General features: G+C 67.6%; 68 protein-coding genes, 2 tRNA genes, 1 pseudogene and 1 riboswitch (1 of these 72 cut by a window edge). Of the genes and pseudogenes, 31 read left to right on the top strand and 40 right to left on the bottom strand.

Going from position 1 to position 83,353, the window contains the following annotated elements; genetic code table 11:
* Positions 1 to 64: the final stretch of a hypothetical protein gene (locus P1U75_RS20170; RefSeq protein WP_300246595.1), read on the top strand. 377 nt of this gene lie to the left of the window's left edge; 64 of the gene's 441 nt are visible here — the last part of the coding sequence; its start codon lies off the left edge, out of view; it ends in the stop codon at positions 62 to 64.
* Positions 65 to 126: 62 nt separating this feature from the next.
* On the opposite strand, the gene P1U75_RS20175 is transcribed toward P1U75_RS20170, so the two are convergent.
* The 13 genes from P1U75_RS20175 to P1U75_RS20235 form a co-directional block, all read right to left on the bottom strand.
* Entirely contained in the window at positions 127 to 846 is a 720-nt protein-coding gene (locus P1U75_RS20175; protein ID WP_300246597.1) for a hypothetical protein, read from the bottom strand.
* Positions 847 to 1,037: 191 nt separating this feature from the next.
* Positions 1,038 to 1,112: transfer RNA gene (locus P1U75_RS20180), tRNA-Phe, on the bottom strand.
* A gap of 83 nt (positions 1,113 to 1,195) precedes the next feature.
* Positions 1,196 to 1,378, bottom strand: a complete 183-nt coding sequence (gene yacG, locus P1U75_RS20185; protein WP_300246600.1) for a DNA gyrase inhibitor YacG — start codon at positions 1,376 to 1,378, stop codon at positions 1,196 to 1,198.
* Positions 1,375 to 2,400 (bottom strand): ribonuclease E/G, encoded by a 1,026-nt coding sequence (locus P1U75_RS20190; RefSeq protein ID WP_300246602.1) that lies wholly within the window; start codon positions 2,398 to 2,400, stop codon positions 1,375 to 1,377. The genes yacG and P1U75_RS20190 overlap by 4 nt, the downstream gene beginning before the upstream one ends.
* Complete coding sequence (locus P1U75_RS20195; protein WP_300246603.1) at positions 2,397 to 2,975, bottom strand: Maf family protein; 579 nt, start codon at positions 2,973 to 2,975, stop codon at positions 2,397 to 2,399. Before P1U75_RS20195 ends, P1U75_RS20190 begins: the two co-directional genes overlap by 4 nt.
* A 44-nt stretch (positions 2,976 to 3,019) precedes the next feature.
* Positions 3,020 to 3,238: a translation initiation factor IF-1 gene (gene infA, locus P1U75_RS20200; RefSeq protein WP_005978431.1), complete on the bottom strand. Its 219-nt coding sequence runs from the start codon at positions 3,236 to 3,238 to the stop codon at positions 3,020 to 3,022.
* A 287-nt stretch (positions 3,239 to 3,525) separates the two neighbouring features.
* Positions 3,526 to 3,981, bottom strand: coding sequence for a low molecular weight phosphatase family protein (locus P1U75_RS20205; protein ID WP_300246607.1), 456 nt, complete (start codon positions 3,979 to 3,981; stop codon positions 3,526 to 3,528).
* A gap of 2 nt (positions 3,982 to 3,983) precedes the next feature.
* Positions 3,984 to 4,463, bottom strand: a complete 480-nt coding sequence (locus tag P1U75_RS20210; RefSeq protein WP_300246610.1) for a UPF0262 family protein — start codon at positions 4,461 to 4,463, stop codon at positions 3,984 to 3,986.
* 6 nt (positions 4,464 to 4,469) lie between these two features.
* Positions 4,470 to 5,771, bottom strand: a complete 1,302-nt coding sequence (hisD, locus tag P1U75_RS20215) for a histidinol dehydrogenase (RefSeq protein WP_300246613.1) — start codon at positions 5,769 to 5,771, stop codon at positions 4,470 to 4,472.
* Positions 5,772 to 5,818: 47 nt separating this feature from the next.
* A complete protein-coding gene (locus tag P1U75_RS20220) occupies positions 5,819 to 6,292 on the bottom strand; it encodes a GNAT family N-acetyltransferase (protein WP_300246616.1) in 474 nt (157 codons plus the stop codon).
* A complete protein-coding gene (locus tag P1U75_RS20225; protein ID WP_300246619.1) occupies positions 6,289 to 6,759 on the bottom strand; it encodes a DUF2948 family protein in 471 nt (156 codons plus the stop codon). The genes P1U75_RS20220 and P1U75_RS20225 overlap by 4 nt, the downstream gene beginning before the upstream one ends.
* A complete protein-coding gene (murA, locus tag P1U75_RS20230) occupies positions 6,756 to 8,024 on the bottom strand; it encodes a UDP-N-acetylglucosamine 1-carboxyvinyltransferase (RefSeq protein ID WP_300246620.1) in 1,269 nt (422 codons plus the stop codon). The genes P1U75_RS20225 and murA overlap by 4 nt, the downstream gene beginning before the upstream one ends.
* Before the next feature lie 5 nt (positions 8,025 to 8,029).
* Entirely contained in the window at positions 8,030 to 8,194 is a 165-nt protein-coding gene (locus P1U75_RS20235; protein WP_300246622.1) for a hypothetical protein, read from the bottom strand.
* A 194-nt stretch (positions 8,195 to 8,388) separates the two neighbouring features.
* Here P1U75_RS20235 and P1U75_RS20240 point away from each other — a divergent pair, with 194 nt between their 5' ends.
* Both P1U75_RS20240 and P1U75_RS20245 read left to right on the top strand, forming a co-directional pair.
* A complete protein-coding gene (locus P1U75_RS20240; RefSeq protein WP_300246623.1) occupies positions 8,389 to 10,302 on the top strand; it encodes a laminin B domain-containing protein in 1,914 nt (637 codons plus the stop codon).
* 150 nt (positions 10,303 to 10,452) lie between these two features.
* A tRNA-Thr gene (locus tag P1U75_RS20245) sits at positions 10,453 to 10,527 on the top strand.
* A gap of 54 nt (positions 10,528 to 10,581) precedes the next feature.
* Here P1U75_RS20245 and P1U75_RS20250 read toward each other — a convergent pair.
* Genes P1U75_RS20250 through P1U75_RS20265 form a run of 4 tightly spaced genes read right to left on the bottom strand, consistent with a single transcriptional unit; the run spans position 10,582 to position 16,393 of the window.
* Positions 10,582 to 11,823, bottom strand: coding sequence for an HlyD family efflux transporter periplasmic adaptor subunit (locus P1U75_RS20250; protein WP_300246625.1), 1,242 nt, complete (start codon positions 11,821 to 11,823; stop codon positions 10,582 to 10,584).
* A gap of 4 nt (positions 11,824 to 11,827) precedes the next feature.
* Positions 11,828 to 14,203 (bottom strand): ABC transporter permease, encoded by a 2,376-nt coding sequence (locus tag P1U75_RS20255; protein ID WP_300246628.1) that lies wholly within the window; start codon positions 14,201 to 14,203, stop codon positions 11,828 to 11,830.
* Between the two features lie 4 nt (positions 14,204 to 14,207).
* Positions 14,208 to 14,915 (bottom strand): ABC transporter ATP-binding protein, encoded by a 708-nt coding sequence (locus P1U75_RS20260; RefSeq protein WP_300246705.1) that lies wholly within the window; start codon positions 14,913 to 14,915, stop codon positions 14,208 to 14,210.
* 20 nt (positions 14,916 to 14,935) lie between these two features.
* Positions 14,936 to 16,393 (bottom strand): amidase family protein, encoded by a 1,458-nt coding sequence (locus tag P1U75_RS20265; protein ID WP_300246631.1) that lies wholly within the window; start codon positions 16,391 to 16,393, stop codon positions 14,936 to 14,938.
* 151 nt (positions 16,394 to 16,544) lie between these two features.
* Between P1U75_RS20265 and P1U75_RS20270 the strand changes: the two genes are divergently transcribed.
* On the top strand, positions 16,545 to 17,063 hold the full coding sequence (locus tag P1U75_RS20270) for a thioesterase family protein (RefSeq protein WP_300246633.1): 519 nt from the start codon (positions 16,545 to 16,547) through the stop codon (positions 17,061 to 17,063).
* Between the two features lie 40 nt (positions 17,064 to 17,103).
* Here the strand turns inward: P1U75_RS20270 and P1U75_RS20275 are convergent, their stop codons facing one another.
* Positions 17,104 to 17,877 (bottom strand): hypothetical protein, encoded by a 774-nt coding sequence (locus P1U75_RS20275; RefSeq protein WP_300246636.1) that lies wholly within the window; start codon positions 17,875 to 17,877, stop codon positions 17,104 to 17,106.
* Positions 17,878 to 18,283: 406 nt separating this feature from the next.
* On the opposite strand from P1U75_RS20275, the gene P1U75_RS20280 reads away from it, so the two are divergent.
* Both P1U75_RS20280 and P1U75_RS20285 read left to right on the top strand, forming a co-directional pair.
* On the top strand, positions 18,284 to 19,321 hold the full coding sequence (locus tag P1U75_RS20280; RefSeq protein WP_300246638.1) for a hypothetical protein: 1,038 nt from the start codon (positions 18,284 to 18,286) through the stop codon (positions 19,319 to 19,321).
* 3 nt (positions 19,322 to 19,324) lie between these two features.
* Positions 19,325 to 20,557 carry a GNAT family N-acetyltransferase gene (locus P1U75_RS20285; protein WP_300246640.1) on the top strand — a complete coding sequence of 411 codons (1,233 nt, stop codon included), beginning with the start codon at positions 19,325 to 19,327 and terminating at the stop codon, positions 20,555 to 20,557.
* 49 nt (positions 20,558 to 20,606) lie between these two features.
* On the opposite strand, the gene P1U75_RS20290 is transcribed toward P1U75_RS20285, so the two are convergent.
* Positions 20,607 to 21,476 (bottom strand): 2-dehydro-3-deoxygalactonokinase, encoded by an 870-nt coding sequence (locus tag P1U75_RS20290; protein ID WP_300246641.1) that lies wholly within the window; start codon positions 21,474 to 21,476, stop codon positions 20,607 to 20,609.
* 9 nt (positions 21,477 to 21,485) lie between these two features.
* The gene (locus P1U75_RS20295; RefSeq protein WP_300246643.1) at positions 21,486 to 21,794 is read right to left on the bottom strand and encodes an EthD family reductase; all 309 of its coding nucleotides are present in this window, start codon (positions 21,792 to 21,794) and stop codon (positions 21,486 to 21,488) included.
* 701 nt (positions 21,795 to 22,495) lie between these two features.
* On the opposite strand from P1U75_RS20295, the gene P1U75_RS20300 reads away from it, so the two are divergent.
* From P1U75_RS20300 to P1U75_RS20310, 3 genes are all read left to right on the top strand, one after another.
* On the top strand, positions 22,496 to 23,095 hold the full coding sequence (locus tag P1U75_RS20300) for a sugar transferase (protein ID WP_366915075.1): 600 nt from the start codon (positions 22,496 to 22,498) through the stop codon (positions 23,093 to 23,095).
* A 40-nt stretch (positions 23,096 to 23,135) separates the two neighbouring features.
* Entirely contained in the window at positions 23,136 to 24,017 is an 882-nt protein-coding gene (locus P1U75_RS20305) for a CpsD/CapB family tyrosine-protein kinase (protein WP_300246645.1), read from the top strand.
* Positions 24,018 to 24,128: 111 nt separating this feature from the next.
* Positions 24,129 to 25,406, top strand: a complete 1,278-nt coding sequence (locus P1U75_RS20310) for a Wzz/FepE/Etk N-terminal domain-containing protein (protein WP_300246647.1) — start codon at positions 24,129 to 24,131, stop codon at positions 25,404 to 25,406.
* Positions 25,407 to 25,431: 25 nt separating this feature from the next.
* Here the strand turns inward: P1U75_RS20310 and P1U75_RS20315 are convergent, their stop codons facing one another.
* Positions 25,432 to 26,796: an oligosaccharide flippase family protein gene (locus P1U75_RS20315; RefSeq protein WP_300246649.1), complete on the bottom strand. Its 1,365-nt coding sequence runs from the start codon at positions 26,794 to 26,796 to the stop codon at positions 25,432 to 25,434.
* Between the two features lie 144 nt (positions 26,797 to 26,940).
* On the opposite strand from P1U75_RS20315, the gene P1U75_RS20320 reads away from it, so the two are divergent.
* Positions 26,941 to 28,152, top strand: a complete 1,212-nt coding sequence (locus P1U75_RS20320) for a glycosyltransferase (RefSeq protein WP_300246651.1) — start codon at positions 26,941 to 26,943, stop codon at positions 28,150 to 28,152.
* 10 nt (positions 28,153 to 28,162) lie between these two features.
* On the opposite strand, the gene P1U75_RS20325 is transcribed toward P1U75_RS20320, so the two are convergent.
* The 7 genes from P1U75_RS20325 to P1U75_RS20355 all read right to left on the bottom strand — a co-directional run bounded on the left by P1U75_RS20325 (position 28,163) and on the right by P1U75_RS20355 (position 45,400).
* Complete coding sequence (locus tag P1U75_RS20325; RefSeq protein ID WP_300246653.1) at positions 28,163 to 29,881, bottom strand: hypothetical protein; 1,719 nt, start codon at positions 29,879 to 29,881, stop codon at positions 28,163 to 28,165.
* Positions 29,878 to 30,831, bottom strand: coding sequence for a hypothetical protein (locus P1U75_RS20330; protein WP_300246654.1), 954 nt, complete (start codon positions 30,829 to 30,831; stop codon positions 29,878 to 29,880). The genes P1U75_RS20325 and P1U75_RS20330 overlap by 4 nt, the downstream gene beginning before the upstream one ends.
* Positions 30,832 to 30,865: 34 nt before the next feature.
* Positions 30,866 to 31,591 (bottom strand): 4'-phosphopantetheinyl transferase superfamily protein, encoded by a 726-nt coding sequence (locus P1U75_RS20335; RefSeq protein WP_300246656.1) that lies wholly within the window; start codon positions 31,589 to 31,591, stop codon positions 30,866 to 30,868.
* Positions 31,588 to 36,219 (bottom strand): MupA/Atu3671 family FMN-dependent luciferase-like monooxygenase, encoded by a 4,632-nt coding sequence (locus P1U75_RS20340; RefSeq protein WP_300246657.1) that lies wholly within the window; start codon positions 36,217 to 36,219, stop codon positions 31,588 to 31,590. The genes P1U75_RS20335 and P1U75_RS20340 overlap by 4 nt, the downstream gene beginning before the upstream one ends.
* Positions 36,216 to 37,229 (bottom strand): glycosyltransferase family 2 protein, encoded by a 1,014-nt coding sequence (locus P1U75_RS20345; protein WP_300246658.1) that lies wholly within the window; start codon positions 37,227 to 37,229, stop codon positions 36,216 to 36,218. The genes P1U75_RS20340 and P1U75_RS20345 overlap by 4 nt, the downstream gene beginning before the upstream one ends.
* A 4-nt stretch (positions 37,230 to 37,233) precedes the next feature.
* Complete coding sequence (locus tag P1U75_RS20350; RefSeq protein ID WP_300246659.1) at positions 37,234 to 43,734, bottom strand: type I polyketide synthase; 6,501 nt, start codon at positions 43,732 to 43,734, stop codon at positions 37,234 to 37,236.
* A 217-nt stretch (positions 43,735 to 43,951) separates the two neighbouring features.
* Positions 43,952 to 45,400: a hypothetical protein gene (locus tag P1U75_RS20355; RefSeq protein WP_300246660.1), complete on the bottom strand. Its 1,449-nt coding sequence runs from the start codon at positions 45,398 to 45,400 to the stop codon at positions 43,952 to 43,954.
* A gap of 241 nt (positions 45,401 to 45,641) precedes the next feature.
* On the opposite strand from P1U75_RS20355, the gene P1U75_RS20360 reads away from it, so the two are divergent.
* A complete protein-coding gene (locus P1U75_RS20360) occupies positions 45,642 to 46,361 on the top strand; it encodes a WecB/TagA/CpsF family glycosyltransferase (protein ID WP_300246709.1) in 720 nt (239 codons plus the stop codon).
* Positions 46,362 to 46,371: 10 nt separating this feature from the next.
* Here P1U75_RS20360 and P1U75_RS20365 read toward each other — a convergent pair whose 3' ends face one another.
* Positions 46,372 to 47,352, bottom strand: coding sequence for a glycosyltransferase (locus tag P1U75_RS20365; protein WP_300246661.1), 981 nt, complete (start codon positions 47,350 to 47,352; stop codon positions 46,372 to 46,374).
* A 128-nt stretch (positions 47,353 to 47,480) separates the two neighbouring features.
* On the opposite strand from P1U75_RS20365, the gene P1U75_RS20370 reads away from it, so the two are divergent.
* Positions 47,481 to 48,404, top strand: coding sequence for a glucokinase (locus P1U75_RS20370; protein WP_300246662.1), 924 nt, complete (start codon positions 47,481 to 47,483; stop codon positions 48,402 to 48,404).
* Here P1U75_RS20370 and P1U75_RS20375 read toward each other — a convergent pair.
* From P1U75_RS20375 to P1U75_RS20390, 4 genes are all read right to left on the bottom strand, one after another.
* Positions 48,398 to 51,805, bottom strand: a complete 3,408-nt coding sequence (locus P1U75_RS20375) for a translocation/assembly module TamB domain-containing protein (protein ID WP_300246663.1) — start codon at positions 51,803 to 51,805, stop codon at positions 48,398 to 48,400. The two genes, P1U75_RS20370 and P1U75_RS20375, sit on opposite strands and share 7 nt — an antisense overlap.
* Before the next feature lie 23 nt (positions 51,806 to 51,828).
* Positions 51,829 to 53,652, bottom strand: coding sequence for a BamA/TamA family outer membrane protein (locus P1U75_RS20380; protein WP_300246664.1), 1,824 nt, complete (start codon positions 53,650 to 53,652; stop codon positions 51,829 to 51,831).
* Between the two features lie 156 nt (positions 53,653 to 53,808).
* Positions 53,809 to 54,798 (bottom strand): glyceraldehyde 3-phosphate dehydrogenase NAD-binding domain-containing protein, encoded by a 990-nt coding sequence (locus tag P1U75_RS20385; RefSeq protein ID WP_300246665.1) that lies wholly within the window; start codon positions 54,796 to 54,798, stop codon positions 53,809 to 53,811.
* Between the two features lie 61 nt (positions 54,799 to 54,859).
* The gene (locus P1U75_RS20390; RefSeq protein ID WP_300246666.1) at positions 54,860 to 55,186 is read right to left on the bottom strand and encodes a hypothetical protein; all 327 of its coding nucleotides are present in this window, start codon (positions 55,184 to 55,186) and stop codon (positions 54,860 to 54,862) included.
* A 171-nt stretch (positions 55,187 to 55,357) separates the two neighbouring features.
* Between P1U75_RS20390 and P1U75_RS20395 the strand changes: the two genes are divergently transcribed.
* Positions 55,358 to 56,335: a hypothetical protein gene (locus P1U75_RS20395; RefSeq protein ID WP_300246667.1), complete on the top strand. Its 978-nt coding sequence runs from the start codon at positions 55,358 to 55,360 to the stop codon at positions 56,333 to 56,335.
* 24 nt (positions 56,336 to 56,359) lie between these two features.
* On the opposite strand, the gene P1U75_RS20400 is transcribed toward P1U75_RS20395, so the two are convergent.
* A complete protein-coding gene (locus P1U75_RS20400) occupies positions 56,360 to 57,127 on the bottom strand; it encodes a helix-turn-helix domain-containing protein (RefSeq protein ID WP_300246668.1) in 768 nt (255 codons plus the stop codon).
* Positions 57,128 to 57,244: 117 nt separating this feature from the next.
* Here P1U75_RS20400 and P1U75_RS20405 point away from each other — a divergent pair, with 117 nt between their 5' ends.
* From P1U75_RS20405 to ugpC, 10 genes and pseudogenes are all read left to right on the top strand, one after another.
* Positions 57,245 to 58,564: an aromatic ring-hydroxylating dioxygenase subunit alpha gene (locus P1U75_RS20405; protein ID WP_300246670.1), complete on the top strand. Its 1,320-nt coding sequence runs from the start codon at positions 57,245 to 57,247 to the stop codon at positions 58,562 to 58,564.
* 15 nt (positions 58,565 to 58,579) lie between these two features.
* Positions 58,580 to 60,040 (top strand): glutamine synthetase family protein, encoded by a 1,461-nt coding sequence (locus tag P1U75_RS20410; protein WP_300246671.1) that lies wholly within the window; start codon positions 58,580 to 58,582, stop codon positions 60,038 to 60,040.
* A gap of 51 nt (positions 60,041 to 60,091) precedes the next feature.
* Positions 60,092 to 60,180, top strand: a riboswitch (glycine riboswitch).
* Positions 60,181 to 60,334: 154 nt separating this feature from the next.
* Positions 60,335 to 61,459 carry a glycine cleavage system aminomethyltransferase GcvT gene (gene gcvT / locus P1U75_RS20415; RefSeq protein WP_300246672.1) on the top strand — a complete coding sequence of 375 codons (1,125 nt, stop codon included), beginning with the start codon at positions 60,335 to 60,337 and terminating at the stop codon, positions 61,457 to 61,459.
* A 23-nt stretch (positions 61,460 to 61,482) separates the two neighbouring features.
* The gene (gene gcvH / locus P1U75_RS20420; RefSeq protein WP_300246673.1) at positions 61,483 to 61,842 is read left to right on the top strand and encodes a glycine cleavage system protein GcvH; all 360 of its coding nucleotides are present in this window, start codon (positions 61,483 to 61,485) and stop codon (positions 61,840 to 61,842) included.
* 176 nt (positions 61,843 to 62,018) lie between these two features.
* Complete coding sequence (gene gcvP, locus P1U75_RS20425) at positions 62,019 to 64,868, top strand: aminomethyl-transferring glycine dehydrogenase (protein ID WP_300246674.1); 2,850 nt, start codon at positions 62,019 to 62,021, stop codon at positions 64,866 to 64,868.
* 304 nt (positions 64,869 to 65,172) lie between these two features.
* Positions 65,173 to 66,408 carry an acyl-CoA dehydrogenase family protein gene (locus tag P1U75_RS20430; RefSeq protein ID WP_300246675.1) on the top strand — a complete coding sequence of 412 codons (1,236 nt, stop codon included), beginning with the start codon at positions 65,173 to 65,175 and terminating at the stop codon, positions 66,406 to 66,408.
* A 231-nt stretch (positions 66,409 to 66,639) separates the two neighbouring features.
* Positions 66,640 to 67,953, top strand: coding sequence for a sn-glycerol-3-phosphate ABC transporter substrate-binding protein UgpB (ugpB, locus tag P1U75_RS20435; protein WP_300246676.1), 1,314 nt, complete (start codon positions 66,640 to 66,642; stop codon positions 67,951 to 67,953).
* A gap of 59 nt (positions 67,954 to 68,012) precedes the next feature.
* On the top strand, positions 68,013 to 68,894 hold the full coding sequence (ugpA, locus tag P1U75_RS20440) for a sn-glycerol-3-phosphate ABC transporter permease UgpA (protein WP_300246679.1): 882 nt from the start codon (positions 68,013 to 68,015) through the stop codon (positions 68,892 to 68,894).
* Positions 68,894 to 69,742: a sn-glycerol-3-phosphate ABC transporter permease UgpE gene (gene ugpE, locus P1U75_RS20445; RefSeq protein ID WP_300246680.1), complete on the top strand. Its 849-nt coding sequence runs from the start codon at positions 68,894 to 68,896 to the stop codon at positions 69,740 to 69,742. Before ugpA ends, ugpE begins: the two co-directional genes overlap by 1 nt.
* Positions 69,743 to 69,746: 4 nt before the next feature.
* Positions 69,747 to 70,842: pseudogene (gene ugpC, locus P1U75_RS20450) on the top strand (sn-glycerol-3-phosphate ABC transporter ATP-binding protein UgpC).
* 388 nt (positions 70,843 to 71,230) lie between these two features.
* Here ugpC and P1U75_RS20455 read toward each other — a convergent pair.
* On the bottom strand, positions 71,231 to 71,770 hold the full coding sequence (locus tag P1U75_RS20455; protein WP_300246681.1) for an adenine phosphoribosyltransferase: 540 nt from the start codon (positions 71,768 to 71,770) through the stop codon (positions 71,231 to 71,233).
* A 339-nt stretch (positions 71,771 to 72,109) separates the two neighbouring features.
* On the opposite strand from P1U75_RS20455, the gene P1U75_RS20460 reads away from it, so the two are divergent.
* Complete coding sequence (locus tag P1U75_RS20460) at positions 72,110 to 72,283, top strand: hypothetical protein (RefSeq protein WP_300246683.1); 174 nt, start codon at positions 72,110 to 72,112, stop codon at positions 72,281 to 72,283.
* Positions 72,284 to 72,310: 27 nt separating this feature from the next.
* On the opposite strand, the gene P1U75_RS20465 is transcribed toward P1U75_RS20460, so the two are convergent.
* Together P1U75_RS20465 and P1U75_RS20470 are read right to left on the bottom strand one after the other, a co-directional pair.
* Positions 72,311 to 72,940 carry a LysE family translocator gene (locus P1U75_RS20465; protein ID WP_300246685.1) on the bottom strand — a complete coding sequence of 210 codons (630 nt, stop codon included), beginning with the start codon at positions 72,938 to 72,940 and terminating at the stop codon, positions 72,311 to 72,313.
* A 68-nt stretch (positions 72,941 to 73,008) separates the two neighbouring features.
* Positions 73,009 to 73,887, bottom strand: a complete 879-nt coding sequence (locus P1U75_RS20470) for an S-methyl-5'-thioadenosine phosphorylase (protein WP_300246687.1) — start codon at positions 73,885 to 73,887, stop codon at positions 73,009 to 73,011.
* 168 nt (positions 73,888 to 74,055) lie between these two features.
* Between P1U75_RS20470 and P1U75_RS20475 the strand changes: the two genes are divergently transcribed.
* Positions 74,056 to 74,967, top strand: a complete 912-nt coding sequence (locus P1U75_RS20475) for an AEC family transporter (RefSeq protein ID WP_300246689.1) — start codon at positions 74,056 to 74,058, stop codon at positions 74,965 to 74,967.
* A gap of 272 nt (positions 74,968 to 75,239) precedes the next feature.
* Here the strand turns inward: P1U75_RS20475 and P1U75_RS20480 are convergent, their stop codons facing one another.
* Positions 75,240 to 75,845 carry a flavin reductase family protein gene (locus P1U75_RS20480; protein WP_300246691.1) on the bottom strand — a complete coding sequence of 202 codons (606 nt, stop codon included), beginning with the start codon at positions 75,843 to 75,845 and terminating at the stop codon, positions 75,240 to 75,242.
* Between the two features lie 79 nt (positions 75,846 to 75,924).
* Here P1U75_RS20480 and P1U75_RS20485 point away from each other — a divergent pair, with 79 nt between their 5' ends.
* From P1U75_RS20485 to P1U75_RS20500, 4 genes are all read left to right on the top strand, one after another.
* Complete coding sequence (locus P1U75_RS20485; RefSeq protein WP_300246692.1) at positions 75,925 to 76,431, top strand: N-acetyltransferase; 507 nt, start codon at positions 75,925 to 75,927, stop codon at positions 76,429 to 76,431.
* Positions 76,432 to 76,485: 54 nt separating this feature from the next.
* Positions 76,486 to 77,247: an EcsC family protein gene (locus P1U75_RS20490; RefSeq protein WP_300246693.1), complete on the top strand. Its 762-nt coding sequence runs from the start codon at positions 76,486 to 76,488 to the stop codon at positions 77,245 to 77,247.
* Positions 77,248 to 77,398: 151 nt separating this feature from the next.
* Positions 77,399 to 77,845, top strand: a complete 447-nt coding sequence (locus P1U75_RS20495; RefSeq protein WP_300246695.1) for a DUF1178 family protein — start codon at positions 77,399 to 77,401, stop codon at positions 77,843 to 77,845.
* 4 nt (positions 77,846 to 77,849) lie between these two features.
* Positions 77,850 to 78,494 (top strand): SDR family NAD(P)-dependent oxidoreductase, encoded by a 645-nt coding sequence (locus P1U75_RS20500; RefSeq protein WP_300246696.1) that lies wholly within the window; start codon positions 77,850 to 77,852, stop codon positions 78,492 to 78,494.
* A 38-nt stretch (positions 78,495 to 78,532) separates the two neighbouring features.
* Here the strand turns inward: P1U75_RS20500 and P1U75_RS20505 are convergent, their stop codons facing one another.
* On the bottom strand, positions 78,533 to 79,192 hold the full coding sequence (locus P1U75_RS20505; protein WP_300246697.1) for a hypothetical protein: 660 nt from the start codon (positions 79,190 to 79,192) through the stop codon (positions 78,533 to 78,535).
* 445 nt (positions 79,193 to 79,637) lie between these two features.
* On the opposite strand from P1U75_RS20505, the gene P1U75_RS20510 reads away from it, so the two are divergent.
* On the top strand, positions 79,638 to 80,876 hold the full coding sequence (locus P1U75_RS20510; RefSeq protein ID WP_300246698.1) for an aspartate kinase: 1,239 nt from the start codon (positions 79,638 to 79,640) through the stop codon (positions 80,874 to 80,876).
* Between the two features lie 46 nt (positions 80,877 to 80,922).
* On the top strand, positions 80,923 to 83,166 hold the full coding sequence (gene ptsP, locus P1U75_RS20515; RefSeq protein WP_300246699.1) for a phosphoenolpyruvate--protein phosphotransferase: 2,244 nt from the start codon (positions 80,923 to 80,925) through the stop codon (positions 83,164 to 83,166).
* A gap of 7 nt (positions 83,167 to 83,173) precedes the next feature.
* On the opposite strand, the gene P1U75_RS20520 is transcribed toward ptsP, so the two are convergent.
* Positions 83,174 to 83,353: UTRA domain-containing protein (locus P1U75_RS20520; protein ID WP_300246700.1), on the bottom strand; the 180-nt coding region annotated here is incomplete at its 5' end.

The following is an 83,353-nucleotide window of genomic DNA, read 5'->3' on the forward strand; positions in this document are numbered from 1 at the left end:
GGAAGCTCAGGAAGCAATGAACGCCATTGAAGGAAGCGGGCCAATACCGGGGGGCAAGCATTAAAACCTACCCGATTAAGCGCTGGGACATTGCAGGAGCCGTCAGATGGCGGCGGTGAGGTGGGGTTACAACAATCCTAGGGATTTGGCTTTCTCATTGCCTATGTGAGAAGCTAAGGCTTTCATGTCTGCAAACGAGCCAAACACCTGTTCACACGCCACACATATTACAGGGCCGTCATCGTCATCTGGTAAATCAAGCATCCAACCACCGCAGTCGCAACAATGGAATTCGAAACCATACGCAAACTTCCCGTCCCCACGGTCTTCTATGTCACGGACAGAAATTTCAAGTCGAGGTATTTTGCCTTGTAGTGAATCGCGCATTTTATCACCCGAGGGTTCGCGATTTATTGGAGGCTTCCAAAAATTGGCAAAATGTTTGTCATAGGCTGTGACAAAGCGATTTCGAAGCTCCATATCTTTCGCGCGCTTCAAAATGACCTTAATCCGACCTTCGGGAACATGAGGCGGGCTGTCGGCTCCGACCGTAAACCAGTTGTCCAGCTCGTCATTAAGCGATTGAACATGAAACCCGAGCGCATAGTGTGTGTCCCCGTAGACAGGATGGCTCTTGTTTCTAGGATGAAAGGTGTTCTTGATCGGCCACTTCTTACGGTTTCTTGCGACCTCTTCCCGATATTCATCTGTGTCTTCGTTTGGCCTCATTCGCCGAAATTTTCGGCGCTTCGCCATATGAAAAAGCTGGACCTTTGTAAGCGGTACCGTTTCCTCCATTCGAAGGATGACCGCTTTTAAGGCCATAAGCTCGCTTTCTGGAATCACCGTGCGGCCTCTCCGTTGTCCTTCACTCTACATTCTATGATGTGCCGACCGGGACGCAAGCTGGCGCAGAAACTTGCGCAGCATGGCACAGAGTCTGTGAGTACCAAGGTGCAAAAGGGGATATTTAGGGGGGTAAAAAAATAGCTTCCCCCAATAATTTCACGCAAAATCAATTACTTACGTGGTAAAAATGGTGCCCGGGGGCGGAATCGAACCACCGACACGAGGATTTTCAATCCACTGCTCTACCCCTGAGCTACCCGGGCACGGGAAAGGCGCTGGCCTTTGGGTGGGGGCGTTCTAGGCATTCCGCGAACGGCTGTCCAGAGGCATTTTGGCCTTTGGAACGCTAATGTGGACGCCCGCGCTGCGCCTCGGCTTGTTCGGCAGCGTTTTCAATGTCTTCGGGGTCGTCGGAGGGCATGGCGTAGGCCCCCTTGAGCCAGTTGCCCAGATCGATGTCGGCGCAGCGTTTCGAGCAGAACGGGCGGCAGGCGGGATCGCTTTTCGCCTTGCAGATCGGGCAACTCATGGCCGCACCTCGTGCAGGGGAACGCGGCCGCGCTTGCGTTGCAGCTCGTAATGCCCGAGCGGGGTCCAGCCGACGAGGGAGGTCTCCTCGGTGTCGGTGCGCAAGGCCGCGCGCAGGGCGCTTTCAAAGGTCTGCCGGTCCCTCTTTGGCATCGGCGCGAGGTCGAGGACGATCTGCCCGCCAAGGCCCCGCAGGCGCAGCTGTCGCGGCAACTCACGGGCGGCGGCGATATTGGCCTTAAGCCCGGCGGCAAGCGAGGTGTCGGCGCCGGTGTTCACATCGACCGCCACCAGCGCGCGGGTCGGTTCGACGAACATGTAGGTTCCGCCCGGCAGCGGAACGCGGGGCGATTTCAGCGCCTCCAGCGCATCGAGCACCCCGTGGCGGTCGAACCCGCCGGGCGCGGTCTCGATCTGCGCCGGCTCGGCCCAGTCGCGCCAGGCCAGCAGGTGCGGCCCGTCGCCTTCGGTCAGCTTCTCTGCATCGCCTTCGGCATCGCCGAGCACTGCGGAGGCCAGCGCCAGCATGGCGTCCACGTCCTCGGCGATCTCGTCGGCATCGGCGCCCTCGCAGGCCGAGCGCAGGATGATGCCGTGGGCGCTGTCGTCGGCGGCTTCGGTTCCTGAGGCTGCGAGGATGCGGATGCGCTCCTCCTCGTCGCGGATGCGGCGCGACAGGTTCACGCCCGGCGCCTCGGGGGTGACGATGGCATAGCGGCTCTTGAACAGGAGTTTCGTGGTCACCGGGATCGCCTTGCCCGGCTCCGCATAGCCGGTGACCTGGAGCAGCAGCGCCTGGCCCGGTGCGATGCCCTTGACCTGCCGCAGGTAGGCGGCGCCGTCCGGCGTGTCCAGGAACAGTCCGCCCTGGCCCTTCATCGGGCGCCCTGCGATGGCGCGATAGATCGCGCCGGGGCGGGGGGCGTCGCTGTCGATCAGCAGGTCGTCCAGCCGCCCGTCGATCATCAGCGCGGCGGCCTCTTGCCCGCCGATGTGGTCCAGAACGATCTGACGGCCCTTCATGAGCTCTCTCCGTAGACAGGGTATCCCGCCGCCTGCAGCAATGCGGCGGTCTCGGCCAGCGGCAGCCCGACGATGCCGGTGAAGGACCCACTGATCCAAGGGATCAGCGCCCCCGCCGGCCCCTGGATGCCATAGCCGCCGGCCTTGCCGCGCCAGTCCCCGCTGGCGAGGTAAGTGGCGATTTCCAGCTCCGACAGGCGTTTCATGCGGACCGCGCTGACCACCTCGCGCTCCCAGAACTGCACACCGCGCCGCACCGCCACGGCGGTGATCACCCGGTGCCGCCGCCCCGAAAGCAGGCGCAGGAAGGTTTCCGCCTCTGCCGGGTCGGCTGGTTTGCCCAGGATACGGCGCCCGAGCGCAACGGTGGTATCGGCGCAGAGCACGATCTCGTCCTCCGTGGCCTCGATCGCCTGCGCCTTTTCGCGCGCCACGCGGGCGGCGTAGGGACGGGGGAGTTCGTCTTTGCGGGGGTCTTCGTCGATATCGGCCGCGCGGATCTCGTCCGGCACGACATCGATCTGCGCCAGCAACTCGCGCCGGCGCGGGCTGGCCGAGCCGAGGATCAGTTTCATCTCACGGGCCCTCGCGCATGTGCTGCCACGCCGGGGCGCGGGAGTTACTTGAAGCGATAGTTGATCCGACCCTTGGTCAGATCATAGGGGGTCATCTCGACCTGCACTTTGTCGCCGGCAAGGACACGGATGCGGTTCTTGCGCATCTTGCCTGCCGTATGTGCGATGATCTCATGGCCGTTTTCCAGCTCGACCCTGAATGTCGCGTTCGGCAGGAGTTCCTTCACGACACCGGGAAATTCGAGCGTATCTTCCTTGGCCATGTTCTCTCCATAGTGGTTTCACCCGCGCATCTGCGGGCCGTGCGCTTAAATGATCCCTTTCCCCCGGGTTTTCAAGGCTGCTTGCGCCGGAACCGTACAATTCATGGTGGTTTTTCCCCGATCCGGGAGGTCGAACACACGCTTTGCGAGCGGCTACCCTGTTGGCTGGGGGGCAGGGCGGCCACGGCCCCAGAATCGGGGCGAGCGAACCGAGGTCGGTCGGTTTGAGATGCCGGGCGCGTTTCAGGGCGTGCAAGGCGTCCGGGCAACCTCCCGGCCCGATCCTCTCAGGTGGTCCCCGGCGGACCCCATTTCCCGACCATTCTCGCGATGATCTGTTCGCGGGTCTGTCGGTAGGCCGCCAGCTTCTCGGTGCGGGTGTCGCCTAGGCCGGTGGGGTCGAGGATCGGCCAGTACTCCACGTCGAGGTGAAAGTACCGGGTCAGCTCCAGCGCCCGGCGCTGGCTGGCGGGCGAGAGCGCCACCACCAGATCGAAAGAGCTGAGATCGTCGCCCCATTGCTCCATGTCCTCGAACGACCGGCTACGGTGCCGTGACAGTTCCACGTCGATCTCCTGGCAGACCGCGATGGCGAACCCGTCGATCTCCAGGTCGCTCCTGACGCCGGCCGACTGGACATAGGTGTTCATGCCATAGAATTTCTTCATGATCCCCTCGGCCATCGGCGACCGGCAGGAATTGTGATCGCAGCAGAACAGGAGGGACTGCGGCAAGGCTTCCACGGCTAGGCCCCGAAATGCAGGACGCAGATCAGGGTGAACAGGCGCCGCGCGGTGTCCTCGTCGACCTCGGCCTTGCCGTCCAGCCGTTCCTTCAGGACACGGCTGCCCTCGTTGTGGATGCCGCGGCGGGCCATGTCGATGGTTTCGATCTGGCTGGGCGGCAGGGTCTTGACCGCGGTGTAATAGGATTCGCAGATCTGGAAGTAGTCCTTGACCACCTGGCGGAACGGCCCCAGCGACAGGTGGAACTCGGCCGCCCTCTGCCCGTCCTCGGTTGCGATGTCGAAGACCAGCCGCTTGTCGCGGATCGAGAGCGTCACGCGGTATGGCCCTTCGGGCACCACGCGGTCATCCCGGTTGGGCAGCGTGAAGCTGTTCTGTTCCAGCAGATCAAACACCGCGACCTTGCGTTCCTGTTCGATCTCCGGCGTCGGCGGGGGCAACCCCGCGTCGTCCAGCGCGATATCCACGATATGCGACATGGCCACCTACCTGTTCAGTTGATCCAGACGCGCGCGGACCGACAGCCCGTGCGCCTCGAGGCTTTCCGATTGCGCCAGCCGTTCGGCGCTGGGTCCGATGGCGCTCAGCGCCTCGGGCGTCATCCGGGCCAGCGTGGTGCGTTTGAGAAAATCCATCACGCTCAAACCCGACGAAAACCGCGCCGAGCGCGCCGTGGGCAGCACATGGTTGGGCCCGCCGACATAATCGCCGATGGCCTCCGGCGTGTATTGCCCGAGAAAGATGGCGCCGGCGTGGATGCACTTCCCTGCCATCCCCTCGGGGTCGGCGACGCAGAGCTCCAGATGTTCCGGCGCGATGCGGTTCGAGAGCTGTGCCGCCTCGTCCAGATCGCGCACGGTGATGACAGCGCCAAAGTCGCGCCAGCTCGCCCCGGCGATGGCGCGCCGTTCCAGCGTTTCGAGGCGCTTGTCGACGGCGGCGGCCACCCGATGGCCGAACGCCGCATCGTCGGTGATCAGGATCGACTGGGCGCTTTCATCGTGCTCCGCCTGGCTCATCAGGTCGAGCGCGATCCAGTCGGGGTCGTTGTCCGCATCGGCGATCACCAGGATCTCCGAGGGGCCCGCGATCATGTCGATGCCGACCTTGCCGAACACCCGCCGCTTGGCCGCGGCGACAAAGGCGTTGCCCGGCCCGGTGATCTTGTCGACCGGCGTAATCGTCTCGGTGCCATAGGCCAGCGCCGCGATCGCCTGCGCGCCGCCGATGCGATAGATCTCGTTCACTCCGGCCAGTTGCGCGGCCAGCAGCACCAGCGGGTTGACCTGCCCGTCCGGCGTGGGCACCGCGATGGCCAGCCGCTCGACGCCCGCCACCTTGGCCGGCACCGCGTTCATCAGCACCGAGGAGGGGTAGGATGCCAGCCCGCCCGGCACGTAGAGCCCGGCGGCGGAGACCGGCGACCAGCGCCAGCCCAGCGTCGCGCCCTGCGGATCGGTCCATTGGGCATCCTCGGGCATCTGCCGAACGTGATAGGCGCGGATACGCTCGGCGGCCAGCTCCAGCGCATCGCGATCCGCGGGCGAGACGGTTTCGACGGCGGCGGCGATTTCCTCGGGCGAAAACGCCAGGGTCTCCGGGGTCAGTTCCAGCCGGTCCAACTTCGCGGTCAGTTCGATCACCGCCGCATCGCCGCGGGCGCGGACATCGGCGATGATCGCGGCCACCGTTTCATCGACATCGGGGCTGTCTTCGCGCTTGGCGGAGAGCAGCGCGGCGAAGGCGGTTTCGAAGTCTGCGTCTTTGGTGTCGAGGAATTGGGGCATCTGGGTCTCCGGCGGATGCCACCACATAGCGTTGCGCGCGCGGGGCCTCAAGGGGCGAGGGGTTTGTGCATCGGATAGCCGACGATCCAGCGCCCGGCGCGGCCCGGCCCGACCGGGCTCCAGCCGTGCCGGAGATAGAACTCCCGCGCCGTCGCGGTGGCGGTCAGCCGCGCGGTCCGAATGCCGGAGCGCGCCAGCTCCGCCTCCATCGCCGCCAGCAGCGCAGAAGACAGGCCGCGCCGCCGGCAGGGCGGATCGACATAGTTCAGGGTGATCTTGCCTTCTTCCTTGTCGACCTCGCCCACCGCGGCGATGCGACCGTCGAGTTCGGCCACCCGAACACCACCCGCCGCGATCATCCGCGCCACGCCCTCGGGGGTCTTGTTCGCCACCCATCGGGCGATCACCGCCGGGTCGCCACGGTGGTCGGCGTCGCACAGGGCAGTGATCGAGGCGGTCAGCACCCGCGCGCAGGCATCGGCGTCCTCTGGCCGGGCCGGGCGGATGCGCGGCGCGCTCATTCGCGGTGGGCGGGGGCCTTGCCCGAGGGCGCGCGATAGGGACGGGTCACATCCTTGAGCGTGACGCCCAGGGCCTCGACCTCCAGCCGGATCGCGCCGTCGCCAGCCAGCGTCAGCAGCAGATTCCCGGTGCAATCCGTGCCCGGTTCGAATGCGACCGAGAGCAGCGACAGGATGGTGTCGGCATCCCGGTGCGGCACCCGCTGGCTGGCGACGCCAAGGACATCATCCGCAACCCGGAGCGACCGCACCCGTTCCGGCCCGTGCCGTTCGCTGCCCCGATCCTCCCATCGGAACCGGTTGAGCAGGATGGCAAACCGCCGCTGCGCCGGGGTCCAGCTCATGTCGGCGGCGGAAAACACCGCATCTTGCGTCAGCGCCGAGATCACCTTGAGATCCTCGGTGTCCAGCGCCCCCAGGTTCAGCGGCGCTTCGCCGCCCTCTTCGAACTTTGCGTCTTCGGTCATCGGTCGGAGATCCGTTCGATTTTCGCGCCAACCGCCTGCAGCTTGCGCTCCACGTTCTCATAGCCCCGGTCCAGGTGATAGACGCGGCTGACCACGGTTTCCCCCTCGGCGGCCAGCGCGGCGAGGATCAGCGAGACACTGGCGCGCAGATCGGTGGCCATCACCGGCGCGCCCTTCAGCCGTTCGACCCCGGTGACGGTCGCGGTGCCGCCATGCACGTCGATCCTGGCGCCCATCCGCACCAATTCCGGCGCATGCATGAAACGGTTCTCGAAGATGGTTTCTTCCAGCACGCTGACGCCGTCGGCGGTGCACAGCAGCGCCATCATCTGGGCCTGCAGATCGGTGGGAAAACCGGGAAAGGGCCTGGTCGTGACATCCACCGCCGCGATCCGCCCGTTCCTGCGGCTGACCTTAAGGCCCTTGTCGGTCTCTTCGATCGCGACGCCCGCCGCATCCAGCTTTTCGCAGAAGGCGCCGACAAGGTCGATCCGCCCGCCGAGCAGCTCCACCTCGCCGCCGGCGATGGCGGGGGCCAGCATGTAGGTGCCCAGTTCGATCCGGTCGGTGACCACCGGGTGTGTCGCCCCATGCAGGCGGTCGACCCCCTGAATGATGATCTCCGGGGTGCCGTCGCCCTCGATCCCCGCCCCCATCTGGCGCAGGCAGGTGGCCAGATCGACGATCTCGGGCTCGCGCGCGGCGTTCTTCAGCACCGTGGTGCCTTTGGCCAGCGTCGCGGCCATCATCACGTTCTCGGTCGCCCCCACCGAGGCAAAGGAAAATTCGATCACCGCGCCCTTGAGCCCCCCCGGCGCCTTGGCGTGCAGATAGCCGTCCTTGAGCTCGATCTCGGCGCCCAGCGCCTCCAACCCGAAAATATGCAGGTCCATCGGCCGCGCCCCGATGGCGCAGCCGCCGGGCAGCGACACCACCGCATGACCCAGCCGCGCCAGCATCGGCCCCAGAACCAGGTTCGAGGCGCGCATCTTGCGCACGATGTCATAGTCGGCGACGTGGTTGTCCAGATCGTGGCTCGACATCGCCAGAACCTGCCCGTTCTGCAGGCTCGTCACCTCGGCGCCCAGCGATTGCAACAGCGCGGTCATGGTGCGAATGTCGGAAAGCCGCGGCGCGTTGGTCAGCGTCAGCGGCTCCTCGCTCAGCAGCGTCGCCGGCATCAGCGCCAGACAGGCGTTCTTGGCGCCCGCAATCGGGATCTGGCCGCCGAGCGGCCCGTTTCCCGTCACCAGTATCGAATCCATCTGCCCTAGCCCTCGCTCTTGCCTGCCGTATCCGCCCCGGCTCCGCTGTCAGCCCGGGCGCGCGCCTGCGCCTTGCGTTTGGCCATATTGGCCTTGAGCGCGGCCTTGAGCCGGTCTTCCCGGTCTGCTGCCGGTTTCGTCTTGTCGGTTTTTTTCGGTCCGGATGCCATGGGTCATCTCTACAGCAGCCCCCGCGTCTGGTCCAGATTGCGCGGCGCTCTGGGCCGGGCCGGCAGAATTGATGCACGTCAACGATGAAATTCCGAAAACCGAATATAATTACTGGATGAGGCGGGGAAGCCGAATGTCCGTCATGATCGCGGGCGGCGGTGCCTTTCCCCGATGCCATTATTAGGAGAAATATATGACAACCAGTACCTTTACAGCGGATCTGGAAGGGTGGACCACCACCAACGGCACGCAGATCTTCGATGCGGTCGAAGGCGATCCCGTGGGCAGTCTGCGCGGCATCGAGAAGGGCAACGATACCTGGTATTTCCTGGCCCCCGATGCCTATCTGGGGGACCAGTCCGATTTTTACGGTGGTTCGATCAGTTTCGACATGAAGCAGGACACCACCGCCAACCAGTACAGTGATATCGACATCATTCTCAGCGGCGGCGGGATGGATCTGGTTCTGGACATAGGCGACAATCCGGGCACCGACTGGACCTCCTACTCGGTCAATCTGGCGCTGGGCGGCGGCTGGCGGATCGACAGCCTGTCCGGTTCCGTGGCGAGCGAGGCGCAGATCCAGTCGGTTCTGGCCGATCTCGAATCGCTCTCTGTCCGGGGCGAATTCGTCACCGGCAACACCGACGACGCCAGCAACCTCGATAATTTCTCGATGATCAAGGAGCCGGCGACGCCGCCCGAGTACATTGGCGCAAAGGTGGATTCGACCTTCGATGCCGGACTGGACGGCTGGTCCTTCGTTGCCGACGTCAAGGCCTTCGACTGGGTCGATACCGGCGGCAATCCCGGCGGTTATGTCGAAGCGGTCGATTATGCCACCGGCGCCGTGTGGTATTTCGTGGCGCCCGAGAAATACCTCGGCGACAAATCGGCCTATGCCGGTGGCGAGCTGGAGTTCGATCTGAAGCAATCCTCACTCGGCAGCCAGTTCGACGACGAGGATGTCGTGATCACCGGCGGTGGCAAGACCATCGCGCTCAGCACCGAGGACAACCCCGGGCTCGACTGGACCCATTATACGGTCTCGCTGGACACGGACAGCGACTGGCGGCTGGGATCGGTTTCGGGCGAAGCGGCGAGTCAGGCCGATATCGACGCGGTTCTCGCCGATGTGACCAGCCTGTGGATTCGCGGCGAATACGTGAGTGGTGCGGACACCGGCGGTCTGGACAATGTCCGGCTGAGCCCGGACCCCTCGGCGGTCCGGGTCCTGTCCGACACCACGCTGGGGGAGTTGCTGTCGAACCACGACACGCTGTCGGATGCGCTGGCGGCGACCGAGGATGGCAACGTGGTGCAGATCAACAAGGCCACCGCGGTGACCGAGGACAGCTATACGGTCACCGACAACGGGCTGACCGTGACCTCGAACCGGGCCATCGACGCCAAACTCAAGCTTGACGGGGTGACCAGCCTGACGTTGTCAGGTGACAATGACCTCGACGCAACCGGCAACGTGCTGGCCAATACGCTGATCGGGTCGGATGGCGACAACACTCTAAAGGGGTGGGGTGGACGCGACGTGCTGACCGGCGGCGACGGTAGCGACCACCTCCTGGGGGGCAAAAAGGCCGACAAGCTGTTCGGCAACAAGGGCGCCGACAGCCTGTTCGGCGAGAACGGCAACGACACGCTGAAGGGCGGCAATGGCAGGGATCTGCTCGACGGCGGCCTCCACAACGACCTGCTGCTGGGCGGAAACCTTCGCGACAAGCTGCTCGGGAACAAGGGGGCCGACGATCTTTTCGGCCAGAACGGAAACGACAAGCTCAAGGGCGGCAACGGCAAGGATCTCCTGGATGGCGGGGCCGGAAACGACAAGCTCTACGGCGGCAATGGCGATGATACCTTCCGGTTCTCGGACGGGTCCGGCCAGGACAGCATCTTCGATTTCGAGGCTTTGAACGACAACGAAAAGATCGACCTTTCCGAAATGACCGCGATCACCGATTTCGCCGATCTGGTGAAAGACCACATGACCGAGGTCGGGGCCGACGTTGTGATCGACGCCACCGGCGGCGATGTCATCACCCTGGCGGGAGTTCAACTGGCGGACCTGGACGCGGCCGACTTCCTGTTCTGAGCCGCTGCAAAACCAGTATCGGGCGGCCCCTTGCGGGGGGCCGCCCGGATGCCATCGGCCCACCACCGAAAGGTCGGGACGCGACGCCGAAAAATTTCCAAAGAAGCGCTTGCGCCCTTCAGTTTTTGCGTCTAACTAGCCGCCCACGGCGCTGCTGTAGCTCAGAGGTAGAGCACTCCCTTGGTAAGGGAGAGGTCGAGAGTTCAATTCTCTCCAGCAGCACCAGTTTCCCGAAGTTGAAACGCGAACGGCCCGGCTCGGCCTTCCGCTGGCGTCGCGTTATTCCACCCTCCGCTGCGCCACGCGCTGACCGTCGGTCAGGCTGGCTGAGGGAAACAGCACCACGCTGCCGCCCGGGCTGACGCCGTCGAGCACCTGCGCCACGGTGCCGTTGTCGGACCCGATCCGGACGGTCTGCAGATGCGCGACCCCGTCGGCGACGCGGAACACCGCCCAGTCGTCGCGGTGGCGGAACAGGGCGCTGGAGGGCACCAGCGTGATGTCCTCTCCCTCCCAGACCACGATGCGCACCTCGACGCGATAGCCGTGGCCAAGGCCGTCGCGGCGGGCGCTGTCGCCGGTGAACCCGATGGTCGCCTTGACCCGCTGCTCCTCGACCCCGAGCGCGGAATACTTGGTATAGCCATAGGGATCGATCCGCTCGACCCGGCCCTCCAGGTCGCCCGCGCCGCCCCAGTTGGTGATGATCACCGGATCGCCCGGCCTCACCTGCACCGCGTCCGACGACAGAAGTTCGGCCTCGATCTCCAGGTCGCGTTCCACGTCGCCGATCTCGAGGATCGGCTCACCGGCGGGCAGGGTGGTCTCGCTCTTGTGGATCAGCTTCAGGATGGTGCCGTCGATCGGGGCGAGTATCGGGATGCCCGGGCTTTCCGCCCCGGCGCCCTCGATCGCCTCGGCCAGCCCCTTGTCGTCGAAACTGATGAGCTGGGCCCGCGCGCTGTTCAGTTCCGCCACGCGCATGGCGATGGCGGCGCGGGCGGTGTTGACGGCGGCATGGGCGACGCGGGCCTCCTGTTCGGCGCGCTCCTGCGCGACCTTGCTGGTGATGCCGCGCTCCACCAGCCGGCTGACCCGCTGCAACTCGCTGTCGGCGAACTCCTGGTTGGCCACTGCCGCGTTGAGGTCGGCATGGGCCACCTGTATTGCGGCCTCGGCGGCGGTCACCGCTGCCTCAGCCTGTTCGCGGGTCCGTGCATCCAGCGCCGAGGGGTTGGCCGGACGCATCCGCGCCACCACGGTTTCATTGCGCGTCACCTTCTGCCCCGGCAACACGGTGACGCGCTGCAATTCGCCTGCAACGGGGGAGGAGACCACATAGGGCTCATGCACCTGGGTGCGCCCCTCTTCGTCGATGCTCACCCGCATCGTGCCGATGCGCACCACGTCCATGTCCACCAGCACCGGGCGCGGCCAGAACGCCGCCGTCAGCGCCGCGCCGATCAGCGCCAGCGCGATCAGGCTGAGGACAAGGCGGGAGTGTTTTCGTTTGGTGGCCAACGGCTCAATCCCTCGTCTTTAGCGCAGATACCATGTCTGCCCTGTCGATGTCGCGTTTGACAAGCCAGCCCGAAACCAGCGCGGCGGCCAGCACCACGAGGATCGCCATGCCATAGCTCTCGGGGCTGAAGATTGCCTGGATCTGGTAGATGTCGGTGCTGAACCCCGCCGCGATGGCAAAGGTCAGCCCGTATCCCATCGCCCCGCCCAGCGGCAGCGCCAGCAGCGTGACCGCCGCCAACTCGCCCAGCAGGACAAAGGCGACCTCGGCGCGGCTGAACCCCAGCACCCGCAGGCTGGCCAGGTCGCGGGCGCGCTCGGCCTGGGCGACGCGGGCGGCGTTGTAGATCACGCCAAAGGTAATCACCGCCGCGATCGTCGCCATCACATAGCGCATCGCCCCGGCGCCCTGGTCCATCACCCGTTTCAGCGCCGCCAGGCTTTCCGATTTGACGCTGACGCCCGCGACCATCGGCATGTCCTTGAGGGTTTCATAGATCCGCGCCGCCTCGGCCTCGTCCACCCGCAGATAGGCGCCGGAGATGCGCAGCGGCTCCTTCAGCGCCCGGTTCAGCGCCCCCAGCTCCATGTAGGCGGGCGCGCCCAGCAGGCTTTCGGCCACCGCGATCACCGGCAGCTCCAGCCGCGGCTGGCGCCCCTCGCGCACATCGACGACAAGGGTGTCGCCGGCCCGGATGTCCAGCGCACGCGCCAGTACCGTGGAGAGGATCACGCCGCCCTCGCGCATCGGGATCGGTGCCTTCTCGGCATCGACCGCGCGGTTCAGGCGCGGCTGGTCGACCAGCCCGAACAGCGCGCCGTTGTAGCTGTGCCGCCCGTTGCGCAGGATCGCGGGCACCGTGCGCGTGGGCTCCGCCTCGATCACGCCGCGCAGGCCTTGCAACTCGTGAAGGCTGCGCGCCTCCAGCGGCTGGATGAAGCTCACGCTCAGGTCGCTGCGGTCGATCACGTCGAAGGTCAGTTCCTGCATGGCGTCGAAACTGTTCAGGATCGTCGCCATCGAAACCGAGACCGAAAGCCCCGCCGCGATCCCCAGCACCGCGCCGCCCATGCGCAGGGGCTGGCGGGTCAGGCGGCGCAGCACCATGCGCGTCGGCTGGTCGAGAAACCCGGTGAGGGCCGCGCCAATGCGGCCGCTGCGGCTGTAATCGGGTGGCGCCGGCGGGCGCATCGCCTCGGCCGGGGTCAGCGCGAAGACCCGCCGCAGGACCAGCAGCCCGCCCGCCGAGGCCGCCAGGATGCTGACGCTGAAGCCGCTGAGAAAGGCCGCCGGGTCGAGCCGAAAGACAAGGAAGGGGAACTTGTAGAAAATCAGGTATAGATCGACCATCCAGCGGCCCATGGCGATGCCCATCAGCCCGCCGGCAACCGCGCCGCCCACGGCGATGGAAAGGACCATGCGAAAGTAATGGCCGCCCACCTCGATATCGGTATAGCCAAAGGCCTTCATCAGGCCGATCTCCTCGCGCTCGGCCTGCACCATGCGCGAGATCACGATGTAAAGAAGAAAGGCGGCCACCGCGAGAAAAACCGGCGGCACGCTGCCCGCGCTGCGGCGCAGCCCGCCGATCTCCTCGCTGATGAAGCGGTCGGATTCCAGGTCGGACAGCGCATAGGCGCCGGTCGCCCCGTAGCGGTCGAGCAGCCGGTCGGCGGCGTCGGTCACCGCGTCGGGCAGGGCGTCGCGGGTGAGCGAAAGCAGAACCTCGTTGAAGGCGCCCTTCATGTCAAAGGCTGCCGACAGCGCGGTGCGGCTCATCCACAGCACGGCAAAGCGGGCGTCGTCCGGCACCAGCTCGCCCGGCGCGGTGGAATAGAGGAACTCCGGCGACTGGGCGAACCCCACAACCGTCAACTCGCGCCGGAACCCGTTCATGGTGGCGGCGATCCTGTCGCCGGGGCGCAGCGCGTGCGCGCGGGCGAAACTGCTCAGAACCACGACCTCGCCGGCGCGGTCGCCGTCGAACATGCGTCCATCGGTCAGGTAGACGGTGTTCAGCGCCGGCGCGCGGTAATCGGGCAGCGACAGCGCGCGGGCCTGGATCGGAACCGCAGTGCCGTCCAGATCGATCAGCGCGCTGCCCGCCACCCGGGTCTGGGCCGCCGCCACCCCCGGCAGGCGGCGCAACGCATCGGCGGCGGCCTCGGGCGCGCGCGCCACCGGGGCAAAGACATCGGCCAGCCGGTGCCGCTCATAATAGGCGCGGCGGGTCTCGTCCAGCGAGGCGACCAGGCCGGTCATCATCACTTGCATCATCACCCCCACCGCGATCACCGCGCCGATCGCCAGGGCCTGGCCCTTGATGCGCCATAGATCGCGCATCAGCTTGCGGGTCAGCGGGCTGGGGTGGAGCGTCATCGCCTCACCACTCGATCTCTTCGGGGGTCAGTTTCGCGGCGTTGACCTCGACCTTGCGCACGTCGCCATCGGCGAAATGGATCACCCGGTCGGCCATGCCGGCCTGGGCGGCGGCATGGGTCACGATCAACACCGTGGTGCCGGTCTCTTCGTTGATCTTTTTCAGCACGTGCAGCACCGCGCGCCCGGTGGTGCTGTCAAGCGCGCCAGTCGGCTCGTCGCAGAACAACACGTCCGGTCGCTTGGCCAGCGCCCGCGCAATGGCGACCCGCTGCTGCTCGCCGCCCGAAAGCTGGGCGGGGAAATGGTCGGCCCGCTTGTTGAGCCCGACCAGCGCCAGCGCTTCGTCAGGGTCCATCGGATCGCGGGCGATCTCGGTCACCAGTTCGACGTTCTCGCGCGCGGTCAGGCTGGGCATCAGGTTGTAGAACTGGAACACGAAGCCGACGTGATCGCGGCGATAGCGGGTCAGATCCTTGTCGCTCATCGCGGCAAGGTCGCGGTCGCGAAAGTACACCTCGCCATCGGTGCCGCGATCGAGCCCGCCGAGGATGTTGAGCAGGGTCGATTTGCCACTGCCGGACGGGCCCAGCAGCACCACGACCTCACCCTGAGGGATTTCCAGCGTGACCCCGCGCAGGGCATGCACCGCCGCCGGCCCTTCGCCGTAGATCTTGCGCAGCTTGCGCGTGGTATAGGTGGCGTCGGGCAGCGGGGCCTCCTCGGTCGGGATCAGGGCTGGCGGATGCCCTCCAGGATCAGGCTGAGCTGCTTGTCGGCCCAGGGCGCGGCGCGCTCGATCTGACCCGAGAGCGACATCAACCTTTCGTCCTCGCCAATGGCCATCGCCAGATGCACGCCGACCGGCAGATCGTTGGCGCTCCAGTGCAGCGGCAGGGTCACCGCGGGCTGGCCGCTGGCGTTAAAGATGGCGGTGAAGGGCGAATAGTCAAACACGCTGCCCGGACCGTTGCGATAGGCGACGAAATCCTCGAAATCCGGCTTGTACTTGCCCACCGGCGCCGGAGGGGTGGCAAGGGTTGGCGTCAGCAAGACGTCACAGTCCAGGAACACATGCGCCATGCGCCGACCAAAAGCATGCACAGCCCCCACCGCAGAAAGGTAATCGGCCCCCGATATCCCGCGCGCATGTTCGGCGGCGGCATAGGTCACCCCGTCGACCATTTCGGGGGTCAGCGGGCGGCCCTTCAACACCTCTTTCACGCTCAGCGCGGTGCCGCAGGCGACGATACTGGTCCAGGCCAGCATCATCGCCTCCACGTCCAGATCAGGGGCCGGGCGGAATTCCTCGACCTCATGGCCCAGATCCGCCAGCAAGCGGGCGGTCTTTTCCACCGCCGCGACACACTCGGGATGCAACGCGCCGCCGCTCAGGGTCGTCGTGCTGTAGCGGACCCGCAGCCGCCCCGGATCGCGACGCATCGCCTCGCAATAGCTGCCCTGCATCGGCGGCGCCCAATAGGGCGCGCCCAGGTCCGGCCCGGCGCAGGCATCCAGCATCGTTGCGGTATCCCGCAATGACCGCGTCAGCACCCCGTCGATCGCCATCCCGGCCCAGCCCTCGCCCGAGGCCGGCCCGTCGGGCAGCCGCGCGCGGCTGGGCTTGAACCCGACCAGCCCGCAGGACGAGGCCGGGATGCGCACCGAGCCGCCGCCGTCCGAGCCATGCGCCATCGGCACGATGCCCGCCGCCACCGCCGCCCCCGACCCGCCCGACGAGCCGCCCGAGGTATGCAGGGTGTTCCACGGGTTGCGGGTGGGCGCCCCGTAGACGCCCGCCTCGGTCACCGGACCGATACCCAGTTCGGGCGAGGTGGTGCGCGCATAGGTCACCACGCCGGTGGCCTGCATCCGCAGGAAAATCTCGGAGTCATAGGTCCACTCCATGCCCTGCATCAGCCTGGAGCCGTTGTTGGTGGGAAAGGCGCGCGCCTCGGCCCCCAGATCCTTGAGCAGGAAGGGCACGCCGGAAAACGGCCCCTTGGGCAGCCCGTCGCGGATCGCCTGCCGCGCCACCTCGTCGCGTCGCATCACCACCGCGTTGAGCGCCGGGTTGAGCGCCTCGGTCAGCTCCAGCGCGGTGTCCAGCAGTTCCTCCGCCGTCACCTCGCCGCTGGCCACCATCCCGGCCAGCCCGGTTCCGTCCTGCCGCAGATAGCTGTCTTTCATCGCCTCGTTCTCCCCGCGCGCCTGTCGCGTTCGTCGGCATCCTCTGCGGCTTGGCGGAAAAAGGCAACTGCCGGGGCTTGGCGGCGCGGCCGGGACGGGGCAATGTGCCGCCGGTCGCAGGCAGAGATTGGGCAGAGAAAGAGGGACGGGAATGACGCAATCGCCAATCGGTGGCCACGACGGCCCCTATCCCGCGCCGGTCGTGGTGGCCGGGCGCGTGGTCGCGCCGGAGTGGATCGACTTCAACGGCCACATGAACGTCGGCTACTACGGCATCGCCTTCGACCAGGCCGCCGACATCCTGTTCGAGGACCACCTCGGCCTGGGCGAGGCGCATGTGGCGCAGGCCGGGCAGGGGTCATTCGTTCTGCAGGAACAAACCCATTTCCTGAACGAGTTGCGCGAGGGCGAGGGGTTCTCGGTCCGCTTCCGCGTGGTCGATCACGACAGCAAGCGACTGCATGTCTTTGCCGAGATGATCCGCGACGGCGATGATGCGATCTGCGCCACGCAGGAGGTGATCTCGATGAACGTCGATCACACCACCCGCCGCTCCGCCGTCTATCCCGACTGGGCACTGCGGCGGCTGGCGCGGATGAAATCGGATCACGCCGGGCTGGACCGCCCGCCGCAACTGGGCGCGCCTTTGGGATTGCGCCAGCCGCGCTAACGTGGCGGCGGGGCGTGTTCCGCCCCGCCATCGGGTCGCGTCAGCACATCGGGTCGGGATCGTCCGTGCCCCAGGTGCTGCAGAACCCGCTGCTGCCGCCGGATGCAAGCGCCGGGTCATCGTCGCAGGGCTCGATCGTCATCAACGACAGGACGTCGTCGAGGCTGGGTCCGTCCTCATGTTCCGACGTGTGGTAGCTTGCGGTGTAGATGACCTTTGCATCGCCGCAGTCGTCATCGTCCGGGTCGTCGCCATCGAAGGCGGGCAACAGCCCCTTGATCGAGATCCGCGGATCGTCGCTGCCGCTCCCCCACGTGCCGCCGGAACCGCTGCCTTTGGTGCCGCCGGAGCCGCTGCCCTTGGTGCCACCCGAGCCGCTGCCCGTGGTGCCGCCCGAGCCGGAGCCCCTGGTCCCGCCGGAACCGGAGCCCCTGGTGCCGCCCGAGCCGGAGCCCCTGGTGCCGCCGGAACCGCTGCCTTTGGTGCCGCCCGAGCCGGAGCCCCTGGTGCCATCGGAGCCGCTACCCTTGGTGCCACCGGAGCCGGAGCCCCTGGTGCCGCCCGAGCCGCTGCCTTTGGTCCCACCGGAGCCGGAGCCATAGCCCCTGGCGTCTCCCCAATCACCGTCGAACGAGGATTTCAGATGGGTGTCGTACCAATGCGCAAAGGCATCCCCCTCGACGCCACCATTGTGATAGGCGGCCGAGGCGCTTGCCTGGGCGCCGGCGCTGCCGCAGGCGCCGCCCGATCCCGTGGTGCCGCCCGAGCCGCTGCCCTTGCTGCCACCGAAAAACGGATGGTTGAAATCCTTCATCACTCATCTCCTCGCCCGTAATGCGACTATGGGTCAAAGCGGTTCCGATCCGCGATCGGTCGTCCTGCGCCCGGACCTTTTCAAAAAACACGTCGTCGTTTCGCATGGGTATCGGACCATTCTATGGCGCGGATCGGAACGAATTAAGGTTTTGTGACACGCCCGCCAGCTTCGACAACAATTCGGCTGTGAACGGGAAACAGTCCCGCGCAAGCTGTGCTGATTGATTTCGCCGCAGCGCCAAATGCGGCGTGGGCTGCGCGCGCCGACCTGATTCGAGAAAGACCGCAGACCACATCTTGAAGTTTCCCAATTCTCGCCAGAATCCGCTGATAGCCCTGCCTCGACAAGGACGGCCCGCGCCCCCGCGCGCGCCCGGCCGGGCCCAGGTAACGAGGATAAGAGCATGGCGAGTGGAAAGACCAACAACACCCGGCTGAAACAGATCGTGGACACCGCCGAGGCCTATTTCGGCCTCAAGGTCCTCAAGGTTACCGCACCCGGCGGCAAGGGGCGGTCGAGCTTTCGCCTGCACTTCCGTGATGGCGACATGATCGCCACGCTGCGCCCCAATTTCCGCCGCACCCACCTGGAGGCGCATGTGCTGCACAGCCTGTCGCGGTATTGCGACGACCTGCCCAGATGCCTTGGCGTGGTGGACGAGGTCATGTTCCAGTCCGACGTGGGCGCGCGGCGTCTGAATATGGAAATCGTGCGCCACGGAGCGAAGGGCAAGGCCGATCTCGCCGCCGAGGCGGTGGCAGCGATCTTCCGCATCCAGGCGGCGGCACGGCGCACCGACCTGGGCGAAATGATGCCGCATCTTGGCGTCAACCGCGACTGGATCGAGAACTTCGTCGATGCCGTCGACGCGCTGCAACCCCACTCGGGCGGCCTCTCGAACCGGTTCGACCGGGCCGCCGCCTGCGCCGCCATCGACCGCCCCGCGCGGCAATTCGTGAAATGGGATTGCCGCTCGGGCAACGCCGCGCTGGACAGTGCGGACAAACTGCGCTGGTTCGATTTCGAATATGCCGGCATGCGCCACGGGGCCGAGGATTTCGCCTGGCTGATCGGCGACGAGGCCTGGCCGCTGCCGCCTGAAACCATGCTCGCGGTCGTGACCGACGCCTTTGATCCCGGCTGCGGCGAGGATCTTGACGACTACCTCGATTACCTGTCGATCTACACCACCTTCCATTGCATCCAGCGTTTCAAGCTGATCGTGAAAGAGGCCAACAAGCGCGGCTGGCTGTCCAAGACCAAGGTGCGCAAGTTCGACGATGCCGGCGTTCACCCCGATTTTGCCGCGCAAATCTGCCGCGTCGGCGCCTATTTCGCCGCACGGACCTCGCTGACGGCGCCCTTGGCGCGCAACTTCGAGGCCGCGCAGCGGGGCTTCGAGTCGCTCCTGCGCGACCAGCAGACCCGGAAAAGGGCCTGAGCCATGAAGGATGACATTCACACCTTGACGCAGACCCGTATCGAACTGGACGTCATTCGTGACTGGGCCGAATTCGAGGTTCTGGAGGCCCCTTGGAAGGCGCTGGAACGGCGCGACCCCATGGGCTCGGTTTTCCTGTCGTGGGAGTGGCTGGCGCAGGCGTTTCGCGCCCATCCCGGGCGCTGGCTGGTGGTCGTGGCCTATCGCGGCGACCGTCTCCTGGGCCTGCTGCCGCTGAAGACCCGCGTGCACTGGAGCAGCTCGCAAAACGCTTTCGAGACCGAGATCGAGGCCGGCGGTCGGCTGATCTGGAGCGAATACACCGGCATCCTCTGCGATCCGGCGGCGGAGGACGAGGTGATCGCCGCATTGGCGCGGCGGGTACAGGCGCTGCCCTGGGCGCGGTTGTCGCTGCGCTATGTCGATCCGCCCGCGCGCGCCGATGCCTTCCTGACTGCGTTTCCCGATCGCCGGTTCTCGGTGCGTCGGCGCGACTATCGCATCAATGGCGGCAAGACCGACAACCTGGTTTGCCCCAGGGCGGCGCTGCCCGACAGCTATGACGCCTGGCTGGAGGGTTTGCCCAGCAAGAACACCCGCCAGAAAATCCGTCGCTTCACCCGTCGTTATCTCGACAGCGGCGAGATGCGGATCGAGACCGCCGGCACCGGAGATGACACCGCCCGCGATCTGGACCACCTGCTGCGCCTCTGGCTGGAGAAATGGGCCGGACCGAAAGGGCAGGGAGCCGCCGAGCGGGTGGCGGCGAACTATCGCGAGGTTCTGGTCGCGGCGCAGCAACTCGGGCTGCTTCATCTGCCGGTCCTCTGGCAGGGCAACCGCCCGCTGGGGGCGTTGGGCCATGTGGTGGACCCGAGGGCAGGGCGAATGAATTTCATCGTCGCCGGGCGGGACCTGGCCGCGGATGCGCCGCACATCGGGCTGCTCCTGCACGCCGGGAGCATCCGCTGGGCCATCGAGAACGGCTATCGCACCTATGATTTCTGCCACGGCGACGAAGCCTACAAGTTCAGCTACGGCGCCGAGCCGCATCGGGTCGGATACATCGCGCTGCGCCGGCGCAGCGCCGACCGGAGCACGCCGCGTTTCGACCGGCTCAACACCGCCGAGGCGCTTCACCGCACGCAGGCGATGATCGAGGCGGGGCAGGGCGACCGTGCGGCGGCGGCCTGCCGTCAACTGGCGTCGGTGGTTGCGCGCGCCACAACGGGCTGACCGGTTCCGTACGTTTTCGCGGCCGGATCGTACGATCCGGCCCGCCGGGTCAGCCCGCCGCGATCCGCCGCCGCGCGGCGGTGAACCCGGCCAGTGTCATCCGCTCCTCGTCGGTTCGGGCCACCGGCACGCCCTGCCGCACCAGCGCGGCGGCGTAACGGTTCGCGGTATCGTCCGGCGCGATCAGCGCGACCTGCTGCCCCAGCCAATAGGGTCGCGCCGCGGCCAGTTCCGCCCCGATCAAAAGCCCGTGCAGCCGCGCGCGGGCTTCGCTGCCTGGCAAACCCTCCAGGGTGGCCATGGCGCGGATCTCGGCCAGCCCCGACGCCAGCCTTTCGGGCCGTGACATCGCGGTGTCGAGCGCGTCGGCGAAGGCGTCGTCGTCCCATTCGGTGCCGGTCAGACGCGCATGCAGAACGGGGGTGACGGCCAGCGCATCCGCTGCGACGCCGGTCAGGAAACTCTGGAAACTCACCACCTCCTCGGCGCTGACCTGGGCCCAGTGGGTGAGCGGGCCGGACAGGCAGATCACCCCGTCCCAGCCCGGGTTGAGGGCAAGAAATCCGGCGATGCGGACCTCGTCCCCCTGCATCAGGGCCGGCGGGCTGTTCTGCCGCAGGCCGGGCAGGGCATGGGCGTTGGTCCCGGCCTGCCGCTGCGGCTGGATCTGGCCGGGTTTCACGGGCACCGCCACCGGCGCCGGAGGGCCGGACAGCCCGCAGATCACTGCCGGGGCGCCGTCTGCCGGCGTGCCGAGACGCTTTATCAACGCGTCGGCGTGCTGCCGGTCCGGCACCTCTGGCGGTGGCGTGAGTGTGGCGCGGGCCGAGACGGCCCCGCCCCGAAGCAGCCAGGCCCGCGCCCGTCCCGGCGCGAGATCGACGGCGCACCAGGGGCGCGCATCGGAAACATCCGTCATAGAAGGGCCTTACGCGATCACTTCGCCCACGAGGATCTGCGGCTGCACATTGGTGAAATTGGCCACATCCGCCATCACCGGCCCCGAGGCCCGCATTGCCGCATCCATTGCCGCCGCATCGGCGAAGACCATCGTGGCCACGGCAAAATGGCCCGGCGGCATGTCCGGCCCGCCCGCGAGCCCCCTTGTCACCAGCGTGCGGTCGATATGCGGCCCCATGTGCTCGGCCACCAGGGGCATGTGGGTGCCGAGGTAGTAGTCGAAGTCGAATTCGGTCCCTTTCGTGATCGGGTAGATGACCTGGAGCGATACAGACATGCCGTTTCCTTTCGGGTTGCCGCGGCGCCGCACCGCGCGCGGGCAGGATGTCACAGCGGACAGGGGCGGGGCAAGGAAGCAGCGCCGGATGGTATCCGGCGGCTGGCGTCATCTCTGCCCCGGCCCGGTTACGGTCGGGGCGCTGAAGACAGGCATGGCGTTAACCGATTCTTGGACGGTTTTGGTTTCCTGAACATCAACAATTTTAGACTTTTCGCGGGATTGGTGCGGCAAGCATTTGAAAAATGTCTGTTTTTTGGGGGATCAAAAAAAATAGACAGACTGTTTCCGATGAAAATATTAAAACTATATGGAAGAGTGGTAAATTGAAACGTGGCGAAACCGGGACGAGATCACACCCGTTTTCGTCCGCGACGCGGCCGGGGCATCTGTGGGGGAAGGTCCGGCAACACGCTTCGCAACGCGCGCCCGGTCAAGCTGCTTTGACGGGCAAACGGACGTTTGGACGTGGGGTGGTGCGCAGAAAGGTCTGCGCGCGGGTCTGCGGTTATGTGCTGTGCTCAGGAGAGCCGACAATGAGTTTGTATGACGACATGCGCAGCGAAGCCCTGCGTTTCCCCCCGAAGCCAACGGCGGTCGCAACACGGTTCATCGTGCCGAGGCCGGCCAATCTGGACAGACCTTTTCGCGTCCTCCCGGCGACGGCGCCGCAGGCGGTGACCGGGGATGCAGGATGGTATGTGCACTTTGGCAAACGCGCGTTGGACCTCGTGCTGGTCATCCTCACGCTTCCCGTATCGCTGCCGATCATCGCCCTGTGTGTACTGGCACTTTGGCTCGAAAGCGGCCTGCCGTTCTACTGGCAGGACCGGATCGGGAAGGGCGGGCGCCGGTTCCGGATCGTCAAGCTGCGCACCATGGTGCGCGACGCCGATGCACAACTGGCCCGATACCTTGCCACCGATCCGGCGATCCGAGACGAGTGGAACCGGACGCAGAAGCTGCGCAACGATCCGCGCATCACCCCGGTCGGGAATATCCTGCGGGCGACATCGCTCGACGAGTTGCCGCAACTGTGGAATGTCATCAAGGGCGAGATGAGCCTGGTCGGACCGCGCCCGATGCTGCCCGAACAGGTCCGGCTGTACGGGGATGACAGCTGTTATGCCTCGGTGCGGCCGGGAATCACCGGCCTGTGGCAGGTCTCGGCCCGCAACGACAAGGAATTCAGCCATCGCGCCAGGGTCGATGTCGCCTATTGCCGGTCGCTGTCGCTGTGGCGGGATATCGTCCTGATGGTCCGGACAATCGGCGTCGTGCTGCGCCGGACCGGCATCTGATGGGCTGTTTCCAGTTGGCTGATTGTTTGGAGGACGGGCTGTGAGGGACTATCTTGATGAGGATGCAGCCGCCGGCGGGTCCATGTTGTTTTCGCTGGCAAGGACGGGTGAAACGGAACGGATGACCGGCCAGGACCGAAGGATCTTCCGACGCAGGGCGGCGCGCGATACCTCTGACGGCAACTTGCCGTCGGTGCCGCGGATCAGCAACCTTCCGGCGACCCTGCCGGAGGCCTGGGACCGGCTGCGACGCGTCAGGATTGGCGGGCGCGATGCCCGCAGCGATCCCGCGCCGCTGGTCAGCCTGTACCGCGACGACCCGGCGGCAAGGTCGTTCGACCTGTTGCGCACCCGGATGAAACAGGCGCTGCGCACCCACGGCTGGCGCCGCGTCGCCATCGCCGCCCCGACGCCCGGATGCGGCACCACCTTTACCGCGGTGAACCTCGCGCTCAGCCTCGCGCGGGTCCCGGGAACGCGCACCGTGCTGATGGACATGAACCGGCGCGATCCCGGCGTCGCCCGGATGATGGACATGCGCGGACTCGGCGACATGGAGGGGTTTCTTCGCGGCGACATTTCGGCCGAGGAGCACATGGTGCGCTGTTGCGACGGCCTCGCGCTGGGCCTTGCCGACGCGCCGGACCGCAACGCGGCGGAAACCCTGCATGATCCGCTTTGCGCCCGTGCCCTGGACGACATGATCCTGACGCTCGATCCCGACGTGGTGCTTTACGACCTGCCGGCGATCCTGTCGTGCGACGATGCCGCGGCCTTTCTGCCGCAGATCGACGCGCTGCTGCTGGTGGCCGACGGCACCCAGACCACCGCCGAGCAGATCCGCGCCTGCGAGGATATCCTGGGCGATCATGTCGAGCTTCTCGGGGTGATCCTGAACCGGGCCCGCGGCGGCGGCCGCTAACAGGCGGAGTCGCCTTAGTTTCGCCCGCTTGCTATGATCTTTTCCAGGAAAGGCCCGGTCAGCGGGCGGTGCGGGGCCAGGGCACTGGCCGCGCGGAACTGAGGTGGGGCGATGGGGCCGGTACACTCTTTGGCGGATGTTCTCGACATGGTGCGCCGGCGCGCCTGGGTGATCCTGTTGGTGGCGATCCTGGGGTGTGCGATCTCGGTCCTTTTCGCACTCGCCCAGCGGCATCTGTACCGGGCAACCGAGGTGATTCAGGTGGTCCAGCCCAAGGTCGCCGGCGAATTGGCGCGCAGCACGATCGAAGGGTCAGCGGCGCGGCGGCTGGAGTCGATCGAGCAGCGGGTGATGGCACGGGACAGCGTGCTTGAGGTGATCGCGCTGTTTGATCTCTATTCCGATGTTCCGGCAATGACGCCCAGCGAAAGGGTGGATGCGCTGCGCGAGGCCGCCACGATCCGGCTGACCGCCGCCGCCGGCAACGGCCACGACGGGTCGGTGTCGATCCTGACCGTCACCGCCGAGATGCCGACCCCGGAGCAGGCCCGGCAGATTGCCCATGAGTTCGCCCGGCGCACGATCCGCCTGAGCCGCGAGAGCCGGCTGGAGAAGGCGCGCGAGACGCTTGCCTTCTTTGCCGCGCGCGAGGACACGCTGCGCCAGCAGGTCGAGCGGATCGAGGACGAGATGACCGCCTATCGCAGGGCCAACGACCTGGCGATGCCGGGGACGCTGGACTTTCGCCGCGATGAGGTCGCCGGGATCAACCAGGAATTGCTGACCATCGCGCGCGAGCGCATCCGGATCGAGCGGGCGGCGGAACAGGCCCGCCAGACCGAACGCCAGGCCACCGCCGATCGCATGCAGGCCGACTTCAATGCCCAACTCGCCACGCTGGATGCGCAGGTGCGGCTGCTGGAGGGGCGCAAGGCCGAACTGGAAAGCTCGATCGAGACCTCACCGCAGACCGAGCGGCAGATCGGCGCCTTCGAAAGCCAGCTGACCGGGCTCCGCGCCGAACTGGAGGTGGCCTCGGCGCGCCGCACCGAAGCCGAGGTGGGATACCGGCTGGAAACCCAGGGACAGGGCGAGCAACTGACGGTGATCGAGCCGGCGATTGCGCCCACCTATCCCTATACCCCCAGCCGCAAGAAAATGGTCATGGCCGGGGCCTTCGCCAGCCTGCTCGCGGCGCTGGCAGTGGCGCTTGGGCTCGAGGTTCTGAACCCGGTGATGCGGACCGCGTCACACATGGAGCGTGACCTGGGGATCAAGCCGGTGGTCTCGGTGCCGCGCCTTAACCCGCGTCGCTACCGGCGCGGGCTCTGGGCGCGGCTCTGGCGCCGGTCGCCGCGACGGGACGCCCCGGACCGCGCCGCGTTCTGACCCGCGCCTGCGGGGGCCGCGACGATCACGACAGCACGCCGATCAGCGCGGCGACCTTGGGCCAGTGCAGGTGCAGGGCCAGCGCGCAAAGGGCACCGGCCGGAACCGCAAAGCAAAGATCGGCAACCGGATCCCAGACCCGGTGCCGCCGCGCCAGCCAGACCAGCGCCGGGTAGGTGGCGATGTGGGTCAGGCCGATGGCGGCGATCGCGCCAAACAACCCGTACCAGGAGATGCCGGTCAGGATCAGCCCGGTCTGCGTGGCCGCGCGCACCAAGGCGTAGATGAAATAGGACCGGCTGTCGCCCGCCGCGAGCGCCGCCTGGTCATAGGTCATGCTCAGCGTTGCCGGCACCATGGCGCAGGCCATCAGGGTCACGATCTCGCCCGAGGTCAGGTAGCGGTCGTCGTAGAGGAACTGCACCAGCGCCGGACCGATCAGGGCCATCACGATGGACAGCGCGGCGACGCCGCCGGTCAGGGCCAGGCGCAACAGGCGCTGCTTGCGAAAATTCTCGCGCGAGGCGTGGGCCGGGCGGTCGCGGTAGATCGGGATCATCAGCCCATGCGCCACCGACTGCCCCATCAGGGTGGGAAAACTGGCAAGGAAATAGCCGATATTGTACAGCCCCAGCAGTTCCAGCGACAAAAACCGGCCCAGGATCAGCCGGTCGCCCTGGATGGTGATGAACCACAACCCGGTGCTGAGAAAGATCCACTTGCCGAAGCGGATCAGCTCGGCGGCGAGCTCTCGGTTCCAGCGAAACCGGTTGCGGTGCCCGGGCAGGGCCAGGTTCATCAGAAAAAGCCGGGCGGTTTCCTGCAGGATGCCGCCGATCACCAGCGCCACCACCGACCGCGTGTAGACCGCCAGCAGCACCATTCCGGCGATACCCACCGCCTGCGCGATCAGCTCCAGCACGGTGAGCCGGCCCAGCAGCAGGTGGCGATGCGCGCTTTGCACCTTGGTCGGCACCAGCCCGTTGATGGCGATCGCGAACCCGGCGATGGGCAGGTAGAGCGCGAGATCCGGCTCGCCGTAGAACTGCGCCACCGGCAGCGCCAGCAGGCAGGTGGCCAGCCAGAGACCTATGCCGCGGACCACCTGCATCGCCCAGGCGGTGTCGAGGAAATCGGGATCGTCGCCGCGCGGGTTCTGCGAGATGGCCGGGCCAAGCCCGATGTCGGAAAACAGCGACAGCCCGGTGGTGACCATGGCAACCAGGGCCATCAAGCCGAAGGCCTCGGGAAACAGGATGCGGGTGAGGATCAGGTTCGAGGCCAGCCGCAACCCCTGGGTGCCGCCATAGCGCAGGCCCAGCCAGGCGATGCTGCGCAGCGCGCGCGCCATCAGGCCGTCGCCTCGGAATGCGGAAATCAGTCGGGTCACCGGCGCCGTTCTTGTCTGGGCCCGCATGGGGCGTCGGGCGCAGGCTAGGGCGCGGGCGCCGGGCGGTCAATCGGCGCTGGCGGCTTCCCTCGCGCGCCGCCAGCAGCTAGGAAGGCGGGGCCGCAGACCCGCAGGATCGCCGCCGTGAAGATCGCCTATGTGCTGAACACCTATCCCTTGCCATCGCACAGCTTCATCCGCCGTGAGCTTCGCGCGCTGGAAAAGGGCGGGGTGGAGGTGATGCGGCTGGCGATGCGGCGCAGCACCCTGCCGCTGGTCGATCCCCGGGACCGCGAGGAAGAGGCACGCACGCAATATGTGCTGGAGCGTGGCGCGCTTGGTTTGCTGGGGGCGCTGGCGGGCCGCGCGCTGCGCCATCCGCGCCGGTTCCGGTCCGCTCTGCGTCTGGCGTTGCGGGCCGGGCGGGCCTCGCATGTGGGAATGCTGCGGCACATGATCTATCTGGCCGAGGCGGCCGAGGTCGCACGCCGCTGCGAGGCCGGGGGGATCGCGCACATGCATGCCCATTTCGGCACCAATTCGGCCATGGTGGCGATGCTGGCGAACGCGCTGGGCGGGCCGGGCTACAGCTTTACCGTTCATGGACCGGAGGAGTTCGACGCCCCCGCCGCGCTGTCGCTGGGTCTGAAGACCGACCGCGCCGGTTTTGCCGTGGCGATCAGCCAGTTCGGTCGCAGCCAGCTTTGCCGCTGGGCTGCGTTCGACAGCTGGGACCGGATCAAGGTGGTCCATTGCGGGATCGAGCCCGGCGCCTTTGCCGAGCCCGCACCGCTGCCGGACGGGCCGGTACGGATCGTGAGTATCGGCCGCTTTTCCGAGCAGAAGGGCCAGATGCTGCTGATCGAGGCGATGGCGCGGCTGCACCGGGTCGATCCGTCGCTGCACCTGACGCTGGTAGGCGACGGCGAGCTGCGCGGCGCGCTGGAGCGGGCGATTGCCGCGCGCGGGCTGGGCGCGGCGGTCACGCTCACCGGCTGGCTGGACGAGGCCGGCGTGCGGCGCGAACTGGCGGCGTCGCACGCGCTGGTCCTGCCCAGCTTTGCCGAGGGGCTGCCGATGGTGGTGATGGAGGCGATGGCGGCGGCCCGCCCGGTGATCGCCACCACGATCGCCGGCCTCCCGGAATTGGTGCGCCCCGGCGAAACCGGCTGGCTGGTGCCGGCCGGAGATGCACAGGCGCTGGCCGGGGCGGTCTCCGAGCTGGCGGCGATGCCGCGCGGCACGCTGGCCCGTATCGGCGCCGCCGGGCGCGCCCGGGTTCTGGCCCGGCACGATGCCGCGGCCGAGGCGGCCGGGCTGGCGGCGCATTTCGCCGCCGCGATCGAACAGGGCTGACGACCCGCTCCTATCGGAACGCGGCGACCGCGTCCCAGCGCGGGTTGTCGTCGGACAGGTGGCGCAGGGTGCCCCAGCTGCCCCATTTGCTCGGTGGGTTCACATCCGCGAACAGGGCGAACAACCGCCCGCCCGCCGCGTGCCATCCCGCGATCAGATCGGTATAGAGCGCGCCCATTTCGGCGCTGTAGTTGACGTGGATGAAGAACTCGGTCAGCGCCTCGTCATCCACCACCGGCCCTTGACCGACCAGATGCGTGCCGCCCTCGTACATGACGAGGTCGAGCCCATGCGCCCGGGCGACCCTGGCGTGATGGGGGAAAAGCGTGGTCAGCAGGTGGTTCAGGGTGCCGCTCTCGGAGCCGCTGCTCAGACCGTCGCGCAGTTCGGCCTCGGCCAGGGCGGTGGCCACGTCGTATTGATGCGCCTCGACATAGGCGGCGAGGGCCTGGCCGGTCAGCCCCTCGGCCTCGGCCGCCTGCTCGGCCAGGGTACGGCTGTCGGCGATCCAGTCGCGGACCATCGGCGCGCGGTCCTCCTTGCCCAGCGCATGGCCGAAATAGCCAGTGATCGCATAGGCGTCGAAATAGCTGGAAACCTGCGGCCTGGAGGGCAGCTCCTGCTTCAGGAGCGGCGGGTCGAGAATGTCCCTCTCCAGGTCCAGCCAACCGGTCTGGGTGGAAATCACATTGATCAGCCGCGCCTCGGCATCGGCGCCATAGACCTCGGACCAGATCGCCGCCGCCTGGCTGGCGCGCAGGGCGTAATACTGCACCCAGGCGTTGTCGCGCCCCCATCGCTCCTGCGCCATGCGGCCGGCCCAGCGGGCCTGCTCGAACTGCCAGTTCCAGACCTCGTTGGAAAACTCCACATAGGCGGTCAGGTCGCGCCAGAGCCCGTCATGCACCAGGGTGGCAAAGCGCCGGATGTAATCGTCATCGGCCAGATGCGGCATGTTGAACCAGGCGTCCATGCCCAGAAGGTTGGCCAGGTCGAGCATCACCTCGGTGGGCACACCGCGCAGCGAATAGGTGTAATCGGACCGGCGCGGGCGGTCGGACCAGCTGCTTTGTTCGGAGTCGTTGGTTTCCATCCAGTCCATGAAGCGCAGCGCCTCGAACCCCTCCAGCCGGTGCAGGAAATCGGGATTGAACACCGCGCCGGCCTCGAAGATCGCAAGGTTGTCCTCCTTGACCAGGGTGATGTTGCGGACATGGTCGCCGGTCTTCTTGCGGTCGGTGCGCTGGATGCGGATATCGACGAGGCCGGGCCCCGGCTGGTAATCGAATCGCACCTCGCCCCTGCCATAGCGGACGTTCTTTGCCCGGCCGCCGACCTCGACGATGCCGTCGCCTTCGAAGCGCAGGACATAACGCCCGGCCAGGTCCTGCGCTGCCTCGGGCATGCTGGTCAGCACCACTGTGCCGATCGACCCCAGTTCGGGCGGGATTTCCACCGGCCAGCCGTTTTCATCCAGATAGCCCGCTGCGGCCAGGTCGTCGTGACCGGCCCCGCCCCACCGGCCCGGCTTGTGGCCGATCCAGGTGCGGGCGGTCTTCATCACGTCGATGAAGGGTTGCTGCGTCTTCCAGTCGGTGACGCTGGACAGGTGCACCATGATCGGCACCGGGTTCGCCGGCAGCGGCGGGGCATCCTCGGCCCCGGCGGGCATGGCGAACGCGCCGCAAAGCGCGACGAGCATCAGGGCGAGGCGGATCAACCCCGTCATTGGCGAACTCCTGTCATCGGGTTGGCGGCGACCGTCTGCCAGACGATCCGCTGCATCAGCCGGGCCGCCTCGGGTCCGGGTGCGGTGGCGGCGCTGCCGTCGGCACGGGTCAACTGGCGCGGCAGCCCCTCGGGGCTGCGCCCGTAGAGCACCGCGTAGTGGGTCAGCGCCACAAGGTAGGTGCCGAGGTCGCCAAGGTGGATCTTGTCGACCCCTCCCGCTTCGTCCCGGGCAAAGAGGTCGTCGCGCCCGGTGATGTTGTCCACCCCGCCGGCCGCCTCCACCGCGCGCACCACCGCCGCAATCACCTGGCCCGCCGGGATCACGCGGATCGGACGCGTCGCGCCGCCCGCCGCCAGGTCGGGAAGCAGGAGCTTGTTTTTCCAAAGGGTTTCAGGATCGCTGTCGAGGCGGCTCAACCAGCCCTCGGGATCGTCCAGCCGGTGCCAGGTCTCATAGAGATACACCCGCGTTTCGTCCGACCCGCCGCGCGCCAGATCGGCCCATTTCGACAGGTAGCGCGCGCTGTCGTGGTATTTGATCGCATCGCGCAGCTCGACCATCTCGGTCAGCACCACGGCGTCATAGTCGCCGGACCCGATCGCCTCCCGCGCGGGGCGGAAGTGTGGCGTGTCGTTCTCTGCCTCGAAGCCGTTGATCTCCAGCCCCGGTTCCCAATGCTCTTTCAGCGAGGTGCCCCAGCCCAGTTGCAGCGCGTAGCTGTGCCCGGCGCCGCCAAGCTGCGCCAGCATCGCCGGCATGTCGCGCCCCACCAGGCTGTGACCCAGGTGATAGACCGAAAGCGGCCCCTCGCGCGGCGGCAGCGGCGTGGCATAGGCGGCGGCGACGGCGCCCGCGTCGGGCTGGCGCGGCTTGAACCACAACCACCAGGCCAGCCCGGCAAGGGCCAGCGCGGCAAGGATAAGGATCGGCAATGTTCGCGGGCTCATGGTTTGGCGGGCCTTGTTCGGGTTGGGCGTCTCGTCATTCCCGATCTAGCGCAAATGGTGGGCCGGAACACGCGGGAAGCACAACCGCCGCCACGATCAGCCCGCCGCCGGTGGCAAGGCGTCCGTTCAGGCAGGCTCCGGTGGCGAAAGGCGCGACGGGGCGCAGGAAATGCGCTGTGAAGTGGCCGGGGGGGCCATCGAACCCGATCCGGAGCGTCTGGAAGTCGAACAGGGTCCGGCTCAGCGAGTATTGCGCCTTGTAGGTGGCCTCCTTGGCGCAAAAGATCCGCTTGGCCACGGCGCGGCGCTCCGCCCGGGACAGGGCGGCGAGGCCCGCGCGCTCATCCGGGGTGCAGACGGTTTCGATCAGTTCGGCGGGAAGCGGGGTATCCTCCTCCAGGTCCAGCCCCAGGGCGCGGATGTCGCGCCGGTGCGCCACTGCGGCAAGGCAGGCGGTGGCGCAATGGGCAATGGTGCCGGTCATCCCCCTGGGCCAGACCGGCGCGCGGTCGGCCCCGTGCAGGACCGGGGCAGGGGGCAGGCCAAGCTGGACCATCGCCGCCCGTGCCGCCGCGCGCCCGGCGTCGAATTCGCGCAGCCGCGCGGGGCGTGCGCGGGACAGTGGCGCGCGTTCTTCGGGCCATGCGACAGGCTGCGGCGCGCCCGGATCGGAGGACGCAAGCGCCACCGTTCCGGGCAGCAGCACCCGTGCCTGCGCCCAGGCGTCCGGCTGTTGCAGGGAAGGGGCCGCCGCACTCATCCGGCGCGCATCCGTCGCCGGTCGCGCATCGCGCGCCGTTTCGAGATTGTCTCGCTGCGGTCCTGCGGGGCGGTTTCGGGCGGCGGGGGTGGCGGATCACCTGCCCCCAGATGCGCCGCCAACCCGCCCAGAGTGGGAAAGCGGAAGATGTCGGTGATCGACAGGTCCGGCCGGTCCAGCGCGCTGCGGATGTCCCGGTGCGCCTGCACCGCAAGCAGGGAATGTCCGCCGAGGGCAAAGAAATTGTCCTCCGCCGCGATCCCGGCGGGATCGAGACCAAGGATGCGGCCCCAGACTACCGCGATCTGCGCCTGCGGTCCGACCTCGCCGCCGGGGGCTGCGACCTCGCCCACGGAGGGGCGCGGCGCGGTCGTGGCCGGTGCCGGATCGGGCAGCGCCTTGCGGTCGATCTTCTTGTTCGGGGTCAGCGGAAAGGCATCCAGCCGCGTGATCCGTGCCGGAACCATCACCTCGGGCAGGTGGCGGGCCAGTTCGGCGCGCAGGGCGGCTTCATCCGGTGCCGCCTCGGAGGTGACATAGGCCAGCAGGCGCTGATCTCCCGCCGCGCTGCTCCGCGCCACGACCACCGCCTCGGTGATGCCGGGCTGCGCGGTCAGCGCCGTTTCAATCTCGCCCAACTCGATCCGCTGGCCGCGGATCTTGACCTGGTGATCGGTGCGACCAAGGAAATCGAGCCGCCCGTCCGCCCGCCAGCGCACCAGATCGCCGGTACGGTACATGCGCAGCGGCGCGGGGCCGGACAGGCCGATCTCGGCGGCAAAGGGATCGGGCGGGAACCGCTCCTCCGTCATTTCCTCGCGCTGCCAATAGCCGCGCGTCACCCCGGCGCCGCCGATGCAGAGCTCTCCCGGCACGCCGATGGGGGCGGGGCGCCCGGCGGCATCCAGCACGTAAACGCCGGTATTGGCGATGGGGGTGCCGATGTTGATGACGCCCTGCGCCTGCGCGCCCACCGCCTCGCAGGTCGACCAGATCGTCGTTTCGGTCGGCCCGTACATGTTGAGGATGCGCGCGCCGGTGCATTCTCGCAGGTCCGCGACCAGATCGCCGGGCAGCGCCTCGCCCCCCAGCAGCAGGGTTTCGACCCTGCCCAGCGCCAGCCGCGCCTCGTCGTTCATGGCGATGATCCGCGCCATGCTGGGTGTGCATTGCAGATGGGTCACCCCGTGGCGCAGGATCTGCGCGGCGAACGAGAAATCATCGGCCTCGGGCGCGCTGGGCGCATTGGCCCGCGCCAGCACTTGCGCCAGCGGCTTCAACCCCTTCAGCACCAGGTCGGGGGCGATGCCATAATCGATCAGGCAGGCGACCTCGTCGACCCCGATCCGCTTGAGCTGTTCGACCCGCGCCAGCCCGTCCGCGACGGTGCCAAACAGGCCGGAATCCTCGAAATACCGCTCGAAGGCGAAATCGAGGATCGCCTCCAGCTCGTCCTCGCCCAACACGCCGAGGTCCATCTCGAAGGCATTGGTCACGCCCTTGGGTTTCTTGAAGGCGGGGAAGGCCCAGGCGTATTGCTTGATCAGGCCCGCGGCCGCGCGCAGGTAGTCCTTCATCGGCCCGCGCGCGACGCGCGCCGCCTCTTCCCGGCTGTCGGCGAGATAGCTGTGCAGCATCAGCGTGACGGTGAAGTCTTTGGGGTCATGCCCGTTTTCGCGCAGCGCCGCGTGATAGAGGCGGATCTTTTCGCCCACCTCGTCCACCGACTGGCCCAGCAGGTGGGTCAGCACGTTGGCGCCGATTGCCCCGGCCTCCTTCCAGGTCTCGGGATTGCCGGCGGTGGTGACCCAGATCGGCAGTTCCTTCGACACCGGGCGGGGCTGGGTGACGACCGAATGCATCGTGCCGTCCGCCTTGGGGAACTCCACCGCCTCGCCACGCCAGAGCTTGCGCAGGGTTTCGATGGCCTCGTACATCGCCGGCTTGTTGTTGGGCGGCGTGTTCTCGGGGCGCAGAATGAAATCGTCCGGTTGCCAGCCCGAGGCGATGCCGAGCGCGGCGCGCCCGTTTGTCAGGTTGTCGATCACCGCCCATTCCTCGGCGATCCGTGCCGGGTGGTGTAGCGGCGCGACGCAGCTTCCCGCGCGCACCGAAAGATTCCGCGTCACCGCTGCCACCGCGGCGCCGGTGACGGCGGGGTTGGGATAGGGGCCGCCAAAGGCGTGGAAATGCCGTTCCGGCGTCCAGACCGCGTTGAAGCCATGGGCATCTGCGAATTTCGCGCCCTCCAGCAACAGCTCGTATTTCTTCGGGCCGACCCCGTCGTCATTGCCCCAGTACATCAGGTTGAAGTCGATGTGCCGGTCGCTCACCGCCAGCGGCGATTGGGAGACCACGGCGCGGTTGTCGTCGCCTGCGAGCACCAGCTTGAACCCGCGCGCCAGGGTCCAGAACAGCTCCAGCACCGAGATGTCGAACCCGAGGCTGGTCACCGCCAGCCAGGTGCCGGTCTCGGGCACGCCGATGCGGTCGTCCATCGCGGCGAAAAAATTGGCCACATTGCGGTGCTCGACCATCACCCCTTTGGGCAGGCCGGTGGAGCCGGAGGTATAGATCAGATAGGCCAGATCACCCCCGGTGGCGCCGCCGTCGACTGCTTCGGCCTGTTCGTCTGTGCCGTCATATTCGACGATCTCCGCATCCGTGCCGGGCAGTTGTCCGCGCAGTTCGGTATCGGTGACGATCAGTGCGGCGCGGCTGTCGGTGATGTAATGGGCGATCCGGTCGGCGGGATAGGCCGGGTCGAGCGGCACATAGGCGCCGCCCGCCTTCATGATCGCAAGCGCTGCAATCACCATCTCGGGGCTTCGGCGCAGGCAGAGGCCCACATGCGAGCCCGGCGTCACCCCCTTGCCGCGCAGCACTGCGGCCAGCGCATTGGCCCGCGCGTCAAGCTGGGCATAGGTCAGCGCGCGATCCTCGAACACCAGCGCGGTGGCATCGGGGGTTCTTGTCACCTGGGCGGCGATGGCACCGTGGATGGTCTGCTCCGGGTCATGATCGCGCGCGGTCTGGTTCCAGGCCTGGACCGTCTTGCGCCGCTCCGAGGTGGGCAGGATGTCGAGCGTGCCAAGTTCGGCGGTCTCCTCGGCCCCGGCCAAGGCACGCATTGCCGCCTCAAGCCGCCGCGCCAGCAGTTCTGCGGCCTCCTCGTCCAGCCGGGACCGGTCCACATGCAGGCTCACCCGCTCGCTGCGCAGCGCCACGGTCGCGGCGCATCCCGTCACCGGCCCGGCACCATCCAGCGCCAGCGCGATCTGCGGCGCGCCGCTCCAGCCGATCTGCGGATCGCGGGCGATGAGGTCGCGGGCGAATCCGCCCTTTTCGGCACGGGCGCGGATCGTTTCCAGCCCCTCGACGGCCTCCGCCAATGTCGTTTCGCGATGCACCTGCACCGGCACCCAGCCCGCGACATAGCCCGGCGCCGCAGCCTCTGCCGCCGCCAGCGCGGCATCGGTGAGTGCAATGTCGGCAACCTCCGCGCTGCTGCTCAACAACGCCCAGGCCAGCGCCGCCAGCGCGGCGCGCTCCGGCTCCAACCCGTCGGGCAAGGCGATGCGCAGCGCCTCCCAGTCGGGTGCGGCGTTTTCGGCCGAGGCCAGCGGCAGTTGAACCGGGTGCATCGCGGTGAGCGCGCGGCGCCAGAACGGCTCGGGTTTGACGGTGGCGGCCAGCGCCTTTGTCAGGTCTCCGGCGCGAGAGGTGTCGGCGCTGGGCAGCATGTCGCCGGGTCTGGCCAGATCGCCGGGCAGGACCGCCGCGCCTTCGGGCGTGGTCAGCCCGGACAGCCGCAGCGCGCCCTCGCCTGTGGCCACGGTCAGGCTGTCGCGATCGATCTCCATCACCGTGCCGGGCAGTCCCTGCGCCGCGCCTGCCGGTTCGGCCCGGCCAACCAGCAGCACCCGGCCCGCGATCTCGACCTTCGGGCAGCCCATCGGGTTGCGGTAGCCGCCGAAATCCAGCGCCCGAACCAGTGCCGCCAACTCCGCCGCCGGGCGGTGGAACTCCAGCCGCGCCGCCGCATCGGGCCGGGCGTCGCGGGCGACATAGCTGCGCTGGCTCAGATCCTGTTTCTGCCGCTCCGGCGCGCCGCGCTCCAACTGGTCGAGCACGGCGGGAAAGCTGTCCATCGCCGCGCCGTAGCACTTGGAGTTGAGCGAAAAGGCGGTCTCGTTCGGGGCGATGGCGAAATGCGACTGGGCCAGGATATCGCCCTCGTCGATGCCGCCCTCGATCATGTGCCAGGTGACGCCGTAGTCGGCCTCGCCCGCGATCAGCGCCCAGACCGGGGCGTTGATCCCGGCATATCGTGGCAGCGGCCCGTCATGGAAATTCACCGCGCCGCCGGTGGGCAGCGCCAGCACCGCATCGGGGATCAGGTCGAGGTTGGCGATGGACAGCAGCCAGTCGAAGCCGCCGGGGCCGAACCGCCCCGCCAGTGCGGCGATCCTCTCCTCGACCGCGAGGCCGTTCTGCGCCGCCCAGGCGCGGATCTCGGCATCGCGGGACACCACGGCGCAGATCTCGTGCCCGCGCGCACGCAGCGCCTCGCCGCAGCCGATGAGCAGGGATTCATTGCCGATAAGAACACAGGAAAACGGGGTCATTTCTTATCCTCGGCCGCGTTTCGGGCAATCGTTAAGGCGGGGGTTGGTGCCGGGCTCTGGCGCGGCGCGCGCAGGCCGTCGGCGATCAGGTCGCGCAGGAAGCGGTCGGGATCGGATTGTGACTTGCCCGAGAGCGTGCGGCGCAGCTCCCAGATTGCCTGCCCGGCGCCGCGTGCCAGCGTCGCGGCAGCTGCATAGGCGTGCCCGTGGTTCTTGGTGAAGTAATGGCGGCGCGAGGCGAACCAATAGGCCGGGGTGCGCGTCCAGCCCTTCATTCCGGTCGAGGCCGAGCCCAGGTGCACCACCTCGCTTTGCGGAATGAACCAGGTCTCCCACCCGGCCCGGCCCGCACGCCGGCAAAGGTCGGTTTCCTCGTAGTAGAGAAAGAAGGTCTCGTCGAAGAGACCGATCTCCTCCAGCATCTCCGCCCGCATCATCAGGCTGGCGCCGGCGGTCCAGTCGACCCGGGTTTCGGTCTGCGGGATCGGCATCGCCACGATCGCGCTTTTCAGCAGGCGCGAGATCGGGCCGGTGCGCGCGGCCATCTCGAACTCGCCCGCGATCGAGGGAAAGCGAAAGGCGGTGTGATGCGGCATCCCGTCCTCGCCCCGCACGAAACTACCGGCGATGCCGGCGCGCGGATTTGCCACCAGGAAATCACGCAACCGCTTCAGCGCGCCCGGTTCCGGCCAGGCGTCGGAGTTCAGCAGATAATAGAAATCCGCGGTCGTGCCATTCGAGAGCCCGGTGCGGATGCCGAAATTCATCCCCGCGCCGAAGCCGCCGTTATGGCCGGATTCGACCACCCGCAGTCGCCCGCCCGTAGTCCAGCCGCGCGCCTGGGCTTCCTCGACGATATGGGCAAAGGAGCCGTCGGCCGAGTCGTTGTCCACCACCAGAACCTCACCGCGCAGACCCTCCATCGCGCGCAGGGCGGCCGCGGCTGATTTCAGCGTCAGCTCCGGCGTTCGGAAATTCAGGATCACAGCCAGGATTGTGGGAACGTTCATCGCCTTACTCCGCTGCCTCGACCCAGCCGTCCGGGTCGGCGCCGTTCGGGCTGTCGTCGGCCTCGGCCCTGTCGATCAGCCGTTTCATCCGCTCGGCCAGAACACTGACATTGGGCACCAGCACCATGCTGTCGTGATCGCCCGGCACTTCGATGACCTGCACCCTTGGCGCGAACCGGGTCCAGTCGTTGTCGGGGAAGACATACTCGCGCTCCGCGCTCACCCAGCGGTCGCCCGATACCTTCCAATGCCGGTCCAGCGGCGGGCGGAACAGCACCAGCGGCCCCTCCCAGGGCTTCAGTTCGTAATGCGCGACAGCGTCGAGGAAGGCCGCTTCGATCTTGGCATTGTCGAAGTCCGTCGCCGCATGGATCGCAACCGGCGCGCGGCGCTTCTCCACCTCCCAGCGGATGCGGTTGCCGGCCCATTCGCTCAGATAGCCCGGCCCCTTGCGGCGCAATTCCTGCAGTTTGATCAGCGCCTTGTCGCGGCGCGAGAGTGCCGGGCGCCTGGGCAGCGGGGTGTCGAGCAGCACCAGCAGGGCCACTTCCTCGCCGGCCTCCTCCAGTTGGCGGGCCATCTCGTACGCGGTGATCCCCCCGCCCGAGAACCCGCCAAGCAGGTAGGGGCCATGCGGCTGCACCTGGCGCAGCTCGGCGATATAGTCGGCGGCGGCTGCCTCCATCCGCCGGTGCGGCTCGTCCTCGCCGATCAGCCCGCGCGCCTGCAACCCCCAGACCGGCCGGTCCTGCCCCAGCATCAGTGCCAGATGCCGCAGGTTCAGAACGTTGCCGAACATGCCCGCAACGAGGAAGAAGGGCGTGCGCCCGCCGGTCTCGCCGCCGCCCTTGTGCAGCGGCACCAGATGGGTAAAGGCGGGGGCGGGTGCGGTGACCTCGCCTTCGGCCTGCGGGGCCTCGCCAGTCCGCCCGGTGCGGGCGGCGATCAGATCGGCCAGCGCGGCAACGCTGGGGGCCTCGAACAGGGTGGCGAGCGGAAATTCCACGTCGTAGAGACGGCTGATGCGCGAGAACAGCCGCACCGCCACCAGCGAATGCCCGCCAAGGTCAAAGAAACTGTCTTGCGCGCCCACCCGCGACACGCCGAGCAGGGATTCGAACAGCCCGGCCAGCGTTTTTTCGATCCCGGTCTCGGGCGCGACAAAGGCGGTGTCCAGGTCCGGCCGGTCAAAGCTCTGGCCGTCCTCTGCCGGTTTCGGGGTGGCCACCCGGTCGGCCTGCGCGATCAACGCGGGCAGGTCGAGCGAACTGACCACCACCTGCGGCAGGCCCAGGCCCAGCGCGCGGGTCAGCGCCCCGGGCCCCTCCTCGGGGCGGATACCCCGGGCGATGTTGCGCTGCAGCCGCCGTTCCTCGGGCGACAGCGGCACCCTGCCGCCCCGCGCCGACAGCCCGAGCGCGACGGCATCCGCATCGGCGCGGTCGGGCCGGGACAGGTCCAGCGTCGCGCCGGTGCGCTTCATCTCGAACCCTTCGATCTCGACGCAGACGCGCCCCTGCCGGTCGCAGAGCGTCACGTCGAAGCTGACGAACCCCTCAGCGGGCGTCGCGCCCTTGCTCAGCCGCGCCCAGCTGCGGATTTCGCCCGGCAGCGGCGCAAGCACCCGCACCGCGCGGTACGAGACCGGAACCCAGAGCGACCGGCCCTCATACCCCGGCGCCAGCCGGATCGCCCAGCCCGTGGCGATGTCCATCAGCGCCGGATGCAGCCTGTAACCCCGGGCCAGGTCGCTGTGGCATTCCTGCGGCAGGCTCAGCGTGGCGAGGCCCTCTCCCGCGCCGAAGGCCATGCGACGCAGCACATGCCAGCGCGGGCCAAAGTGCAGATGTGCCTCCTGCGGGCTGGTCAGACGTCCGCCCGGCGCCGCGCTTTCCACCCGCTCGCAGCGCGCGGCGAGCGCCGCAAGGTCCAGCGGCGCTACCGTCAGACCGGGGCGCGGCAGCAGCCTGGCCTGGGCATTGAGCGCGAAACCGTCCGCCTTGTCGAAACCCAGACCGGAATGGACCGTGAAGTTGAGCCCATCGCCCCGAGGTTCCAGCCGGATTACGCCGAGGCGTGGCCTGGCCTCTTCCACTTGCAAGGGGCGCAGGAAATAGAGGTCGCGGATCTCGAAAGGATAGTCCACCCCATGCGCGGCCAGCGCCTCGGCCGCCAGTTCCAGGTATCCGGTGCCCGGCATCAGCGCCGCACCCGAGGCCAGCCGGTGCTGGTCGAACACCCAGCGGTCGGCGGCGTTGTAGTGGGCCACAAACAGCCGGTTGCCTCCGGCGTCAAAGCCGGTCTCGTCCAGCAGCGGCGCCTCGATCGCCGCGCGTTCGGTGGGATTGCCCGCCATTTCCCGCACCGCCATCGCCTCGGCGGCCATGCCGACCCCGGCCCAGACCCCCCAATCGACCGCCAGCACGCGGGTCGCTCCGCCCTGCCGACCGGCGGCAAAGGCATTGAGGTATTCGTTGGCGGCAATGTAATCGACCTGCCCCGCCGGTCGCGTCGCGGTCGAGGAGGAGGAAAACAGGACCATCACCTCCAGCATCCCGTCGGGAAACAGCTGGTCCAGCACCTTCAGCCCGGTGACCTTGGGCGCAAGGACCTGGGCCACGGCCATTTCGGTCTTGGCCAGCATCGCGCCATCGTCGATATGGCCGGCGGCATGGATCACCCCGGTGATCGCGCCGAACCGTTCCTCTGCCTCGGTCACGGCGGCGCGCATCTGGGCGATGTTACAGACATCCGCCGTGACCGCCATCACCGCGCCCTTGCCCTCGCCCTCCAATGTCCGCAGCGCGCGGATGCGCCGGGCGGTCCGGTCGGCGGGGCCGTGGCTGGCAAGGTAGCCGTCCCAGCTGTCGCTTGCGGGCAGGGCATCGCGGGTGAGCAGGATCACCCTTGCCCCGTGATCGCGCATCAAGGCGCCCGCCAGCGTCACACCGATGCCGCCGAACCCGCCGGTGATCAGATAGGTGCCGCCCGCCTTCCAGACCGGCGCCCCGGGTTCGGAAAGCGCAACCGGCCGCCATTTGCGGACAAGGCGCCTGCCGCCGCGCAGCGCGGCGACCTCGTTGCCGGGTTCGGCGAACAGTTCTTCCAGCACCTGCGGCACCAGCGGGGCGAGCGGATCGGCCGCCGCGCCGCCGGTCAATCGCGTCAACAGCCCGCCGGGGCGGTGCTCCGGCAGGGCCAGATCGACCGTGGCGCAGGTGATCTCCGGCATCTCGTGCGGCATCACCCCCGCCGGTCCGGCGATCAGCGCCTTTTCGGGATAGGGCAGGCCCTCGTCCGTGACCTGCGCCGCGCCACTGGTAAAGACGGTCAGATGGACTGCGTGCTCCAGCTCTGCCGCCCCCAGTGCCTGGCCCAGGTGCATCAGGCTGAAGAACCCCTGTTCCAGGTTGCGGTCGTAGAACGAACTGCCGGGGCGGAAATCCTCCTGCCCGGTGACCAGCCAGAAATGTCCGATGCGTTCGGGCAGGCGCCCGGCCTCGGCCAGGTCGGCGATCAGGCTGTCATAGCCGAACCGCCCCTGTTCCGGCGGCAGCAGATAGTGATCCTCGGCCAGTTTCGCAAAGGTGTCGCCGGGGCTGACCCGCGTCACCGAATGACCGGCCTCTTGCAGCGCCAGCGCCACCCGCGCCGCCAGCCCGGTGTCATCCTCGAACAACAGCCAGTTTCGCGGCTCCGCTACCGACAGCTCGCGCTCGACGTCGATCTCGCAGGCTGCGGCGCAGGCGCGCCACGCCGGGCGATAGCCCCAGCGCGCGATGTCCTCGACCCGCTCCGGCGCGGTGTCGGGCGATTGCGCCGCCTGCGGCGTGCCGGGTTCGATGAAATAGCGGCTGGTCTGGAACTGGTAGGTCGGCAGCGGCAGACGATGGCGTTTCGCCTCGCCCCAGATCTGCGGCCAGTCGGCCTCGATCCCACAGGCCCAGAGGCGCCCGATCACGCCGAGGAAATAGGCGTCGTCGCCGATCTCCTGCTCCGGGTGGCGCAACGACGACAGCACCTGTCCGGGGGCGACCGTGTCCGACATCTGCGCCAGCGAGCTCAGCGCCTTGCCCGGACCGACCTCGAGGAACACCCGTTTCGGACCCGCCGACAGGGCGGTGATGCAATCGGCAAAGCGGACCGTATTGCGCAGCTGGCCGACCCAGTATTCCGGATCGGTCGCCTGTTCGTCGGTGAGCCTCTCTCCAGTGCGGTTGGAGATCACCGGCAGGGTCGGGGCCGAGAGTGGAATCCTGTACAGAAAGTCCCGGAAATCCCCCAGGATCGGGTCGAGCATGCGTGAATGCGCGGCGATGTCGATGGGAACGCGCTGATACTCGACTTCGCGCGCCTCCAGCACCCCGGCCAGCGCGTCCAGCGCCGCCTGCGGCCCGGACACCGCGCAGAGCCGGGGGGCGTTGACGCTGGCCATGTCCAGATCGTCGCCCAGTAGATCGCGCAGCTCCGCCTCGGGCAGCGACACGCTCAGCATGCCGCCCGCCGGGACGGTGTCGAACAGCCGCCCCCGCAGCAGCACCAGGTCGATGCAATCCTCAAAGCGCATCACCCCGGCCAGGCAGGCGGCGGTGTTCTCGCCCATCGAATGCCCCACCAGCGCGGCGGGGCGCAGGCCCCAGCTGATCCACAGCTGCGCCAGCGCGTATTCGACGATCATGATCAGCGGCAGTTGCACCGAGGGTTTGGTGAGTTTTCCGTCGGCCTCTGCCCGCGCCGCCGCGTCCTCCGGCAGCCAGAGCGCGCGCAGGTCGAAATCGAGCTGCGGCTCCAGGTGTTCGAGGCCCCGATCCATCCAGTCGGCAAAGACCGGCTCGGTCTCGTAAAGATCGCGTGCCATGCCGGCGTATTGTGCGCCGCCGCCGGGGAACATGAACACCACCTCCGGCGCCTCGCCCAGCCGGTCATGGGTGAAGACCCGGCGCGGATCGCCCTTGTCCAGCAACTCGGCGGCCTGCTGCGCAGTCTCGGCCACCAGCACTCGGCGCTTGTCGAAACCGCGGCGACCTTCCTTCAGGGTAAAGGCGACATCGGCCAGCGGCAGGTCCGGGTTGGCCCGCAGGTGATCGGCCAGCGCGCCGGCGTTGGCGTCGAGCGCCGCCCGCGTCCGTCCCGACAGGCACAGGACGTGAAAGGGAAACTCGCTCTCGTCCGAGGGCGCGCGCTCCGGCGCCGCCTCAAGGATCACATGGGCATTGGTGCCGCCGACCCCCAGCGCGTTGACCGCGGCGCGGCGGGGGCGTTGCCGCGCGCCCCAACCGCTCAGCTTGTCGTTCACGACAAAGGGGGAATGCTCGAAATCAATCGCCGGGTTCGGCGCCTCATAGCCCAGCGAGGGCGGGATTTCCCCGTGGTTCAGCGCCAGCGCGGTCTTGACCAGCCCGGCGACCCCCGCCGCGGTGTCGAGATGGCCGATGTTGGTCTTGACCGACCCCAACCGGCAAAACCCGGTCTCGGCGGTCTCTTCGCGGTAGGCCTGGGTCAGCGCCGCCACCTCGATCGGGTCGCCCAGATAGGTGCCGGTGCCGTGGCATTCGACGTAATCGATGGTCTCCGCCGCAACCCCTGCCGCCTTGAGCGCCAGCGAGACCGCCTGCGCCTGTCCGTCCACCGAGGGCGCAAGGTAGCCGGCCTTGGCGGCGCCGTCGTTGTTGACCGCGCTGCCCTTGATCACCGCCCAGATGTGATCGCCGTCGGCCAGCGCATCGCCGAGCCGCCGCAGCGCCACCACCCCCGCGCCGGACCCGAAAACAGTGCCCTGCGCCCGGTGGTCGAAGGCATGGCAGTGGCCGTCGGGCGAGAGGATCTCGTTTTCCTTGTAAAGATATCCGCGCCCCTGCGGCAGTTCGATGGTCACCCCGCCGGCCAGCGTCATGTCGCATTCCCCCGCGCGCAGCGCCGCACAGGCATAATGCACCGCCACCAGCGAAGTGGAGCAGGCGGTCTGCAGGTTGATCGAGGGGCCGTGCAGGTCGAAGATATGGCTGACCCGGGTCGACAGGAAATCCTTGTCGTTGCCGGTATGGCGCAGCAGGAAGGTGCCGACGTCATCGACCAGACCCGGGTTGGAACAGAGGTTGAAAAAGAAGTAACTGCCCATACCGCAGCCGGCATAGACACCGATGCGTCCGCCCAGGCTTTCGGGCGGGTGGCCGGCATCCTCCATCGCCTCCCAGGTGACCTCGAGGAACTTGCGGTGCTGCGGATCGAGAATCGCCGCTTCCTTGGGGGAAAACCCGAAGAATTCCGGGTCGAACCGGGCAAAACCCTCCAGCGGCGCGGCGACGGGCACATAGTTTGGGTCTGCGATCAGGTCGGGGCGTTCGCCGGCGGCCAGCAACTCGGCCTCGCTCAGACGGCGGATCGATTCCCGGCCGGCGCGCAGGTTCTCCCAGAATGCCCGGACCGACGCCGCGCCGGGCAAGCGGGCGGCCATTCCGACGATGGCGATGTCCTCGTCGCGGCTCAAATCTTCACCCGATGTCATAATCTGACCAAATCGTCCCGAACCCACTGCATATAGGCCCCCAAACCCTTTTGCCAAAGGCAAGGGCGCCGACGTCCTCGATCTCTGATCGCCCTGCGCGGCAAAACGCCGACGCCTGGAGCGCACGCACCAAAACGCCTGAGACCAATTATCGCACAGCTCTCGATCTGGGGCCTTGATCTGCCCACAATCGGGCTTGGTTAAGGACAGATTGTGGCTATTTTTTCCCGATCCGCCGGGTTTTGCGGCCACCGATCACCGGACCGGTCCCGAACAGCGGGGCCGGATCGCCGCGATTCGATGCGCGCGGGCGCAACCGTTCGGCATGGCCCAACAGCGCCCCGGCGCACATCCAGATCACCGGAACCAGCGTTGCGTTCAGCAGCATGTCGATCATCGTCACCGCCAGCACCAGCGCGAGCCCCGCCGCAGCCGGCGAAAACCCTTCCGGCAGGCCGCGGCGGCTGCGCCACCACAGCAGCATCAGCGGCAGCGCAAGCAGCCCCATCTCGGCGATGTAGCCCAGCCAGCCGAAGGTGCCGAACACGATGATCCAGCGTCCGTCGGGGACGGTCTCGACCGCGCCGCTCTTGGGATCGAGCAGCAGGTTGCGTCCCCATCCGCCCCAGCCGAACCAGGGTTTTTCCCGCGCCCGTTCGAGCAGGATCTCTTCGTTGTTGAAGCGGTAGTTCAGCGAACTGGCCCGGTCGGGGTCGATCACCGCGGCCCGCTCCAGAATGGCGTCGAGCGGGATCAGGTCCAGCTGCCGCAGGACCGGGTAGCTCACCGCGATCAGCGCCAGGATCGCGGTGGTGCGCAGGGTCATCCGGGGTCCGGCGAACAGCGCCATCGGCAGGAAGGCCAGCGCATAGGCCTGGGTTGCAAGGCTCTTGCACAGGTAGAGAACGCCGACCAGGTAGAACGTTGCGATGAAGTACCGGATTTGCCGGGGCCCGGTGGCCTGGCGCGTCAGTGCTGCCGTGGCCAGCAGCGCGCTCAAAATGAACAGCGCCAGCCAGAGCGCGTGCGGCAGGAACACGATGGGCCGGAACCCGCCCTGGCGCATCATCTGTTCGAAATCGTGCTGGAAGAACCCGTAGACCCAGGTATTGAGTTGCGGGCTGAGCCGAACCTCGATCAGGGCCGGCAGGGAATAGGCCAGCCCGCCGACCGCAAAGGCCAGAAGCATCTCGCGCAACCCCCTGTCCGACCCCAGCAGTTGCCGTCCCACCAGAAAGGGGATCAGGACGATGGCCTTGTCCACGACCGCGCTCAGCGCATCGTGCAGCCTGAGACCGGGCAGCCGGTGAAAGACATTCATCTCCGTCGGGTGGGAATAGATTACCGGGTCGCCGTTGGTGATCACGGTGAGAACCGCGCCGAAGACATAGAGCACGACAAGACCTGCCGCCATACGGCTCCGGGGCCAGAGCGAGGACCGAAGCCCGAGAACAAGGGTCGCGATCAGCAGGATGGCGAGATTTGGAATCGATGACTTGTCCAGACCGGGAACCAGCGGCAGGTCGAACTCGGCCTTTGGCGGCAGCAGCAGGTAGGCGCCCAGAATGCACCAGATCAGGGCGCGTTCCAGCGGCATTCGCCGCAGCAGGAGCAGGCAAACCAGCGGCCATGTCACCAGCATGAACGAAGCGAAGGCATTGGGCATGGGCGGGTCTGCTCGGAATTGGATGTTGGGGCGCGGGGCGTCCGGTGACAGCTTAGCAAGTCGCGGCGGGCTTGTCCCGCCCCCGGCGCGCAAACCGGTTTGCCCGCACTGTCGGCGCGGATGCAACGGCCGGGCGGGATTTTCAGGGTGCATCTGGCGCGGCGCTGGGATCGGGCCTATGCCGGTGCCACGGAGGCCAACGGTGCAGTTCAGCTTCTTCGACCAGACCATACGTATCACCATGCCCGACCGTGCCGCGCTGCTGGGCGAGGTGCGCCGGCGGTTCCGCGCCGGCGAGGGCTTTGCGCTGGCCACGATCAACCTCGACCACCTGGCCAAGATGACCGTCTCGCCCGACTTCGCCCGCGTCTATGCGCGCCAGGATCTCGTGGTCGCCGATGGCTGGCCGGTGGTGGCGCTGTCGCGGCTGGCCCGGCGGCCGGTTGCGCGGCTTCCTGGGTCGGATCTGGTTGTGCCGCTGTGCCGGATCGCGGCGGAAGAGGGGGCGGAGGTGGCCTTTGTGGGCAGCAGCGAACAGGCGCTTGCCGATGCCGCGGCGGCGCTTGAGGCCCGCGTTCCGGGTCTGCGCGTCGGGCTCAGGATCGCGCCGTCGCGCGATTTCGATCCGACGGGGCGGGAGGCCGGGGAGATCCTGCGACGGCTTGCCGAGGACGGGGTGCGGCTCTGTTTCCTGGCGCTGGGCGCACCCAAGCAGGAGGCGCTGGCCGCGCGCGGGCGCACCGTCGCCCCCGCCGTCGGATTCGCCTCGGTCGGGGCCGGGCTGGATTTTCTCGGCGGCCACCAGATCCGCGCGCCGCGCTGGATGCGGGCGGCGGGGCTGGAATGGCTGTGGCGGATGCTGGGCAACCCGATGCGCATGGGGCCGCGTTACGCGCGCAGCGCGATGGTGCTGCCGGGGCAGGCGGTCCGGGCACTGAAACTGCGGTGGTTCGGGGGGTGATCCGCCCCCCCTATTTGTACTCCAGGATGCCCCGCCGCCGGCCGATCCACCGCCGCAGGTGGAAGTCCACTACGCCCTGCGCCTCGGCGAATTTGCCCAGAACGGTGAACAGCGCCGCCTCCCAACGGCCCGGCCTGCTGTCGCGCGCCGCCAGCCGCAGCACCTGCGCCGGGTAGATCAGCAGCGCCAGCCCGGCCCAGGGGGTGAGCAGCGCGGCGACGAGGATCGCCAGTGGCAGCGCGACCCCCCAGGCCAGCGCGCGGCGGGTTTCCTTCACCCAGTGCCGCTCGGGTCCCGCGCCGTGCAGATGCGCGCCCTCGGCAAAGGCATGACCGGCGCGGCGGCTGCGCTGCCACCACTGGCCAAGGCGCAGGATGCGGGCGTCGTGCCGGGTCATCTCCGCGTCCAGCCGCCACACGGTCCAGCCGGCGCGGCGCAGCCGCAGGCAAAGCTCGGGTTCCTCGCCCGCGATCAACCCGTCGCGGAACCCGCCCACCGATACCAGCGCCGCGCGGCGCACCAGCGCATCGCCGCCGCAGGCGGCGGCCTCACCAACGGGCGTGTCCCACTCCCGGTCGCACAGCCGGTTGTAGACCGAGGCTTCGGGATGGTCCTCGCGCCGCCGGCCGCAGGCGACGGCGGCCTCGGGATGGGCGGCGAGGAAGGCGGCGGCGGTGTCGAGCCAGCCGGGGGCGACCGTACAATCCCCGTCCACCAACTGTACGAAATCGGCGCCGTCGCCCAGCTGCTCCAGCCCGGCGTTGCGCGCCCGCGCGGCGGTGAAAGGGCGTGCCATGTCCAGCGCCACGACCTCGGCCCCGGCGGCCCCCGCCGCCGCGACGCTGCCGTCGGAAGAGCCGGAATCGACATAGACGATCCGCCGCGCGCGCCCCTTGAGCGAGCCGAGGCAGGCGATCAGCCGCGCGCCCTCGTTGCGGCCGATGACCACCGCGTCGATCTCCGGCCGCCCCGGTGTTGGCCCCGTTTTCACCGCCCCGATCCGCCCCTGTTGTTGCCCGCAACAGACTAGCCACTGGTCCGTCGCCTGCAAGCGACACCTTGGCGGACGGGCCGGTTTAGGGCACCATGTGGTCGGCGAGGCAAGGGGGAGGGCCGCGCATGACGATCCTGTTGGCGGATATGGGCGGCACCGCAACCCGCCTGGCGTTGCTGCGCGGCGACGGCGGGCTGCAATGCGCGGCACGCCGGAGCAACGACGCGCAGGCTGGGCCGGGGGATCTGCTGGCACGCTACCTGCGCGATTGCGGCGATCCCGCCCTGGGCGGAGCCTGCATCGCCGTGGCCGGGCCGGTCGGGCCGGGCGAGGTGCGGCTGACCAATCGCGACTGGGGATTCGATCGCGCCGCGCTGGCCGAGCGTCTGAGGCTGCCGGGGCATGGCGCTCTGCGCGTTGTCAACGACCTGACCGCGCTGGCGCTGGCGCTGCCGGGGCTGGATGCCTCCCAGGTCGAGGACCTGCGTCCGACCGGGGGCGAAGTGGGCAACGGGCAGGCACTGGCGGTGAATTTTGGCACTGGCTTCAACGTCGGGCCGGTGCGGGTAACTCCCGCCGGGCCGGTGGCGCTGGAGGCCGAACTGGGTCATGCCACCCTGCCTGCGGTGATCGCCGGTGCGTTGGGCGCGCAGGCAGACCAGTTTCCCAGCGCCGAGGCGCTGTTTTCCGGTGAAGGGCTGGCGCGGCTGCACGTGGTGCGGACGGGGGACATGGAGATTTCGGCGCGGGCGCTGGTCGAGGCGGCGGTCGATGACGCGTCGGCGCGCGAGACGATCACCGTGATGGCGGGCCTGATGGGGCTGATGGCGCGCGAGATGGTGGCGGCCTACCTGCCGCGCGACGGGCTGTTTCTTGCCGGCAGCGTGGCGCGCGGGGTGTTGCAATCGCCCGCGCGTGCCGAGTTCGTCACCGCCTTCGCGCGCCCGGGGCCGCTGCAACCCGTCGCAGCGGCGGTGCCGTTGCGGCTGATCACCGATGATGCGGCGGCGCTGGGCGGGTTGGCGGCGCTTTCCCGCACCGCTCAGTAGTCGCGTTCGTAGAACAGCCCGATCCCGGTATCGCCGGAGTTGCTCACGCTGCCCTTCACTGTGAGCGATTTGCTCAGGTCGAGATTGAGGTTCAACTCGGTTTCGCCCAGCGTGTTGACGTTGAAATCGGTATAGACGTTGTCCGAAAGATAGGTGCCGGCGCCGACCTGTCCGGCGCCGCTGGCGTCGGTGCCGATGTCGACGGTATCGACCCCGATCGCCTTGCGTACGCGATCCTTGGCGCCGCCGGAGCGGCCCAGCGTGGCCAGCGAGGCCGCCATCTTGGCGATCACGAAGGGCGAAAGATCGGCGACCCGGCTGCCGAAAACCAGCATCGCCAGCGCCTCCTCGGCGGGGCGCTCGGGTTCGGCGAAGACGCTGACCTTGGGGCCGTCGATGGGGCCGGCGATCTCGATCGTGGCGCGGCCGTCCTCGGTGGTGGTGGAGGATTCAAACTCCACATAAGGCGTCAGGTCGCCCTGCATGGTGACGATACCCTTGGTCAGTTTCAGCCGCCGCCCGATGATGTCGAGGGTGCCGCGGATCAGGGCGATCTGGCCCACCGGCTGCACCGCCGCAGCGGTGCCGCCCAGGTGCAGCGCGCCGCCCAGTTCCGCCTGCAGCCCGAAGCCGCGGGCGAAGACCCGGTTGAGCGCCACCAGATCCACGTCGAGCCCGATGGCCGGGCCCGATCCGCCGTTGCCGGTGTCGATCAGCCCGGCCCGCGCACGGGTGGCGCGCACGGCGGCGGGTTCGTTGCGGTGGCTGATCGGCGGGATCGGCGCGGCGGCGGCGCTGCCCGAGACCGCGCTGAGGTTGATTTCGGTCTCCCCGAACTCGATCCGCCCGGACAAGAGCGGCCCGGCGGTGAGCGCACCGGAAAGCGTCAGCCGCCCGTTGGCCGAGGAGGTGATGGATTTGTTGTCGGTGAGCACGAGGTTTTGCAACTCGATCCCGATGCGACCGTCATAGGGCGGGGTCAGCGCCACCGGACCGGAGAGCCGCAGGCCACCGCCGGCCCCCAGCGCGGCGTCAAGCGCGATATCGGCGCGAGAGTCATCCAGTGTGATGCCGCCCGAAATGTTCTCGATGGTTTGCGCCGCCGAGGGGATCGCCATCCGGGTGCCGGAGGTAGTGATCCGGCCGCTGAGCGACGAGAGCGCGGGCGGCCCCTTGAGCGCGAGGTCGAATTCGGCCCGGCCGGTGATCGAGTTGGGCTTCATGAACGGGTTCGCCGCCTCCAGCCGCAGGTCGCCGCGCGCGGTCAGGTCGGCGCTGCCGGTCGTCTCGTCGAACCCGCCGGCGATCCGGGCAGAGACGCCCGCCGGGCCGGTGGCATCGGCCTCGATGCTCCATTGCCCGGCGTCATCGCGGCGGGCGCTCCCCTTGGCGGTGGCCTGGCCGGGCAGTTCGGGAACAAAGCGCTGGATGCGGTCGAGCAGCGCGTCGAAGGTCAGATCGGCCCGCCCGTCGGGCGAGAATCTGCCGGCGAGGTCGGCATGGGAGCTGTCGGGCCCTTTCAGCGTGATCTTGCCCTGCCAGTTGTCCCCGGCTTGGTCCAGATCGCCGCTCAGCGTCAGCGGACCGGAGACACTGGGCGTGATCCGCGCCAGATCGTCCAGCGCGGCGCGAAAGCCGAGCGCGCTGTCGGTGCTGGCCAGCGTGCCCTGCGCCTCGGCAGTGAGCGCGCTGCCGTCGAGCGTGAAGCGCCGGATCGTCAGCCCCCCGGTGTCGCGCGCGACGTCGAGCGAGACCACGGTGGCCCCGGCGATCAACGGGTCGATCTGCGCGATCCCCGCCGAAAGATCCATCGCCCGCATGTCGAGTTTCAGATCGAAGCTGCCCGAGAGCGGCGCGCCGCTGCCGGACAGATCGGCGGTGACCGCGCCGCCCAGATCGCGCCCGGCCAGCCCGGAGAACCGTCCGAGATCCGCCGCTCCGAGGCGCAGCCGCCCGGCCATGTCAAAGCCGCTGTCCAGCCCGTCCAGCGTGCCGTCGAGACTGGCAGTGTAATCGCTGCCCTCCAGGTCGAACCCCTGCAGGGTCAGCGTGCCCCCGGTGAGGGCGAAATCGCCGTCCAGCGTCACCTCGGAACCCACCGCGCGGGCCAGCGCGGGATCGGTGAAATCCAGCCCGCTCAGCCCGGCGCGCAGGGTGCCCTCCAGCGTCAGCCCGGCGCTCTGGTCCAGGGTGCCTTGGCCAGTCAGGTTTGCCCGGCGCAGGGTCAGGTCGGGCCGCTCCACCCGGTCGGCCGAGAGGGTCAGATCCCAGTCGCTGGCGTCGGTGCCCTCCATCCGCAGGGTCAGCCGCGCCGCGCCGATCCGGGTTTGCGGCCCGCTGAGCGGCAACAGCACGCTGTCGCCCGAGGGCGGTGCGATGCGCCCGTGCAGCAGCGCGCTCTCCAGCGTGCCGCCCGAGGCCACCGAAAGCCTGCCGTTCAGCGTCAGCGCGTCAGAGGACAGGTCAAGCTGGCCGACCTCCAGCCGCCCGTCCGGCAGGCTGACCCCGTCCAGCGCAAGGCGGGTGTCGGGGCCGAAGAAGGCGCGGTAGTCAGGCGGCAGCATCGGGGTGATGTCGCCGGAAAGATCGGCGGAAAACCGGGTGCCCAGCGGCGTGTCCGGTGCGGTGCCCTCTTGCGGTTCCACTCCGCGCAGGCGCACCGCGCCGCCGATCCGCTGGGCGTCCTCGGTGACAAGGGCGATATCGGCGGTGAAATCATCGACCGGCCCGTCGCCCTTGGCGGTGAACAGCAGCGGCGGGCGGTCGGGCATGTTGAGCGCGGTGGAAATCAGCCCGCCGGCATCCTCGATCACCTTCAGGTCCAGCACGATCCGGCGGGTGTCGTTGGCGTATTGCGCGACCAGATCCACCGCGTCGCCGGGCCGGTCCAGCCGGGTGACCGCCAGCGCGGTGTCGAGCGCGCCCTCGGCCAGGGTCAGGGTGCCGCGCATCCGCAGCGCGGCGGCGAGGCCCATCACCTCTTCGCCCAATTCGAACCGCTCGACGCCGATCTCGCCCAGCTCCAGCGCGACCGGCAGCTCGGGCAAAGCAAAGGGGGTCGCCTCCGGGCTGGGCAGGTCCACCGCGTTTCCCGGAAGCGGTTTGCGGGCGACGATGATCTCATCCGCGGTCAGCGCGTTGACCGAGAACTTGCCGCGCAGCAGATCGGTGCGGTTCCAGTCCAGCACCGCGCCGGAGATCGTGAGCCAGACGCCCTGCGCATCCGAGACCGTCAGTTTCTCAATGGTCGCGCGGGCGCTGAAGGCGCCCTCCAGCCCGGTCACCTCGATCCGGCGGTTGTCGTCCGACAGCGTGTCCTCGAGGAACCGCACCAGCAGCCCGCCGGCATCGTCACCTTGGGCCTGCGCGCGCAACGGCGCGCCGACAAGCGCGACGATCATAAGGAATATGCCCAGAACCCGTGTCAAAACGCCTGCCCGATCCCGATGTAGAATTGCATCCCGTCGCCGGTGTTGCCGGCCACCGGAAACGCGATGTCGAGCCGGATCGGCCCGAATCCGCCGATGTCATAACGCACGCCCACCCCGGCGCCGGAGTGGCTGACGCTGTTGCCGTCGATCACCGCGCTCGCGTCGATCGCGCCGTAGTCATAGAACCCCACCGCCGAGATCCGCTCGGTGACCTGACCGCGCACTTCCAGCGAGGCGCCGAGAAACCCGCGCCCACCGGCCAGCAGGGTGCTGCCGGCCACGGCGGTGCCCAGCGAATCGTAGGGCTGGCCGCGCACGGTGCCCGCCCCGCCGGAAAAGAACAGCAGGTCGGGCGAGACCTCGCTTTGCGCCGCGCCGACCACCGAGCCCAGTTGCACCCGGCCCGCCAGGGTGATCCGCCCGCCCCCCCCGAAGGAGCGATAGGCGCGCCCGTCGAGCCGAAGCCGCCCGCCCGAGGCGCTGCCCGCAAGGCCGAGGAACGGCATTGCCTCGGCTTCGAGGTAGAAGCCGCCCCGCGCATCCACCGGGCTGTCGCGCCGGTCCCATTCCAGCCGCAGCGGCAGGCTGGCATAGCGGAACCTCCGGTTGCTGCCGAAGGCGTCGTCGGCATCGGCATAATGCGCGTTCAGGGACAGTTCGCCGAACAGCTTGTCGGAGAACACCCGCCGCGTCCCGATGCCCAGCCCGCCGCGCGTCACCTGGTAATGGGTGCGGTCCTGCCGTTCGAGATCGAACAGGTAAAAGATGCTGTCGTCCGGTCCCAGCCGGTCGGGCCGGTCGAGGCGGACGCCGATGCGCCCGTCCAGATCCTCGGTGCCGCCGATGTTGCTCAGCACCGCTTCGATCCGCAGCCGTTCGGCGCCGCCGAACAGGTTGCGGTGCATCCATGCCGCGCTCAGATCCAGCCCCGCGAGCGAGGACAGTTCGGCCCCGAAGGAGATGCGGCGCCTTGGCATGTCTTCGACCGAGGCGGTCACGTCCAGCGTGCCGTCCGGGTTGGCCGTCTCGGCCTCGTCCAGCGCGACCGAGGAAAATGCCCCGGTTCGCCGCAGTCTAGCGTTGACGCGACGCAGCGCCTCCGGGTCGTAGATCTCGCCCTCGGGAAAGCCCGCAATGCGGCGGATCGAGATGTCGCGCACATCGGTCGGCCCGACGACACTCATCCGTCCGAACCGCAGTTGCGGGCCCGGACGCAGGGTCACCGCCGCGTCCAGCCGGGCCTGCGCGTGATTCGCGGTGATGCGCTGGCCCGCCACCGCGGCCTTGGCGTGACCCGCCGCGCGCCAGCCGGCGACCCCGGCGATGGCGGCGTCGCGGATCGCGCCGGTACTCGCCGGCTGTCCGGGCGCGAACCCCTTGGGAAGCTCGGTACCCGGCGCCAGCGGTTTCACCTCGGCGCGTCCAAAGCGGAACGGGCGGCCCGGAGTGACGGAGACCTCGATCCGGTTGATGCTCCGCGGCAGGTAGAGCGGCCGGATCTGCGCGGCTTCGCGCCCGTCGAGGCGGATATGCACCACCGGGCTGAAATACCCCTGGTCGTAAAGCACCTGCACCAGCGTCGCGTAATCGGCCTGGGCGGCGGCCAGCAGTTCCTGCGCGGTGCTCAGCCCGCGCGCCCTGGCCCCCATCACCGCCGAGGCGGTCTGCAACCGCTCGCTCAGATCCTCGGGCGCGCCGGGGGCGGTAAAGGCGGTTTCCAGCGCAACAGCGGCACCCGGCGCCAGCGCCAGACACAGCGCCGCGCCAATCCTGGCGGCGCCGCGCAAGGCTGTTTTGGCGCGGGCGATGGTGGTCATGACGGCCTCTGGTTCACGCGTTACGCTGGGCGGCGCGGGGTCGGTGCCGGCGACAACGTCCAAGCTGATTATCATGTGATCTGTTTCGGTTGAAATCGGTTTCTAGTCGGACCTGCCCGATCCGGCGCGGGCTGGCCGGTTTCCGCTGGCGTGTGGCTATGCCGCGCCCGCCATGCGCGCGGCGATGTCCAGCATCCGGGCCGAAAATCCCCATTCGTTGTCGTACCAGCCAAAGACGCGCGCCTGGCGCGGGCCGATCATGTGCAGTTCGGGCTGGGCGATGATCAGCGATTCGGGCCGTGCCCGCAGGTCGGAGGAGACCAGCGGGCGATCGGTCCAGCCCAGCACCGGGCTGGCCTCGGCCGCGGTTTTCAGATCGGCGGTAAAGCGCGCCACGTCGCTGTCGCGGCCAAGCTGCACCACCAGGTCCACCGCCGAGACGCTGGCGGCGGGCACCCGCACTGCGGCGCCGCTGATACGCCCCGCCAGATGCGGCAGCACCTCGTCGATCAGATGGGTGGCGCTGGAGGTGGTGGGCACCATCGACAGCGCTGCCGCCCGGCTGCGCGCCAGGTCGCCGCGCGGCGCATCGACCAGCGGTTGGCTGTTGGTGTAGCAATGGATCGTCGTCATATGCGCCCGGTCGATCCCGGCGATCCGGTCGATCGCCTTGACCAGCGGCGCCAGCGCGTTGGTGGTGCAGGAGGCGTTGGAGACCAACCGTTGTCCCCCCAGAACATCCTCGTTCGCCCCCAGAACCACGGTGACTTCCGCCGCTGGCGACGGACCCGAGATCAGAACCCTGGCCGCGCCCGCGTCGAGTCCGCGCCGCGCCACTTCGGAGGTGCGGGCGATGCCGGTGCAATCGAGCAGAACGTCGGTGCCGGTGAGGTCCACTTGGCGCAGATCGGCCTGTTGACTCAGGCGGATGCGGCGACCGCCGGCCTCGAGACATCCGCCCTGCGCCGTCACCTCTCCGGGAAAGGAGCCAAAGGTGCTGTCGTACTGGAACAGATAGGCGCAGGTCTCGGCCGGTGCGATATCGTTGATCAGCACCAGGTCGATGTCCGCTTCCCGCGGTCCTGTCAGGATCTGGCGCAGGATGCTGCGGCCGATCCGTCCGAATCCGTTGATCGCCAGTTTCATGCGCGCAGATATGGCAGGCGGGCTGACCGACCTCAATCCCGCGGAGTGTATCCTGCGCCGATCAGTCGCCCTTCGGGCAGTCCAGCTGGGTGAAGAAGGCGCCCGAGATCGTCTGGTACATCGTCGAATAGATCGCCTTGCAGCCGGTCGCGGCGTGAAAGGCGCGGATCGCCTGATGGGTGCGCAACCGGGCCGGCGGGCCGTAGGGATTGAGGTTGTTGTCGTCGCGCACCGCCTTGAAAAGGCCCTCAACCGGCTGCGTGACGGTCCAGACCCGGCCCCAGACTGTCGCCTGACGGACCGTGTCGGCGCGGCTGACTGTCCAATCCGCAGGCAATTCCGTACAGGCCGACAGCATCAGCACGAGGCCGAGAATGGCTTTCTTCATCGGAGCGGTCCTTAAATTGGTGGGCGTCGCGAGGATGTCAGCAGATTATTACGCCTCTGTGAAGCCCCCCCGCGCCAGAGCCCCCGGTCGTGGAAGCCGTTGACGGCGCGCGTCGTCCCCATAAGCTGGACCCGGCGGCGCGGTGCAGCGCCGGGGCGCGGGGATGAGCGGATGGCGATGAGACGGGGTGGTGCGAGGGTCTGGCTGGCGATGCTGTCGGCGCTGTTGCCCTCGGTCGTGGCGGCGCAGGACTGGAGCATGTCGCAGTTCGACGACGGATCGTTTTTCAGCGCCACGCTCTCGCCGGTGGACGGGCCCGGCCCGGCGCTGGTCTGCGGCGAACGCTCGCCGCAGGGGCTCTCGGCGGCGGTGACCGGCAATACCGAGCCCGACATCACCCCGCCGGGGGCGTTTCGTGTCTATGTCAGCGACCGGGTGATCGGTCCCCCGGGGGCGCACCGGCAAACCCGTGACGACGTGCTGCTGGTGGTCGGCGACACCGGGTTCCGGCTGCGCGGGCTGCGCTGGAACGAGATGTTCAGCACCTGGGAGGTCGACCTGCCGGCGGGCGACCCCGCCTTTGCCGGGATCGCCGCGCAGGAGCGGTTTGAACTGCGCTCCGACCGGGGCAGCCAAATGATCTCGGCAGCAGGCTTCGACGCCGGGCTGCGGCAACTGGCCGGCTATTGCGGCGCCATGTTCACCGCCGTGGGCCTGCCGTGGCCGCAGCAGGGCGGGGCGCCGGGGCAGGCCGGGGCGATGCGCCGCGCCGCCGAGGCCGATATCCGGCGCGGCTGCAGCGGGCCGGCGACATGGACGGAACAGGCGATGCTGTCGGCCAATATCGACGGCGACGGGGCCGAGGATATCGTACTCGACTGGAGCCAGGTCACCTGCACGGGCGGCCTGCCGCGCCCGTTTTGCGGCGCGTCGATGTGTTCGGCGGAGGTCTATATCAGCGCGCTTTATCCCCGAACCGGCAGGCCGGAGGGCTGGTTGGCGCTGGGGGTGCGGCTGCAGCCGCTCAGCAACGGTAATGACGGGGTGGCGATGGGATCTTCGCTGGCCAGTTGCCGCCAGATCGGAAAGCCCGGCGGATGCGAGGGGATTCTCTATTGGGATGGCACGGGAATGACGACCCTGCGGTAGCGGCGGTGGACCGGGGGCGACAGGTCACAGCCCGGAGAGCGCGCCGGCCTGCCGCAGCTCGGAGGCACAGGTCTGCAACCCCCGCAGCAGGGCATCGACCCCCTCGGCCCCGTCGCGTCCGCGCGGCAGCGAACTGCCCAGCACGACGTTGGGCGCGACGGCGACGGCAATGCCGGTAATGCCCGGCTCGAACTCGCTGTCGGTGATGCAGAACCCCGCCTGACGTGCCCTGCCGATCCGGACGGCGATCTCCGCAGTATCGGTCAGGCTCTGCTCGGTATGGGGGGCGATGGGGGCTGCGGCGATGCGCGCCTCCAACCCCTCCGGGTCCTCGCCCGCCAGCAGCATCCGGCCCAGGCTTGTGTGCAACAGGGGCAGCCGGCTGCCCGGGGTGAACCCGTAGGAGACCGGACCGCCATGCGCGGTCGATTGCGCCAGCAGCAGCACGCGATCGCCGTCGCCGGTGGCCAGGGTGATTTCCGCCCCCAGCGCACCGGCGTGGTGGTTCAGTACCGGTTGCACCTGCCGTCCGATCCGATGCGCCCGCAGGAACCCGCCCGCCAGCGTCAGCACCCGGGGGGTGAGCGAGAACTGCCGCCCGTCCTGCCGCAGGTAGCCCAGGTGCATCAGCGTCAGCGCCCCGCGTCGTGCGGTGGCGCGGTCCTGCCCGGTGAGCCGCGCGATATCGGCCAGCGTCAGCGCCGGGGCCTGCCCGTCGAAGGCCTCCAGCACCGCCATCCCCTTGGCGAAGGTGGCGGCGATGTTGCGGTCCTGCGGGTCGGCGGGGGGCATGGAGGGACCTCTTGACAGCGGTGGCTTCGATGGCTCAGACATGATCGTATAGTTAACATGTTGTGCGTTATGCGCACAAGCGTCAAGCAGACCGCGCCGTCGCCAGGGAGAGCCGCAATGATCAGCCAGGAATTGAACGACAGCCTGACCCGCGTGGGCAAGGGGACCGACGCGGGCGAGGTTCTGCGCCGCTACTGGCAGCCTGCCGCCCTGAGCGACGAGTTGATGAGCGGTCGCCCGGTGGTTCCGGTGCGCCTGCTGGGCGAGGATCTGGTGCTGTTCCGCGACAGCGCGGGCAAGCTGGGCCTGATCGGCCGCCGGTGCCCGCATCGCGGTGCCGACATGTGCTATGGTCGGTTGGAGGACAACGGGCTGCGCTGCCCGTTCCACGGCTGGCACTTCGACCGCACCGGCCAATGCGTCGAACAGCCGGGCGAGCCCGAGGGCAGCCGCATGCACGAGCAGATCACCACCGCCTCTTACCCGGTGGTGGAGAGAAACGGCATTGTCTGGGCCTACATGGGGCCGGGAGAGCCGCCGGCGTTTGCGAATTTCGACTGTTTCCGCGCCCCGGACACCCATGTCTTTGCCTTCAAGGGGCTGTGGGAATGCAACTGGCTGCAGGCGCTGGAGGTGGGGATCGACCCGGCGCATGCCTCGTTCCTGCACCGGTTCCTGCAGGACGAGGACCCGGCCGAGAGCTATGGCAAGCAGTTCCGCGGCACCGCCGCGAATACCGAGATCCCGATGACCAAGCTCTTGCGCGATTATCCCCGGCCCGAGATCGGCGCGGAGGAGACCGACTACGGCCTGAGGATCACCGCGCTGCGGCATCTCGATGACGGGCGTACCCATGTGCGGGTAACCAACCAGATTTTCCCCGAGGCGATCTGCATCCCGATGAGCCGCGAGATGACCATCACCCAGTGGCACGTGCCGATCGACGATCACAATTGCTACTGGTACTCGATGTTCACCAGCTATGGCGCCCCGGTGGACAAGGCGGTGATGCGCGACCAGCGGCTGAAAGAGCACCGTCTGCCGGACTATGCGCCGCTCAAGAATGCGCGTAACAATTACGGCTATGATCCGAAGGAACAGGAAAGCGAGACCTATACCGGCATGGGCCTCGACATCAACGTGCACGACCAGTGGGCGGTGGAAAGCATGGGGTCGATCCAGGACCGCACGCAGGAGCATCTGGGCAAGACCGATGTGGGTCTCATCCGCTATCGCCGCATGCTGCGCGGCGCCATTGCCGCGCTCAAGGAGGGGCGGGAGGACGCGCTGCCGATGCGTAACGGCACCGATCCGGCCGGTATCTTCGGGCCGGTGTCGAACGATTCCATCGCCGAGGCCGGCACCGCCCCCGGGGCGGCCACGGCCAACAGCGATGCGGAACGTCGGGGCGCCTGCACCTGGAACGCGGCGGTCTGAGCGGAGCGGTCTGACATGAGCGAGGTGAAAGAGGGCGCGCTGGCGCGCATGGGGGCGCTGTCGTCCGCCGCCTGCGCCGCCGCCGAAGAGGTGATCGCGCGCGCGGCCGAGGACGGGCTCGAGACGGTCCGCATCCTGTTCGCGGATCAACACGGCATCCTGCGCGGCAAGACACTGGTGGCGGGTGCCCTGCGCTCGGCCTTTACCGGCGGTGTGGCGATCGCCTCGACCCTGCTGCTCAAGGATACGTCGAACCGCACGGTCTTCGATGTCTGGGACGGCGCGGGCGAGGCGGCGCCGGGCCCGATGCAGGGCGCCAGCGACGTGCTGCTGGTGCCGGACCCGGCAACCTTCCGGCGGCTGCCCTGGGCGCCGCATTCGGCCTGGATCCTCTGCGATGTCGTCTTTCGCGACGGCCGCCCGGTGCCGTTCTCGTCGCGCGCGGTTCTGCGGCAGGCGGTGGATGCGCTGGCCGCGCGCGAGATGCGGTCGGTGATCGGGCTGGAGGTGGAATTCCACGTCTTTCGCCGATTGCGCGACGGGGTGGAACACGGCGAGACCGGAACCGCCGGCGCCCCCGGTGCGCCGGTCGAGACCGCGCCGCTGAACCGCGGGTTCGAGTTTCTGGGCGAGGCGCCCTATGCCGCCGCCGAGGAGATCCTCGACGACCTGCGCCGCAACGCGCAGGCGCTGGGCCTGCCGGTGCGCTCGGTCGAGATCGAGATCGGGCCGAGCCAGTTCGAGTTCACCTTCGATCCCGCCGGACCGATGGAGCAGGCCGACAACCTGATGATGTTCCGCGCCATGGCAAAGACGGTCTGCGACCGCCGCGGCCTGCATGCCAGCTTCATGGCCAAGCCACGGCTGCCCAATATCGCGGCGAACGGCTGGCATATCCACCAGTCGCTGCTGGAGACCGGCTCCGGGCGCAACCTGTTCACGCCGGGCACAGGCGACGGGCCGTTGTCGCCACAGGCGGCGGGCTGGGTCGCCGGGTTGCTGGACCATGCGGCAGCCTGTTCGCTGATGACGGTGCCCACGGTGAACGGCTACAAGCGCTATCAGCCCTACCAGATGGCGCCGAACCGCATCCAATGGGGGATGGACAACCGTGGCGCCATGGTGCGTGCGCTGACCGCCCCGGGCGATCCGGCCAGCCGGGTCGAGAACCGCGCCCCCGACAGCGCCGCCAACCCCTATTACGCACTGGCCGCGCAGCTGATCGCGGGGCTGGACGGGATCGCGCGGGGCGCAGTGCCGCCGCCGGCCACCGCCTCGCCCTATGACGGGCCGGCCGAGAAGCTGCCCGATTCGCTGGCCGAGGCGATCACCGCCTTCGACGCATCGACGCTGTTCCGCGATGCGCTGGGGGCGGATTTCACCGACTACCTGCTGCAGATCAAGCGCGCCGAATGGGCGCGCTATCTCGCGACCGTGTCGGAGTGGGAGCAGACGGAGTATTTCAACCTGTTCTGAAACCGACGCTTTTCCACTCTTGTGCGGCTTTCGCATCGTCGCTAGTGTGCCCCCGAACACGCGGGAGAACCGGCCGATGGCCGGTGCCGAAGGAGCAACCGCCCCGGAAACTCTCAGGCCCAAGGGACCGTGTGTTCGGACTGACTCTGGAGAGTGGCGCCCGCGCGCCCGCCGAAGGGATAACGATCTCAGGCGAAAGGACAGAGGGGGCATCGCATGGCGGACGCAGCTCCGCCTGGAATGGGATGCCGGAGGAGTTCGTCGAGACGGCCCCGGTTGCAGACAGGACGGGCCATGACGGAACTGCTCAGAACGCCGCTCTACGATCTTCATGTGGAACTTGGCGCCAGGATGGTGCCCTTTGCCGGCTACGAGATGCCGGTTCAGTACCCCGCCGGCATCATGGCCGAGCATACCCACACCCGCGACAAGGCCGGGCTGTTCGACGTCAGCCACATGGGCCAGGCGGTGCTGCGCGGCGCCAGCTATGCCGCAAGCGCCCGCGCCTTTGAGGCGCTGGTGCCGATGAACGTGCTGGACCTGGGCGAGGGGCGGCAACGCTATGGCCTGTTCCTGAACGACACGGGCGGCATCCTGGATGACCTGATGTTCGCCAACCGGGGCGATCACCTGTTCGTGGTGGTCAACGCCGCCTGCAAGACCGAGGATATCGCCCGCATGACGGCGGCGCTGGAACCCGATGTTGCGGTGACCGCGCTGGAGGACCGCGCGCTCCTGGCGTTGCAGGGGCCGCGCGCCGAGGCGGTTCTGACCGAACTGGCGCCCGAGGCCGCCGCGATGCGCTTCATGGATGTGCGCACGATGGAGCTTGACGGGGTGGAGGCCTGGGTCTCGCGCTCGGGCTATACCGGCGAGGACGGCTATGAGATTTCGGTGCCCGCCGACCGGGCCGAGCGGCTGGCGCGGGCGCTTTTGGCGCATGACGACGTAGCCCCGATCGGGCTGGGCGCGCGCGATTCGCTGCGGTTGGAGGCCGGGCTCTGCCTTTATGGCCATGATATCGATACCGAAACCCTGCCGGGAGAGGCCGGCCTTGCCTGGGCGATCCAGAAGGTCCGCCGCACTGGCGGCGACCGCGCCGGCGGCTTTCCCGGCGCGGCGCAGGTCCTGGACCAGCTCGACAGCGGCGCGGCGCGCAAGCGCGTCGGCCTGCGCCCGGAGGGGCGCGCACCGATGCGCGAGGGGGTCGATCTTTTCGCCGCGCAAGAGGGCGGCGCGCCGGTGGGCCGGATCACCTCGGGCGGCTTCGGCCCCACCGTCGGCGCCCCCGTCGCCATGGGCTATCTGCCTGCCGACATCAGCGCCCCGGGTACGACCGTCTATGGCGAGGTTCGCGGCAAGCGGCTGCCCGCGACCGTGACCGCGCTGCCCTTCGTTCCTGCCAATTTCAAACGCTAAGTCACGTCCAAGAGGGAAACCCAATGAAATACACCGAAGAACACGAATGGCTGCTGCCCGAGGGCGAGCTGATCACCGTGGGCATCACCGAACACGCCGCCGAGCAACTGGGCGATGTGGTCTTTATCGAACTGCCCGAGCCCGGCACCGAGGTCACCAAGGACGACGAGATCGTCGTGATCGAGAGCGTCAAGGCCGCCTCCGACATCCTCGCCCCGCTTGACGGCGAGATCGTCGAGGTGAACGAGGCGCTGGTCGACAACCCCGGGCTGGTCAACGAGGATGCGCTGGGCGAGGCCTGGTTCTTCAAGATGAAGGTATCCGACATGTCGCCGATGGACGACTACATGGACGAGGCCGCCTACAAGGAATTCATCGGGTGAGGCGCGCCCGGAAAACGGTCCAGCGGACCTTTTCCAACGCCGAACGGGCAGAGCCCCGGATAACCCGGTGATCGCCGAGTGTCGGGGGCGGGACGCCCCCGGCAGAAGTATTTTTTGCAGACAAGAAGATCAGGGGCGGTGCCTTAGCGGTGCTGCCGTTGCCAGGGAAAGCTGCCATGACCTACACGCCCACCGATTACCTGCCCTATGACTTCGCCAACCGGCGCCATATCGGCCCCTCGCCCAAGGAGATGGACGAGATGCTCGCCGTGGTCGGCGCCGACAGCCTCGCGGATCTGGTCGACCAGACCGTGCCCAAGGCGATCCGCCAGGCATCCAAGCTGGATTTTGGCAAGCCCAAGTCCGAGCGCGAGCTGCTCTGGTACCTGCGCCGGGTGGCGGAGAAGAACAAGGTCCTGACCTCGCTGATCGGGCAGGGTTATCACGGCACGGTGACGCCGCCGGCGATCCAGCGCAACATCCTGGAAAACCCGGCCTGGTACACCGCCTATACCCCCTATCAGCCGGAAATCAGCCAGGGCCGGCTGGAGGCGCTGCTGAACTTCCAGACCATGATCAGCGACCTGACCGGGCTCGAGGTCGCCAATGCCTCGCTGCTGGACGAGGCAACCGCCTGCGCCGAGGCGATGACCATGGCGCAGCGGGTGGCGAAATCGAAGGCCAAGGCGTTTTTCGTCGATGAAAACTGCCACCCGCAGAACATCGCGGTGATGCGGACCCGTGCCGCGCCGTTGGGGATCGAGGTGATCGTGGACGCGCCGGAGGATCTGGAGGCCGACAAGGTCTTCGCCGCGATCTTCCAATACCCGGGCACCTACGGCCACCTGGGCGATTTTTCCGCCCCGATCGCCGCGCTGCATGAGGCAAAGGCGGTGGCGATCATGGCGGCCGACCCGATGGCGCTGACCCTGCTGAAGGAACCCGGCGCAATGGGTGCCGACATTGCCGTCGGCAGCGTCCAGCGGTTCGGCGTTCCGATGGGCTTTGGCGGCCCGCACGCCGCCTACATGGCCTGCCGCGACGCGTTCAAACGCAACATGCCGGGCCGGATCGTCGGCGTCAGCGTCGACAGCCACGGCAACCGCGCCTATCGGCTGTCGCTGCAGACCCGCGAACAGCATATCCGCCGCGAAAAGGCGACCTCCAACGTCTGCACGGCGCAGGCGCTGCTGGCGGTGATGGCCTCGTTCTACGCGGTGTTCCACGGCCCCGAGGGGCTGCGCGCCATCGCCCAGCGCATCCACCGCAAGACCGCGCGGCTGGCCGCCGGGCTGGAGGCGGCCGGCTTCAAGGTGGAACCGGAAACCTTTTTCGACACCATCACCGTCGATGTCGGCCTGTTGCAGCGCGGCGTGCTGCAGGCCGCCGTGCGCGAGGGGGTGAACCTGCGCCGGGTGGGCAGTTCCAAGGTCGGCATCACGCTGGACGAACAGACCCGCCCGGACACCATCGAGGCGGTCTGGCGCGCCTTTGGCATCATCATGGAGGCCGACCCGAGCGAGGTCGAGTATCGCCTGCCGGATGCTCTGTTGCGTGAAAGCCCCTATCTGGAGCACCCGATCTTCCACATGAACCGGGCCGAGACCGAGATGATGCGCTACATGCGCCGGCTGGCCGACCGCGACCTGGCGCTGGACCGGGCGATGATCCCGTTGGGGTCGTGCACGATGAAGCTGAACGCGGCGGCCGAGATGATGCCGATCTCCTGGCCCGAGTTTTCCGACCTGCACCCCTTCGTGCCCGCCGACCAGGCCCGCGGCTATGCCGAGATGATCGCCGATCTCTCCGCCAAGCTGTGCCAGATCACCGGATACTCCGCCTTTTCGATGCAGCCCAATTCCGGCGCACAGGGGGAATACGCCGGTCTTCTGACCATCTCGGCCTGGCACCGGGCGAACGGGCAGGGGCATCGCAAGGTCTGCCTGATCCCGGTCAGCGCCCATGGCACCAACCCGGCCAGCGCCCATATGGTGGGCTGGGATGTGGTGGTGGTGAAATCGGCCGAAAACGGCGATATCGACCTCGACGATTTCCGCGCCAAGGCCGAGAAACACGCCGACAATCTCGCCGCCTGCATGATCACCTACCCCTCGACCCACGGGGTGTTCGAGGAAACCGTGCGCGAGGTCTGCCAGATCACCCATGATCACGGCGGCCAGGTCTATATCGACGGCGCCAACCTGAACGCGATGGTGGGGCTTGCCCGGCCCGGCGACGTCGGCGGCGACGTCAGCCACCTGAACCTGCACAAGACCTTTGCGATCCCGCATGGCGGCGGCGGTCCCGGCATGGGACCGATCGGCGTGCAGGAGCATCTGGTGCCGCATCTGCCCGGCCATCCCCATACCGGCGGCACAGAGGGGCCGGTCTCGGGCGCGCCGTTCGGCTCGGCCTCGATCCTGGCGATCAGCTGGGCCTATTGCCTGATGATGGGCGGCGAGGGGCTGACCCAGGCCACCCGCGTGGCGATCCTCAATGGCAACTACATCGCCAAGCGGCTCGAGGGCGCCTATGACGTGCTCTACAAGGGCGGCCAGGGCCGGGTGGCGCATGAGTGCATCATTGACACCCGCCCCTTTGCCGACAGCGCCGGCGTCACCGTCGATGACATCGCCAAGCGGCTGATGGATTGCGGCTTTCACGCGCCGACGATGAGCTGGCCGGTCGCCGGCACCCTGATGATCGAGCCCACCGAGAGCGAGACCAAGGCCGAGCTTGACCGGTTCTGCGACGCCATGCTGGCGATCCGCGAGGAGATCCGCGCCATCGAGGAAGGCCGGATGGACGCCGAGAACAACCCGCTGAGGAACGCGCCGCACACCATGGAGGACCTGGTCAGGGAGTGGGAGCGCCCCTATTCCCGCGAACAGGGCTGCTTCCCGCCGGGCGCGTTCCGGGTCGACAAGTACTGGCCGCCGGTCAACCGGGTCGACAATGCCTGGGGCGACCGGCACCTGGTCTGCACCTGCCCGCCGGTCGCGGATTACGCCGAGGCGGCAGAGTAACGCGCGACGGGGCGGATCATGTGATCCGCCCTTTCGTTGCCCGGCGGGGCATTCGGGCGCCCGAATCAATGTCGCCCCGGGTCGAACCTTGGCGGGAATTGCCACCAGTTTTGCGTGTCGAAATTCCCGTTCGCAAATGCAGGTGCCGTCACGTTTCTCCTGCGGTGGAAGAAAACGCTTTGAATTTCAGGGGATGCACCCTGTGACGTTCCGTTATCGCGCTGGACATTCATCGCGCCGCCGCGCAGTCTTTGCCCAGGGCGCAGCGTCGGCTTTCAGTCGGCCAGACGGGAGGAGAGCCAAGATGAACATGTCATTCACCATACGGGAAGAGAACGCGGAACTGCTGGAGCGGGTCCGCAACATGATCCGCGACGAGGTCATGCCGCTGGAGGAGGAGTACGCGCAGGAGATCGCCAAGGGCAGCCGCTGGGAATACACCGAGCGCCAGTCGGAGATCCTCGAAGGGTTGAAGGCCAAGGCGCGGGCGCAGGGGCTGTGGAACTTCTGGCTGACTGACAGCGACAAGGGCTTTGGCCTGAGCACCGTCGAATACGCCTATTTCGCCGAGGAAATGGGCAAGACCCCGCTGGGCGCCGAGGTGTTCAACTGCTCCGCCCCCGACACCGGCAACATGGAGGTGCTGGAGCGTTACGGCACCGCGGCGATGAAAGAAGAGTGGCTCAAACCCCTGCTGGCGGGCGAGATCCGCTCGGCCTACCTGATGACCGAGCCCGATGTGGCCAGTTCGGACGCGACCAACGTGGCGATGTCATGCGTGCGTGATGGCGATCACTACGTGCTGAACGGCGAAAAATGGTGGTCCTCGGGCGCCGGCGATCCGCGCTGCAAGGTCTATATTACCATGGTCAAGACCGGCGGCGACGATGCGCCCAAGCACCAGCGCCATTCGATGATCGTGGTGTCCGCCGACACGCCGGGCATCGAGATCCTGCGCGCGATGGAGGTCTATGGCCACGACGACGCGCCGCACGGGCACATGCATATCCGCTTTACCGATGTCCGCGTGCCGGCCGAGAACCTGCTGGTGGGCGAGGGGCGCGGATTCGAGATCGCCCAGGGCCGCCTCGGGCCGGGCCGCATCCACCACTGCATGCGCGCCATCGGCCAGGCCGAGATCGCGCTGGAACGGATGTGCAAACGCTCGCTCGACCGCGAGGCTTTCGGCAAGAAGCTGGCCCAGCTTGGCGCCAACTACGACATTATCGCCGAATGCCGCATGGAGATCGAGATGGCTCGCCTGCTCTGCCTCAAGGCGGCCTGGTACATGGATCAGGGCGACGCCCGCGCTGCCGCCCCCTGGATCAGCCAGATCAAGGTTGTGGCCCCGCGCACCGCGCTCAAGGTCATCGACGAGGCGGTGCAGATGTTCGGCGGGGCCGGCGTGTCGCAGGATACCCCGCTTGCCACCGCCTGGACCCATGTGCGCACCCTGCGCCTGGCCGATGGCCCCGATGCGGTGCACCGCCGCCAGGTGGCGCGCGCCGAGCTGAAGAAGCACACACAGGAAAAGGTCTGAGCGGCACAGCCGCCGGAGGCATGATCAGGCGGCCCCCCGGGGCCGCCTTTTTTGTTGCCCGGGTTCCGTCGCGGCACCCCCGCCAAGGTTCATCTCCCCGTCACATAGTTTCACCCAACTGTCATCTGTCCTTCCTATGCACCGCGCAGCGGGCACCGATCCTGCCTTGCCAGTTTCAATGACGGGCCTGGGGTGGGGGCGCCCCCATCAGCCATGCCCAAGGAGAACGAGATGACCCTCAAGACCATTCTGACGGCCACCACGGCCCTCGCCATCGCCGCCCCGGCCTTTGCCGCCGACAAGGCACAGGTGCAGTTCTGGCACGCCATGGGTGGCGAACTGGGCAAGATCGTCGACAAGTTCGCGTCCGAGTATAACGCAGGCTCTGAGACCTGCCGGATCAACGCCATCTACAAGGGCAACTATACCGAGAACATGACCGCCGCGATCGCCGCCTTCCGCGCCGGCGAGCAGCCTCACGTCGTACAGGTGTTCGAGGTGGGCACCGCCACCATGATGGCCGCCGAGGACAAGGGCGCAGTCTATCCGGTCTACAAGCTGATGAAAGATGCCGGCGTCAATTTCGACCAGTCCGCCTATCTGCCGGCCGTCATCTCCTATTACACCGACACCGACAACAACCTGCTGTCGCTGCCCTTCAACAGCTCGACCCCGGTGATGTGGTACAACAAGACCGCGCTGGACGCCGCCGGCGTTGCCGTGCCCACCACCTGGAACGAGGTCGAAACCGCCGCCCGCGCCCTGAAAGCCAACGGGGTCGAAAAGCCGTTCTCGATGGGCTGGCAGTCCTGGACCCAGATCGAAAACTACTCGGCCTGGCACAACCTGCCGATGGCGAGTGAGGAAAATGGCTTTGCCTCGCTCAAGACCGGGTTCACCTTCAACAACGATGCCGTGGTCAATCACATCCAGCGCATCGCCGACATGGGCAAAGAGGGCCTGTTCGGCTACGGCGGCCGCCGGGGCGACTCGCGCGGGATGTTCGTGAACGGCGAAACCGCGCTGTGGATCAACTCCTCGGCCTATTACGGCGGCTTCAAGACCGACATCACTGACTTCGAGTTCGGCCAGACCATGCTGCCGCTGGACACCGCGGTTGCGGATGCGCCGCAGAACTCGATCATCGGTGGCGCCACCCTGTGGGTACTGAACGGCCACAAAAGCGACGAGTACAAATGCGTCGCCGAGTTCTTCAAATATGTCTCCGAGCCCGAGCAGCAGGCATTCTGGCACCAGAACACCGGCTATGTTCCGATCACCACCGCCGCCTATGACCTGTCCAAGGAGCAAGGTTTTTACGAGACCGATCCCGGCACCGACACCGCGATCAAGCAGCTGTCGCTGAACGCGCCGACCCCGAACTCCAAGGGAATCCGCTTCGGCAATTTCGTGCAGGCGCGCGACATTATCAACGAAGAGCTGGAGGCCGTCTGGGTCGGCGACAAGACCGCGCGCGAGGCGCTGGATGCGGCGGTCAAACGCGGCAACGCCCTGCTGCGCAAGTTCGAAGACGCCAACTCCTGACATCAGAAACGACGCGGGCGGCCCGGATCGGGTCGCCCCTGTCCTTAACGGCCTGACCCATGCAGAAACGTGTTATCTTTCGCTCCAAGTCGCTGCCCTATCTGCTGGTTCTGCCGCAGATCGTGATCACCCTGCTGTTCTTCTTCTGGCCCTCCTACCAGGCGCTGGAAAGTTCGTTCTTCATCGAAGACGCTTTCGGCTTTTCGCGCGAATGGGTTGGCTTGCGCAACTATGCCGAGCTGTTCGCTGATCCCGGATACCTGAGATCCTTTCGCACCACGCTGGTCTTTGGCCTGTCGGTGGCGGCGCTGGCGCTGGGAATGTCTTTGGGGTTGGCGGTGGCGGCGAACCGGGTGCTGCGCGCCGCGCAGATCTATCGCACCTTGTTGATCTGGCCCTATGCGGTGGCCCCGGCGCTGGCTGGCGTGATCTGGTATTTCCTGATGAACCCGTCGATGGGCATCGTCGCCTATTGGCTCGACGGGCTGGGAGTGGAGTGGAACCACTATGTCAACGGCGATCAGGCACTGCTTCTGGTGGTGATCGCCGCCGCTTGGAAACAGGTCAGCTACAACTTCCTGTTCTTCCTCGCCGGTCTGCAAAGCATCCCGAAATCGCTGATCGAGGCCGCCGCCATCGACCGCGCCGGTCCGATCCGCCGGTTCTGGACGATCACGCTGCCGCTGCTGTCGCCGACGACGTTTTTCCTGCTGGTGGTCAACCTCGTCTATGCCTTCTTCGATACCTTCGCGCTGATCCATGCCACCACCGAGGGCGGCCCGGCCGATGCCACCTCGGTGCTGGTGTTCCGGGTCTATAACACCGGCTTCATAGGGCAGGACTATGGCTCAAGCGCGGCGCAGTCGGTGGTGCTGATGACCTTGGTGATTGGCATGACCTTCGTCCAGTTCCGCTACGTCGAGCGCAAGGTGACCTACTGATGGTCGAGAACCGCCCGATCCTGAACTTTATCACCCACGCGGCGCTGATCCTCGGCGTGCTGTTTCTGTGCTTTCCGGTCTGGATGGCGCTGACCGCCTCCACCCACGCGCCCGAGGCGCTGTCGAAATCCCCGATCCCGATGTGGTTCGGCAACCAGGGCTGGGAAAACTACACTCAGCTTCTGTCCGCCGGGCTGCCCGCGGCGGGCGGCGTGCCGCTGGGCCGGATGATGCTGAACAGCCTGGTCATGGCGCTGGGCATCACCCTGGGCAAGATCGCGGTGTCGATCCTGTCCGCCTATGCCATCGTCTATTTCCGCTTGCCGTTCCGCATGGGGTTCTTCTGGATGATCTTCGTCACCCTGATGCTGCCGGTCGAGGTGCGCATCCTGCCCACCTTCGACGTGGTGACGAAACTGGGAATGCTCAACACCTATGCCGGGCTGATCGTGCCGCTGATCGCCTCGGCCACCGCCACCTTCCTGTTCCGGCAGTTCTTCCTCACCATCCCGGATGAGCTGGTCGAGGCCGCCCGCATCGACCGCGCCGGCCCGATCCGGTTCTTCCTCGACATCCTGCTGCCGATGAGCCGCACCAATATCGCAGCACTTTTCATCATCCTCTTCATCTACGGCTGGAATCAGTACCTCTGGCCGCTCTTGGTGACCACCGACGAGGGGCTCTACACCGTCGTCATGGGTATCCAGCGGATGGTCAATTCCGGGGAATCCCTGCCGGTCTGGCATTACGTGATGGGCACCGCCGTGCTGGGCATGATCCCGCCGGTGGTGGTCGTGGTGGCGATGCAGAAATTCTTCGTAAAAGGCCTGGTCGAAAGCGAGAAATAACAACATGGCAACGCTTCATCTGAATGCGCTTGGCAAGACCTATCCCGGCGGCGTGACCGCCGCCTCACGGGTCTCGGCAGAGATTGGCGACGGCGAATTCGTCGTGCTGGTCGGCCCCTCCGGCTGCGGAAAATCCACCATTTTGCGGATGATCGCCGGGCTGGAGACGATCACCGAGGGCGAGCTTTCCATCGACGGAACCCGCGTCAACGACCGCGAACCGGGCGAGCGTGACATCGCCATGGTGTTCCAGAACTACGCGCTTTACCCGCATATGAGCGTGCGCAAGAACATGGAATACGGGCTCAAGAACGAGGGGCTGCCAAGAGCGCGGATCGCCGAGCGCATCGCCGAGGCGGCGCGCACCCTGCGGCTCGAGGCGTATCTCGACCGCAAGCCGCGGCAGCTGTCCGGTGGCCAGCGCCAGCGCGTCGCCATGGGCCGCGCCATCGTGCGCAAGCCCAAGGTGTTCCTGTTCGACGAGCCGCTGTCCAACCTCGACGCCAAGCTGCGCACCCAGCTGCGCGCCGAGCTCAAGGCGTTGCACGACCGGCTCGGCGCCACCTTCGTCTATGTCACCCATGACCAGGTCGAGGCGATGAGTCTGGCCGACCGGATCGTGATCATGAATGCCGGACGGGTCGAGCAGGTGGGTACGCCGATGGACCTCTATCTGCGTCCGGCCAGCCGTTTCGTCGCCGAATTCATCGGCAGCCCGTCGATGAATATGCTGGAGGGCCGGATCGGCGCCGACCCGCAGCCGTCTCGAACCTGAGGGCGCGCCGGCGCTGTCCTTCGGCCTTGACCTGCCGGGCCCGGCAGGCCAACGCATCGCGCTGGGCATCCGGCCGGAGCATCTGGAACTGGCCCCGGAGAGCGGTGGCGCGGGCATGTTCCAGCTTTCGGTCAGTTTCATCGAGCAACTGGGCGCCGACACCGTGGTGCATGGCGCCGTGGCCGGAACCGCGGCGCCGCTGGTGGTGCGGCTGGCCGGGGTGCAACGGCAGCAGGCCGGGGCGGTGATGCCGCTGCGCTGCGCGGCCGAGGATCTGCATCTCTTCGATGCCGAAACCGGGCAGCGGCTGGGATCGGGCGCGTAGCCAGCCTTTTCCCGGTCCGCGCCAGGCGCGGCGCGAACAGCCCTGTCACCCCGCCTGCGCGGGGATGACAGCGTGCTTTCGCCAGGAACAGGGCGTGTGGCGCAGATGGCGGGCTGAAACCCGCCCTACGGGGTCACGCGAATGCGGGGCCTCCCACATTTGGTGCCTTGGCCAACCGATCCCTGCCCGCGCGGGGATGACAGCATGCTTTCCCAAGGGACAAGGTATCTCACAAATGGCGGGCTGAAGCCCGCCCTACCGGGGCGCGCAGCCCGTAGGCCGGGCTTCAGCCCGGCACCGCATCCCACCCATTGCCGACAAAACACAATCGAGGGCAGTGCGCCTTGAGGTCGGGCAAGGCCGGGAAGGCCTGTTCCGTGCCTTGCGCTCACTCCCCCTCGAAGGAACACAGGGCATGAACATCCATGCCCAACCCCTCCAGCACCCTGCGCCCGCCCAGGTCGGGAAGGTCGATGACGAAGGCGCAGCTGACGATATCGCCGCCCAGCCGCTCGATCAGCTTGATGCCGGCCGCGGCGGTGCCGCCGGTGGCCAAAAGATCGTCCACGACAAGGATCTTTTCCCCCGGCGCGATGGCGTCGTCATGGATCTCGACGATGGCCTCGCCGTATTCCAGCTTGTAATCCTGGCTGATCGTGGTGCCGGGCAGCTTGCCCTTCTTGCGGATTGGCACGAAGCCGACTGAAAGCTGGTGCGCGATCGCCCCGCCCAGGATGAAGCCGCGCGCCTCCAGCCCCACCACCTTGTCGATGCGCTCGCCCGCGTAGGGATGCAGCATCTGGTCGATCGCCATGCGAAAACCGCGCGGATCGGCGAACAGCGTGGTCACATCGCGGAACATGATCCCCTCGTGCGGAAAGTCCACGATGGTACGGATGTAATCCTTGACGGATGCGGGTTTGGCCATGGCGCTGCTCCGGATGTGGTCGACGCAGCGGGTTTGGCCGATGCGGCGCGCGCTTGCAAGACCCGCGTGCCATAGCAGTTCGGTCGCCAGCCCCGACGGGGCAGGGCGCGCGCTCAGCGCAGGGTCTTGCGAAAGCCGCGATAGAGCGAGGCCGGCAACCACATCAGATGCGGTTGTTTCCAGTCCAGCCGTTCGCGGATCAGGATCGCCCGTGCCGTATGAAGGTTCATTTGCCTTTCCTTTCATTTTGATGTTACGTCGATGGAATATCGACAAGCCCTATACAATGTATATACACGGGCTATACCAAATGCCAAGGGCCGGTGGGACAAAACGCGCGTGTCAAAGAAAGAAAGCAAGCCTTCCAGCAAGAAGAACAGCCAGTTGGTCCTGCGCCTCGACAAGGAGGAACGCGACGCCTTTGTCGAGCTGTGCAAGGAGATGGACACCAGCGCCGCGCGGGAAATCCGCCGCTTCATCCGCGAGTTCATGAAAGAGAACGCCGAAGGTTAGTCCCCGTTGCCGGGGACTTACCCTGTCTCAGACCGGACGCCGCAGCACCGCTGTCGCCAACCCCATCCCCATCAGCGTCAGACCGCCGGTGCGGGTCAGCCCGGTGATCACCCTTGGCCGCCCGATCCAGGCCCGCAGCCGGTCGGCCAGAAGCGCATAGGCCAGCGCGTTCAGCGCCGCCAGCCCGACGAAGGTGGCGATCAGCACCGCGAATTGCGGCACCAGCGGCAGGTCGGGCCGCAGGAATTGCGGCACGAAGGCGATGAAGAAGGCGATGGATTTCGGGTTCAGCGCGGTCACCGCTGCCGCATGACCGAATACCCCGTGCGCGGTGATGTCGCTCTGCCGCGCCATCGCCTGCATTCCGGATGAGGGCGCGCTGCGCAAGAGCGTCCAGCCCATCCAGAGCAGATACCCCGCGCCGACCCATTTCAGCACCGAAAACAGCGCCGCACTGGCCAGCACCAGCGCCCCCAGCCCGGCCAGCGAGGCAGTCATCGCCGTGAGATCCCCCAGCGCCACCCCGGCGGCACTGGCCAGCGCCACGCTGCGCCCCTTGCTCAGCGCATAGCTCAGCACCAGAAGGACGGTGGGGCCGGGGATCAGCAGCAGCACGGTAGAGGCGGCAACAAAGGCCAGCCAGAGGTCGAAAGACATCATCATACTCCCTCAAACAATGGCGCAGATTGGCCGTGCAAACCGCGACATGCAGGACCGCCTTTATCTCAGCCGTTCAGCACCCGGCCCGCTACCGCATCGAGCTTGGCCACCAGCGCCGGGTCGCGCTTTTCCGGTGCGGTCATGATGGCAAACTCCAGAGCCCGGTCGCAGCCGCAGGGGCAGGGCGCCCGCTCTGCCCCCAGCAATCCGGGCAGCCGGCGCACCTTGTCGCGGCCCTTGTGGGCGTTGCCGGTCAGCGTGGCGATGATTTCGGTGATCTCCACCGCGCCGTGCTCGGGGTGCCAGCTGTCGTAATCGGTGATCATCGCAACGGAGGCATAGCAAAGCTCGGCCTCGCGGGCGAGCTTGGCCTCGGGCATGTTGGTCATGCCGATCACGTCGGCGCCCCATTGCTCGCGGTACATCCGCGACTCGGCAAGCGATGAGAATTGCGGCCCCTCCATCGCCAGGTAGGTGCCGCCACGATGCACGGTGATCCCCGCGTCCCGCGCCGCCGTTTCGCAGGCATCGCCCAGCCGCGAACAGGTGGGATGCGCCATGCTCACATGCGCGACGCAGCCACTGCCGAAAAAGCTCTTGTCGCGGGCGAATGTGCGGTCGATGAACTGGTCGACGATGACGAAATCGCCCGGCGCCAGCTCCTCGCGGAACGAGCCGCAGGCGCTGATGGAGATCACGTCCGTCACCCCCAGCCGCTTCAGCGCGTCGATATTGGCGCGATAGGGCACATCGGTGGGGCTCAGGTAATGGCCGCGCCCGTGACGCGGCAGAAACGCCAGATCGACGCCGTCAAGCCGCCCGGTCAGGATCTCGTCCGAGGGGGTGCCCCAGGGGCTGTCCACCCTGACCCAGCGGGCGTCCTCCAGCCCCTCGATCTCGTAAACGCCCGATCCACCGATCACGCCGATTTTGGTTCTGGTCATGCTGCTTGCCCCATCTGTCTGTCGCGGGAGAGATTAGCCACGGCAGGGGCGGATGCAACCGGCACTCGCCCCGACGGGCGACAGGAACCGGCATTATCGCGCTCGGGGCTTGCCTCGCCTGCGCGCTCGTTCCACAACGCCTGCAACGACACGCGGGAGGCGCTTTCCTTGGTCTTTCTCACCATCCTTCTGGGGCTGTCGCCCTCCTTCCTGCTGGTCGGCCTCGGCGGGATGCTGCGCAACCGGCTGTCGGCCAACGCCTGGCAGGGGCTTGACCGGCTGAACTTCGAGATCCTGTTTCCCGCGCTGCTCTTCGTCGCCGCCTCCAGCCGGCCGATCGCCCCGGCGCAGGTCATCGCCATCGCGCCGCTGGTCTGGGCGATCCTGCTGTCGGGTCTGCTGGCGGGCGCGCTGGCGCGGCGCTTCGGGCCGCAGCGGTTCCTCGATTTCGCCGGCTGCTGGCAGACCGCCTGGCGGTTCAACACCGCGCTGGGCTTTGTCGCCGTCGGCACGCTCAGCCGCGCCGACGCCGGGCTTTTGGCGGTCACGGTGGGCATGGCGGTGCCGGTGGCCAACCTCTTTGCTGTCTCGGCGCTGTCGCGCGGCAATGCGCTGGGGCTGCGGGCGACGCTGGTCAAGGTGGCGCTCAACCCGTTCCTGCTGGCCAGCGTCGCCGGGGTGATCGTTGGGCTCTCGGGCTGGAGCGTTCCGGCGCCGGTGCTGGCCCCGCTCAGGATGCTGGCGCAGGCGGCGATCCCGGTGGCGCTGATTTCCATCGGCGCGACGATGAACTGGGGCGCGCTGGCGCGGCTCGACCGGTTCAGCGCCATGCTTACCGGCACCAAGCTGGTGCTGTTGCCGGCGCTGGTCTGCGCGGCCGCGCTGATCACCGGCGCCACGGGGCCGCTGGTCGCGGTGCTGGTGCTTTTCGCGGCGCTGCCCACCGCCTCGGCGGCGCATGTGCTGGCGGCGGGATTCGGTGCCAACCGCGAGTTGGTGGCGACCCTGATCGCCCAATCCACCCTGCTCAGCGCGGCGACGCTGCCGGTCTGGATCACCGTGGCCGAACTGCTGTTCTGAGGCGCAGGGCCGTCGCGCGCCAACCGCCAGAGATGTCATACCGGGCTTGATCCGGGATCTCCCCGAACCTTTGAGACCCCGGCTCTGCGGCCGGGGTGACAGGGCACGCGGCGCGCAAACACTGTCATCCCGGACTTGATCCGGGATCACTCCGAACCTTTGAGACCCCGGCTCGGGGGCCGGGGTGACAGGGCGCGAGGCACAAACGCTGTCATCCCGACCTGTCATCCCGGCCTCGATCCGGGATTTCCCGACAAATGCCGCCCGCCGCCTCAGTCGTCGGGGCGGATCATTTCGAACACCTCGGTCACATGGCTGTAGTCGCGATAGCCCAGCCGCGCCAGCGGCTGGAATACCCGCACGTCGAACCGCCCGTCGCGGATGCAGTCGTCGCGCATGTGCACGCCGACGACCTCGCCCAGCACCAGCACGTTGTTCTGCCCTTCCAGCGGCACGATCTGGGTCACCCGGCATTCCAGCGCGGCGGGCGCATCGGCGATGCGGGCGCAGTCGATCTGCGAACACTCCGCCGCCGTCAGCCCGGCATGGGCGAACTCGTCCACCTCTTTCGGCAGGGTGGCGGAGGTGGCGTTGAGCGCGTCGCGCCGGGCGTATTCGGCCACGTTCACGCAGAACACCCCGGTGTCGCGGATATTGGCGACACTGTCCTTGCTGTCCTCCTGGTCCGGTTTCTGCCCGGTGCTGGCGAACATCACCTGCGGCGGGGTATAGGCGACCCCGTTGAAAAAGGAATAGGGCGCGAGATTGTTGACCCCTTGCGAATCCCTGGTCGAGATCCAGCCGATCGGGCGCGGCGTGATGATCGCGTTGAACGGGTTGTGCGGCAACCCGTGGCCGTCCTCGGGGCGATAGAACATGCGCGTCTCCAGTTGTTTGCCCAAGGGGTAACGTCGTGCTAGGGCGATTTCCAGCTTGGAATGAGAGGCTTGGGCACAGGTGATCGCATTGCAACCCGAAAGCCCCGCCGATTGGTGGGAAGTCGAGGCACTTTACGACCTGTGCTTCGCGCCAGGGCGCGAGGCGCTGTCGTCGTACCGTTTGCGCGACGGCGTCGATCCGGTGGCGGGCCTGTCGATGGTGGCGCGCGACAGCGACGGCACCGTGGCCGGCGCGATCCGGTTCTGGCCGGTGCGCGTGGGCGACGCGCCGGCGCTGCTGCTGGGACCGGTGGCCGTGCATCCCACCCACCAGGGCGAGGGGCTGGGCGCGCTGCTGATCAACCAGGGGCTCGCCGCCGCTCGCGCGGGCGGCTGGGCGCGGGTGATGCTGGTGGGCGACGCGCCGTATTACGGCCGTTTCGGCTTCACCCGCCTCGACGGGGTCGAGATGCCGCCGCCCACCAACCCCGACCGAATCCTCGGCCGCGAGCTCGAGCCCGGCGCCTGGGCCGGGGTGCGGGGGCCGGTCACCCGCTGGACCGGGTGTGACGGGGCGCGGGATTGAATTCCACGCCGCGCGTGCCAATGTTCTGAAGCATGGACAACGAGGCGACGGCCCATGCCCAATGACGTGATTCACACCGCTCCGGTCGATGCCGAGGTGGAACTGGACCGGCTCGCCGCGCGCTACCGCGACGCGGGCGGGCCGGGGCTGCGCCTGCTGACGGCGCTGGGCGGGCGTGCCGAGGGGCTGCTTGACAGGCTCCCGGCCGAGCTGCGCGACGGGTTGGGGGTGGCGACCGAACGGGCGCTGACGCTGGCCATGCGCACCGCGCAAGGCAGCCGCGGGGTGATCCCGGATCAGCCCGGCTGGGTCGATATCGCCGCCACCGCCGCGATGGGCGCAGCGGGCGGGTTCGGCGGGCTGCCCGGCGCGCTGGTCGAACTGCCCGCGACCACCACGGTGCTCTTGCGCTCGATCCAGGGCGTCGCGGCGCAAACCGGGTTCGATCCCGGCGCCGAGAACGTGCAGTTCGACTGCATCCGCGTCTTCGCGGCCGCCGGGCCGCTGGCCCATGACGACGGCGCCGACCTGGGGTTCCTGTCGCTGCGGCTCACCCTGACCGGCGGCACGGTGCAAAAACTGATCGCCAGTGTCTCGCCCCGGCTGGCCGCCGTGATGGGCCAGAAGCTCGCCGCGCAAAGCGTGCCGCTCTTGGGCGCGGTGACCGGGGCGGGGACCAATTATCTCTACACCCGCTACTACCGGGAAATGGCGCATGTGCATTTCGGCCTGCGCCGTCTGGCCATCGACGCCGACATCCCGCACCCCGAGCTGGTGTCGGGACTGGCCGCGCGCATGGGCCCGGCGCTGCGCTGAGCGGGGCGGCGCCGGGGCGCAGGATCCGAACTCCCCGAAACGCCGCGAATTCCGTACGTTTTGGCAACACCTGGCAGCGTCGCGCGCCACGCCACTTGATCTTGACGATGCTGTGGATATTTAATCCAAGACCCCACGATGGTGTCCTAGAATGATCCAATACGCTTTGAAATGTGCCGAGGGGCACGCTTTTGACAGCTGGTTCAAATCCGCCGAGGCCTTTGACAAACTGGCCGCGGCGGGCCTGGTGCAATGCGCCATCTGCGGCAGCGCCCAGGTGGAAAAGGCGATGATGACCCCGCGCGTGAGCCCCGGGCGCAAGGCCGCCGACCCCGCGCCGGACTCGACGCCCGAGCGCCCCCTGAGCCAGCCCGCCAGCCCGGCCGAGCAGGCCATTGCCGAACTGCGCCGCAAGGTCGAGGAAAACTCGGATTACGTGGGGAAGAATTTCGCCTCCGAGGCCCGCGCCATCCATGAGGGCGCGGCGCCGCAACGCCCGATCTACGGCGAGGCCAGGGCCGAGGACGCCCGCGCCCTGATCGAGGACGGGGTGCCCGTGGCCCCCTTGCCTTTCACCCCGAACCGAAAGACCAACTGAACCCATGCATGTTCTGATCACCGGCACCGGGCGCGGCATCGGTCGCGCGCTGGCCGACCGCTACCGCGCCGCCGGCCATGCGGTGACCGGCACTGCCAGAGACGGCAGCGCCGAAATCGCGCTCGACGTCACCGACCCGGAGGCGCAGCGTGCCATGGCGGCGCGGTTGGTCGGGCAGCCGGTCGATCTGCTGGTGTGCAATGCCGGGGTCTACCTGGACAAGGGACAGATACTGGAGGGTGGCTATCCGGCCGGGATGTGGGCGCAAAGCTTTGCGGTGAACGTCACCGGCGTGTTCCTGACCGTGCAGGCGCTGCTGCCCAATCTTCGGGCGGCGCCGGGTGCCAGGATCGCGATCATCTCGTCGCAGATGGCCTCGCACAGCCGCGCACCGGGCGGCAGCTACATCTACCGCGCCTCGAAGGCCGCCGCGCTGAACCTCGGGCGCAACCTGGCTGCCGACCTGCGCGGCGAGGGGATCGCCGTGGGCATCTATCATCCCGGCTGGGTGCAGACCGATATGGGCGGGCCCGCGGCGGAGATCACAGTGGATCAGGCCGCCGACGGGCTGGTGGACCGATTCGCCGCGCTGGATCTGGAGCACACCGGCTGTTTCGAAACCTGGGACGGGCGCGCGCACGCCTATTGAGGGCGCGCGGATAGGCCGGTTCGCGGGCAAGACGGTCGTCAGATTGCCTGTTCTTGAAGGTCATCAACGCGCCGGAGCAAGCCCCAGACAAAGGCCAGAAGCAGGCTGAGAAAGATCATTTCACCGCCCTCTTCCAGCATGCCCACGAGTCCGGCCGCCAATGAGCGATCAGGAAGGCTGCTGTGTATCACGTCCATGCCGACGGCGCTGACCACAACCCCGGCGAAGAACATCAATCCGGGTAGAATCAACCGCCTGTCTCGGGAATTCGACATCCACCATCCTGCGCCCAGGCATGCAACCGCCGGAATGCCCAGAGACGCCCAGGCGATGAGTTCACCAACAACCCCCTGCATGGCTCCGAAGTACCGATAAATCGTGAATTCGTCGACCAGCCACAAGGTGCCGCGCTCGTGCAATCCGATACTGTCGTCGAGCAGGCAGATAAGAAACAGACCACCCAGCCCGAGAAATATCGGCTTCCGGCTTTTCATGAAACACGCAACCACGGCTCCGATAGTCAATGCCCATTTGATATAGCTGAAGATTTCACCGCCGCCCCAGTCCCGGTCTACATTGAAAAAATCCGGCCAGACCTCGACAACGCCTCGCATTGTCAGAAGGCCGAAGACCGCATGAATAACCAGGAACATGCAGTCGGCGGCAAGAAACCCTATGAGAAATCCACGATGAAACATCCGGGATGATTCTCATGTTTTTTCGTGTAAGGCAAAAAGTATTGTTTTTATCGTCCCGGAAATCCGGCCTGGCGGGGTGCGTTGGGTTTCTCTTTTTTGACAAATGCCACTATTGACGCCGCGCGGCAAAGCCTGCCGGTGCCGGGGGCGCGTGGATTGACCCCGTAAGCCCTGCGTGCCCCTTGCCAGCGCTGAGCATCCGGCCTTCCTGCGAGCTCTTTGGCTCCGCTTTGGGCTGTGACCGGCCTGTTGCACCCGTGAATGACCCCGCCTGAGGAGATTGCCGGGGCGGCCACGGCCCAGGACACCAACCTGCCGTTTCCCCAGCCCCTTGTGGCCATGGTTTCCGAGGGACAACTGGCGGCACGCGTGACGCCATCGCTCTTGCGCCACGCCTGCGCTGCGCGTAAACCGCGCCGGAATTCGGGACCCAGGGGAAAAACGCATGCCCGTCCTCGTGATGAAATTCGGTGGCACCTCGGTTGCCAACCTCGATCGTATCCGCCGCGCCGCCAAGCGCATCGGCGTCGAGGTGGCCAAGGGCTATGACGTGATCGTCATCGTCTCGGCCATGTCCGGCAAGACCAATGAACTGGTCGGCTGGGTCGAGGAAACCTCGCCGCTGTTCGATGCGCGCGAATACGATGCGGTGGTCTCCTCGGGCGAGAATGTGACCGCCGGGCTGATGGCGCTGACCCTGCAGGAAATGGACGTGCCGGCGCGCAGCTGGCAGGGCTGGCAGGTGCCGCTGAAGACCACCAGCGCCCATTCGGCGGCGCGGATCGTGGATATCCCGCCCACGAACATCACCCAGAAATTCGCCGAGGGCATGCGGGTGGCCGTTGTCGCGGGGTTCCAGGGCCTGAGCCCCGAGGGGCGGATCACCACCCTGGGGCGGGGCGGGTCGGACACAACGGCGGTGGCCTTTGCCGCCGCCTTCGGCGCCGAACGCTGCGACATCTACACCGATGTGGACGGCGTCTATACCACCGACCCGCGGATCTGCGCAAAGGCGCGCAAGCTTGACAAGATCGCCTTCGAGGAAATGCTGGAGCTGGCCAGCCTCGGGGCCAAGGTGTTGCAGACCCGCTCGGTCGAGCTGGCAATGCGCTATGGTGTGAAACTGCGGGTGCTGTCGAGTTTCGAGGAACAGTCAGACAAAGCGGGCACGCTTGTCTGTGCCGAGGAGGATATCATGGAATCCAACGTTGTGAACGGCGTCGCCTATTCCCGCGACGAGGCCAAGCTGACGCTGCTGTCGGTGGCCGACCGGCCCGGGGTCGCCGCCACGATCTTTTCCGCGCTGAGCGAGGCGGGGGTCAACGTGGACATGATCGTGCAGAACATCTCGGAAGAGGGGCGCACCGACATGACGTTTTCCTGCCCAACCAACGAGGTCGCCCGCGCCGAGGCGGCGCTGGACAGGATCAAGCAGGACGGCCATCTGAACTATGCCGAACTGGTGGCCGATACCGATGTCGCCAAGGTCTCCGTCGTCGGCATCGGCATGCGCAGCCAGTCGGGCGTGGCCGCCAAGATGTTCAAGGTGCTCTCCGATGAGGGGATCAACATCAAGGTCATTACAACCTCAGAGATAAAGATTTCCGTGCTGATCGACCGGAAATACATGGAACTTGCGGTTCAGGCGCTGCATGATGCCTTCGAACTGGACAAGGCGGCCTGAGTTCCTTTTTCTCGGGCGGTCTGACACCGCATAGTGAACGAGGCCCATGCCCGACGGCACGGAAAGCGAAAGTCGCAAGCTGCTCAAGCGGCTGCGCGAGGTCATGGCGGGCAGCGATGCCGGCCAGACCCGATTGGACAAGATCACTCATCTGATCGCCGACAGCATGGGAACCGAGGTCTGCTCGGTCTACCTGTTCCGCGATTCCGAGACGCTGGAGCTTTGCGCGACCGAGGGGCTGGACGCCGGCGCCGTGCACCACACGCGGATGCGGCTGGGCGAGGGGCTGGTCGGCCGGGTGGCCCGCACCGGCCGCGTGGTCAACACGCCCGATGCCCCGGCCGAGCCCGGGTTCCGCTACATGCCCGAAACCGGAGAGGAACGCTATTCCTCCTTCCTTGGCATCCCGGTCCAGCGGCTGGGTGAATCCCTGGGCGTGCTGGTGGTGCAGTCGCGCGACGCGCGGGTGTTTTCCGCCGACGAGGTCTATGCGCTGGAGGTGGTTGCCATGGTCATCGCCGAGATGACCGAACTGGGTGCCTTCGTGGGCGAGGGGGCGGCGCTGTCGCCGCTGCATCAGCGCTCGGTCCTGATTCGCGGGATCAGCGGACAGGAGGGCGCGGCCGAGGGGCATGTCTGGCTGCACGAGCCGCGGGTGGTGGTCACCAACCCGATCGCGGAGGACCCGCAGCGCGAGGGTGAGCGACTGCACGAAGCGGTCGAGCAATTGCGCGTCGGCGTCGACAAGATGCTGGAACTGTCGCGCGGGGCCGACAAGGAGCAGCTCGAGGTGCTCGAAGCCTACCGGATGTTCGCCAATTCCAAGGGTTGGATGCGGCGGATGGAAGAGGACATCGCGCGCGGGCTTTCGGCCGAGGCGGCGGTGGAAAAAGAACAGAGCCTGGCGCGCAACCGGATCGCCCAGGCGCAGGACAGCTACCTGCGCGAACGGCTGTCCGACCTCGACGACCTGTCGAACCGGCTGCTGCGCATCCTGACCGGCCAGGGCAACAATACCGGTGCCGACATGCCGCCGGACCCGATCCTGATCGCCCGCAACATCGGCCCCGGTGACCTGTTGGAATATGGGCGCGGCTTGCGCGCTGTCGTGCTGGAGGAGGGGTCGGTCGGCTCGCATGCCGCCATCGTCGCAAGGGCGCTGGCCATTCCGCTGGTGGTGCGCGCCGCCCGGATCACCACCGAGGCGCTGAACGGCGATCAGATCATGGTCGACGGCGATCAGGCGCTGGTGCACCTGCGCCCCGATGAGACCGTGGTTAGCGCCTTCCGCGACAAGATCGCGATGCGCGCCGAGGCGCAACAGCGCTATGCCTCGATCCGGGAAAAACCGGCCACGACCCTTGACGGCCAGACGGTCGAGATGCACATGAATGCTGGCCTGATGGCCGATCTGCCCTCGCTTGACGGCTCCGGCGCCGAGGGGGTCGGCTTGTTTCGCACCGAGCTGCAATTCCTGGTCCGCAACAAGATGCCCAGGCGGTCGGAGCTGGTGGCGCTCTACGCCCGGGTTCTGGATGCGGCCAAGGGCAAGCGGGTGGTATTCCGGACCCTCGACATCGGGTCGGACAAGGTGCTGCCCTACATGAAGCCCAACGACGAGCCGAACCCGGCGCTGGGCTGGCGCGCGATCCGCGTCGGGCTGGACAAGCCCGGCGTGATGCGGATGCAGTTGCAGGCGCTGATCCGTGCCGCCAACGGCAGGCCGCTGACGGTGATGTTCCCCTTTGTCGCCCAGTTCGAGGAATACCGCGCCGCCCGCGCCGAGGTGGACAAGACCATCGCACGCGAAAAGAGGCTGGGTCATCCTCTGCCGGGAACGCTCGAGATCGGGGCGATGCTGGAGACCCCGTCGCTCGCCTTCGCGCCGCAGAAATTCTTCGACGAGGTTGGCTTCCTTTCGATCGGGGGCAACGATCTGAAACAGTTCTTTTTTGCCGCCGACCGCGAGAACGAGCGCGTACGCCGCCGCTACGATACGCTGAACGTGAGCTTTCTCAGCCTGATCGAGCGGATCGTCGAGCGCTGCGAATGCTCCGACACCCCGCTCAGTTTCTGCGGCGAGGATGCCGGCCGTCCGATCGAGGCGCTGTGTCTTGCCGCGATCGGCATCCGCTCGCTGTCGATGCGCCCGGCTTCGATCGGGCCGGTCAAGAGCCTGTTGCTTCGCAGCAACCTGGCCGACGTGCGCAAGGTCATCTTCGACGCCCGCCATCGCGGCGACCAGTCGGTGCGCCCGGCGGTCATGGAATACCTGCGCGACCTAAGCTGAGCCCGGCTCAGATCTCCAGCCTGATCCGGTGCCCCGGCGCATGGGCCATCCGCACATAGGTCACCGGGGCGCCCGGCCCGTAGGTGCGCCGCTCCAGGATCATCAGCGGCGCGTCGGGCGCGCAGCCAAGCTGCACGGCCTCCTGCGCGCTGGCCGGCGCGGCGCTGTAATCGAGGATACCATGGGC

The sequence above is a fragment of the Antarcticimicrobium sp. genome (assembly GCF_029212575.1).
Taxonomy (GTDB): domain Bacteria; phylum Pseudomonadota; class Alphaproteobacteria; order Rhodobacterales; family Rhodobacteraceae; genus Antarcticimicrobium.

Bases quoted from the DNA above. Each gene is read 5' to 3' on its own strand.
- P1U75_RS20465 (WP_300246685.1), bottom strand. From the start codon at position 72,940: ATGTCTTTCGACCTCTGGCTGGCCTTTGTTGCCGCCTCTACCGTGCTG.
- ugpA (WP_300246679.1), top strand. From the start codon at position 68,013: ATGCAGAAACGTGTTATCTTTCGCTCCAAGTCGCTGCCCTATCTGCTG.
- P1U75_RS20310 (WP_300246647.1), top strand. From the start codon at position 24,129: ATGGGGCCGGTACACTCTTTGGCGGATGTTCTCGACATGGTGCGCCGG.
- P1U75_RS20495 (WP_300246695.1), top strand. From the start codon at position 77,399: ATGATCCAATACGCTTTGAAATGTGCCGAGGGGCACGCTTTTGACAGC.
- P1U75_RS20380 (WP_300246664.1), bottom strand. From the start codon at position 53,652: ATGACCACCATCGCCCGCGCCAAAACAGCCTTGCGCGGCGCCGCCAGG.
- P1U75_RS20385 (WP_300246665.1), bottom strand. From the start codon at position 54,798: ATGAAACTGGCGATCAACGGATTCGGACGGATCGGCCGCAGCATCCTG.
- P1U75_RS20330 (WP_300246654.1), bottom strand. From the start codon at position 30,831: ATGAGCCCGCGAACATTGCCGATCCTTATCCTTGCCGCGCTGGCCCTT.
- P1U75_RS20510 (WP_300246698.1), top strand. From the start codon at position 79,638: ATGCCCGTCCTCGTGATGAAATTCGGTGGCACCTCGGTTGCCAACCTC.
- P1U75_RS20340 (WP_300246657.1), bottom strand. From the start codon at position 36,219: ATGACCCCGTTTTCCTGTGTTCTTATCGGCAATGAATCCCTGCTCATC.
- P1U75_RS20470 (WP_300246687.1), bottom strand. From the start codon at position 73,887: ATGACCAGAACCAAAATCGGCGTGATCGGTGGATCGGGCGTTTACGAG.
- P1U75_RS20220 (WP_300246616.1), bottom strand. From the start codon at position 6,292: ATGAGCGCGCCGCGCATCCGCCCGGCCCGGCCAGAGGACGCCGATGCC.
- P1U75_RS20225 (WP_300246619.1), bottom strand. From the start codon at position 6,759: ATGACCGAAGACGCAAAGTTCGAAGAGGGCGGCGAAGCGCCGCTGAAC.
- P1U75_RS20490 (WP_300246693.1), top strand. From the start codon at position 76,486: ATGCCCAATGACGTGATTCACACCGCTCCGGTCGATGCCGAGGTGGAA.
- P1U75_RS20405 (WP_300246670.1), top strand. From the start codon at position 57,245: ATGATCAGCCAGGAATTGAACGACAGCCTGACCCGCGTGGGCAAGGGG.
- gcvH (WP_300246673.1), top strand. From the start codon at position 61,483: ATGAAATACACCGAAGAACACGAATGGCTGCTGCCCGAGGGCGAGCTG.
- P1U75_RS20275 (WP_300246636.1), bottom strand. From the start codon at position 17,877: ATGAAGGATTTCAACCATCCGTTTTTCGGTGGCAGCAAGGGCAGCGGC.
- ugpB (WP_300246676.1), top strand. From the start codon at position 66,640: ATGACCCTCAAGACCATTCTGACGGCCACCACGGCCCTCGCCATCGCC.
- yacG (WP_300246600.1), bottom strand. From the start codon at position 1,378: ATGAGTTGCCCGATCTGCAAGGCGAAAAGCGATCCCGCCTGCCGCCCG.
- P1U75_RS20240 (WP_300246623.1), top strand. From the start codon at position 8,389: ATGACAACCAGTACCTTTACAGCGGATCTGGAAGGGTGGACCACCACC.
- P1U75_RS20265 (WP_300246631.1), bottom strand. From the start codon at position 16,393: ATGAAAGACAGCTATCTGCGGCAGGACGGAACCGGGCTGGCCGGGATG.
- P1U75_RS20355 (WP_300246660.1), bottom strand. From the start codon at position 45,400: ATGCCCAATGCCTTCGCTTCGTTCATGCTGGTGACATGGCCGCTGGTT.
- murA (WP_300246620.1), bottom strand. From the start codon at position 8,024: ATGGATTCGATACTGGTGACGGGAAACGGGCCGCTCGGCGGCCAGATC.
- P1U75_RS20360 (WP_300246709.1), top strand. From the start codon at position 45,642: ATGCCCGACCGTGCCGCGCTGCTGGGCGAGGTGCGCCGGCGGTTCCGC.
- P1U75_RS20210 (WP_300246610.1), bottom strand. From the start codon at position 4,463: ATGTCGCATATCGTGGATATCGCGCTGGACGACGCGGGGTTGCCCCCG.
- hisD (WP_300246613.1), bottom strand. From the start codon at position 5,771: ATGCCCCAATTCCTCGACACCAAAGACGCAGACTTCGAAACCGCCTTC.
- P1U75_RS20285 (WP_300246640.1), top strand. From the start codon at position 19,325: ATGAAGGATGACATTCACACCTTGACGCAGACCCGTATCGAACTGGAC.
- gcvT (WP_300246672.1), top strand. From the start codon at position 60,335: ATGACGGAACTGCTCAGAACGCCGCTCTACGATCTTCATGTGGAACTT.
- P1U75_RS20395 (WP_300246667.1), top strand. From the start codon at position 55,358: ATGGCGATGAGACGGGGTGGTGCGAGGGTCTGGCTGGCGATGCTGTCG.
- P1U75_RS20410 (WP_300246671.1), top strand. From the start codon at position 58,580: ATGAGCGAGGTGAAAGAGGGCGCGCTGGCGCGCATGGGGGCGCTGTCG.
- P1U75_RS20290 (WP_300246641.1), bottom strand. From the start codon at position 21,476: ATGACGGATGTTTCCGATGCGCGCCCCTGGTGCGCCGTCGATCTCGCG.
- P1U75_RS20350 (WP_300246659.1), bottom strand. From the start codon at position 43,734: ATGACATCGGGTGAAGATTTGAGCCGCGACGAGGACATCGCCATCGTC.
- P1U75_RS20345 (WP_300246658.1), bottom strand. From the start codon at position 37,229: ATGAACGTTCCCACAATCCTGGCTGTGATCCTGAATTTCCGAACGCCG.
- P1U75_RS20370 (WP_300246662.1), top strand. From the start codon at position 47,481: ATGACGATCCTGTTGGCGGATATGGGCGGCACCGCAACCCGCCTGGCG.
- P1U75_RS20375 (WP_300246663.1), bottom strand. From the start codon at position 51,805: ATGATCGTCGCGCTTGTCGGCGCGCCGTTGCGCGCGCAGGCCCAAGGT.
- P1U75_RS20195 (WP_300246603.1), bottom strand. From the start codon at position 2,975: ATGAAACTGATCCTCGGCTCGGCCAGCCCGCGCCGGCGCGAGTTGCTG.
- ugpE (WP_300246680.1), top strand. From the start codon at position 68,894: ATGGTCGAGAACCGCCCGATCCTGAACTTTATCACCCACGCGGCGCTG.
- P1U75_RS20255 (WP_300246628.1), bottom strand. From the start codon at position 14,203: ATGACGCTCCACCCCAGCCCGCTGACCCGCAAGCTGATGCGCGATCTA.
- P1U75_RS20190 (WP_300246602.1), bottom strand. From the start codon at position 2,400: ATGAAGGGCCGTCAGATCGTTCTGGACCACATCGGCGGGCAAGAGGCC.
- infA (WP_005978431.1), bottom strand. From the start codon at position 3,238: ATGGCCAAGGAAGATACGCTCGAATTTCCCGGTGTCGTGAAGGAACTC.
- P1U75_RS20270 (WP_300246633.1), top strand. From the start codon at position 16,545: ATGACGCAATCGCCAATCGGTGGCCACGACGGCCCCTATCCCGCGCCG.
- ptsP (WP_300246699.1), top strand. From the start codon at position 80,923: ATGCCCGACGGCACGGAAAGCGAAAGTCGCAAGCTGCTCAAGCGGCTG.
- P1U75_RS20400 (WP_300246668.1), bottom strand. From the start codon at position 57,127: ATGCCCCCCGCCGACCCGCAGGACCGCAACATCGCCGCCACCTTCGCC.
- P1U75_RS20455 (WP_300246681.1), bottom strand. From the start codon at position 71,770: ATGGCCAAACCCGCATCCGTCAAGGATTACATCCGTACCATCGTGGAC.
- P1U75_RS20235 (WP_300246622.1), bottom strand. From the start codon at position 8,194: ATGGCATCCGGACCGAAAAAAACCGACAAGACGAAACCGGCAGCAGAC.
- P1U75_RS20295 (WP_300246643.1), bottom strand. From the start codon at position 21,794: ATGTCTGTATCGCTCCAGGTCATCTACCCGATCACGAAAGGGACCGAA.
- P1U75_RS20500 (WP_300246696.1), top strand. From the start codon at position 77,850: ATGCATGTTCTGATCACCGGCACCGGGCGCGGCATCGGTCGCGCGCTG.
- P1U75_RS20505 (WP_300246697.1), bottom strand. From the start codon at position 79,192: ATGTTTCATCGTGGATTTCTCATAGGGTTTCTTGCCGCCGACTGCATG.
- P1U75_RS20480 (WP_300246691.1), bottom strand. From the start codon at position 75,845: ATGTTCTATCGCCCCGAGGACGGCCACGGGTTGCCGCACAACCCGTTC.
- P1U75_RS20335 (WP_300246656.1), bottom strand. From the start codon at position 31,591: ATGAGTGCGGCGGCCCCTTCCCTGCAACAGCCGGACGCCTGGGCGCAG.
- P1U75_RS20390 (WP_300246666.1), bottom strand. From the start codon at position 55,186: ATGAAGAAAGCCATTCTCGGCCTCGTGCTGATGCTGTCGGCCTGTACG.
- gcvP (WP_300246674.1), top strand. From the start codon at position 62,019: ATGACCTACACGCCCACCGATTACCTGCCCTATGACTTCGCCAACCGG.
- P1U75_RS20430 (WP_300246675.1), top strand. From the start codon at position 65,173: ATGAACATGTCATTCACCATACGGGAAGAGAACGCGGAACTGCTGGAG.
- P1U75_RS20280 (WP_300246638.1), top strand. From the start codon at position 18,284: ATGGCGAGTGGAAAGACCAACAACACCCGGCTGAAACAGATCGTGGAC.
- P1U75_RS20325 (WP_300246653.1), bottom strand. From the start codon at position 29,881: ATGACGGGGTTGATCCGCCTCGCCCTGATGCTCGTCGCGCTTTGCGGC.